We start from the raw sequence: 115,343 nt of genomic DNA, 5'->3' as shown, positions 1-115,343 counted from the left end.
CGAACAGCGCCAACGCGCCCAGCAGCACGACGCCCGTGACGACGCCCCAGGTGCAGAACAGCGCGACGAAGCAGTCGGGCTGCAGGGCGCCCCAGGGAAGCTCGGCGAGGGCGTCGCCGTTCCATGCCAGCAGGATGCTGAGCTTGTGGGCGATGAAGCCGCCCATAAGCAGGAGCAGGGTATGGATGCGCGCGCGTTTCATGCGTTCCTTCGGGTCCGATGCGGGTGTTCGGAGGGGTGAGCCCAGCATAGCAAAACGCGCCGCGGCTCAGCTGCGGTTCCGCGCGCGTTTTGCTCTATGCTCGATGACGGGTGCGTGCCGGGGCTACTCCTCCCAGGGCGTTTCGGCCGCGACGTTCGTGCCGGCGCGCCGTCCCGTGGTGATCGCCGTGGCAACCGCGGCGCCGCACGTGGGGTAGAAGCGTCCCAGCGCCATGCTGTTCGTGCCGGCCGCGTACAGGCGCGGGATGGCCTCGTCGCCCGCGGCGCGCATCGCGCGCATCTCGGTGTCGACGGTCACACCGCCGAACGTGCAGGCGGCGCCCGGCTTCACCTCTGCGGCGTAGAAGGGGCCGCTTTCGAGCGGGTAGAGCTCGCTCGGCCGCCCGAATTGCGCGTCGGCGCCCTGGGCGCACGAGGCGTTCCACTGCTCGACCGTGGCGCTCAGCGCATCCGCGTCCACGCCCATGGCGGCGGCCACCTCGGCGAGGGTTTCGCCCGAGAACGCCTGGTCGGCCGCGCGGGACAGCCCCGCCTTGCCCGCGTCGCCGCACGTCAGCACGAAGGCGCGCCCTTCAGGCTGCTTCAGCAGGTCGTCGCAGATGTACGAGTAGAACTTGCGCTCGTTGGTCCAGCGCTCGCCCTGCACGTTCACCGAGATGAAGGGCGGCGTGCCCTCCATGGTGTCGGGTCCCAGCACGATGAAGGCGCACGGCATGATGGGCTTGGAGAACTGCACGTTCGACAGCATGCCGAAGTAGCCCACGCTGCTGCCGGCCGACAGGCCCAGGTTCATGCCGTCGCCGGTGTCGCATTCGTTCGCGGTGGTCTGCACGTCGTAGCGCGAGATGAGCGCGTGCATCATGGCGGGGTTGCGCGCGAACCCGCCCGCCGCCAGCACGACGCCCTTGCGGGCCTTGACGGCCTTCTGCCTCCCGTCGCCCGCCAGCACGCCCAGCACCTCGCCGGTGTCGGGATGCTGCACGAGCTTCGTCACCGGCGTGCCCGTGCGCACGGCGATGCCCTCCTGCGCGTCGGCCGCCTTCTGCAGCACGGGCCACAGGCCCGGATCGGGCTTGACGGCGTAGTGCGTGCGCATGACGGGCGCGGTGAGGTCGGCGCGCTCCTTCTCCTGGCCGCCGAACACGAGGCCCGGGTTGCCGATCTCGGCGGGCACCTGCATCCCCAGGCCGATGAGCCACTCCACGGCGTCGGCGCTGTTCTCCACCACGAAGCGCACGAGGTCGTCGCGCCCGTCGCCGATGGCCGAGAAGTACTTCATGGCCTCCTCGACCGAGTCCTCGATGCCGGCGGCTTTCTGGACGGACGTGCCCACGCCCATGATGGCCTGGCCGCACAAGGCGGTCGATCCTCCGGTGGTGGGACCCTTCTCCAGCACGATGACGGAGGCTCCCGCTTCGGCGGCCATGAGCGCGGCCGACATGCCGGCGCCTCCTCCTCCGACCACCACCACGTCGGCTTCCTCGTCCCACGACGTCGGGATGCCCGACTCGGTGGAGGCGCCGTCCTGCGCGCTGCTGGGCGCGCAGCCCCACAGAAGCGCGCCGGCGGCGACGGCCGCGGTGGCTCCCGATGCCTTCAGAAAGCTTCGACGCGAAACGCCGTTCTGCTGTTCATGCTTCCCCATGATGTTCCCCTTCCCTCCGATGTGTTGTATCGCTGTCGTCGACGACGGTTCGAGCGTACGCAAGGGCGGGATGATGCGCATCACCCCTTTTTCGCGAAATGAGGGTTTCCGCTGGTGGGCGACTCGAGACGGAAGCGCGGGCTCGGGGTGCGGAGCGCGTAGTGTTGCACCTACGCGAAGGAGCATTCTCCTTTTGTTCCTCGCTCGCGCTCGCAGCGCAAGGTCCGGGGCATAAGGATGCCCGGCGGTCCGCAGGTAGGGGGAGGGGCGGACGGCCGGGCCGATGGGTCGATCTGCTGCGCCGCATGAGGGGAGGGGTGGCGGCGCGCGATCGAAGCAAACGGGGCTGGAGGGAGGGGGTTGCCCCGCTTGCTTCGATCGGTTCCGGGGAGGTTGCAGCTCCTCCCCGGAACGCGGGATCGTGGAACGTTACGTGCTTGGTGCTAGTACAGCAGGAACACGGGGTAGCCCAGCTGGTAGATCAGCACGCGGAACATCACGGAGGTGGCCAGCGCCACGATGGCGGTGACGACCATGAGCGTCTTGGAGGCGCCCACCTTCTTCTTGGCCACGAAGGCGCACGCCGCCGCGACGATGACGGAGATGATGGAACCCCAGAACATCGGGGCGCCGGCGCCGGTGACCATGACGCTCATCAGGCTGTCGATGTGCGTCGGGGCCGTGGTCATGGACGTCGGGTCGGCATAGTAGCCGTACTGCGCGAAGTTCGACAGGGCGCAGGCGATGACGAACACCACGTCGGCCACGAGCTGCACGAGGGCGGCGATGAACGTGAGCTGGATGCCCGTCGCCTCGGCGGCCTCGTCCTTCTTCAGGATGGAGATGAGCCAGATGGCCACGGCGCCCAGCAGGCAGGCGTTGCCCAGGTAGAACACCACGAGCGCCAGACCCCACGCCGGACGGGCCGGCATGTAGTAGGAGTGCGCGGTTGCGGCCACCATGAGCACGGCCACCACGATGGTCACCCAGGCGAGCGCCTTGGAGACCGGCTTCTCGCCGCGTAGCATCACGAACCACACGACGATGATGATGGCCAGCGCCACGCACCCGATGAGCTCCTGGGTGATGCCGGACGTGATGTGCCCGAAGCCGTTGAAGATGCGCTCCCAATGCTCGAGGTGCAGGAAGGCTCCGATGCCGCCCACCACCAGCGAGACGGCGGACGTGATGAGCGCGGTCATCTGCAGGTTCTTACCTTCGCCCTTGAGCGCCAGGATGGACATGCCGCCCAGCGTGCCGCAGGTCAAGCATACGAACAGCGTGAAGATAACGAGAGGCCACTGAGTTTCCATTACTCATCACCTCCTTCCCAGTGATGGTCGCGTAGGATGTAGGAGTACGAGGGCTTGTTGCCCACGTCGGGCAGCCTGTGCACGTCGGCGTCGGTGAAGGGCTCGAGGAAGTCGAGCATCTTGCGACGGTTGCCCAACGGGTCTTCGGAACCCTCGAACGACTCGTAGCCGGCCTCGGTGTCGCCGATGTAACGGGCGTTGCCGCCGCACTGGCTGACGCACTGGGGCAGCTCGCCCTGGGCAAGCTTCTGCTCGCACAGCGTGCACTTCTCGACGACCTTCTCTTCCTCGTTGAGGTAGCGGACGCCGTAGGGGCAGGCCATGACGCAGAACTGGCAACCGATGCACTTCTCCTTGTCGATCTGGATGGAGCCGTCCTCGGCAACGTGCGACGCCTCGGTCGGGCACACCTTCACGCACTCGGGATTCTCGCAGTGCTGGCAGCTGATGGGCAGGAAGTACATGTACACGTCGGGATACTGTCCCGATCCGCCCGGGATGGGGTTCGGCCCCACGCGCACGACCTTGTTCCAGTAGCTGCCGATGGGCACGTTGTTGACCGCCTTGCAGGCGACCGAGCACGCGAGGCAGCCCACGCATCGGTTGAGGTCGGTGATGATAGCCTTCGTCATGGTTTACTCCCTCCCTTCGTAGTTCGGCAACCATTCCTTCAGACGGGGGTCGTCGGAAGTATGGATGATGGGGGTGCCGGTGCTGTCGCACGGCACGGGGTTGTTGTACGGCGAGTTCTCAGGCGTGGCCTTGTAGATCTTCACCTGGTAGGCGCGCAGGTTGGACGTGCCGGAGTGCGGGTCCTGGGCACCGTGGTCGATGAGCTGGTTGACCTGGGAGTACTGCCAGCCGTGACCGGCGTCTTTCACCTCGGGGTACCACCACGTGTGCTCGAGGTTGATGACGTCTTCCTTCACGCCGTAGTACAGGTCGGCCACCTCGCGGATCTTGCCCCACTCGGTTTCGATCCACACCCAGTCGCCCTGCTCGATGCCGTACTCGGCAGCCGTCTTCGGATTGATCTCCACGCGCGGCACGGGCCACAGCTCGCGGCACCAGGGAAGCTGACGGTGCTCGGAGTGGAAGTACACCGGGATGCGGCGACCGGTGGTCGCGGTCAGCGGGTACTCCTTGATGCGGTCGCCGTCCTTCGGGCCGTGCGGCGGCTCGGTGTAGCTGGGGACGAACCACTCGGGGTTGTTGGGATGGTGCGATTCCATGACGGTGGACCAGATCTCCTGCTTCATCGTCGGGGTGAACCAACCCGGCTTCCAGTCGCCGATGCCCTTGCCGGCCGTGTAGTCGAGGCGGCCCCACACGCGGTCGCGTGCGCGCATCGCGCCGGTCTGGTAGCGGCGGTACGTGCCCCAGTTGCGCGGCTCGATGTCCTTCGCCTGCCACCAGCCGTGCTCCTGGAAGGCCTTGACGTACTCGTCCCACGTCTTGTACTTGGGCGTGACCTCGGCCATCGGAACGCCGTGGCGCTCGAACGTGGGCTTGCCGTTCTCGACATGCCACGTGGTGTAGGTCAGCTCGTCATCGGTGAGCAGCTTGATGGAGTCGTCCAGCTGCCAGTTGATGTCGGGCCACTCGTTGCCGGGCTCGTCCGTCCACTGCCAGTTCATGCGCTTGGCGAGGTCCATAACGATCTCGGGGTCGTACTTGGCTTCCGCAGGCGGCTGCACGCACTTGACCGTGGCGCCCATGGCGCCGGCGGAACCCTGCGATGCGCGCGGCGAGTTGAGCTCGATCCAGTGGGCCACCGGCAGGATGATGTCGGCGGTGTCGTTCTGCGGCGTGTGCCACAGGTTGAGGTCCACGTAGAAGTCCAGCGAGCACAGGGCCTCCCAGGCGCGGGTGGTGTTCGTCTGGCTCATGAAGTTGCCGGACTCGTTCCACAGGGCGCGCACCGGGTAGGGGTCGCCCGTGATGACGGCATCCCACAGCGAGTGGCTGTCGCACCAGTACTGCCACCAGCCGAGCAGCGGGAACTTGTCGATGCCGACCTGCTTGAGGTTGACTTCCGCCGGCGGGGTGGTAGCACCCGGGGCCCATGCGCTGAAGCCCTGGAGGTCGCCGTCGATGGGGACGATTGTCGGGCCGCGGTTGCCGCCCGGGGTGTCCATGTTGCCGGTGATGCCCACGAGGTTGTCGAAGGCGCGGCAGTTCTGGATGGCGCTGCAGAAGTGCTCGACGGCCAGCATGTACTGGATGCCGCCGTTGCCGTAGCCGGTGGACGGGTCGATGCGCGTGCCGTACGCCGTGGCGGCCGCCTCGATCTCGGATGCCGGGATGCCGGTGATCTCCGCGGCAACCTCGGGCTTGTACTCGGCGGCGCGGGCCTTGTAGTACTCCCACACGGGCTTGACCTTCACGGTCTTGCCGTCCTTGAGCGTGATCTCGAACTCGCCCTCGAGCGCGGGGTCGATGGCGGGGTCGAACGGCATGGGGTCGGGGATCCAACCCTGCGTCTGGCCCGGCAGCAGGTTGTCCTGCGAAGCCTCGCGGCCTTCGCGCGCCTTCTCGGAGTCGTAGTTCTCGCCCTCCCAGAAGCCGCCGGTTTCGTCGATGACACCTTCCTGGTCAGCGTTGAACCAGGTGAACGCGCCGTACTCGTGCTCGACGCCCTCGGCCTTCAGCTTTTCCCAGTTGTTGTCGTACACGAGGAACTTGTAGGGGCTGCCGCCCTCTTTGATGTCGCTTTCCTTGAGGAGGCGCGTCTTCACGTCCCAGTACGAACCGTCGGTGCGCACGGTGGGGAAGCCGGAGGGCTCCATGTCCTCGCACACGAGGAACGGGGCGTTCGTCCACTTCTTCGTGTACAGCTCGTCGTAGAGCTTCTTCTCGATGATGACGTTCGTCCAGGCCAGGGCCAGAGCGCCGTCGGTGCCGGGGCGGAGGTGCTGCCAGTAGTCGGCTTCCTTGCCCATGTTGGCCATGCGGGGGTCGACGCTGATGTGCACGTCGGCGCGCGACGCCACGTCAACCGTGGTGCGGCAGGAGTCGTCGTAGTTGGACAGCTCGGAAGCGCCGCCCCACTGCACGTACACCCGCGGACGCGTGATGGTTTCCATCCACGACATGGCGAACTGCGACACCATGGTGGTGGCGAAGTGGCGCGGGCCCTTGCAGATCTGCCAGGCTTCCACGTTGTTCGGCGTCTCCAGCATGTTCTTCAGGATGGACTCCGAGTGCATGCACCAGATGCGCGAGGTGCCCACCTGGCAGGCGATGGCCTCGCCGCCGTGCTTCGCCTTGATGTCCATGAAGTTGTCCACGATGGACTGCATGGCCTCGTCCCACGAGATGCGCTGCCAGCCGGGCTCCTCGCCCTTCGGGTTCGTGCGCTTCATGGGGTAGTGCAGACGGTCGGGGTGGTACGCCGCCTGGATGGACGACTGCGACTTCGTGCAGCAGTTGCCCATGGACTGGAACGCTCCCTCGTCACCCTCGACGCGTATGGCACGCCCGTTCTGGACGATGACCTTGACGCCGCACTCCATCTTGCCGCAACCGCGGCAGCACGTCTTCACGGCCACGGTGTCGTTGCCGGACACTTTGCTGTACGTCTCTTCGGCCAGCGCGGTGTGCGTCGAAGCGCCGAACGCCGCAGCTGCCGCTCCGGTGATGGCGGCGGTCTTGACGAACGTGCGTCGTGACATGGTCAGGTTACCCATACTCCTCCTCCTTCTTTCTCCTCGTTCTCGTCTTACTCGTCTACCTTCGAGCGAACGGGGAGGGGGGCTGCCGCGTGAAGCTGGATGCCGCATGCGGTGCAAAGTCCCCGAATCGCATGAGCCGACCTTACGGATGCGAGGGCCTGCCGAGCATCGTGCAAAGGTTGGGAAGCGCCGATCTTCCGCATCATAAATTCTTATGATTTTGTGATCATGAAAAAATCGATAGTCGTTTGATCTGGGATTACGATGATCGGTCATCATAAATTATCTTTAAACTAGGATAATTTCCTCAAAGAGGGACGCTCATCTTTTCCGTATAATCGAACGCGTCGACAGAGGGGTCGACGCGAGCAGCGTTTCGCACGGGCTCAGGGGGTGGGGCAGGCATGGAAAAGCTTCGGAGTGCATGGGATACCGCGTTGGGGACGAGCCTGTCGCTTAAGCGCATCGCGGGAGCCGCCCTACAGTGGCTGTGGATGCTCATGATGTTCTACAGCATCGTGCCGTACGGCTTCTCGTCCGACGTGCGCGGCTCGCTGTACACCAGCCTGCTCATATCGCTCGTCGCCATGGTGGTCACCATGCTGTTCGTCGCCGTCATCGTGCGGCGCGAGCGGGTGAGCGCCAACCGCTCCATCGTGCTGGGTTCCGCCATCATGATGAGCGTGGGCAGCGTGCTCACGCCGTTCTCTGATCCCACCACGCCCGCCGGCATGCTCGTGCTGGGCTTGAGCGCCGTCATGACCGGAACGGGTTCGGCCGTGCTGTTCCTGTGTTGGATCGAGTTGGAGTCGGGGTTGGGCGGGCGCTTGGCGCTCGTGGAGCTTGCGGCGTCGCTGTGCGCCGCGATCGCCGTCGGGCTCGTGCTGATCGTGGGGCCGGCGGTGCCGGTGATCGCGCTCATCGTGACCATGCCCGTGCTGTCGGCGGTGCTGCTCAGACGCTGCTCGATCACCACGCCCCAGCTGGCGCGCGGCCCCGAGCAGCCGCTTTCGCGCCATACCATCGCCCTGTTCGCGAAGGCGCTTCTGGGCGCCATGCTCATCGGCATGCTGATGGGGTTCTTCGACGTGGTGTCGGGCTTCAAAACGTATGCGGTGCAGGACATCTTCGGCGCGTACCTGTTCCTGGCCGGCTTCGTCGGGGCGCTCGCCATCTGTCTGATCGCCGTGTTCCTGCATCGCGACAGCATCTTCTTCTCGTACCGCGTGTCCATGCTGATGCTGTGCCTGGGCTGCCTGTCCACGCCGTTCCTGTCCGACAACAACACGTATTCGAGCGCGCTCATCTTCGGCGGCTACCACTGCTTCGTGCTGGTGCTGTGCGTGGTGTGCATCGACGTGGCGTCGAGCTTTCGCGTGAGCCCGGCGCGCACCATCGGGCTGGGGTTCGTGGCCTTGTACGGCGGCGAGACCGTGGGGTCGCTGTTCGCCCACTCGCTGGAGGCGACGGGCGTGAGCATGTTCGACCTCACCTTGGTCACGCTGGTGGCGGTGTCGCTGCTGTTCATAGCGCACCTGTTCCTGTTCACGGAGACGGACCTCATCAAGATCGGCATCGGCGAGGTCAGCCTGATGGGCGCGGAGCCGGAGGTGCCCGCCGACGACCCGGCGGATCCCGTGGACCCCTGCGCGCTCATCTCGGAGCGCTTCGCCCTGTCGCCGCGCGAGACCGACGTGCTGCCGCTGCTGCTGGAGGGGCGCACCATCTCGCGCATCCAGGAGACGCTGTTCATTTCGGCGGGCACGGTGAGCACGCACATCCGGCACATCTACCAGAAGACGGGCGTGGACAACCGTCAGGAGCTCATCGACCTGGCCCACGAGACGACCGGGCAGGACGAGGCGGTCTGAGGCGATGGAGACGACGTATCTGCACGAGTTCGCGAAGGTTGCCGAGTGCGGCAGCTTCACGGCGGCTGCGCGGGAGCTGCATCTTACGCAGTCGACGCTGAGCAAGCACGTCGCCCTGCTCGAGCGCGAGTTCGGCGCGGACCTGTTCGTGCGCGATCGCAGCGGCGTGAGCCTGACCGAGGCGGGCGGCGTGCTGTACGCGCAGACGCGGCAGGTGGAGAAGCTGCTGCGCGCCACCGTCGCGCTCGTGCATGCGGCGCGCGACGGGCAGGCGGCGCGGCCGGCGGCGGGTGCGGGAGCGGCTGCGGGCGTCGGGGCTGGCGCGGCCCGCGCGGGCGCGGGCGACACGGCGCTGCGCTGCAAGTGCCGGCTCGCGGCCGAGCGCTGCGGGCTCGACCAGCGCGAACTGGGTGCGCTCATCCTGTACGTGGAGGAGCGCGGCTTCGATGCCATCGAGGGCGAGCTGGGGCTGTCGCGCGACGAGGTGGCCGACGTGCTGGGCGGCGTGTACCGCAAGCTGGGCGTGGGCGACAAGCAGGAGGCGCTCGATTTCATCCATTCCGTTTCGGAATGATGGTAGACGCGCCCGCGCCGGTTGGGCATACTTCATTGGTGTGAAAGCGCTATGAAGCTGGGGGGCTTCGAGCAAAGGGCTTCATCCGAAGAACGTGGATGGAGACCGAATATGAGTGCTTATACTGCCGCGACCGTTGAAGACGCGGCGAACAATCTTCTTGAAGAACTGAAAACGCAAGCCGACGGCGGGGCTGTCTGCGTGCGCGCGTGCCTGGAGCACGACGCGTCCGACGACGTCGCGTCGGCGCTGCTGGCGTGCGCTCGCGGCATCGCCGCGGCCGGATCGTCCGTGCGCATCGTGTGCGCCGACGGCGTGGCGGCCGGGCGCTACCGGGCGCTGCTGGCCGACGATCCACTGCTGAACGCCGCCGACGTGGTGTCGATGCGCGAGCTGGGCCTGGCCGTCATGGGCGACGCGCGGGTACAGGACGCCGTGAGCCGCGGCGCGCGCGTGCTCGACGACAACGAGCTGGCCGTGCTCATGGAGGACGTGAAGGTGAGCGGGCTCAAGCCCGGCCGTTTGCGCGAGATGCTCAAGTTCTTCTACAAGAGCATGAGCGAGTGCGCCGACGAGGACGAGCGCTGGCTCATCACCGCCGAAGAGCAGACCGTGCACGCCATCCTGACCGAGAACCTCGAGGTGCGGCGCGCGCTGCTGCCGTGCGAGGTGTCGTCGCTGGCCTATCGCGGGCTCGTGGCCGCCGGCGTCGAGCCCGAGCCGCTGGCGCTCGTGGTGGACGACTACGCGTCGCTCAGCAAGGCGTCGCAGCGCCTCGTGCGCCATCTGGCCGCGAACGGCCTCGTGGCGGCGGGCCGCACGCTGGCCGCGTCGAGCGCCGAGGAGCCGTACCCGTGCTTCGACGGGTTCCGCGCCTTGGCCGACGAGGCCGACTGCCTGGTGACGCTGGCGACCGAGCGGCCGGAGGCCGCGCGCGAGAGCCGCGCGCTCGACGACCCCGAGGCCGAATGCGCGTTCGTGGCCGCATCGGTGGAGGAGTGCCTGGCCGACGGCGTGGCTCCGCGCGATGTGCTGGTGGCGGTGCCGAACGCCGCCTGGGGCGCACGCATGGCCGCCGCGCTCGAGGCGCGCGGCATCGCGGTCGAGCGCGGCTTCGGCGGCGGGAAGATCAAGGGCGATCCCCGCACCGAGGGCCGCTTCGCCGACCTCAAGCTGGCCACCTTCTTGCGCCTGCACCTCGACCCGCACGACTTCACGTCGCTGCGCTCGTGGTTGGGCTTCGGCGATTGGCTGCTGCGCTCGGATGCGTTCTTGGAGCTGATGGCGTACGCTCGCGAACGCGATATCGCCGCATCGGAGGCCGTGGCGCAGCTGCGCACGCAGCGGGACGCCGACCGCGCCTCGACGATCTTCGGCAAGTTCGACGGCCCGCTCGATGAGCTGGACGAACTGCAGCGCGTCTGCGCGGACGGCTTGACGCGCGCGGCCGCCGTGGAGCTGTTCGAAGCGCACGGGATGCCGTTGTCCCCGCGCCTGGTGGAGCTGCTGGGCGACGATGCCGCGCACGCCGACGTCGAGCACCTGGCGCGCGAAGCGTTCCGCGCCCCGGTTGAGGACGTCGCGCGCGACGCCGTGCACGTCGTCACGTACGCGCGCTGCCATGGGCGCCATGTGCGCACCGTGTTCGTCACCGGTCTCGTGAACGGCTTCCTTCCCGCGAACGACGCGGTGGACGACAAGTTCACCATCGACCACCGGCGCGTGGCCCTCGAGCGAGAGCGCGCCCTGTTCCTCGACGTGCTGGCCACGGCCGACGAGCGCACGGTGTGCACGCGCTTCACGCGCGACCGCCTGGAGAACACGGCGTTCACCAAGGTGCAGACCACGCGCGTGTTCATGCGCGACGGCGAGCGCCTGGCGAGCGTGGCGCCGTCCGAGTTCGCGTCCCTCACGGACGAGGTGCTGGCGCTGGCCCCCGACGTGCCGCGCGAGCTGCCCACCAAGGTGCTCTACGCATCCACGACCATGTAGGGACTCCGGCGGCTTGCCGGCCGCCGGACCCTCGCGATTCCCAACCCCCGGTGTTTTGAAAGGACTGATAGATATGAGCGATGTCGACGCATTCGTGATCGATGACGATTTCGATCCCCTGGCCGATTTGAGTTTGGACGACGGCGAGCGGGACGATGCCGAGGCCGACTACCTGCCGCCCATCCCCGACGCCGACAAGAGCGTGGTGCCTCCGGTGGTGCCGCTGTCGCCGGCCGAGCGCATCGAGAAGCTGTTGGCGGGCATCCCCGGCCAGCAGTTCCGCCTGCTGCACGCCGTGGCGTTCTGCACGGAGCCGAAGACGATGGACGAGGCCGTGGCCGATCTGGACGCGGCGTATCCCACCACCACGAGCGTGTACAGCTCGGCGCAGGTGGTGCAGCTGCTCGAGCGCGACGGCGCCCTCGAGCGCATCGTGGACGAGAGTGCCGAGGATGCGGCCGACGCCGCCGTGCCCGCCGAGGACGAGGGCGACTTCATCTCGGTGACGCCCGCGGCGCCGTGCCGCTACCGGGCCACCCGTGCCGGCCTCGACGCCATCGCGGCGCACGTCAACGAGAGCCTCGTGGTGGAGAAAATCGTGGAGGACGAGCGCTACCTGCCCATCTTCCAACGCGTGCTGGAGATGACGGCGCGCGAGGGCGGCTGCCCCACCAAGGAGCTCGACCAGGCGGTCGACGGCGACCCGCTGTGCCAGGAGCCGCGTCGTTTCTGCGGCTTCTTCCGCGGCAAGCTGGAAGAGACGGGCGCCATCGAATGGCGCGACAGCTGGACCATCACCGAGTTGGGCCGGAGCGTGCTCGCGTCCGGCGTGTTCGCCGCAACCTCTTCGACCGAACGCTAGAGAAGGAGCTACTCATGTCCCATGATCAGGAAATCGACTTCGCCGACGTGCTGCGCGGCCGCAGGGCAACCTACCAGTTCCTCTCGCGCCTGTTCCGCGTGGAGGTGGACCAGGAGCTGCACGACACGCTCGTGTCCATGCGCTTCCCGACGAACACCGGCAACGCGCTGGTGGACGAGGGCTATCGGATGATCTGCGGCTATCTGAGCCAGGCCGACGGCACCGTGCTCACCGAGCTGGCGGTGGACTACGTGCGCGCGTTCATCGGGTCGGGCAACGACGGCTTCTCGGCCGCCTACCCGTACGAGTCGGTGTACACGAGCCCGAAGCGCCTCATGATGCAGGACGCGCGCGACGAGGTGCTCGTGCTGTACCGCGCCTTCGGCCTGGACAAGCAGGAGAGCTGGAAGGAAGGCGAGGACCACATCGCGCTGGAGCTGGAGTTCGAGCAGATCCTGTGCGAGCGCGCCATCGCGGCGTACGAGGCCGGCGACGAGGACGAGTGCCTGAAGCTGCTGCTGTCGCAGCGCAACTTCCTGGAGGACCACCTGCTGGCGTGGTACCCCATGATGGCGGCCGACCTGCAGAAATTCCCCCAAACCGATTTCTACAAGGGGCTGGGCAAGCTGACCGACGGCTTCCTGCGCAACGACCGGGAGTTCCTGGATGCCGTGCTGTCCGAGAACGAAGCCGAAGTCGAAGTCGAGGTTGCATGATGGACGAGCACGACGTCGAGCGCAAGCGCGATGCGGGTCCCCGCGTGTCGCGCCGCACGTTCGCCCTGGGCGCCGTGGGCGCCTGCGCCGTCATCGGCCTGGGCGGCGTGAAATACCTGCCCAGCGCCACGTTGCTCAGGCCGCCGGGAGGGCAGGACGAGGAGCAGCTCGTGCGCGGGTGCCTGCATTGCGAGAAGTGTCGCGAGGTGTGCCCGAAGCACGCCATCGCTCCGGCTCATCTTGAGGACGGCATCCTGAACGCGCGCACGCCGCGCATGGATTTCAAAAGCGGCTGGTGCGATTTCTGCGAGAACGAGCCAGGCGGGCCGAAGTGCGTCGCGGTGTGTCCGACGCACGCGCTCGTGTGCCCCGATCCGTCGCAGGTGATCATCGGCAAGGCGGAGCTCAACCGCGATTGGTGCCTGGCCGCGAAGGGCATGGGCTGCCACGAGTGCGTGGACGTGTGCAACTACGAGGCGCTCGAGCTGGGCGCCGACAACGTGCCGGTGGTGGACGTGGATGCGTGCAACGGCTGCGGTGCCTGCGAGCTGGCGTGCATCTCGCTGTCGGCCGGTTCCATCACGGCCGGCGCCACTGATCGCGCCATCGTCATCCGTCCGACCGAAGAAGTGGAGGCGTGAGCGGGATGAAGAAGCTCAAAACCTATCGACTGCGGTTCCTGATCATGCTGGCGGTGCTCGCCGTGGTAGCCGTGGGATACTTCACGGCCGGCGGCATCGGCAACTTCTGCGGCATCGGCTTCGAGTCCATCACGCTGCTGTGCCCTCTGGGCGCGCTGCTGGCCATGATCGCCGGGCGCACGGCCATCCCGATGGCCGTGATCAGCGTGGTGGTCGTGCTGCTGGTGTGCATCGTGCTGGGCAAGGTGTTCTGCGCCTGGGTATGCCCCGTGCACTTCATGTCGCGGGGAAAGAAGAAGGGAAAGCGAGGCTCGGGCTCCGTCCCCGCCCCCTCCCATGGCGCCGCGGATGACTTTGCTGGTTCGAGTGCCGTCCCCGCCCCCATCCATGGCGCCGCGGATAGCCTCGCCGGTCCACCCGTCTCCCACGCGGCGCAAGTAGGGGAACCTGCGGCGCTTGCGGGGGGACTCGAAGGTTCGTCCGCTTCTCCCGCGGTGCAGGCGGCGGTCCCCGCCCCCGCTCTCCGCACCCCCTGCTCCACCTGCGCTTCTCCCTGCGGCAAGTCCAAGGGCATCAAGATCGACAGCCGCCACGGCATCCTCGCCGCGGCGTTGGGCTCCACGCTCATCTTCGGCTTCCCGGTGTTCTGCCTCGTCTGCCCGATCGGCCTCACGTTCGCCACGGTGCTGCTGGTCATGCGCCTGTTCGCGTTCGGCGACGCCACGTGGACGGTCGTCGCCTTCCCGGTCATCATCGCGCTGGAGATCCTGCTGCTGCCCAAGTGGTGCCAGCGCTTCTGCCCCCTGGGTGCGCTGCTTTCGCTGTTCAGCGGGCTGAACCGGACGTTCCGCCCCCAGGTGGACGCCGAGAAGTGCCTGCGCGAGGGCCGCGGCAAGGCCTGCAACCTGTGCGAGCAGGCGTGCCCCGAGGGCATCAACCTGCACGACATCGCGGCGGGCGAGACCACGCTCAACGACTGCAGCAAGTGCCGCGCTTGCGCCGACGTGTGCCCCGAGCACGCCATCACGTTCCCGCTGCTGCCGAAGAAGCAGGCGCAGGTCGCGGCGCTGCCCGTCGACGACGAGATCCCGGAAAGGGGGTAGGCCATGTCCCTGATCAACGGCCTGTTGGCCCTGCTGGGCGAGATAGAGAGCGACGCCATCGCCGTGCACGAGGAGCGTTGCATCTCGGTGCGCAACCGCAACGCCGACTGTCTGCGCTGCGTGGAGGCCTGCACGTCGGGCGCGCTGGCGTATCGCGACAACGAGCTGCTCGTGGAGCCCGAGCGCTGCATCGGGTGCGGCACGTGCGCCACGGCGTGCCCCACCTGCGCCATCGAACTGCGCAACCCGACGGATGCCGAGCTGACGGCGCAGCTCAAGCACTCCATCGTGGCGACGAAGGGCCATCCCGTCATCGTGTGCGAGACGGCGCTCGAGGCGGCCGACGTTGCGGTCGACGACGCGCCGGCCGCGTGCGTGGTGCCGTGCTTGGGCCGCATGGACGAGTCGGCGCTCGTGGGGCTGGCGGCATACCGCGCCTTCGACGCGACGCTCGCGTGCGGCTCGTGCGAGACGTGCCGACACGCTCCGGGCGGCGCGCTCATGCGCGACGTGGTGGAAGGCTCGCGCAACCTGCTTGAGGCGTTCGGGTCTTCCATGCCCATTGACGTGGTGGAATGCGTGCCCGAGCGCGTGCTGGCACCCGGTGCGTCCGGCGGGTCGCACGGCCAGGGCGGCGGCGACGGGGTGGGGCGGCGCGATTTCTTCCGCTCCGCCAAGGACGCGTCGACCCGTGCAGCCGGCGCGGCGGTGGCCGAGGAGCTGGGGATGGCCGAAGCCGAGCCCGTTCCCGCGGCGTATCGCAAGGTGGAGGCCGACGGAACGCTGTCGCACTTCGTCCCCACGCGCCGCGTGCGCCTGTACAACTACCTGCAGCACGTGGGCCAGCCGGTGGCCGACGAGGTGGAGACGCGCGTGATCGGCGCCGTGTCCATCGACGCCGATCGGTGCAGCTCGTGCCGCATGTGCGCGGTGTTCTGCCCCACGGGCGCCATCAAGAAGCTCGACGAGGACGGCGTGTTCGGCATCGTGCACCGTCCGAGCGCCTGCATGCAGTGCCGCCTGTGCGAGCGCATCTGCCCCGAGCAGGCCATCACGGTGAGCGGGCGCGTGCCCATCAAGCAGTTCATGGGCAAGGAAGCCGTGTGCTTCGCCATGAAACGCCCCACGTGGACCCCGAACAAGCCCTCGTCGATGTACGATAAGCTGCACTCGACGCTCGGCGAAGACTTAGAGATGTGCATGTTCTAGAAGGTTCCGGCGGCCTGACGGCCGTCGGAACCGGTGATTTTCGAAGGGATCGACATGATCAAGTACACGCTGCCGGATTTCACGGTGGGGCTCGGGCTCAACCTGTTCTTCGTCCGCCTGCTCGAGCAGCGTCCGGCGCTGTTCCAGGACGACGTGCGCATCGACAGCGTGTACGGATGCTTTCCCGCGTGCAATTTGAACGGCGGCCGCGCGTTCCTGCGCGAGCGCTCCACGCCCCGCCAGATGGAGGAGGCGTTCTCGCTGCTGGCCGAGCACGGCGTGAAGGCGCGCCTCACGCTGACGAACATGCTGGCCGGCGAGGACGACCTGCGCGACGAGTACCTGAACGCGATGCTGGCCATCGCCAGCCGCTACGGTGCCGAGGCCATCGTGTACGCCGATCTCGTGGGCGACTACGTGCGCGAGCGCTACGGCATGCGCTGCGTGCTGTCCACCACGCGTGCGCTGGCGGACGCGGCCGAGGTGAACCGTATGACGAAGCGCTACGACTACGTGGTGCTCGACTACAACCGCCACAAGGACCCGGCGTTCCTCGCGGCGCTCGAAGACCGCGACAAGGTGGAGGTCATGGTGAACGAGTTCTGCGCCTACCGCTGCCCGCATCGCCAGGAGCACTACCTGCACAACAGCGAGGACCAGATGGCGGGCGTCATGCGGCCGTTCGAGTGCATCGCGAAGCGCGCCGACTTCTTCGACCACGAGCCGGGCCATCCGGTGATCTTCACCGACCGGGAAGTGCGCGACCTCCACGATTCGTACGGTATCGGGTACTGCAAGATCGTCGGTCGCGGCGTGGCCTTCCAAACCGTGCTCGAGGCCTACGCGTACTACCTCGTGCGCCCCGAGTACCGGGAAGACGTCAAGCGCATGGTCATGCGCGCCGCAGGGTAGGGGCGGCGGCGCGGGATAGGCACGGCTGCGCGGCGCGCGAATCGCCGAGTTCTAAGCAATTTTTGCGTTTTGCGTGCGTTTGAGGGGGCGTGTTGTCCCGCAACGGTCGAACGCGGATCTCGCGACCTGCGGAAACGTAAAAGTTGCCTTCGAAGATCGGCATCCAAGGGCGCTTCGAAGCGCCGAATTGCACGCAAAACGCAAAAATTGCTTAGTATGGGCGAATTCGTGTGCCCGACCGCGCGGGAGCCGTGTGCTACGCGTTGTCTTCGAGCGGTTCCAGCTCCACGTCGCGCGGATCGCCAAGCGGGCCGTCGGGGTCGACGGCGGTAACGCCCTCGCTCGCCTGCAGCTCGAGCTCGATGTCGGCGCCTGCGTGCGTGCCGACGGCTTTGAGGGCGTAGTCGCCCGGTTCCAACGTGAAGGTGCGGCTGCCGACGCCCGTTCCTTCGCAGACGACGTCGACGTTCTTGCCGTCGACGAACACGATCTTGAAGTCGCCGGCCTGCACGGTCACGTCGTAGTCGACGCGGAACGTGCCGCCTACCTCGGGAACCGAGAGCTGGAGCCATGTTTCCAGACCGGTCAGCTCGCCAAGATGGCGGTCGAAGAGGGAGCCCCTGCTGTCCACGACGGAGTACGTGTCGAACCCCCGGGCGATGCGGGCGTCGTCGTGATAGATCGACTTTTGCTCGGCAGTGGCGAGACCCGAGCAGCCGGTCAGGACGCAGCACAACGCGAGGGTCGCAGGCAGTGCGAAGACCCTGCTTCTCATCGGGCGTTCCTTTCTCGTGCGGTCGGCTGCCTGTCATTGTATCAGCTGCCCCCCCCCTCGGTGCAAGCCCTTTTGCCAAGTGGAGTCGCCTGTGGTACAAATGCCGGATGGAAAGCGGGCGGCGAAAGGAGCAGATGGATGGCTGAGAGCGCGCAAGGACGGCGCGAGCGGTCGCTCGTGGCGGCGGTCGAGCGGTTCGCGCCGCTGCGGCGTCTGGGCTGGGCGTTCCTGCTGGCCTGGGTGTTCTGCGTGTTCTACACCAACGCGGTGAGCGGCTACACCGGCGCGAAGGCCTCGACGCTGGCGGGCGGCGCGGGCTGGGACCTGTTCTTCACGGGGCTGCCCGTGTCCATGTCGGTGGTCATGCTCGTGCTCATCGTGGTGCTGGAGAAGCGGCTGGGCTCGCCCACGCAGCACGCGGCGCTGTTCTGGATCGCGCCGCTGGCCACCGCGGTCTCCACGCCGCTGCTGTTCTGCGAGCTGCCCGACTTCGGCGCGACGGCGGCGTTGTTCGTGATGGGCGCGGTGCTCACGGGGTTCGGCAGCGGTTTCATGTGGGTGATGTGGGGCGAGTACTACGCGAAGGTGACCCAGGAGGAAGTGGAGTTCCTCGCGCCGGCGTCGGCCGTGGCGGCCGCCGTGCTCGTGCTGGTGGTTTCGGCGATGCAGGGCTGGATGGCGCTCGCGGTGGTGACGGCGTTTCCCCTGTTGTCGGGCTTGTGCCTGCTGCTGTCATGGCGCGACGCGCAGGCGCGCGACGCCACGGCCGAGTACCGGGGCGCCGCCGAGCAGCGCGCATTCGCGGAGGCGCACGACAGCGCGCGGAAGGGGCTGCCGCGCGTGCTGAAGTCGATGGGGCGCGCCGGGTTCGGCATCCTCGTGGCATGCCTGTTCGTATGCGTGGAGGGCTCGTTCTGGCCGGGAGCGTCGGGGCGCGACGCGACGGCCTCCCAGGTGGCGCTCGTCGTGAGCATCGTGTTCATGCTGGTGGTGGGCCTGTCGGCCACGGCGGGGCCGCGTCGCGTGTCGCTGTCGTTCCTCTACCGGTGGATGTGCCCGGCGCTCGTGCTGGGTTTCGCGGCGTTCATCGTGCTGGGGGAAGGCGCGGGCGCGTACGTCGCCTACGTGGTGGCCATCGCTGCGCGCTTCGCGTTCTGCCTGATCACGCAAATGTACTTTGCGCGCTACGCCGTGCAGGGGGCGGCGACGCCCGTGCAATCGTACGGCTTGGGTTGGATCTTCGTGCACCTCGGCGATCTGCTGGGCGTGGTGGCGCTCGTGCTGGTCGAGTCCGGCGTGGCGGCGGGCGCGTTCTCGCTCGACCAGGTGGTTGCCGTGTCCATCGCGCTGCTGGTGAGCGCGACCATGTTCGTGCTCAGTGACGGCCGCGCGTTCGCGTTCGGTGCGCGCAAGGAGGACGTCGCGGTCGCGGCGCTCGGCGAGTCCGCTCCTTCGCCGACGCTCCCCGGCGATTCCGTCGTCGATGCCGCGTCGGAGGTGGACGAGCTGACCGCTCGCATCCTCGAGCTCGCGCAGCGCGGCGGCCTCACCCCGCGCGAGACGGAGGTGTTCGACCTGCTGGCGCGCGGACGCTCCATCCCCTACGTGCGCGATGCCCTCGTCATCTCGCGCGAGACGGCCGCCACCCACGCCAAGCACGTCTACGCCAAGCTCGACGTCCACTCCCGCCAAGAGCTCATCGATTTGGTGCACTGAAGGGTCGCATCGATCCCCGTTGCTTGGAGGGTGCCTGTCGGTCGAGCCGTCCGTTTCCGGTTGTCGTTCATCGTGTGGACAAAAACTTGAGTTTTCTTTATCCTTAAAACGGAATAATCAAATGTGCGGCTCTTTCATCAGGCGTTATGCGAAACCCAAATTTCGAGTCCCGGTTTTCCCGGCTATAATCTAGAGAATACTCGCCTTTTTGTCCATGATGTTTTAAGTTATATAAAAATTTGAGGCGATTCATGCGGGTCGCCCGCCAACGCAACGTCCCGCCCCCCCCAGGGGGAGCGGGACGTGCGGGTTGATGCTGCGCGCTTACGCGACGCCCAAAGCGTGCTTGGCGGCGATGCGGGCGAAGGTGGCGGTGCGGCCCGCGTTGATGCCCGTGAAGTTGCTGGGATAGTTGTGAGGATAGAATCCACCCTGGTCATTTCCGCATACGTACAGGCCGTCGATGACGCTGCCGTCCTTGCGCAGCGGCTGCGAATCGGCGTTCGTGATCACCCCGTGGATGGTGACCAGCAGCTCGCCGGCGATGCGTGCGGCGTAGAAGGGCGGCTCGTCGACGGCGCTCAGGCGGTAGGCCGGCTTGCCGAAGTCGATGTCCTCGCCCGCGGCGACCAGCTCGTTGTAGCGCTCGATGGTGGCCTTGAACGCGGCGGTCTGGTCGGCGTCGAACCGCATGGCCTTCGCCAGCTCGTCGAGCGTGTCGCACTTCTTGAGCGCGCCGCTCTCAATGCGCGGCTCGAGCCAGAACGAGTCGAGGTGCTCCTTCGTGATGGCCTCGCAATCGTACACGTCGGCGTTGAACGCGGTGCCCGACGGCGCGGGGAACAGACGCGAGCATCCGCCCGTGTCGAACTGCTCGATGTCCTCCCAATAGCTGCCGTCCCACACGATCCACGAGAAGTGGCCGGGCTGGTTCGCGCCGCCGGCGTAGCTCATGGGGTAGCACTGGTCCTCGTTCATGAAGCGCTCGCCGTTGGCGTTCACGTGGAGGAACGGCTGGCTGCCGGGCAGGAAGATGTCGCCGCCCTGGTACGAGCCGTCGAACTCGGTGTCGTCGAACATGATGCCGCGGTTCCAGATCATGCAGGCGCCGCCGGCCTCGAGCTCGGCGCCGGCCCACAGCGCCATGCGGATGCCGTCGCCCTCCTCGGTGACGCTGTCGCGCAGCACGCACCAGTTGGAGTTGCCCGGGCACAGGTCTTGCAGCATCTCGTCGTTCGCGCCGTAGCCGCCCGTGCATACGATGACGCCGTTCTTCGCGTTGATCTGGATGGTTCCCTTGTCCTTCGACTCGGCGATGACGCCGGTCACCTTCCCCGACTCGTCCTGCACGAGCATCATCGCGGGCGTCATGAACATGACTTCGCCGCCCAGCTCGCCCAGCACTTCGTTCATCACTTCGAGGTGCGCGTACGCGCCGTAGTTCGGGCCGTCGGGGTTGTACTCGCCCATGCAGGGGTTGTAGCACATGGCCGGGTAGTAGGCGTGCGGGTCGTCGGGCTTGTGCCACTCGAACGGGAACAGCATGCCCTTGGGCTCGAGCGTCTCCTTCATCCATTCGATCATCTCGCCGGACCGCTCGGCCCAGGTCTTGTACAGCAGCATGTTGGCGTCGCCCGCCTGGATCTGGTTCGCGTGGTTCAGCAGCGTGGGGACGTCTTCGCGGTGGTCGGGCTCGAGCGCGGAGTTGAGCGCGCCGATGGCCTCGCGCGCCGAGGCGATGTTGCCGCCCTTCTCCAGCACGATGACCTTCGCGCCGTTCTGCGCGGCCGTGGTGGCGGCCACGAGCCCGCCGTTGCCGGCGCCGACCACCACGAGGTCGGCCTCCAGCGTCTCGGCGATGTCGGCGGGCATCGCCGGTTTGTCGCGCCAGCTGCCCTGCGCGGCGGCGTCGGCCTTGCCGCTCGCGCCGCCCTCCGCCTGCGCCTGCGGCGCGCATCCGGCGAGCGCCCCCGCTGCGGCGAGCGCTCCGGTTGCGGTGAGCCCCGCCAAGAAGTTGCGGCGGCTGATGGTGTGTTCTCCCATGGTTCCCTCCTCGTTCGTGCGGTTTCAACGGGATGCATGCTACGCGCCAGCCGCAGCCGCGTCATCGCGCGGAACCGGGTATATCCGGCCGTGTCCTGGCGAAACGCCGAAGATACCCGAAAACGGGGGAGAAGGGGAAATGCGGTTAGGGGGCAGAGTGCCTACGGGCTCACGCGTTGTTGTCGCCTGAAGAGACGTGCAAATCTATCTCGTCCATAAGGTCTTGCTGGGTATGCACGTCCAACTTTCGATAAATGCTCTTGATGTGGGTCTTTGCGGTGTCGGGTGAGATGCAAAGCGTTTTCGCAACGTACGAGGCATTGCGTCCGCGTGCGAGAATGGTGAGAACTTCCTGTTCGCGTGGGGATAGGTTGCCCTGCCTCGACAGCTCGGCGCAAGCCACGGGCACGCCGTCGTCTACCTCCAGTGCCGTGCCATCGGCGATGAGCCATTGGCGTAGCGACGAGCGCGAGCTGCCGAAGAGAAGCAGAACCACGGCGAAGAAGGCGAGCACAAGGGAAAGGATGACCAGCATGCCGTTGTTCTGAAGCGGATTCTCTCCGAGCATGCCGGCGATGACGATGCCGGCCAGTTGGGATGCCTGCATGGTGAGGTAGCCGATCGTGTACACGCGTACGATCGACATGCCCGTACGCCAAGCAAGATCGCCCCAGTACACCACCATGAAAAAGTAGAATAACGAGAATCCGATGCTGTTGACGAAAAAGGAAAGCCACGGCGAGGTCGCATTCGACATAATGAGGAGCAATCCTGCTACGACGAAGACGAGCGAAGTCGAATATATCTGTGCGGAGGAGACTTTCTTTCCAAGTGCATAAGAAAAAACGAAGGTTGCGACGCCCGCTACGAGGCTCGAATAGGTGCCTGCGCTGCCGATGCTCGCTTCGTTTCCGATGAGTCCTATGATGGCTGCTTTGGAAACCCCGTACGAGAATCCGACCAGCATCGGCAGCGCGAGCAGCGATGCGGTGAACTTTACCGACCGCGAAGAATGCCGGGGCTTCTCGGGCAGATCGGCAAGACGTTTGGTTCCTCGAAAAGCCAAGGGGGCAAGCGGCAGCGCCGAAGCGATGAGCAAAATCGAGAGAACGAGTGTGTCGGCATTCTGCACGAGCAGTACGATCACGCTTGACGAAATGAGCGAGTAGCCCATAGACGCAAGCCCCGCTTTAAGCGTCATCCGCGAGTACATCTGTCCCCAGGCGATTTTCAAAAGACCGATGGCAATGCCTCCCAACCCGGCTCCTGCCACGTGGCAGAGAGAACTGCCTGCGAGGACTCCCGCGGATATGAAAAGCGATCCTAGTACGGCGAGCGCTTCGGCTATGCCCAAGTAGGCACGAGAGTCGATGGCGGTTTTGATACGGCTCGAAAACGCCAACACGGAGGCGAGTCCGATGACGCAAGCTGCCAACGTTATGCCATTTGCGTAGCCGAACACCGAAGGCAAGCTGCGTATCCCGCTATTCTGGAACGAAAGGATTCCTGCAAGGCAAGACCAAACCCATATGCAGGCAAAGCTCGTCCAGCGCTGCCATCCCTCGAACAGCTCGTTCTGAGCGATTTCGACCCAAGGTCGATCAGTTTGAGATTCCATGCGTGCTCCCCTTCGCATCGTCATGCAGTCAGCATACCGTGAACACGCGTGCATAAGCGAATCGATCATCTTTTGCATGGAGGTATGCCGTTCGCATGCGAAGCTCGGTCGTGCTGTCCGAGCTTCGCATGCTGGGGGAGGGGTACTGTTCTTTGGGTGGCTAAGCCCAGGCTTGTGCAGCTGCTGCGTTCTCGCCGGCGATGTGTCCGAGTACCAGTCCTCCCGTCAAGGAGGTTCCCGATCCGGGGTAATACGTGCCGTACCAACCGCCTGAATTCATGCCGCCCGCGTACAGATGGGGAATGATGTCTCCGTTCCCGTCGATGACCTCGCAGTTCGTGTTGATCTTGAGGCCGCCCAGGCTCCCTAAGTTTGCGGAAATGTTCTGGTGGGCATAATAGGGAGGCTTGTCGAGAGGGATCAGCTGCGTGACGCGGTGAAGCTCGACGTCCTCGCCGGTTTCTGCGATGGTTTTGTTCCAAACGTCGAATGTCGAGACGAGCATGGCGCTGGGTACGTCGATCTTTTCGGCCAGCTCCTCAAGCGTGTCCGCCTCGAGCAGCGTGCCGTCGGCCACGGCAGACGCGGGATCGGCCGCCCAAGGCCCGACGCCCTGCTCGACCATATTCTGATCCATGATCATCCACGTGGGCTTTCCGAACTGCATTTCATTTTGGAAGATGGCCCGGTATTGGTAAGCGTACGTGGCGTCTTCGCAAACGAAGCGTCGTCCGGAACCGTTCACGATAAGGCAGGGCATCTGCGGAGCCGTGTTGTCGGTAGCCTGGCCGGTGGCCATATCATAATCGATGGTGCCGCCGCAGGTGGCCAGGGCGGCGTTCACCTCAAGGCCCATGCGTATACCGTCGCCCTGCGCCAGTTCGGATATATACGACGCCTGCGTGGTAAGATCCCAGTATTGCTGGGCGTTGAATGCGAAGGCCAATTGCTCGTTGCGATCCATGCCGCCGAGCGCCATAACGACGCCCCGGGCGGCTTTGACGTTGATGGACTTGCCGCCGTCTTCGATCTGCACGCCCACGACTCCCTTGTCAGGGTCGTAGATGAGATGCTGGGCTTTGCACTTGAAGTTGAATTGGGCCCCGAGGCGCTCCGCTTCGGCGAACTCGGTATCGGTGAGCACTCCTCCTTGACCGCCTGCGCCGCCTCCTTCGTAGACGTGGATGCGGTCGGCATGGAGGCCTTCCGTCACGTAGGGTACATGGCAGTTGCCGTACACGCGCTTCCAGGTAAGACCGATGCTCTCAAGCCAGTCGATCAATTCTGGCGCCCGGGAGCACATTGTTTTCGTCAGCTCTTCGTCCGCACGGCCCTCGGCTTGCTCGATGTAGCATTGTGCGTGCTTTTCGGGCGTATCGTCTTTGAAGTCGGTAAACTCCTTTTGAGCTTTGGTGCCCGCAGCTTGAATGACTCCGCCGGATAGCGCGGTGGTTCCTCCTGCTTTGGCATCGGCATCGTACACGAGCACCGACGCTCCTGCCTGTGCCGCAGCGCAAGCTGCCGAGAGGCCCGTGCCGCCTGCACCGAGGATGACGACGTCTGCTTCGGCATCCCAGGTGTCGGGGATGACGCCGCTAGCCGATACGGCCTGAGCGCTGTCGTTCGCTTGGCTTTGCGGCGCGCATCCTGCAAGGCCGAAGCCTGCCATGGCCGCTCCTGCGACGACGGATCCCCTCAAAAAGTTTCTGCGCGATAACGTTCCCATTGTTCCCTCCTTTGTGTTCGCGCTGGCGTCCAGCGCGGTGCCGGGCTTCGAGCTTCGCGTCCCTTGCGCGAAGCTCGAAGCGATCATGTTCCCTGCTTTGCCGTCGCGCATCCCCGCGAGAAGGGGAAAAGCGAAATCTCGGCTACCCTTTTGCGGGTGAGCGCTTCCGACGTGGGGATTCTGCGCGTTGTCGATCCGCGTGGGAGCGAGTACGGCGGCGGCCGTCATCGTCCGAGTTGCGGGACGGACGCAACTTCGCGAGCAATGCGGTGCTATTATTGCGGACAAGACGACGCGAAATCTGTCGAGCCGAGTTGGCCGGCGAAAAAGGAGTGCTTCATGGAGCGGACGGACGAGCGGTACGGGCAGTACGTGGCCATCCTCGAAGAGGAGCTCGTCGCCGCGATGGGGTGCACCGAGCCGATCGCCATCGCGTTGGCGGCCGCGCGGGCGCGCGAGCTGTTGGGAACGCGGCCCGTCCGCGTGGAGGTGGCGGCCAGCGGCAGTATCATCAAGAACGCGAAGAGCGTGGTGGTGCCCCATACGGGCGGGCTCAAGGGGATCGAAGCCGCCGCGGCGGCGGGCATCGTGGCGGGGCGCGCCGAGCGCAGCCTCGAAGTGATCGCCGACGTGTCGCCGACCGACATCGAAGAGGTCGCCGCGTACCTGGATCGCACGCCCATCACGGTGGAGCGCGCCGACACGGGGCTCGACTTCGACATCGTCGTGCGCGTGTTCGCCGACGCTCAAGACGCTCCCGCACGCAGCGCGCTCGTGCGCATCGCCGACTTCCATACGAACATCGTGCGCGAGGAGCGCGACGGCGCCGTGCTGCGCGACGGCGCGCCTGCGTCCGAGGGCGGCGCGGCCGAGGGGATGACCGACCGCGGCGTGCTGTCGATGGAGGGCATCTGGGACTTCGCCATGACCGCGGAGTTGGACGACGTGCGCGATCTGCTCGACCGGCAGATCGCCTGCAACGATGCCATCGCGCGCGAGGGGCTGGCCGGCGATTGGGGCGCGAACATCGGCAGCGTCATGCTGGGCGCCTACGGCGACGACGTGAAGTCGCGCGCGTGCGCATGCGCCGCGGCGGCATCCGACGCGCGCATGAGCGGCTGCGAGCTGCCCGTGGTCATCAACTCCGGCAGCGGCAACCAGGGCATCACCGTGTCGGTGCCGCTCATCGTGTACGCGCGTCACCTGGGCTCCACCGACGAGCAGCTTCACCGCGCGCTCGTGCTGTCGAACCTCGTGGCCATTCACCAGAAGACGGGCATCGGGCGGCTGTCGGCGTTCTGCGGCGCGGTGTGCGCGGGCGCGGCGGCGGGCGCCGGCATCGCGTACCTCGACGGCGGCGGCTACGACGAGGCGTGCCATGCCGTGGTGAACGCGCTGTCCATCGTGGCGGGCATGGTGTGCGACGGCGCGAAGCCCTCGTGCGCCGGCAAGATCGCCTTCTCGGTGAACGCCGGCATCCTCGGCTACGTCATGTACCGCGACGGCCAGCAGTTCTACGGCGGCGACGGCATCGTGAAGAAGGGCGTGGAGAACACCATCGACAGCATCGCCCGCCTCGGCCGCGACGGCATGCGCGCCACCAACGACGAGATCATCCGCATCATGCTGGGAGCGTAGGGGCCGCTACTCGCCCTCCTGCGCCAGGTCGATGAGCTCCTGCTGGGAGTGGATGCCCATCTTCTCGTAGATGTGGCGTATGTGCGTGGCTACGGTGTTCTTCGACAGAATGAGCGTGTCGCGGATGTACGGACGGCTTCGCCCCTGTGCCAGCATGAGGAATATCTCGGTCTCGCGGTTCGAGAGCCCGTAGCGCCGTGCGACGGCAATGCGCCGCGCGGCGATGACGTCGTCGGCGTCGGTTTCGTTGCCGCATCCGAGAACCGCGGGGGTCGCGTCTCCCGTGCGCTCGGGAGGGTCCGACGGTTCTGCCCACACGACATCGCGCCGCGGCACCAGCAGCGTGACGACGGTGAACGCGCCGACAAGCAGCAAGCAGAATACGGCGGGGCTGCACGCGCCGCTTTCGATGAGGCTGCGTGCGGCGGGTTGCGCGACGTAGCCTGCGAACACGCCTGCGTATGCGGCGCATTCCCCGATGCCCATGAAGAACGTGGACGTGCGCCCGGTCTTCTGCGCAAGCCGGATGAAGTAGAGCACCATGATGATCTCGATGCCGGTGAACACCGCGTTCATGAGGGCGCGCGCCGCGATGGTCGCCGCCGGGGTGCCGAGCGCCGTGACGATGACGGCGAACACGAACGGCACCGATATCCAGCGGAACAGCGCTTCGAAGTTTATGTGCCGAGAAAACAGCACGATGCCGGCGGCAAGGGCCAGCGCGAACAGCATGCCGAGGATGGTGGCGCCGGTGTCGGCGCGGGCCGAGACGTCGGCGAGCGAAACGGATGGCAGGAGGCATCCAAGGCCGTATACGGCGAAAATCACGAGGAACATGCGCGCGATGTTTCCGGCTTTCACCGTGCCCGGAGCCCTGCGTTCCCCGACGTTCTCCCGAGGTATCGCTCCCAGGTCGAGTGCGCGTTTGGAGAGCAGCAGCAGTGCTCCGGATGCGAGCGGCAGCAAGGTGACGATGCCGACGGCGACGCCTCCCTGAAAGCTCGGCACCACGATCGCGCAGAACAGCGTGGCGACGAACGAGGCGGGCACCACGGTCTCGACGATGCCCGTTTCGGTGCGTGCGAACAGGCAGGTCCACAGCAGGATGAGGATGACGGGGCCGACGCCCGTTCCCACGCCCGCGACCACATAGGCTGCAGCCTGAACGGAGCCGGACAGGAGCGGATGCGCAATGGCGCACAAGGTGCCGATCGCGGTCAGCAGGGGGCCGACCACGTACAGCGATCGGAACGTCGCCAGTTCTCGCGAGCGCCCGATGAGGCTCCCTACGATGCACGCGAGGGGCGTGATGGCCGCCGAAAGCATCCATGAGGCGTCGGTTTGCAGCGCCGCGCCGTCGAACGGCAAGAACAAAGGAATGTCCCATAGGCATGTGCTCCATGCGTAGATCAGCCCGAATCCCAGCATGCGCAAAGGAAACGCGGGCTCCAGGCTCGCGGCTATGCGGTCGATCCCGCGCGGTTGCGCGGTGCTTCCGGCCATGATGCTCCTCTCGACTACCGGATGACGATACGGGACGATCCGTTGCGCGCCATCACCTCGTTGCAGTGATTTTACCCCCGTTTCCCCTGGAAAGCGCCGAGCACCTCCCTTTGCGGCGATGCGCATGCGCGCGCTTGCCTCTAGCATGCGTTCCGTTGTGGAAAGGCATCATCAGGGAGGAGAACGATATGGGTACATCGATGGATCGCCGTTCGTTTCTGGGCTTAAGCGCGCTCGGCGCGCTTGCCGCGGGGGCGGGGCTCGCCGGATGCGCGCCTCAGCAGGGCAATGCGAGCGCGCCGACGTCCGATGCAGCCGAGGGCGCTTCGCAAGAGCAGGCTTCGGGAGGCATTCCGCGTAAGGAGGGTTCTTCGACCAAGGAATGCGACGTCGTCGTCGTGGGAGCCGGGGCTGCAGGTCTCATGGCGGCCCTCAAGTTAGGCGAGGCGGGCAAGAAGGTGATCGTCGTGGAGAAAGCCCCTTCGGCTTCCATGTCGAACTTCAGCATGTGCGGCGGCCCGGCGGCAAGCGAGACGAAGCTGCAGGAGCAGGAAGGCGAGACCGTCACGCTCGATACGCTGTTCGGTTACATGTACGACTTCTCGCGTACGAGCGTGAACGGCGCTCTGCTGCGCAACTGCGTGGCGGGCACGAGCGACGCCCTCAACTCCATGATCGACTTGGGAATACCGATGTCGCTGTGGCCGGACGTGTACGGTAACGGCTTCCGCGCCCGTCACTATCTGGAAAGCGAGGGGGAGGAGCGCGTGGCTCCGCTCGTGCAGGCCATCGAAGCGGCTGGCGGCGAGTTCCTGTACAGTGCGGGCGGCGAGAAGATCATCATGGAGGACGGTGCGGTGCGCGGACTGCAAACCGACAAGGGAGTCGATGTGCTGGCGCCGAACGTCGTCGTGTGCACGGGCGGCTTCCTCGGCGGCGAGGACATGCAGATGCAGGTGTTCAATACGCCGGTGTTCTCGTTAGGCAATTCGCTGTCCGACGGTGCGGGCATCAACATGGTGCTCGACGCAGGCGGCGCGCTTGACCGCAACTTCGCCATCTTGGGCAACGAGTGCGGGGCCGTGGCTGCGGCGACGCAGGGCAGTCCGTTCACGGAGGACTGGCACAACGTGAACGAGCACTACGGATACTGGCTGTTCGGAGGCTTGTACACCGATACGGCAGGCGAGCGTTTCATCGACGAGAGCCGTATCGCCGAGTTTCCGCTCGCCATCGGCGGCGAGGCGCTCGTGCGCGCCGGCAAGGCGTACGTTGTCATGGATTCGGACTATTACGAAGGGGTGCTGGGCGACGGCATCTTCGCCTACCTCGGCGAGCCTGCGAGCTGGGCGTCGGGTGCCGAGGCCGATTACTACAAGACGACGCCCGAAAACGCCGAGGCCCATCTGCAGCAGGCCATCGACGAAGGTTGGGGATGCAAAGCCGACACGGTGGCCGAGCTGGCCGAGAAGTTCTCGCTCGATGCGCTTGAGGCTACGGTGGAGCGGTACAACGGCTTCTGCGAAGCGGGCGTCGACAGCGATTTCGGCAAGGACGCAGCGTTCCTGAAGCCCGTGAAGACCGCGCCGTTTTACGCTTTCGAATACGTGCCGAGCGCATGGGGTACGAACGGAGGCGTGAAAGTGGACAGCCACCTGCGTGCGATGGATGCGGAGAACAACCCCATCCCCGGTCTGTACGTCGCCGGCGTCGATCAGGGCAGTGCCTATTGCGTGCCCTATTACACCAATCCGGGTGCGTCGGTGGGTTTGGCGCTGGGCTCCGGCGTCTACGTGGCGAAGGAGATAGCGGGCACGAAGTAGGCGCGTTTCCGTCGGCGGTTCTCGTACGTGTTCCGGTTTCCCTCCCTGCCCTCGCCGCGCTGTCGCGCGGCGAGGGTTTACCATGACCTGCTCGCTTCGGTTCGCGTATGGCGTCGTTCGGCTTGTGATACCATGGTTCGCGACGGAACCGAGGGGGGATCGCATGGCTGACGTGCGGAAAGCGGAATACGAGGAGCAGGCGTCTCCTCTGACGGAGCAGTGGCCGTACCTGCGGTTTTTGGGGCTGGGCGCGTGGTGGGCGTGGATTTGGCTCTGCTACAACTCCACGGAGATTGTGCGCATGTTCCCGGCGGGCGACCAGACGTCCAACGTGCTGCAGATGTACCTGTTCTCCACCCTGGGTATCGCGGCGGCGATGTTCTTGGCGGCTTTCGCATGGAAGCGCGTCACGGCGCTCGTGGACAAGCGGGCCGTGGTCGTCGGCTTCGGCGCGTTCGCGGGGCTGTCCACCATCTTGCTGGGATTCTCGGTGGTCATGGGCGCGGGCGTGTTCTTCTTCCTGGCGGCCGTGTTCACGGGAATCGGCACCTCGTTTCTGTGCCTGAAAGTGGGGCGTATCTACGGCAGCGTGTCGCTGGGCGACTCGCTGACGGCGGGCGCCATCTCGCTGGTGTTCGCGTCGCTGCTGTACTTCGTGGGCGTGGGCATCCCGTCCGAGCTGCGGTTGTTCTATTTGGCGGCGCTGCCGTTGATCTCGGCGCTGCTGCTGGTGATGGGTGCGGCCGACCCGTTTCCGTCGGCGATGTCGGGCGCGGGCGAGAATCTCGACCGGCGCTCGCCCGAGCGGCGCGTGTACCGCAAGCTGGTGTGTGCCTCGGCGTTGGTGGCGCTGACGGCGGGCATCGGCAAGGGCGTGTCGAGCGCGCTCGTTCCCACCGAGGTGTTCGCGCGCGAAGGCGCTGTCATCGTGCTGTGCGTGGGCGTGATCGGCGTGCTGATCGCGTACGTGGTGAACCGCGGCGACGCCGTGCGCGGGGCGCGGCAGGTGTACTCGGGGCTCATGGTGCTGGGCGTGGCGATGATGCTGGCCACGTGCTTCGGCTTCGATATCGCGTACCTGAGCGTGGGCAAGGAAAGCCTGTGGCTGGTGTTCTCGTGCTTTATGGCCTACCTGGCGTTTCGCTACGATTTCTCGCCGGTGCGCATCTTCGCCATCGGGCAGGGCGTGTACTTTCTCGCGTCCACGGTGGGCTGGGCGGGCGGCGCAGCCCTGGCTCCGTACTACGGCGACGTGATGGTGCGCATGGGTGTGGGAATCGGGCTGACGTTCATGGTGATCGTCGTGCTGGTGTACGTGTTCCCCGAGATCGACCTCAAGCGCGTCATGGCGTGGTCGGTGGACGGTGATCGCGTCGGGCATGCCGCGACGCAGGGCGCGGGGATGCCCGCGGGCGCGTCTGCCGCAGCTGCGCCGTCGGGCGCGACGGCGCCGGCGGTTGGCATCGGGCGCGCCACCGATGCGCGCTACGGGCTGTCGGCTCGCGAGCTGGAGATCCTCGATCTGTTCGCCCAGGGGCGCAGCGCGAACTGGATCGCCGACAACCTCACCATCTCCAAGAACACCGTGCGCTCCCACCTGCGCGCCATCTACACGAAGCTCGACGTGCACACCCGCCAAGAGCTGCTCGACTTCCTGGGGGACTAGGCGAGCGCGGGGCGCGTCAGGCTTCCCTATGTGCGGAAAAATCGGACTTTTGGCAATCTGGTCCTCTGTCGGGGCTCCCGGTTTTCCGCTGCGGAAAATCCGACCTGGGGTTTCGCCGCTCGAAATCGCGACGGCGCCCCCGCTTCCGACCGATGTCTCGACCGGAAGCGGGGTCGCATAACGCCCGACGAGAGGCGAACGCACGATTATAGGCAGAAAGGAAGATCAAGGCAGGGAAGCGGCGTCGGGGGTTCCGTCCGGTTGGCTGGCTTGCGGCTCGTCGCGCACCACGGCATCGCTCGGCTTCGCGACGATGCGGATGGAGGCGGTGGGGCAGTGCTTGACGCACTCGCCGCAGCGGGTGCATTCGCCCAGCTGCACGTCCGCGTCTTCGGCATGCAGGTTGATGCGCTCGGCGCACACCGACGCGCACACCGTGCACGGCTTGCCCTCGGAAGCGCGCATGCAGGTCGAGGCGTCGATGCGCGGGCGGAACAGGCGTGCGAACTGGCCGAACACGTTGAGCAGCCCGGCGACGGGACACAGGTTCATGCACCATGTACGGTATAGAACCAGCTCGATGGCGAGCGCGGCGGGGAACACGATCACCGACATGGTCACCTGCTTGTCCACGATGAGATGCCACAGCGATCCCACCGTGCCGAACGTCAGCCCGATGGGGCACACGAGGCAGAACAGCGGGATGCCCGCGACGAGCGTCGCGACGAGCACGACGCCGAGCACCCAGGTGCGACGGTCGCGGACGAGGTGGCGCAAGCTTGCGACCAGCCCCTTCGCCTCGTGCGCGGCCGAACATGCGCGAGGCGCGCCAGTGGCGGCACCGGTTTCGGCTGCGGCAATCTCCGCTTTCGGCTCGCGGCGGAAGAACCCGCGGATCCTCGGGGCGGGGCAACCCCAGGCGCACCAGGCGCGGCCGAACAGCAGCGCGAACGCCACCACCACCGCCAGCGAGATCAGGGTGACGGGCACGAGCGCCTTGGATGCCAGCAGCGCCTCGATGCCGCCGAGGGGGCACAGCAGGAAGAACTGCCCGATGCCGAACGACGAGGGGGTGCCGATCCCCGTGTCGAAGGCGAGCGACGCGATGACCGCTGCGAACACCAGGCTCAGCGTCACGACGCGCGCTTTCGTAATGCGATCGCCCTGTTTCATCGCGCATCCTCCCTTTCCCGGAACGTTTTCTCGGTAACCACCTCGATGCCGCGCGCCTTTCCGCCGCTGAAGGACGTGAACACGTTGGCGGGGCAGATCTTGACGCACTCGCCGCAGCCGTTGCACTTCGCCGCGTCCACGACGGGCCGGCGCCCTGCGTCGAAGGAGAGCGCGTCGTAGGGGCACGCGTCCACGCAGATGCCGCAGCTGTCCGTCTCCAGAAACGCCAGGCAGCGGTCCTCGTGCAGGATGGCCGCGCCGATGCGCCCCTGGTCGGGCGCGTACGGGTCCACCTCGCCGATGGCGGCGGTGGGGCACACCTCGCGGCACTTGTCGCAGAACGTGCAGCTGTCGTTGGCGAAGCTGAGCACCGGCGTGCGGGCTTGCAGCAGCCCGCGCTCGATGCCCAGCGGCTCCAACACATCGGTGGGGCACACGCTGATGCAACGCTCGCACTTGATGCAGCGCGCCATGAACTGGTCTTCGGGAAGCGCGCCGGGAGGGCGCAGCACGTCGGCTTCGGCGACGAAGGGCCGCACGCCCGCACCGACCACGACACTCGCGACGAGCGCCGCGCCTCCGATGACGAACGTCCTGCGCGTCGGGTTGTTGGCTGGCATGGTGGAACCTCCGTTTACGCCGCGGCGCTGGTGCCGTCGAGTTGTTCCAGGATGTCGCGCAGCAGGTCGCGTCCCTGCTCGAGCGCGCCTTGGGCCACGAGCAGCATGCCGGGATAGAACGTCAGCTTCGCGTATTCCTGGGCGACGTCGCGCAGCGCGGGAATCCAGTTCAGCAGGTGCCCTTCGATGAATTCCAGCTGGCGGACCACGTTGCGACGCAGCCGAGCCTTGTCCTTCGCTTGGGCCCATTCGCCCGCCCGTTCGTTCATGTTCACGAGGTATTCCAGCTCGAAGGCCAGGTGGTCCTCGGGCTCGTGCAGGTCGGGGTTCACCTGGAACCCGTCTTCGAGGAAGCGTGCCACCACGTCGTCGCGGGCATCGCCCATCATGATGCGCTCGTCGCCGGTGAACACCGACTCGTAGGGCACGGCGGTCTGGCGCTCTTTGGTGAACACGCCGGCGGCCAGGAAAATGCGCGCGTACTCGCAGGCCAGCTGCGTGCGGCGGTCGGTCGCGGAGAACGCGAAGTAGCGGCGCACGAGGCGGTAGCCCTCGTCGAGGCAGGCGTTGCCCGTGTCGTCGGGGTACTCGGCAGCGGCCAGCTCGGCGATGGCCTGGTCGTTCAGCTCCTTGAAGAATACCTGCGAGAGAAACCGGTAGGTGGAAGCGCTCTCGGAGAAGAAGTCGAGGAGTTGGGTGTGGGTGAGCATGAGGGTCTCCTTTGACGAGGGATACGGTGGTGGTTTCGCCCTGTGGCGCGGGGACAACCTGAGGGAGGCGGCCTTTCGCCGGCCGCGCCGATTCGGGGCTCCCGCAGGCGGTACGCCGGCGCAGGGAAAGCAGGGCGGGTCGCGCGTCAGCGCAGGGGGTGTGCGGGCCATCGCGCTTGCGACGCCCCGCACGTCTTTTCTAGTCCAAAGCCATCAGGAAGAAGTCCATGAACGGGGTTCCGATCAGCCACATCACCACGCGGAGCAGGGTGGCGGCCGCCACGCCGGCCACGAGCGCGATCACGCCCAGCACCAGCGCGTTCTTCGGCTGCTTGAGCGCCACCGCGCCGCAGGCGACGACCGCGGCCAGCGCCACGAACAGCGCCACCGTACCCGCCATCGCGCCGTTGTCGGCCGCGGCGACGTACGCCCACGCCGAGATGCAGAACGCGGCGGCCAGAACCAGCCCCAACGCGCCGCCGACCACGGCCAGCAAGCCCGCGAAGGACACCGCTGCCCCGTCGCGCTTCTGCACCGCCTTCAGCAGCAGGTTGAGCCCGGCGCCCGCCGAGGCGGCCGTGCCGAAGTAGGCCAGCGGCAGCGCCACGGTCTGCCACGCGGGACGGGCCTCCATCATGTAGGACGAGCCGCAGGCGTACGTGAACACCATGCCCACGAGCAGCCCCAAAACGCCCACCGCGGTGCGCGCCTTCTCGGACGAGCCGCGTACCAGCAGCACGAAGTACACGGCCAGGATCACGCACAGCACGCCGATCATGGCCGCTTCGACGAAGATGCCCGAGGTGGGGTGGTTCAGCGCTTCGAGGATGCGGTCGACGTGGCTGAGGTGCAGCACCGACATGCAGCCGCCGACGGCCACCAGCACGAAGGCCACGATCGTCTCCATCTTGCTGGGGGCGGCGTCCTTCTTCAGCAGGTATCCCAGCATCGAGAAGGCGAACAGCCACGCGCCGGCCCCGCTGATGACGGTGAACAGGACCAATGCCCATTGGATTTCCATTAGTCCACGCTCCCCTCGGTCGTCACGTACAAGTTGGTGGTCTGGGTCAGGTCGTCGGCGCGCCACTCGCCGAACTTCGGCGACAGGATGTAGGCGGACAGCGGCCCGTTGCCGGCATCGGGCAGGTAGTGGATGGCGTCGGGCGCGGCTGCGGCCAGCTCCTTCGATACGTCGGAGTTCGGGTCGTCCAAATCGCCGTAGAAGCGCGCCTTGCCGCAGCAGTTCTTCACGCACGCCGGCTTCTCGCCCGCGGCGGTGAGGTGGTTGCACAGCGTGCACTTCTCCACGACGCGCTGCGCCTTGTTCCAGCTGCGCACGCCGTAGGGGCAGGCCATCATGCAGTACTTGCAGCCGATGCACTTCTCCTTGTTCACCAGCACCATGCCGGTCTTCTCGTCGCGGTACGACGCGCCGGTGGGGCACACGTGGGTGCAGGGCGATTCCTCGCACTGCTGGCACATCACCGGCAGCCAGTACGTGGACACGTGGGGGAACTCGCCGAACGGCTCCACCTGCACCACCTTGTTCCAACGCTCGCCCAAGGCGACGTCGTTCTCCATCTTGCACGCCACTTCACAGGCATAGCAGCCGATGCAGCGATCGAGGTTGATTACCAAGCAATTACGCGCCATAGACGGCATTACCTCCTCCGGTGTTCTCAGACGGTTCGGGCAGCCACGGGGTGAAGTCCTCGGGCTCGGTCCACACGCCCTCGGGCGCGCCGTCGGCCTTGGTTATCTTGATGGTGATGCCGCGCAGGGTGTAGGTTCCGTACACGTCGTTGAACGGGCATTCGTCGTTGTTCTGGGTCAGCAGGTTGATGTTCATCACCTGCCACGCGCGGTTCGGGTCGTCCGAGTCCAGCAGCTCCGGGTTCCAGAAGCGCTCCTGGTAGATGACCTTCGGCGCCACGCTCTTCGTGATGCGGGCGCGGCCCTGCGTCTTGCCGCGGCGCGATTCCAGCCACAGCCAGTCGCCGTTCTCGATGCCGATCTCGCGCGCGGTTTCCGGGTTGATCCATGTTTCCGGATAGGGGTACATCTCGCGCGTGTAGGGCGTGTTGCGCAGCGTGCCGTGATGGAAGAACGGGATGCGGCCCTGGGTGAGCACGTAGGGGTACTCGGTGTCGGTGAGCGGAGACTCGAACGGCTCCAGGTAGTACGGCAGCGGATGGTAGTTGTCGGACTGGGGGTACACGTCGGTGGCCGGCTCCATGCTGCCCGTGCCGTCGATGGCGCCCGTGTTGCCCAGTAGGATGTTGCCGTCGAAGTAGGGCTCGCAGCGCTTCGACGTGGTGTGGAAGCCGGCCGGCAGCTCCGGGTTCTCCTCGTCGGGGAACAGGTGGCTGTTGTACGACTTCTCGGCGTACTCCTCGATGGTCTGGTACTCGCTGGGCGCCTGCGCGTCGAACGTCTCCCAATCCCAGTCGTCGTGATCGTAGTAGAAGCTGCCCACGAAGTAGCCCACGTAGTCCTTGTACTCCTCGTAGGTGCGCCAGTACGTGCCGTAGAACTTGCCGGCGATGTCGGGGTTGAAGGAGTCGATGGCGCGCTGATGGCCGCGCTCGGCCAGCGCCGCGGCCAGCCACGACCAGTGCATGCACTCGTCCACGCATTCGTAGAGCTGCGTGCAGGGGCGGCGGATGGCGTAGGTGTTCAGACGGTCCTGCGCGTACGCCGTCTCGAGCCACTCGGCGGTGGGCAGCACGTAGTCGGCCAGGCACACGCTGGTGGTGGTCCAGTGCATGTACATGTGCACGTTCAGCTCGGTGGTCATCATGGCCTCGTAGAAACGCGTGGCGTTGCCAATCATGGCCAGCTTGTTGCCGCTGCGCTCGATCCAGATGCGCGGACGGTACGGCTCGCCCGTCTCGATGGCCTTGAGCACCGTGGGGATGTGGCTGGCCAGCCAGTGGCCCAGGCCCTTGTGCTCGGTGTAGCCGAGGCGCGCGTTGGCCTCTTCCTCGGGCATGCGCAGCGGGTGGTCGGGATGGTGCAGGCCGAAGGGCTGCACGACGTAGTTGCACGGCTCGACGTAGCAGGGGCGATCCTGCACGATGGAGCCCGGCTGGCGGATGCAGCCCATGAGGATGTCGAGGATGGCGTCGCCCTGCGCGGCCTGCGCGGAGTTGCGAGCCTGGTCGGTCGCCACGCCCAGCGAGATGCCGGCGTTCGGGCAGCCCTCGACGTAGATCTTGATGGCCTCCTCGATCTCGCCGGCGTCGAGCCAGCAGATCTCGGCCGCCTTCTCGAGCGTCCATTCGGCCACGTGGTCCTTCATGACCTGGAACGCGGTGCGCGCCTGCTCGCCGTTCGGCAGCGTGTAGGTGCCGAACATCTCGGGGTCGAGGGAGGGGTCGAAGGGGTAGGGCATGGCGACGGCCGCGTTAGCTTTCTTGTCCCACACCACGTACTCGTCTTCGCCGCCGAGGTCGAGCTCGCTCGCGCGGTAGGTGAGACCGGTGTCTTCGTGCACGAGGAAGGGCAGATTGGTCCATTCGCGGCAGAAGTCCTGGTCCCACAGCTCGTGCTCGATGATGTAGTTCATCCAGGCCAGCATCAGTGCCACGTCGGTGCCGGGGCGGATGGCCAGCCACACGTCGGCGCGCGCGGCGTCGGGCGTGAGGCGCGGGTCGATGACGACGGTCTTCATGCCGTTGTTGCGCAGGTCGGTGACCACGCGGCCCGTGGAGCCGATGCCGTGGTAGCTGGGCCCGACGCCCCACATGACGTAGGTCTTCGTGGGCGTGCACTTGTCGTCGGGCAGGATGCCGGGCAGGTACACCTCGGTCACCGGGCCGTCGGCCAGCGACGTGTCGGCCGTGCCGTTCAGGCAGAACTCCATGTGGTTGCGCGGCAGGTAGCACTGGGCGCAGCCAGGCTCGAAGAAGTTGCCGCCGCCCCACACGCTGAGGAAGCGCGCCGGGCTGAAGAACTGCGGGTTGCCGCCGCCGCCCGTGGAGCACACGAGGCTCTTCGGGCCTTCCTTCTGGTAGTACTCCCACATCACGTCGGCGATCTCGTTGATGGCCTGCTCCCAGGAGATGCGCTCCCAGTCGTTCGAGCCGCGCTCGCCCCGGCGCTTCATGGGGTACTTGATGCGGTTGGGGTTGTACAGCGCCTGGATGCCGGCAAGGCCCTTCGCGCAGGCCGCGCCCTTGTTCATGGGGTCGTCCGGATCGCCTTCGAGTTTCACCACCTTGCCGTCGCGCACGTGCGCGATCATGCCGCAGTTGTTGAGGCAGGCGCGGCAGATGGTCCTGACCTTCTGCGTTTCGCCCGACTCGGCCGCGATGGCGGGCTCGACCTGCACGAGGTTCGACCCGACCGAGCCGCTCATCGCGGCAGCGGCTGCAGCGAAGGCGCCAAGCTTCACGAAGCTGCGCCGGCTGATGTCTGTAGTAGCCAAAACGTTCCTTCCCTTCTCGTCCGTGTTCGTTGCTGATCGTGGTGCTATTCGGAGCCTGCGGGCGTCCCCTTTGGCTGGTCCCGATGAGGTTTCCGCGCCTCCGGAGGGGGTGGAGGCGCGGAAGGGGGAGGGGCTATGCGGCGCGCTGCGCCTTGCCCGTGTCGGTGGTGTGCCAGGACCCGTTCCACGCGATGCCGCCCGCGGTTTCGAGCGCGTCGATGAAGTACTGCGGGTACACGCGGGTGCGCTGGGTGGCGGGATCGGGCTGGAGCTGCGGGAACGTGTTGATGATGTCCTCGAGCTGGGCGCGCGACGCGCCTTCGTCGGCGCTGCATGCGTCGAGGACGGCGGCGAACACGTCGCGGTACGCGGGCTTGCTTTGGATGAGCGCGCGCAGCGTGGCCTCGGGCGCATAGGCGTCGAGGAGCGCGCGGCCGGCGTCGGTGAGGGCGATGCGCGTTTCCGCGTGCGCATCTTCAGGGACGGCTTCGTCGGCCTGCAAGTCGTCGAGCGTGCCGTCGTAAGGCTCGCCGTCCACGAGCAGCCGCTCGGTCAGCGCGCCGGTGCGGACGAGGACGTCCACGCACACGGCGGGGTTCTGCTGGTAGGCATCGTCCCAGGTTTCGAGTGCGCGCGCCTCGACGGCGTCGCGGCTCTCGTCGGGAAGCTGTGCGCTGATCGCCAGGATGGCGAGCAGCGGCTTCTTGAGCATCGGGTTGTGCTCGATCACGTCGGTTGTCATGGTGTCCCCCTTGGCTTTGCTTGCAACGACCCGAGCATAGGCCGCGGCGCGGGGGTCGCGCATGCTCAGAAAAGGAGGTAATCGCGGGAGACGAGGATGGTTTTCAAGCATTAAAAAAGGACTAGTCCAAATGGACGCGCTGATGAGGATTATGCTCGATTGGGAATTATAAAAGCGACCGTCTTCCGACTTGCGGCTCCCATGCATCTTCGCCCGAACCGCACGCCTCAGCCGGCCGGGGCTTGCGGTTCGGGCGAAGATGCCTTCTCGGCGATGCTACAATCGTCGAGGTTGCACAAAACGGCGCGGAAGCGGAAAACAAGAAAGCGGGAGGAGCCGGTATGGGATCCAACGAGGCTGGCGAACCCGAGCGGTTCACGGTGGGGCGCGACGGCTTTCACGGCTTTCTGCATCGTCCTGAGCGCGATCGCTTCCCCGGCAAGGCGCTCATCGTGATGGGCGGCAGCGAGGGCGACGAAGCCATTCCCCTTGACCTGGGGCGCATGTTCGCGCAAGCGGGCATCGCGACGCTCGGCCTGTGCTATTGGAACGTGCCGGGCCTGCCGGCCGAGCTGGTGGAGGTTCCGCTCGAATCCGTCGAGCGCGCGGCCGCGTTCTTGAAGCGTTCCGGCTTCGAGCGCGTGGCCCTGTACGGCCTTTCGAAGGGCGGCGAGCTCGCCTTGCTCGCGGCGTCGCTCATGCCCGACATCACCTGCGTCGTGGCGCTTTCCCCGCTCAACTATGTGATGTGCGGCATCACGGGCAACGGGTCTTTGGCGAAGAAGGGGACGGCGAACGTTTCGAGCTGGACGTGGAGGGGGAGGCCGGTCGAGCCGTTCGTGCCCGGTTTCAAAGTGAGCAAGGCGGGCATCGTGTGCCGCCTCGTCACCGAGCGGCAACTGGATATGTGCTGGCTGTACGAGCGTGCGCTGCAAAAGGCCCCGGCCGGTGCCGAGATAGCGGTGGAGAACATCGGCGGCCCGGTGCTGTTGGTGTGCGCGGCCGACGATCGCATGTGGCCGAGCGCCACCGCGTGCCGTGCGGTGGAGGAGCGGCTGCGCGTGCGCACGCACCCCCATGCGGTGAAGCGGTTGGAGTACGAGCACGCAAGCCACCTCATCGTGCCGCTCGCCTCGCCCTTGCTTCGCGCGTTCAAAGTGGAGCGCACTCATCCGCGCGAGTGCGCAGCCAGCCGCGCCGATGCGTTCCGGCAGACGATGGACTTCCTGCGCGCATGGTGAGAGCGTCAACCGCGACGGCGTGCGGCCGAGCCGGCGAGGGAAGGCTCAGGCGCTGCGACGTTTCTCTTCCAGTTTCTCTGCGAGCCACGTGTTGATGATGGCCTGACGGTTGACCGCCAGATGCTTGGCTTCGCGATCAAGCTCGTCGATAAGCCATTCCGGCATGTTGATGTTGATCTTTCGCGCTTTGTCGTCTTGGGCTGGAAAGCGCCCCGACCCCTCGACGATGAAAGGCGTCATGTTCGCGCCGTTGTCGAACATCGAATCAAGGTCGTTGCGCGTAGTCGTTTCGGCATCGGTCATAGTAACTCACCTCTTCGTCGGTCGAGCGTCTCACCGAGATGATGCGTATCGCGTCGTCTCGGTGGACGTAGATAGCGGTCCACAAGGATCCGGCGTATCGGGCGATCAGCAGGCACCGTTCTTCGCCTTTGCGCTGGACTCGGGCGGCAAGACGCCATTTGTCGTCCCAGAGTTCCTGCGCCTCTTCGAAGTCGATCCCATGTTTGTCCGCGTTCGAGCTGCTCTTGTGAGGATCATATTCGAAGCGCATAGGAAGCTCCTATTGGATATTCATTATACCTCCAAAGGAGGTATAGCATGTATACAAATTGATTATGGACGCGGGGGATCAAACAGCGTCCGGTGGAGGGCTCTGCGACGTGCGACCAAAACGGCATCGGTCGGGGGGAGGGCGGATCCCATGCCGAGCGCGAGCTGGCGGGCGACCTCGTCGAGGGCCTTCGGGTCCTCGATTTGGGTGCAGGTGACTCGGATCACCGTCGCATCAGGGTGGGCGACGGTGTCGAAGGGCTCGCTTGCCGGGTCGTCCACGATTTCCAGTGCTACGTTTTGCTCGGGCCAGTACAGGCTCATGGCTTCCTCCTTGTGCTCGGTTTGCAATGCATCGAGTATACCAAGTTTGACCTGCGGTTTTGTCTTTCAGAACTAGCGCGGATCCAGCGCGGATCTCATGTAGACCCAGCGCAGAGCGGATGCGAATCCAACGTCTTTCCAGCGCATTTCAAACGTGGTTCCAACGTGATTCCAGCGACTGGCAAACCGTGTCCTCATCACCCCAGGTCAACGGCATCACCCCTGAGGTTTGAGGGGCGGAAGCGGGGGTTCTGGGGCGGTTCAAACCTCTGCGGTGATGCGGGCGGGCACTCCTTCGTCGTAGCATCGGCTCGCCGAAGAGGGAACTTCGGCCGAGCACTGCATCACCGCAACCAAGGAGGGAACCATGTCCAATCTTTCACGCAGGAACTTCATCACCGGCGGCGCCATCGCCGCGCTGGGCGGCACGCTGGCGCTTGCGGGCTGCGCGCCGAAGGGCGAGGCGGCTTCGGCGGCGTCGGGCGTTACGGGCGAAGGCGCGCAGGCGTGGACCGGCACGTCCAACGGCAAGGGCGGCGAGCTCACCGTGGAGGTCATCACCGAGGGCGACGCCATCGCCCGCATCAACCTGCTGAAGTCGCGCGAGTCGTACGGCGTGGGCACCGCCGGCATCGACATCCTGAGCGACCTCATCGTGGAGCACCAGACGCTCAACGTGGACACCGTGTCGGGCGCCACCGTGTCGAGCATGGCGTTCCTGTCGGCCGTCTCCGACGCCATCGATGCGTCGGGCATGAAGGCGAGCGAGTGGAAGAAGCGCGACAAGGCCGTGCCGCAAGCTCCCGAGGGCCTCGAGACCGACGTGGACGTCGTGGTGGTGGGCGCCGGCGGCGCGGGCTACGCGGCCGCGCTGACGGTTGCCGAGGCCGGCAAGAAGGTGGTGCTGCTGGAGAAGCTGGGCATCACGGGCGGCGACACCATCCTGTCGGGCGGCGCCATGGCCGTGCCGGGCAACTGGTTCCAGCGCAAGGAGGGCATCGACGACAGCGTGGAGCGCATGGCCGAGGACATGATCGTCGGCGGCGACCACGTGGGCGACCCCGACCTCGTGAACGTCATCTGCAACGGCGCGTACAACGCCATGGAGTGGCTCATCTTCGAGGGCGGCGTGGCCTGGCAGCCCTACGAGCGCTTCTTCGGCGGGCACTCGGTTTCGCGCTCGCTCATCCCTGAGGGCAACGAAGGCAGCGGCATCATCTGCAAGCTGGACAAGCGCGCCGAGGCCCTGAAAACCCTCAAGGTGTGCCGCAACACGAAGGCCGAGGAGCTCGTGCAGGACGCGTCGGGCGCGGTCGTGGGGCTCAAGGCCACGAACACGGCGACGGGCGAGAGCTACGACTTCAAGGCGAAGGCCGTCATCCTCGCGGCCGGCGGATTCGGCTCCAACGTGGAGATGCGCATGCAGTACAACCCCGAGATGGACGAGAAGATCCTCTCCACCGACTCGGTGGGCGCCACGGGCGACTGCCACGTCATGGCCGAGAAGATCGGCGCGAACCTCATCGACATGCAGTACATCCAAACCTACCCCACCTGCGACACGCAGACGGGCGCGCTGCTGTACGTGGGCAACATGCGTCTGGAGAACCGCGCCATCTGCATCAACAAGGAAGGCGACCGCTTCGTCGAGGAGATGGAGCGCCGCGACGTCATCTCGAACGCCATCAAGGAGCAGACCGACGGCATCGGCTACATGATCTTCAACCAGGACGGCCTCGACCACACCGACATCGCCACGGTGAACGCGGCCGAGATGGACGGCCTCATCGGCCGCAACCAGCTGGTGAAGGCCGACACCATCGCCGAGGCCTGCGAGCCCTTCGGCATCGATGCGGCCGAGCTTGAGAAGACGGTCGAGAAGTGGAACGGCTACTGCAAGGACGGCGCCGACCCCGACTTCAACTACCGTGCGGCGCTCAACCCCATCGAGGGCGGCCCCTACTACATCCTGGCCTACAAGCCCTCGGTGCACTACACCATGGGCGGCCTGCACATCAACACCGACGCGCAGGTGCTCGACAACGACGGCGCGCCCATCCCCGGCCTGTTCGCGGCCGGCGAGCAGGCGGGCCACAAGATGGGCACGAACCGCCTGGGCTCCTGCTCCATCACCGACGTGTTCGTGTTCGGCCGCGTGGCCGGCGCGAACGCGGCGGCGCTCGCATAACCGATCCTTCTCCCTCCCCTGCAGCGCGGGCCCCGTTCGTCTCGGACGGGGCCCGCATGCGCGTCGCTTGGCAGGAGGGGCGCATTCCTCTATGATGCAGCTCATGCGAATCGATGCATCCACAACGGAAGAACCCCTCGTCCCGGACCCTCGTTCGGGCTTGGCGTCGATAATCCGCGCGGTCGATCGCGCCGCCGTGCTCGACAGCGTGGGGCTGGCGTGCTATATCGCCTGGAGCTTCGTGTTCTGGAACGGGTCGCTGCTGTTCGGCAGCGTGTCCGGCGCAGCTCCCATGGGCGACCTGCTGGCGGTGCAAGGGACGTTCACCGCGCTGACGGCGCTGCTGCTGGTGCTGTCGGTGCGCAAGGCGGCGCCGCTGCGCACGCGCAGGCTGCTGCTGGGGGCGTTCGCCCTCGTTTCCAGCTTGGCCGTGGTGGTGGCCGCGTTCGTGGGCTACCGGGAAGCGCCCATGGAGTGGATGTGGCTCGGGTTCGCGCTGAGCGGGCTGGGCAGCACGCTGCGCCTCGGCTGGGAAGAGCGGCTGAGCGTGCGGGGCGTGGCGCGCACGGCGCTGTGCGCGGGGCTGGCGTACTTGCTGGGGTTCGTGCTGTTCGCGATCGTCTCGCTGCTGCCGCCCGTCGTGGCGCTCGTGGCGTCGGCGCTGTTGCCGTTCGGCGCGTACGCGCTGCTGCTGCGCGGGACGGCGCAGGTGCCGACGGCGCCCGAGCCGTCGAGGGCGAGCCTGCACGAGCTGCTGGCCAGCATCCCGTGGAAGCTCATCGTTGCCATCGCGCTCGCGTATTTCAGCTACGGGGCCACGCGCATGGGCGGGGTCATGGGCGGCCTGACCGCGTCGGGCGCCGGGCACGTGGCCGTGGCGGGCATTCCCGCGCTCGGCTGCCTCATCGCCATCGCGCTGGCGTTCTGCTTCTATCGAAAAAACGCGCTTCTGGCGTTCTACCTGGCGTTTCCGCTCATGGGCATCGCCGCTATCGTGCCGGCGTCGGTGGATCCGCTCGGCGGCACCACCACGTTCTGCATCGCGCTCGTGGGGGCCGAGCTGGTGAAGTACCTCGTGTGGTTCCTGCTGATCGACTCCATCATCAAGGACGGCCTGTCGGCGCTGCTCTGCCTGGCGCTCATGCGGTTCGCCCAGTGGGGCGGCAGCTGCCTGGGGCAGCTGGCCGCCGACGCGCTGCCCACGCAGGAGGCGGTGACCATCGCCGTCCTCGTGTCGCTCGTGGTGGCGCTGCTCGTGATCATCGGCGCGCCCGTGGCGGCGAAGGCCGCGGCGGGAGGCAGCGCGGCGGGGGAGGCGAGCGACCTCGAAGCCCGCGTGGCCCTGGCGGCAGCGCGCTTCAGGTTGTCGCCGCGCGAGCAGGAGGTGCTCGCCATCTGGGCCACCGGCCACACGGGCGCCTACATCGAGAAGCAGCTGTTCATCTCGAAGAACACGGTGAAGACCCACCTCAACCACATCTACGCGAAGACGAAAACCGCCAACCGGGAAGAGCTGCTCGAGCTGCTGGAGGCCCTGGACGTCGAATAGCGTCTCGATCCCTATGCTTCCGCCGGCGCAAGCTGCTCCAGGAACATGCTGGGCTCGATGGCGCAGGTGCGGATGCCGTCCTTCAGGCGGATGCGGCTGATCTTGAGCTTCAGCTTGCCCGCGCTTTCGAGGTCGGTGGACGTGAAATACGACAGCGCCAGCGTGCGGCCGGCCTTCCCCGTCAGCGCGCGCACGCGCCGCTCGTCGACGGCGCGCATCTTCTCCTGGCGCTCGGGCGGGGTCACCGTGGCGTCGAAGTAGTCGCGGGAGGGGATGAAGCCGTTGACGAAGCCGGCGACGATCAGCAGGTCGGGCGAGAAGCCGCATGCGAGATCGTAGGGGACGACGGCCACCGCGTCGGCAGCCTCCAGGGTGGGCGCGAGCAGGCGCTCCGCCAGGCGCCGCGCCATCGCGGCGGCATCGTCGGCCGCGCCGCCGCTGCCCGAGCCGTCGTCGGCCAGGCACCGCTCGCGCAGGACGGCGGGTGCGTGCTGCTCCGTCCCTCCGGTGACGATGCGCGCCAGCTCGTCGAGCAGCGCCTCGCCCGTCAGCCCGCGCGCCTGCTCGATGAGCGCGCGCCCGGCGCGGTGCGCTTCGGCCACGCGCTGCGCGCCCACCACCTGGTCGTCGCTGCCGTCGACGGCAGCGAGCGCCTGCACGAGGCCGACGCCCTGCTCCTCGGCGCACGAACGCAGGTTGGCGAGGGCCGCGCTGTTCACGAGGTAGTCGCCGAAGCCGCACCAGCAGCGCCACGCCGCGGCGTCGTCCGGGTTCGCCGCCAGGTTGAGCGCCGTCGCGATGCGCGCGGGCACGCAGCGGGCGTTGTCGCGGATGTCGCCGCGCAGGGGCTGCGCGTCGGGAAGCGCTTCGGCGCGCACGCCCTGCGCCGCGAGCGCGGCGACCACGTTGCGCGACCACACGCCGTTCGGCACGGCCACGACGATCCGCCGCGCGGACGTGCCGGCGGCGAGGGCCTCGGAGACGGTGCGCGCGACCAGCTCGAACTCGGTCTCGGGGGTGTCGCTGCGCAGGACCAGCGGGGTGCGCGCGGCGGCCGCATCGGCGGCCAGATGCTCGTGAACGGCGTGGGGATGCGTCGCGAGGAACTCGTCGATCCCGCCGGCATAGGGGTAGGAATCGTACACCTCGATGCAGGTTTCCGCGTCGCCCGCCACGGCGATCGAGCGTGCGGCGACAAGGCTCGCCAGCGTTTGGGAGGCGCGGTTCGCGCACGCGAAGTCGTCGACCAGCACGTGCGCCCAGGAGCGGGCGGCGCGCGCTTCGTCGCAGCCGCGCAGGTAGCGCACGGCGAGGTTCGCCGCCTCGGGCTCCACGATGGCGCGCATGAAGGACAGGTTCGCCTTCAGCAGCGCATGGACGTCGGTCTCCTCTCCCGGCAGCAGCCAGGCGGGATCGTCGTCGGCCAGCTCGGTCCACGACCGGTAGAAGAACTTGAGCATCTCGCGCAGCCGCTTCGGCCTGAGCCCGCTCACCTTCATGTCCTCCATGAGGAACGTCTCCTCGAAGGCGGTCAGCAGCCGCGGCTCCCGTCCCGACCAGCGGCGCGCGCCATCGTCGGCCAGCACGTCGAGCGCCAGGGCCCGCGCGGTGGTCACGGTCGCGCCCGCGGCGCGCTCGGCGCCTGCCCGGGCGGCCAGCCGCTCCGAGAACAGGCGCGCCGCCTGGGGCGTCGCGCACAGCACCAGCACGCTAATCGCCGCTGCGTCCTCCGTCAGCAGCGCGGCGGCGCGCTCGACGAGGCGCTGCGTCTTGCCGCTGCCGACGCCGCCGGTGATGAGCAGGGATTCCGTCGTTTCGAAGGTCGTTTCACCTGTCATGGGTTTTCATTCCTCCAGGTCGCGGTTCGTCAGGTTCGGTGCGGAAGCGGCACCCCTCTTTCATCGGGAGGGAGGGGGAGGGGTGCCGCTTCCGGGCAAAAGGCGGCTTGTCCCCCAGAGCCCTTGCCAAGCCGCCTTTTGCCCGGAAGCGGGGCGCGCCCGATTCCGGAAGCGCGGCCCGGCTGCTGCAGCTGGCCGGGCCGCGCGGGAGGGGGTTTACGGTGCGGTGCGCGCATCGCCGGCGTTGCGAGCGTCGCTCGCGTCGGCCGTGCCGGCCGCATCGACGGTCGTGGCGACGGGTGCGTCCGACGAGCGCTTGGGCAGCAGCGGCATGGTGATCGCGTTCGTGGGGCATGCGTCCACGCAGGCGCGGCATTTCGTGCACTCGCTCCATGCGGCGCGCGACAGCTGCGGGTGGCGCGGGTCGATGCCCTCTTCGCAGGCGCGGCCGCAGGCGCCGCACGCGGCTCCCTTGGCCGTCTCCAGGCACTTCGCGTCGTCGATCGTGGGCACGAACGTCTTGTTCGCCTTCGCGATGAGGCTCATGAACGCCGAGAGCGGGCACAGCTTGTGGCACCACTTCTTGAACAGCAGCACCTCGGCGATGAGCAGCGCGGGCACCACGATGAGCGACCAGGTGACGTCGCCGTGCGCGAACAGGTTGATGACCAGCAGGATGGTGGCGAACGTGAGCCCGATGGGGCAGACGAGGCAGAACACCGGGAAGCCGAAGATGAAGGTGGACGCCAGCGCGCCGCCCAGCACGAAGTGGCGCGCGTCGGGGGCGGCCCCGCGCTTGGCCGCGCAGGAGGCGCATCCGCCCGCGTCCTTCGCTCCCTTCGAGCACGAGACGCTCAGCGCGTCGGCCTCGGCCTTCGTGAGCGGCGCGGCAGCGGGCTCGGGCTCGGCGTCGGCGTCGACGCCGACGGCATCGTCGCGCTTGACGGGCTGCTTCTTCGCGAACACGCCGCGCAGTTTCTGCACGAGCGGCACGGGGCACATCCATCCGCAGAACGCGCGGGCGAACAGAACGATGAGCAGCACCATCGCGATCAGCGAGATCACGGCGCGCGGCACCATCATCTTGGAGGCGAGCATGGTGCCCAGGGCGCCCAGCGGGCACAGGATGGAGATATCCCAGATGCCCGGCGCCGACATGGTGCCGATCCCGACGTTCGTCACGAAGCCGACGGTGACGACGGCGATGATGGCCAGCGCGCAGGCGGTGCGCAGCGTTTTGGAATTCTTCTTCATGGGGGCACCTATCCTTCAACTTCGTCGAGCGGGTGGACGACGATGGCGCGCGCCGTGGCCCCCTCGGCGATGGAGCCGTTTTGCAGCGAGACGCACACGCTCTCGCACGCGCCGCATCCGTTGCACTTGTCCTCCAGCACGATGGGACGGTTGTCCTTGTCCAGCTCCATGGCCTCGTAGGGGCACGCGTCGTAGCAGAACCGGCATCCGGTGAGCTTGTAGGCCAGGCACCAATCCTCGCGGATGACCGCCTTGCCGATGATGGTGTTCTCGGCCGTGGCGTCGGCGGGCAGCTTGAGCGCTTCGGTGGGGCAGGCGCTCACGCACAGCGGGGTGCCGTCGTGCTCGTCGGCGCACCAGTCGCACCAGTTCGCGGAGAAGTCGAACGTGGGGGTGCGCATGTTCAGCACGCCGTCCTCGAGGTGGGCGGGTGCGATGACGTCGCGCGGGCAGATCTCGTAGCATTTCTCGCAGCGGATGCACGCCGAGATGAGCCGCTCCTCGTCCTGGCCTCCCGGCGGGCGCACGAGGGACTGCGATCCCGCGTACTTCAATCCGCCCAAGCCCAGCATGACCGCAGCGCCGCCCGCGCCCAAGCACAGCGTGCGGCGCGTCATGCCGGCGTAGGTTCTCTCCTGCTTGTTCTCCATCGCTCCTTCTTTCGATCCCGTGCGGCTAGTCCGCGGCCAGCACGTCGGCGAGGAACGCCTCGTCGGTTTGGAGGAAGCCGTCCGTCAGGTACGCGAGGCCGCGGTAGAGGTCGGTCTGCGCGAAGCGCTTCATGTCGGACGTCATCATGGGGGCCCATGCCGCCAGGTGGTCTTCGAGGAAGTTCTTCTGCGTGGTCAGCAGGGCGATCGCCTCGGCCTCGTCGCCGTCGCGCAGCGCGTTCACCGTGCGCGTGGCCATGATCTGCTCGAATTCCAGCTCGAGCGCCACGTGGTCCTCGCCCTCCTTCCACGTGTCCTGCTTGTCGAGGCCGGCGCTGCGGTAGATGGCCAGCACCTCGTCGCGCGCCTCCTGCATGAGCAGGCGCTTCTCGGAGGTGTACACCGATTCGAACGGGTAGGCGGCCGAGAACGCGTCCACGCCGTGCCCGATGAACACGCGCACGTAGTCAATGGCGAGGTCGGTGATGCTGTTGTCCCAGGTGTTGCTCAGGTACGTGGCCAGCAGGCGGTAGCCCTCGTCCACGTTCTTGTTGCCCGTCTTGGCGGGGAAGCGCATGCCGCGCAGCTCGTCGAGGAGGGACTGGTCCACCTCCACGCGGTACAGGCGCGACAGCAGGCCGTACGTGGCGGCACGCTGCTCGTTGAGGGTGATGAACTCCTGCATCGTGGCTTCGTCGGCGAGGGGCTGGGGGGCGGATGCGGTTGCGTCGGTCATGGTTAGTCCTCCTTGGATGCGGCGGTTGCGGGAGCGTCGGCGAGCAGGTCGAGGCCGGTGCGGCCGATGTCGGTGATGCACCACGCCTTCTTCCAGACGAGCGCGTCGCATTTCTCCAGCCGGTCGATGAAGTGGGGCGCGTAGAAGCGCGGCTTCTGCACGAGCGGGTCGTGGTCGACCGCGTCGTTGATGGCGGGCGTGGCGGCACCGCCATCCGCTGCGCACAGGTTGAGAATGCGCTGGTAGATGGGTGCGTAGGCGGCATCCTCCTCCAGGAGGGCGCGCAGGCGGTCGAGCGGCTTGTCGGCTTCGAGCGCCGCGATGCCGGGCGCGGTGGCAAGCCAGTAGGTTTCGACGGGCTCGCGCGCTTCCAGGTACTCGACGCCGTCCACGACGACGGTTTCCGGCTCGATCTCGGCGTCGTCGGCGGGGTCGCCGTCGGCCGTGACGCGCTCGAGCGCGCCCGCCTTCTCCAGCAGGGAGCACAGGTTGGCCGCGCTGTACACCGAGAAGTTGTTCGCTTGCAGCTCGTCCACCTGCGCCTTCACGGCGGAGGCGGGCTGCGGCTGGGCGCACGCGGCCAGGATGCCCAGCAGCACCGTGCGGCGCGGCGCCATGGCTTTCAGCAGGTCGTCGATGCGTTCCTCGGCGGGGCGCTCGCAGGCGACGGACGCGCCGGACGGGGTCGCGTCCGCATCGGCGTCCGCGTTCTCGCGTGCGAGCGCATCCTCGGCGGCGCTCACCGTGGCGACGAACTCGTCGGCGCGCCCTTCGGTTTCGTCGTCGGCGAAGTCTTCAAGTGGATCGAACCCGTCGTAGTCGGGTTCAAGAGAAAGGTGTTGGTTCGTGGAATCGTGAGTCATGTTCCGCCCCTCGTGACATTGTTTGCATCTACGGCGCACAGCACCGCGAACCTCACCCCTGAGGTTCCCACTTTTGCAAACAATGTCCGCTTCGCACGCAACCTGCGTGCCGGCGGACTCCCCAAGGCCACATGATAGGCACGCCCGCCGAAGGTGTCAAGCGCGATTTTCTCGCGCTCTTCCCCGGACTCGCGTCGCGGATCGTCTCGCGTCCCTTACGCTAGGGGGCATCATGAACGCATCCGACCGACAACTCGAACTGGGAAAGCGCATTGCCGAGCTTCGCCATGCTGAGCGTCTTTCGGTGCGCCGTCTCGCCCTCATCGTCGGCACCGGTTACTCCCATGTGATAAAAATCGAAAAAGGCACGGTGGATGTTCGGTATTCACTGCTGTGCAGAATCGCCGATGGCCTGGGCGTTCGGGTGGGGGAATTGACCGGCGATCATCGTGCGGAAGGAGAGCGGTAGCGGCCTCGGTTTTCCGAGCGCTTTCTTTTCCTCTCGCGCAGACGGGCGAAAGTGGCTATACTGGGCGGTGCAAGGGGGTAGACGAGAAAGGGTGAAGTCATGGCTCACGTGACTAATTTCCTCGGTCTGCTCGAACAACTTCAGAGCGCCGACATCACGGTTCATCAGGGCCGTTGCGCTGTTGTGCGCAATCGCAACGCGACGTGCATGAAGTGCGCCGAGGTGTGCACGAGCGGCTGCATCTCCTACGACGACAACGAGCTGACCATCGAGCCCGAGCGGTGCATCGGGTGCGGCACCTGCGCCACCATGTGCCCCACCTGCGCGCTCGAGGCGCATCGTCCGAACGATGCCGAGCTGCTGCAATCGTGCCGCGCGGCCTGCGAGGCGGCCGACGGCGAGGTGGTCGTCGCGTGCGAGCAGCTGCTTGCCGCGGCGGACGGGCTGTACGACCCCGCTAAGGTGGTGGGCGTCACCTGTTTGGGACGCGTGGAGGAGAGCCTGCTGGTCACGCTGGCGGCGCGCGGCGCGCGGCGCGTGGTCCTCGTGCAGGCGCGGTGCGCGGAGTGCGAGCACGCCTCGGGGTTCGAGACGGCCCGGCTCGTGCGCGACACGGCGCTCGCGCTGCTGGAAACCTGGAACAACGATATGCGCATCGACCTGGTGGAAAAGCTTCCCTCGGCCGTGCGCCGGTCGGGCGACGAGGGCTACGACGCAAGCCGCCGGAGCTTCTTCTCCAGCGTGAAGGACGAGGCGAAGAGCGCCGCGGCGGTCACCGCCGACTACGCCGTCAAGGACGCGCTGGGCGTGGAGGAGCCGCCGGAGCCGAAGTTCGTGAAGGTGGGCAAGGACGGCACGCTGCCTCATTTCATCCCCGACCGCCGCGGTCGCCTGCTTGCGGCGCTCGGCGCGCTGGGGCAGCCGCAGGACGTGCTCATCGACACGCGCCTGTGGGGTCACGTGATCATCGACCCCGAGAAGTGCTCGTCGTGCCAGATGTGCGCCACGTTCTGCCCCACCGGGGCCATCGCGAAGTACGCGGGCGAGGACGGCTCGATCGGCGTGACGCACCGCCCGGTCGATTGCGTGAAGTGCCGGTGCTGCACCGATATCTGCGCGCAGGGGGCGCTCGAGCTGTCCGACGAGGTGTTCGCCGTCGACCTGCTGTCGGGCGCGCAGGAGCGCTATCCGATGAAGCCGCTCAAGAACCCTCCGGGCAACCCCCACCAGATCTGGCACTCCATGAAGGATCTCCTCGGCTGCGACCAGGTGTACGAGCGCTAACCCTCGTGCGCGGTGTCGGCGGCGAAGCGCCGGGCTTCTTCCTCGAGGGCGTCGAGGAAGAAGCCGATGGCGCCGGTGCGCTCGTCGGCCCGGAACAGCGCGTAGAAGGGAAAGCACGCCTCGGCGTCCGTGAAGGGGAGCGCGCAGTTTCCTTCCGATTGCGCCTGCTGCTTCTGGATGGACTCCTCCACCACCAGGATGTTGTCCGCGATGTCGAGCGTGGGGAAGTCCTGGGCGGATTGGATGAACACCGGGCGGTACAGGGGCCGCACGCCCTTGCTCGCGAATATCTTGCGCGCCAGCTCGGCGCCGGCGATGGCATAGCCGCCGTCCGGCGAGAGCATGCTCTGGTGGTCGATGTCCTCGAGGACGAGCGACTCGTTGCCGGCGAGCGGGTGGTCCTTCGCCATGATGGCGACGAGCGGGTCGTCGAACAGGTGGATGCGGTCGATGCCGGCCGGCAAGTCCGCGTCGTGCTCCTGCATGGTGAACGCGACGTCCAACTCGCCCTTCTGCAGCATCTCGACGTACGGTCGATGGTGGAGATTGCGGTAGCTCAAGGTCAGCGGCGCGTCGCTTTTCCGCTGACGGTTGACGATGCTCGTGACGAAACGCAGGATGTGCGCGTTGCGGTACAGCCCGCCCACGACGATCGGTGGGTTGCGCTTGAGCGCCGCGATGCGCTCGAGCGTGCGGTCGTGCGTCTCGATGATGTCGATGGCCCCCTCGAACAGCGCCTGGCCCTCCTGCGTCAGGCGCACCTGCGCGCTCGAACGCGTCAGCACCTCCGCGCCGCATTCCTTCTCCAACGCCAAGACGTGTTTGCTGAGCGTGGACTGCGCCGTGTTGAGGTTCCGCGCGGCTTCGCTGAAGCTCAGGCAGCGCACGAGCTCGACGAACTCCCTCAGATGCGAAATGTGCATATCCCTATTCCCCCCTGGAATGCTTGAACGCAAACGTATCGCTTGAGCATGCCATCAGCGCTTTTTACGATAGATGGCGAAGAGCGCTCTTCGGGCAAGTATAGCGAACAACGCATCGAGTGAACTAGAGGAGGGTGAATGAAACCGTTGAATTGCACGCGCCGGACGTTCGTGAAAAGCGCCGCGGTCACGGGCGCCGCGTTGGGGTTGACCTCGGCGACGCCGTTTTCGGCGCTCGCTCAAAGCGAGGCGCAGCCGGGGGGAGAGGTTCAGAAGATTCGGAGCCACTGCCGCGCATGCGGCAAGATGGAATGCGCCACGTGGGTGTGGGTGCAGGATGGCCGCGTCATCGACATCACAGGCGACGAAAGCGCCATCACGAGCCGCGGCAACCTGTGCGCCAAGGGAAAGTCGGCCACGCAGGCGCTGTACCATCCCGGCCGCGTCCGCTACCCGATGAAACGCACGAACCCGAAGGGCGAAGACCCCGGTTGGGTCCGCATCAGCTGGGACGAGGCCATCGAGGCGGGCGCGAAGGGCTTCCAGGAGTGCATGGACAAGTACGGCGGCCCCGCCATCAAGTCGCTGCACGGCACGAGCCGCATCACCAGCTACGGCTCCATGATGTTCGGCTACTACGTGGGCAGCCCCAACGGCGGCTGCACGGCGGGCCAGATATGCAAGGGCCCGCGCTGCGAGTCAGGTGCGATGACCTGCTTCCCGGCGCACTGGATCTCGCTCAACGACGGCGTCGAGGTGTTCTTCCAGTGGGGAACCAACCAGGAGGTGTCGAACTACGACAACGCGAACCGCGTGACCGTGGACGCCCAGGTGAACGCGCGGAAATCCATCTGCGTGGGGCCGCGTTTGCAGAACCTCGGCAAGGAGGCCGACATCAGGGTGCACCTGCGCCCCGGCACCGACGACGCGTTCGGCATGGGCATGCTCAACATCATCGTGAACGAGATGCAGTCGTTCGACGAGCTGTTCGCGAAGAAGTGGACGAACGGCCCCTTCCTGTACGTGGAGGAGCTGGCACCGAGCGGCTACACGTGGACGGCGACGCTGGAGAACCAGAGCTACCCGCTGAACATCGAGACGCGCCTGCTCAAGGAGTCGGACGTGCGCGAGGGCGGCAGCCCGAAGCGCTACATGGTGCAGGACGCGAAGAACGGGCGCCTGACCTACTTCGATGCTGAAACCGCGCTGTGGGAGGGCGAAAGCGAGTACGTCAAGCCCACGGAGATGACCAAGCACGGCGAAGGCTACCTTGTGGAGGACAACGGGTTCCAGGTGGACATCGACCCGGCCCTCGACGGCTCGTACGAGGTGGAGCTGAAGGACGGCCGCACGGTGCGCGCCACCCCCACGTTCCAGATGTTCCGCGACAAGCTGGCCGAGTGGACGCCCGAGAAAACCGCCGAGCACTGCTGGATCAGCGAAGACGTGCTGCGCGAGGCCGCCGAGGAATACGGCTGCAAGCTCATGCAGGGCGGCATCCAGTACCAGCTGCCGTTAGAGCATGCGGGCAACGCCGTCCAGTCGACGCGCATCCCGCTGATCCTCTCGGCGCTCATGGGCAACCTCGACACGCCCGGTGGCAACCGCGGCGGCGAGTCGGTGCACTACCTGTACAACGTGTTCATCAACTACGCCACGCCGTTCGGCGCGCCCCAGCAAGCTCCTGAGCTGCGTGCACGCGTCGCCGGCGGTGAGAAGTTCCCGCTGCTGCCGTACTTCCAGACCATCGGCGGCGCGGCGTTCCACCATGACCAGACCACCGCGACTGAGATGATCCTCACGGGCAACCCGTACCCCATCCGTGCGATGATCTCCTCCACGGGCACGCACCATCATTCGGGAAACGCGACGCGCAACTGGGAGGCGTTCAAGACGCTCGACTTCTACTGGGCGGCCGAGCTGTGGTTCTCGCCGACGGTGGAGCTTGCCGACGTCCTCGTGCCGGCCGCGCACTTCCTCGAGGTGGACAACCTGCGTATCTCGCAGGGCGCTGAGAGCGGTTTCGGCGCGCAGGTGGCTGCGGTGCCGCCGCTGGCCGAGGCGCGCTGGGACACCCCGCAGATCATCCAGATCACGAAGAAGATGGGCATCCCCTGGTGGCCGACGAGCGCCGAGGCCGCGCCGCCGTGGTGGCCGAAGGAGTGGCTCGAAACGCCCTGGCCGGACGAGCAGCAGGTGAACGAGTTGGCCATCTTCCATTCCACCCACGGCATGCAGATTCCCGGCCCCGACGGCGACAAGCTGGAATTCAAGGACTGGGACGATTTCAAGCAGCAGTACCAGGAGCATGGCCAGTGGGACCTGCGCAAGGTGAGCCCCATCGGCTACTACCGTCGCCACCTGCTGGGATTCATGCGCGCCGATGGCCTACCAGGTTGGGAGACGCCCACGACGAAGTTCGAGCTGTGGTCGACGATCCTCGAGTCGTACCATCTCGGCGAGCAGCTTCCGGTGGTGCGCGAGCCGCAGGAAAGCCCGTACTCCACGCCCGACGTGTACGAAGAGTACCCCATCGTTTTGACGTCGGGGCGGCGCATCCCCGTGTTCTTCCACAGCGAGGGCCGTCAGCAGCCGTATTGCCGCGAGCAGGCGGTGGTCCCGACGTTCCAGATCAACCCCGTCACCGCGGGCGAGCTGGGCATCGAGCAGGGCGACTGGTGCTGGATCGAGTCGCGTCGCGGCAAGATACGCCAGGTGGCCGATCTGTTCTACGGCATCGCGCCCGGCGTGGTGGAGGCGGATCACGGCTGGTGGTTCCCCGAGCTTCCGGCGCCGACGCACGGATGGGAGCTGTCGAACATCAATGCGCTGGTGGACGACCAGGCGCAAGACCCCATCAGCGGCGCGACGACGTTGCGCGGCTACCTGGTGAAGATCTACAAGGCGACGCCCGAGAACTGCCCGAACGGGATCGTGGTTCCCTGTGCGCCGGAAGACGGCACGCCCATCATCGTGGAGCCCGACGACCCGCGCCTGAAAGACTGGATGCCCGTGAAACCCGAGGAGGTGTGATATGACCCAGTACGCTATCGTCACGGACTTGAACCGCTGCGTATCGTGCCTGAACTGCTCGGTGTCGTGCAAGATGGTCAACGGCATCGCGCCGGGCGCGTTCTGGAACAAGGTGCTGCGCATCGGGCCGAACCCGACGCCGGGCGGCTCGGGGCAGTTTCCCGACGTGGAGATGTACTACTTGCCGGTGACCTGCCAGCACTGCAAAGATCCCGAGTGCGTGAAGGTGTGCCCGACCGGCGCCTCGCACAAGCTGGAGGACGGCACGGTGCAGATCGACAAGTCCAAGTGCATCGGCTGCCAGTTCTGCGCGATGTCGTGCCCCTACGGCGTGCGGTATTTGAACGAGGTCGAGCGCGTGGTGGAGAAATGCACCTTGTGCGAGCAGAAGATCGCCCAGGGAGAGCTGCCCGAATGCGTGCGGCAGTGCGGCGGGCGCGCCCGCTTCTTCGGCGATATGGAGAAGGGGATCGAGACGTTCGTCGGGCCTCCCGACAAGGACGGGCGGTTCCTCCCGATCACCGAGACGAGCAAGCCCTGGTCCGACGCGGACGTGCACCATCTGCCCGACGTGGGCAACAAGCCCTCGTACGTGTACATCCTGCGCAACCGCACGTGGCAGGGAAAGGAGGAGATGTAAATGGAACTGCAATGGCCTTTGATTGTGTTCACCACGCTGGTGGCGTGGAGCGCGGGGCTGTTCGGGACGCAGGCGCTGATGGCGGTGTTCGGGGTGGGGAAGAAGGCGCAGGTGCCGGCGTGGGTTTGCTCGGCGGTCTTGCTGGCGGCCGGCGGGATCGCGGTGTTCTTCCACCTGGAGCACTGGGAGCGGATCTTCAACGGGTTCGGGCATCTGACGAGCGGGATCACGCAGGAGCTCATCGCGATCGTGGTCTTGGCCGTGGCCGCCGTGGCCTACCTCGTGCTCATGCGCAAGTCCGACGACGGCGCGAGCGTGCCGAAGTGGCTGGCGTGGGTCTCCGTCGCGCTGTCGGTGGTGCTCGTGGCCGTCATGGCGCACTCGTACACCATGGCCGCGAGGCCGGCGTGGGAGTCCCCGCTGTGGATCCTCGCCGTGCTCGGCGAGTCCTGCATCCTGGGCCCCGCGACGTTCCTCTTCCTCATGGCCGCGGGCGGATCCGCCCCCATGGCTGCAGGGGGATCCGCAGGTCGACCCGCCGAGCGCGCAGTCGAAGCCGGGGAACCCTCTTCCGCCCCCATGGCTGCAGGGGAACCTGGGGAGCAACCCGCCGAGCGCACGGCCGACGTCGGGGCCCTCGCGGGCGGGACGGCGCTGGTCGGCGCAGCCCTCAACGCCGTAACGGCCCTCGCCTTCGCCGCCTTCCTCCAGCTCTCCGCCGGCTCCTTCGCCGACGTCGGCCTCTACTTCGACCCGACGCACCCGACGAATGCCATGGCCGACGCAGCCGCGACGGTGGGCTCCCAGGCCCCGCTCCTGTGGCTCGGTGTCGTCGCCGTCGGCGCTCTCGTGCCCCTGGTCGCCGCCTTCATGGGCAGGCGCACGAATAACTGGAAGCTCTGGGCCCCGGTCGCCATCGTCGCCGCCCTGGCGGGCGCGGTGTGCATGCGCGTCGCCTTCTACAACCTGGGGCTCTCGGTATTCATGTTCTACTAGGATTCAGGGCGTGTGTCAAAACCTCCGTCCCCTTGACACACGTCCCCTTGACACACGTTCAACCTGGGGCTCAGCGTGTTCATGTTCCACTAGCCCCCCCGTCATCCTGAACGGGGGCCGAAGGCCGAAGCCGAAGGATCCCGTGCGGTGCCAACCGGAAACGTCACGGCTAGCGCCGCACGGGATCCAACGAACACGCTCCGCTCGCTCAGGATGACAAAGGCCTCCAGCCCTCCTCGAGCGCGATTCGTCTCCCCAAACCCCCTTGCAAACGACGGATCGCTCTCGAGGAGGGCCGGGCCCCTTCCGTCCCCAAGCATTCCTCCCCGAAAACCGGATTCGACGCCCCTTCTGCAACTTTTTCGACTTTGTGGCAAGCTCGCTCCCGAAGCCGGTTCTCTCATCAGGGGCTTTACTGCCGCATGAAAACGCGTCGTCGGAAGCCGGCAGCAACGTACGGAGAAACCCCTGGTCGGTTTTCTTCCCGCTTGCCACGAAGTCGAAAAAGTTGCAGAACCAGGTGTGATCTTGGCAGATCGAGCCCACGAACCCCTAGTTCACGTTTTGCGTGCATCATGGCGCCTGCGCTGGCGTGCTCGTTTTCTGACGATTCTCCGGGCTGTGCCGGGTGCGGCTCCTACAAGGGGTTCTCCTCCTCGTTAAAAAGGTCGATGATCTCTTGGCGGCTGTGTACGCCGAGCTTCTGGTAGATGTTGCGGGTGTGATAGTTCACCGTACCGGAGGCGATGCAGAGGTCTTCCTGGATGCGCGCCGAGCTGCGTCCCTCGGCGAGCAGGGCGAACACGTCGCGCTCGCGCTCGGAAAGCTGAAAGCGCTCGACCAGCTCGTCGAGCCGCTGGTCGCGCGACGGTTGCAGCGGGGCGGCTTCGACCTCGTCCCGCGCGCCGGACTCTCCCGCAAACGTCGGCAGGCGAAGCGCGCCCTTGTTGTTGACGAGGTAACCCACTACCAGCGCGAGCAGTAACAACTCCGATGCCGCGAACAGGCAGACGCCGGCCAGCTGCAACATGACGGCCGTGTCGCCTGCGAGCGCAATCCGCTCGCCGATGAGCGCACCGGCCAAGTCGGACAGCGCGAGTGTCGTGCGTCCGATCATGAACGTTTTCGCCGGAGACCGATCGGTCGCGTGGGCGTACAGCACGGTGCCGAACAGCAACAGCAGCTCGAACGCGATGTTTCCGACGGGGTAGAACGTGTCGGCGGGCGATTTCGCGGAGAGCTGCGCGAACGGCAGCAAGACCAGCACGAGCACCAGGAGCGGTGCCAGAAACAGCGCGGGAAAGCCGCGCCGGTCGGCCAAAAAGATGGCGGTGCCTACGAACCCCAGCACCAACACGGCTGCGACCAGGTAGAACAGCAGCCCGTAGTTCGCTCCGGTGATTTCGAACGAGGGCAGCAGCGCCACGGTGAACCCGATGAGCGCCACGAGCGCGACGAGGGGCGCGTACTGCAGCGGCCGGCTCGCGCGGCCCTTCTCGAGGCGTTTGCGCCCGACGCTGCTCGCCTGCGACCGCTGGTAGCGTCGGGCGAACTGCAAGGAGGCGCCGGAGCACAGCGGCAGCAGCACCAGCAGCGCCAAGCGCAGCTCGTGCGGCAAATAGCCGACGCTGACGCAGATGGCGACGATCGCAGCGAGGATGGTGGGGAAGTTGGCGATGATGATGCGCGACGTGGTGTTGCCGAACACCGATGCCCAGCGTGCGGCGATCACGCCCGATCCCATGCCGGTCAGGATGCCGCCAAGGACGACGAGCGCCAGTGACGGCATCCCAAGGTGAATGCAGTACAGCAGCGTGCCGATTGCCGTGACGAGAGGCGCGACGACAACCCCCGTTTTCCCCTCGCAAAGGCGCATGAACATTTTGGTGCGCAAGGCGCCGAAGCAAAGCGTGACGGCCAGAGCGATGGCCGACGACAGGTAGATGGCATCGGTCGAGCCCATGCCCCCAAAGGGCTGGTTCGTGTCGGCGGCGTTGCTGTAGAACAGCAGGAACAGCCAGGAGAGGTGAAAGACGAATCCCAGCAGGTCGGGTCGGATCGTCTGCAGAGGCGACAGGGGATCGAAAACCTGGTTTTGATCCCCTGAACTGGTTTGATTGTCGTTCCCCATACGCCTGCTCCCCCTCGTGCCCATACGTTTCTTATGGGCTGATTACGGGCCGTTTCGCGCCAAAACCGTAAGAAACGCTCGTGGCGCCCGCTTACCCGGCCTGCCTATTATAGCCTCGCTCGCCGCTCGATCAATGTGATGCGGACGAGCCCGAGAGGACGAGGCAAGGAGGAAGTATGGTGAAATCGCTTTTGACGCGGCGTAGCTTCGTGAAGCTCGCAGCCGTCGTCGGGGCGGCTGCGGGGCTTGCGGCGACGCCGCATCAGGCCCTCGCCGAAACCGGGGGAGGCGGCGCGGCGGCGGCCGGCGTCAAGGTGGTGCGCACGTGCTGCCGCGCCTGCGGCAAGAACGAGTGCGGCGTGCTGGTGACCGTGCAGAACGGGCGCGCCGTGAAGGTGGAGGGCGATGCCGAGACGGCGTTCCATTCGATGGGGAACTGCTGCACGAAGTCGCAGTCGTCCATCCAGGCGGCGTACCATCCCGACCGTCTGTACCACCCGATGAAGCGCACGAACCCCAAAACCGAGACGGATCCCGGCTGGGTGCGCATCTCGTGGGACGAGGCGTACGCGACCATCGCCGAGAAGTTCCAGGAGCTCAAAGACAAGTACGGCGGCGAGTCGATGTTCTTCATGGGCGGCACGTCGCGCATCTGGACGCAGCACGCGTACGCCGGCTGGCTCCAGCTGGTGGAAAGCCCGAACGCCGTCACCGCCTGGCAGATCTGCAAGGGCCCGCGCCACATGGCGACCCAGATGCAGTCGGAGTTCGCCTACTCGTGGATGGCCACCAGCGACCGCCCGCGCGTGTTCGTGCAGTGGGGCACCGCCACCGAGATATCGAACTACGACGAGAGCTGCCGAACCACCGTCGATCTGGCGAACACGGCCGACGAGTACTTCTCGATCGACCCGCGCCGCACGGGGCTCAATCACGAAGCCGACACCTGGGCGCACCTCCGCCCCGGTACCGACGGAGCGCTCGCGTTGTCGTGGGCGAACGTGATCATCGAGAACAACCTGTTTAAGGACTTGTTCGTGAAGCGCTGGACCGATGCGCCCTTCCTCGTGGTGGATGGCATGGAGCCTTCCGGAGGCGCGCTGGTGAACATGATCGCCTGGTCGGAGCTCAAGCCCATGCGCACGCGCCTTCTGAAAGAGGGCGACGTGAAAGAGGGCGGGAGCATGGCCCGCTACCTGGTGTGGGACGAGTTGGCCGGCACCGACGGCGACCATCCGCTGCACGACAACGACCCCACCGGGCACCTGACTTACTTCGACGCCGAAACCGGCCTGTGGGAGGGAGAGCCCGACGAGGTGTGGAGCGAGTTCTACGACAATCCGCAGCCGAACCTGCCGAAGGGCACCGTTCCTGGCCGCATCGCGAAGGAGAGCCCCTTCAACCCTGAGATCGATCCGGCGTTGCGCGGCACGTTCGACGTGGTGCTGGCCGACGGCGCCACGTACAAGGCGCGTCCGGTGTGGGATCATTTCGCCGAATACGCCCAGAACTTCACGCCGGAGAAGGCCGCTGAAATCACCGGAGTCGCCGCCGAGGTCATCGAGCGCATGGCGAAGACGTGGGCCACGCCCCTCGACCCCGCTACCGGTTACGGCAACGGCGGCTTGCAGTACGGGCTGGCCCCCGAGCACGCGTGCAACGCCATCCAGAACAACCGCATCTTCGACACGCTCGTGGGCATGACGGGCAACTGGGATACGCCGGCAGGCAATCGCGGTCCCACGTGCGGCATGTTCTCGGGTGCAGAGGATGCCCAACCTACGATTGTGACCGGGCATTTCGAGGGCATCGACTGGTCGATCTTCCATGACAAGATCCTCGGGCACGATAAGATTCCCGCGCTGTCGTGGTGGCAGCAGTGGGCCGATGCGAACGCGGTGCAGGACGCCATCCTCACGGGCGACCCCTACCCGGTGCGCGGCGGTCTGTGCGAGGCGTCGGGTTTCATGAACCAGGGCAATTCGACGAAGTATTGGGAAGCTCTGAACGCGCTCGACTTCTTCGTGGTGCAGGATCTGTGGAAGACGCCCGCGGCCGGCGCGGCCGACATCCTGCTGCCGGTATATCACTGGCTGGAAGTGGACTGCCCCCGCATATCGCAGGGTTCGACGGGCGCCCAAGGCGCGAACTGCCGGGCCATCGAGCCGCCGGCCGATTGCCGTTTCGACGTGGATATCGTCACCGACGTGTACAAGGCCATGGGCGTTCCCTACGCCGATGACCCGGTGTCGTTCGGTCTGCCCGAAGGCTGCGTGTACCCCACGAGCGAGCAGCTGTTCGACAAGTGCGTGGCGCCGATGGGCATGACCTGGGCCGAGTACAAGGAAGCGTTCCAGGAGCATGGCTGGTGGGATTGCCGCGAGATCGCGCCCGAGACGTGGGGCACGTACCGCCGTTACGAGACGGGCATGTGTTCCAAGCCGAGCTTGGTCACGCCGGCGGGCAATCCGATGAAGGGCATGTCCACCCCCACCCGCAAGATGGAAATCTGGTCCACGGCACTTGAGACGTACGAGCCCGATGGCCGGTTCAACCTGCCGACGTGGGAGCCGGCCATCCTCAACGAGCAGGGCGATCCCTCCGTCGCGCAGGAGTGGCCTTTCCTCATGACCACCGGTCGCCGCATCCCCGTGTACTTTCACTCCGAGCATCGCCAGCTGCCGTGGTGCCGCGAACTGTGGCCTGCGCCGCGCATGGAGATCAACCCGGACGATGCTAAGGAGCTGGGCATCGAGCAGGGCGATTGGGTGTGGATCGAGAGCCCCAAGGGCAAGGTTCGTCAGACGGCCGACCTGTACTACGGCATCGAGCCGGGCGTGGTCAACGCCGAGCATCAGTGGTGGTTCCCCGAGCTGAACCAAGCGGGAGGCGGTTTCGATCTGTGCACCATCAACTGCCTGGTGGATGGGGATGTGCAGGATCCCGTTTGCGGCGCGTCCTACCTGCGTGCGTACAACGTGAAGGTGTACAAGGCCACGCCCGAGAACTCGCCGTTCGGCAACCCCGTACCCTGCGGCGAGGACGGCACGCCCATCATCTACGACTCGTCCGACGAACGCCTGAAAGCGTGGATGCCCAACTATGAGATTCGAGAGGAGGCGTAGCCATGACTCAGTATGCGATCGTCACCGACGTGAACCGCTGTGTGGGCTGCCTTGCCTGTTCGGTGGCGTGCAAGGTGGTCAACGGCGTGCCGGTGGGCAGCTTCTGGAACAAGACGCTGCGCATCACCAACCCCTCGGCCGAGGGCTGGAACTGGCCCGACGTGGACAACTACTACGTAACTGTGTCGTGCCAGCACTGCGCCGACCCCGAGTGCGTGAAGGTGTGCCCGACGGGCGCCTCGCACAAGCTGGAGGACGGAACCGTGCAGATCGACAAGTCGAAGTGCATCGGCTGCCAGTTCTGCGCCATGTCGTGCCCGTACGGGGTGCGGTATTTGAACGAGGAGGAGCGCGTCGTGGAGAAGTGCACGCTGTGCGAGCAGAAGATCGCCCAGGGCGAGCTGCCGCAGTGCGTGAGCCAGTGCGGCGGTATGGCCCGCTGGTTCGGCGATGTGGAGCAGGGTCTTGAGTCGTTCAAGGGCGCTCGCGGCGAGACGCTGGGAGCGTTTTGCGAGCCCTTCGAGGAAGCCGATGTGCATATGCTGCCCGACGTGGGAAATGGGCCACAGGGCCGGTTCATCCTGCGTCGCATGACCTGGATGGGAGGCGGTGAATGATGGAACTGCAATGGCCTTTGATTATCTTTACCACCCTGGTTGCCTGGTCGGCGGGGCTGTTCGGGACGCAGGCGCTGATGGCCGTGTTCGGGGTGGGGAAGCGGGCGCAGGTGCCGGCGTGGGTTGCGTCGGCGGTGCTGCTGGCGGCGGGCGGGATCGCGGTGTTCTTCCACCTGGAGCACTGGGAGCGGATCTTCAACGGTTTCGGGCATTTGACGAGCGGGATCACGCAGGAGCTGATCGCGATCGTGGTGCTTGCCGTGGCGGCCGTGGCCTACCTCGTGCTCATGCGCAAGTCCGACGACGGCGCGAGCGTGCCGAAGTGGCTGGCCTGGGTCTCCGTCGCGCTGTCGGTGGTGCTGGTCACCGTGATGGCGCACAGCTACACCATGGCCGCCCGCCCCGCCTGGGACTCGGCCCTCTGGATCCTCTACGTCCTCGGCAACGCCTGCGTCCTGGGCCCCGCGACGTTCGCCCTCCTCTCCGCCTTGGCTGCAGGGGGACCCGCAGGTCAGCCCGCCGAGCGCGCAGCCGACGCCGGGGCCCCCGCAGGTAAGACGGCCCTGATAGGCGCAGCCGCCAACGCCCTCGCAACCCTCGCCTTCGCCGCCTTCCTCCAGCTCTCCGCCGGCTCCTTCGCCGACGTCGGCCTCTACTTCGACCCGACGCACCCCACCAAGGCCATGGCCGACGCCGCCGCGACGGTCGCCTCCCAGGCCCCGCTCCTGTGGCTCGGCGCGGTCGCCGTCGGCGCGATCGTGCCGACGGCCGCCGCGTTCCTCGGCAAGCGCACGGGGAACTGGAGGCTCTGGGCCCCGGTCGCGATAGCCGCCGCCCTCGTCGGCGCCGTCTGCATGCGCGTCGCCTTCTACAACCTGGGCCTCAGCGTGTTCATGTTCTACTAGCGCATCCCCCGGGTCGCGCCTGCGGAGGCGCCGCCAACGAAGCAAGCCCCTCCTCATGCGCACGGGGAGGGGCCCCTGCGCGCGACCCTCCCCGGCCCTCCTCGAGCGCGATTCGTCTCCCCATACCCCCTTGCAAACGACGGATCGCCCTCGAGGAGGGCCGGGGCCGGGCTCCCGAGCGTGTTCCGGCCCTCCTCCTGCGACTTTTTCGACTTCGTGGCAAGCGCGCTCCCGAAGCCGGTTCTCCCATCAGGCGTTTCGCAAGCGCGAGAAAGCGCGCCGGCGGAAGCCGGCGGCCACGCGCGGGAGAAACCCCTGGTCGGCTTTCTCTCCGCTTGCCACGAAGTCGAAAAAGTCGCAGAAACCGCCGCGATTCCTGCTCGCGACGACGACGGCCGAATGCCGTTGGACCTCGAGCGGCCGCCTCGCGGCCGCTTTGCTTACGCGGCTTCTTCCTCCGCCCCTTCCACCAGGTCCATCAGCTCTTGCTGGGTGTGGATGTCGAGCTTTTTGTAGATGTGGCGCATGTGGGTGCGGGCGGTGCCCTCGGAGATGTAGAGCTGCTCCTGGATGTAGGCGGCGTTGCGGCCTTTCGCCAGCAGGAACAGGACTTCCGTCTCCTTCTTCGACAGGAGGTAGCGGTTCGCCACCAGCTCGCACTTGCGTTTGAACCGGCCGGCGCGCGCCTTCTCGGGCGACTCGGCGTGCTCGCGCCCGCGGAGCATCTCGCCTGCCGGGTTGTCCGATTCGCCCACGATGAGGGCGCGCAGCTCGCTGCCGCGCGGCAGGGCGCCGAAGCCGAAGATGATGCACGCGAACACGACGATCAGCGTGTTCGCCGGATTGGTTGCGGAGTCGAGCGCGGGGATGGCGAGGGAGGCCGTCATCCCGATGAGCGCGCCCAGCGCGAGCGCCCCGCGCCCGAATCCGAACACCACGAACGACGTCAGGCGGAAACGCTGGGTGATGTCGGCGTAGCTCACCCACATGGTGCCCTCGAACAGGAGGTAGCACAGCAGCAGCGCGAACGTGGTGAAGGGCGTCGCGTCGGCGATGAAGTAGACCGCGACCAGCGCGATCGCGATGAGGGGCAGCAGGGGGCGGAACATGAAGTTGATGTGCTGGCGCTGCGTCAGCATGACGGCGATCATGAGCGCGCACGCCGTGAGCGCGGCCGCCCCGATGCAGACGATCTGCGTTCCCAAGCCTCCGACCAGGTGCATGTCGGCGATGGCCTGCGTGCGCACGGCGCCCAGCGCGAACCCGAACAGCAGGCTGGGCGCGCACAGGCGCAGCGCGAACGGGGTTTTCCTCACCTTGAGCGTGATGGCGGCGAACTCGAGCTTGTCGACGAGCACGGTGCTGCACCGGTAGAGGCACCAGCATTCGAGGAACGGGATGAGGGCCGCGGCCAGGGCTCCCAGCGGATGGAGCAGGTCGAGGTTCGACACGGCCGTGTACAGCGCGATGCCCGCCACCAGCGAGAGCGCCGTGCTGGTGACGATGGTGGCGATGTCGCACTGCCCGAACGACACGCCGTAGCTCATCAGGAGGATGGCCGAGCCGATGCCGGTGGTCGCGCCTCCCGCCGCGAGTGCGGCGATTCCCAGCGGCGTCCCGACGTCCGCCAAGCACATGAGCAGCGTGCCGGCGAAGCCGAGCGTCGCGCCGACGAATCGGATGCGCGCGCGGCGCCGCTGCGTGGCGAACAGGCGGCGGTACGCGCGCGACAGCACGCCGTAGCTCAGCAGCGTCATGACGAAGAACACGAGCGACACGGGATGGAAGAGCCCGGCCGGCACCGCCGGATCGGCCGCGTTCCAGAAGAACAGCTGCTGGCCGTTGAACATCGTGAGGTAGACCCACGCCCAGTGGGCGCCGAAGCCGACGATGAGCGTCGGCGACAGCTTCCCCAACGAGAACCCCTCGTCCTCGCGCACCTCCAGTTTGAGCCGCGGAAGCTTGATTTCCATCAGGTACCCGCTTTCCCCCTCGTCTGCGAACCCTCGCCGTCCATCATACTGCACCGTCGTCGGGTTGCTGCTCCGCGCCTGCCACCTTTCCCCTTTGTTGATGGCTGTTTCCTGGGGTTTTGCGAAAAATCATAGCCACGGTATGATGCCCTGCCGCCCCGCCTCGACGCAAAATCATAGCGCTGCTGGGAGGGTGTACCCGCCTTCGCCGCCTAGGATGGCTCCATCGTTTCAGGTATGAAGCGAGAGACGAGAAAGGAAGGTGGGGATCAATGGCTCAGCTCACGCTCACGCGCCGCAGCTTCATGAAGGCGATGGCGGTCACCGGTGCCGCTGCATCGCTCACGGCGGTCGCCGAGCCGATGCAGGCGCTCGCCGAGGGCGTCGATGCCGATGCGGGGGAAGTCAAACGCGTTCGTTCGTGCTGCCGCGCCTGCGGCAAGGTGGAGTGCGGCGTTTGGGTAACCGTGCGCGACGGCAAGGTCGTCAAGGTGGAGGGCGACGAGTCCGCGCCGCAAAGCCGCGGGCACTGCTGCTCGAAGTCGCAGTCGTCGATGCAGGCGCTGTACCATCCCGACCGCCTTCGCTTCCCGGTGAAGCGCACGAACCCCAAGGGCGAGGACGATCCCGGTTGGGTGCGCATCACGCTGGACGAGGCGTTCGAGATATGCGGCGAGAAGCTCAAGGAAGTGAAGGAGAAGTACGGCGGAGAGTCCATCTTCGTGATGTGCGGCACGTCGCGCGTGTGGTCGCTCGGGCCCTACCAGGGCATGAAGCAGCTGTTCGGCACGCCGAACGCGCACTTGGCCTACCAGGTGTGCAAGGGCCCGCGCCACTTCGGCGGCATCATGACCGACGAGATGGGGTCGCCGTGGATGGAGGTGGAGGCCGAGCCCAGCGTGTACGTGCAATGGGGCACGGCATGCGAGTACTCCAACTACGACTCCACGAACCGCACCATCACCGACGTCGCGCACCGCGCGTCGAAGCACATCGTGGTGGACCCGCGCGTCACGCCGCTGGGCAAGGAAGCCGACATCTGGCTGCCGCTGCGCCCCGGCACCGACGGCGCGCTGGCGCTGTCGTGGCTCAACTGGGTCATCGAGAACGAGGCCTACGACGACACCATGGTGCGCCGCTGGTCGAACGCGTCGTTCCTCTACGTGGACGACAAGGCCGAGCTCACCGAAGGCTGGCTGGTCGAGGGCAACGGCGGCATCAACATGAAGACGAAGCTGCTGACCGAGGCCGACCTCAAGGAGGACGGCAAGTACCAGCGTTTCATCGTGTGGGACGAGGCGAACGAGCGCCTGACGTACTGGGACGCCGAGCTGGGCATGTGGGAGGGCGAGGAGCATCGCATCCCCACCACCGGCACGTGGATCGAGCATCCGTACAAGCCGCTCGTGGCCGACGCGTGGCTGCCCGACCAGTCGACGTTCGCCGATCCGGCCACCGAGCCCGACCGCTTCCCCGACGGCTCGGACGCCTGCAACCCCAAGGGCTTGCCGAAGCGTCCGGCGCTGCTTCCCGGCGAGGTGGAGGTGACGCTCAAGGACGGCTCCGTGCATCAGGCGCGCACCGTATGGGACGCGTTCCGCCAGATGACAGGCGAGTACACGCTGGAGAAGACCGAGGAGGTCACCGGCGTTCCGGCCGCGAAGAACGAGGAAGCCGTGCGCGCCTGGGCCACCCGCATCAACCCGCTGCACGGCAACGGCGGCATCCACTTCCAGCTGGCCACCGACCAGAACGGCAACTCCATCCAGAACGTGCGCGCGCTGCAGATCCTGTCGTGCATCACCGGCAACTCCGACGAGCCGGCCGGCAACCGCGGCTCGTCGAAGGCGCAGTTCGACGGCAACCCCGGACGCTCCAACATGCAGGCCGGCGCGCCGTACGGCGACGAGGCCAAGACGTGGGACGGCCGCGACGTCGACCTCGAGGGGCTCGCCGCGAAGATGCAGGATTTCGTGCAGTACCTCATCGACAACGACTCGCCTTTGGCCGAGCGCTACGGCAACAAGGTGCCCAGCCATGAGGAAGCCCTCGTCATCGCCCAGCGCATGGGCGGCGCGTTTCGCACGTCGCAGGCGTGGCCGAACCCCAAGACCGTGTTCGAGCGCCAGGCCAACGAGGTTGACGCCGAGCGCTTCCCGCTCAACCGCTACTGGGCGCGCTGGGCGGATGCGAACTCCATCTGGGACGGCTGCCTCGACAACGACGTGCCGTACCAGCTGCATGCGGGCGTGTGCCAGTCGGGCGACTTCATGAACATGGGCAACATCGACGTGGCGTGGGAAGCCATGACGAAGCTCGACTTCTTCACCGACATCAACCTGTGGTTCTGCCCGAACAACGGCAACGCCGACGTCATCTTCCCGTGCTATCACTGGCTGGAAGTGGACACGACGCGCGTCAGCCAGGGCGCCGGCGGGTTCTTCGGCTGCGGGTGCGCCGCCGTCGAGGCGCCGGGCGAGTGCATCTACGACCCCGACTGGAACGTGGGCATGTACAAGGCCATGGGCGTGCCGTGGAACACGAAGGACGAGTCGGCCGAGCCGTCCGAGATCCTCAACTTCGGCGAGAAGACCGACTACCGTTGGCCGAACCGCAGCCGCGTGCTCAAGGACAACGTGGACGCGTGGAAGACGGCCGAGTTCCCCGACGGACCCACCTGGGAGCAGGCGAAAGAGCACTTCCAGAAGAACGGCTGGATGGATTGCCGCACGTGGCATCCCGAGCGGTGGGGCACGTACCGCCGCCACGAGATGGGCTGGCGTCGTCAGCAGGGCGGCTTCAACCTGTACCCGCTCGTGGACGATCATCCGGGCTTCATGACGCCGTCGGGCCTCATCGAGATCTGGTCGCTCGTGTGCGAGGCGTACCTGGGCGACGAGGACAAGTTCCCCGTGTACCGCGAGCCCACGAACTCGCCGGTGACCACGCCCGAGTACTTCGACGCCGCGAAGGTCGCCGACATCGACGAGTCGAAGATCCGCAACGCCGACTATCCCGCCAGCTTGCAGGAGCACGCCGACGCGACGTTCCTCATGACCACGGGTGCGCGCCAGCCGGTGTACTTCCACTCCGAGCATCGTCAGCTGCCGTGGTGCCGCGAGCTGTGGCCCGCGCCGCGGCTGGAGATGAACCCGAACGACGCCGCGCGTCTGGGGCTCGAGCAGGGCGATTGGGTGTGGATCGAGAGCCCATGGGGCAAGGTGCGCGAGGTGCTGGATCTGTACTACGGCATCAGCAAGGGCGTGGTGAACGCGAACCACGCGTGGTGGTTCCCCGAGATGGACACGGCCAGCCACGGCTACGAGCTGGTGAACATCAACTGCGTGATGGACCCGTACGGCCAGGACGTGGTGTGCGGCGCGGCCACGATGCGCTCGGTTCCCGTGCTGGTGTACAAGGCGACCGAGGAGAACTCGCCGTTCGGCAACCCGGTTCCGTGCGACCCGCAGGGCAACCCGTGCATCTGCGATGCGGGCGACCCGCGGTTGAAAGAATGGATGGGAACGGGGCTGCGGTCCCGCGTCGAAGGCGAAGAAGCGTGGACCGGAGAGGGGGCGTAAACGATGACGCAGTACGCAATCATCACCGATCTGAACCGGTGCGTCGGCTGCCTTGCCTGCACGGTTGCCTGCAAGGCAGCGAACGGCGTGGGCGTAGGGTCGTTCTGGATCAAGACGCTGCGCGTGGGGCCGAACCCGAAAGAGGGCGGCAGCGGCGACTGGCCCGATGTGGAGATGTACTTCCTGCCCATCCAGTGCCAGCACTGCGCCGACCCCGAGTGCGTGAAGGTGTGCCCGACGGGCGCCTCGCACAAGGCCGAGGACGGCACCGTGCAGATCGACAAGTCGAAGTGCATCGGCTGCCAATTCTGTGCCATGAGCTGCCCCTATAACGTTCGCTACCTGAACGAGGAGGAGCGCGTGGTGGAGAAGTGCACGCTGTGCGAGCAGAAGGTGGCCCAGGGCGAGCTGCCGCAGTGCGTGGCCCAGTGCGGCTCGCGTGCGCGCTTCTTCGGCGACCTGGACAAGGGCGTGGACAGCTTCGAAGCGCCGGCGCATCCGCAAGCGCTGTCGTGCGACTACGCCGAGATGCAACAGACGCGCGTGACGCTGAAGGAGTACGTCGAACCGTATACGGAAGACGAAATCCATCGTCTGCCCGATGTTGGAAATGGCCCGGAGCTCATGTACCTGCTGCGCTCCGACCGAAAGTGGAGGGGGTAGACCATGGAACTGCAATGGCCTTTGATTTTGTTCACCACGCTGGTTGCGTGGAGCGCGGGGCTGTTCGGGACGCAGGCGCTGATGGCGGTGTTCGGCGTCGGGAAGAAGGCGCAGGTGCCGGCTTGGGTTTGCTCGGCCGTGCTGCTCGCCGCCGGCGGGATCGCGGTGTTCTTCCATTTGGAGCACTGGGAGCGGATCTTCAACGGGTTCGGGCATTTGACGAGCGGGATCACGCAGGAGCTGATCGCGATCGTGGTGCTGGCGGTCGTCGCCGTGGCCTACCTCGTGCTCATGCGCAAGTCCGACGACGGCGCCAGCGTGCCGAAGTGGCTGGCCTGGGTCTCCGTCGCCTTGTCGGTGGTGCTCGTGGCCGTCATGGCGCACAGCTACACGATGGCCGCCCGCCCCGCCTGGGACTCGGTGCTCTGGATCCTCTACGTCCTCGGCAACGCCTGCGTGCTAGGACCCGCGACGTTCCTCCTGGTTTTGGCTGCAGGGGGACCCCGGGACCAGCCCGCCGAGCGCGCAGCCGACGCCGGGGCCCCCGCGGGTAGGACGCCCCTGATAGGCGCAGCCGCCAACGCCCTCGCAACCCTCGCCTTCGCCGCCTTCCTCCAGCTCTCCGCCGGCTCTTTCGCCGACGTCGGCCTCTACTTCGACCCGACGCACCCCACCAAGGCCATGGCCGACGCCGCGGCCACCGTGGGCGCGCAGGCCCCGCTCCTGTGGCTGGGAGCCGTGGCCGTCGGCGCGATCGTGCCACTGGCCGCCGCGTTTGTGGGCAGGCGCACGGGGAACTGGAGGCTCTGGGCCCCGGTCGCGATAGCCGCCGCCCTCGTCGGCGCCGTCTGCATGCGCGTCGCCTTCTACAACCTGGGGCTCAGCGTGTTCATGTTCTACTAGCGCATCCCCCGATAGCGCCTGCGGAGGCCCCTCCAACGAAGCAAGCCCCTCCGCAGGCGCACAAGGAGGGGAGCCCCCGCCCCTCCTCGCCCGTGCGCGCGACCCTCCCCGGCCCTCCTCGAGCGCGATTCGTCTCCCCATACCCCCTTGCAAACGACGGATCGCCCTCGAGGAGGGCCGGGGCCGGGCTCCCGAGCGGGTTCCGGCCCTCCTCCTGCGACTTTTTCGACTTCGTGGCAAGCGGGCTCCCGAAGCCGGTTCTCCCATCAGGCGTTTCGCAAGCGCGAGAAAGCGCGCCGGCGGAAGCCGGCGGCCACGTGCGGGAGAAACCCCTGGTCGGGTTTCTCCCCGCTTGCCACGAAGTCGAAAAAGTTGCAGAAAACGCCGCGATTCCCGCCCGCGACGACGACGGCGGCACGTGAGTCGCCAACCCCGTTCCCTCGTCTCGGCGTCCTACTCCCGCCCCTCGATCACGTCCAGGAACTCCTGCTTGCTGTGGACGTCCATCTTTTGGTAGATGTGGCGCAGGTGGGTGGTCACCGTGCCGCGCGACAGGTAGAGGTCTTCCTGGATGCGGGTGCTCGAGCGGCCCTTCGCGAACAGGATCATGATCTCGGTTTCCTTCGGCGACAGACCGTATTCCCCGGCCACGTCTTTGCAGCGGTCTTGGAAACGCTGGCGCCTCGGCTCGGCGCTGCCCTTGTCCTCGTCGCCCTTCGCCAGCGCGATGAGGTCGTTCTCGTTGAACACGAACATGTACGAGATGAGGATGGCCAGCGTGGCCAGCAGCGCGATCAGGCTCAGGCTCTGCGGCGAGAACGGCGCGAACGTGCACACGAACTGCCCCAGCGAGGAACCGAGCAGCACGCCGAGCGTCACCATGCCCCAGCCGATGCCGAACACCATGACGCCCGACAGCCGGTACGTGAACGAGATGTCGGCGAGCAGTATCCAGATGAGCACGTTGAACGTGCCGTAGCCGGCCAGCGCGATGGTGCTCTCGATCTCGGAAAAGCCGGTGAACACGGGCAGCAGCATGAAGAACACGGCCATGACCAGCATCACCGAGCGGTACACGGGACGCAGGCCCGTTTTGCTGGAGAGCAGCACGCAGCCGTAGACGATGGCGATGGTGAGCAGGCTCGACCAAAGCAGCGGGAAGCGGTAGAAATTCTCGACGCTGGCCTCGTTCGCGGTGATGAACACCGCGCGCACCACGCCGTCGGCCATGCCGATGAGGCAGGCGCACACGCCGATCTTCCACGAGAACTTCCCCAGGTGGATCTCGAACGGCTGCACGACCGGCTCGGCTTTCGACGACCACGTCCTCAGCTTCACGAACAGAATCCAACCTGACGCGGCGGGCAGCAGCGCGCAGACCACGCACGCTCCGACGGGCGGCAAGGTCAGAACGGCGGGGAAGAGGGCCGCGGCGATCAGGAAGGCGAGCGGCGCTTCGAACGACGTGCGGCGGGGATCGACGTTGCGGTACAGCTCGCCGTACCCCAGGTCGATGAGCCCCGAGCCGGCGCCGGTCGATACCGAGCCGAACGCGCACAGCGCCAGCGCCGGTGCGCTCGGCAGGGTGGCGCAGGCGAGGGCCAGCGTGCCGACGGTGGTGAGGGCCGGGCCGAGGAAGCGGAACGCGCGATGGCCGATGAGCGCCGTGAAGCGCCGGTGGAAGATCGCGCTTGCGAACAGGGTCGCGCACAGCACGAGCGTCGATCCCAAGTAAGCCGCGCCGGGCAGCGGCTCGCCGTTCCACGTGATGGAGCTGGTGGCGGCGCCCAGGAACATGAGGTACACCCACGCGCGCGCCAGGGCGAAGCCGAGCATGCGCAGGTTCAACAGGCTGCGCGGCGCCGTCTCGCGCAGGCGATCCCGGGCGGTGGTCAGCGGTTTCGGCATGTGCGTCACGAGAATTCCCCCTCAAGATCTCGATCCCCTGAGCCTCATTATAGCGTGCGCGATCCGTCCGGCTCGCGTGGCCCGATAGGTTGATGTGCGACGTCATGCTTTGCTCATCAGGCGTTTCTCCAAAATCATGGGAAATGCATGATGGGAAAGCCTCCGATTCGCGCGATTTTTTGCAGAAACGCATGATGCGCGGACGTCCCCTGCCGCGCATGCTCGAACAAAGCGGCGGGCGTTCTCGACGAGCCGTCGCAAGGACGAGACGGAGAAGGAGGAGGAATGGGAAAGCTCAATCTGACGCGCCGTGCGTTCACGAAGCTCACGGCCGTGACGGGTGCGGCGTTGGCCTGCGCGGCAGCGGTCGCCCCGAACGCGGCGTTGGCCGAAGATGCCGGAGCGGCCGCGCGCGGCGACGACGTGAAACGCGTGCGCACGTGCTGCCGCGGCTGCGGAAAGATGGAGTGCGGAGTGTGGGTGACCGTGCAAAACGGCCGCGCTATCAAGGTGGAGGGCGACCAGTCGTCGTTCCAGTCGAGCGGCAACTGCTGCGGCAAGTCGCAGTCGTCCATCCAGGCGGCGTACCACCCCGACCGCATCTACCATCCCATGAAGCGTACGAATCCCAAGGGCGAGGATCCCGGCTGGCAGCGCATCACGTGGGACGAGGCGATGGAGATCGTCGGCACCAAGTTCAACGAGCTGATGGACCGCTACGGCGGACAGTGCATCTTCAACATGGCGGGCACGTCGCGCCAGTGGGTGTACGGGCCCTACGCGTTCTACAAGTGGCTGTTCGATACGCCGAACGCGCACGTGGCGTCGGAAATCTGTAAGGGGCCGCGCCGTTTGATGGGGTGGATCAGCTCGGTCGACGGCGCGCCGTGGATGGCGCTGCGCGACGGGCCGCGCGTGTACGTGCAGTGGGGGACCGCGCCCGAAAACTCGAACTACGATGACAGCTGCCGCAACCTCGTGGACAAGATGACCGAGGCCGACGTGCACATCTGCATCGATCCGCGCCTGTCCGGCTCGGGCAAGGAGGCCGACTACTGGCTGAACCTGCGTCCCGGCTCCGACGGCGCGCTGGCGCTGTGCTGGCAGCACCTCGTCATCAAGAACGACCTGGTGGACTGGGAGTTCGTGAAGCGCTGGACGAACTCGTCGTTCCTCGTGGTGGAGGACCGGGAGCCCACGGGCGGCCGCTACATCGACCTGTCCACGCCGCTCAACAACGCCGGCATCCCCGCCGACGTCGTGGGCACGAAGCTCAAGACGCGCCTGCTGAAGGAAAGCGACGTGGTGGAGGGCGGCAGCCCGCGCAAGTTCTACGCGTGGAACAAACTGGCCAACGACGGCGCCGGCGGCTTGGTGATGTGGGACGTCGACACCACGCAATGGGAGGGCTGCAACCACGTGGCCCCCACGCGCGACCAGATGGAGGTCGTGTACAAGGGCACGTCGCAGGAGGGCTATTTGCCGCCGCTGTCCTATCACGAGCTGGAGGAAGCCGGCATCGACCTCGACCTGCACGAAACGCATGAGGTGGAGCTGCTCGACGGTTCGAAGCACACGGCGAAGCCGGTGTGGGCGTACCTCGAGGAATCGGTGGCGGACTGCACGCCCGCGTGGTGCTCCGAGATCACGGGCCTCGATCCTGCGCTCATCGAAGAGGCGTGCCTCGTGTGGGCCACGCGTCCCGAGGGGCAGGATTACGGCAACGGCGGTATCCACCTGAACCTCGCGCCCGACCAGATCGGCAACTGCACGCAGACGGTGCGCGCGGTGCTGCACCTCATCTACATGACCGGCAACTTCGACACGCCCGCCGGCAACCGCGGCCTCACGCGCTCGCCCATCGACGAGCAGGCCACGGCCGCGCCCGGCTCGAACATGCCGCAGGAAGTGAAGGCCCAGCTGATCGCCTTGGGCGAGATCCCCGTGGAAGGCGTCACGCCCGATCCCCTCAACGTGCCCGACCGCTACGACACGCTGTCGAACATGGTGGGCGCCGACGAGTTCCCCATCACGGCGTACTACAACGAGTGGGCCGACGCGACGCGCATCTGGGACGCCTGCCTCACCGGCGAGCCGTACCCCGTGCGCGGCGGCATCAACGAGTCCGGCTCGTTCATGAACATGTCGAACGCGAACCTGGCCTGGGAGGCGTTGCAGTCGCTCGACTTCTGGGTGGACATCAACATGTTCCACCATCCCGGTACCGAGATGGCCGACATCCTGCTGCCGTGCCAGCATTGGCTGGAGATCAACAACATCCGCGTGTCGCAGGGCGCGTCCGGCGGTATCGGCGCCACCATCCGCGCGGTCGAGCCGCCCAGCGACACGAAGTTCGACTACGACATCAACCGCCTGCTGTTCGACGCCGTGGGCGGCCCGAACGGAACCTGGACCAACATCGCGGGCGACGCGCCCGGCGGCTACCACGTGGACGAGCGCCTGGAGGACTGGTTCCAGAACAACTCGAAGACCAATCCCAAGGTGAAATGGCAGCATTGGGACGACTTCGTGGAGGACTTCCAGGAGAACGGCTGGATCAACGCCAAGGAGATCGAGCCCGACCGCTGGGGCACGTACCGCCGCTTCGAGACCGGCTGGATGCGCATCGGCAAGGACGCGTGCACCGGTTCCACGTTCAGCGCGGCGTTCGACGACGCCGGCAATCCGGTGAACAACTTCGGCTGCCCCACGCCGACGGGCCTCGTGGAATTTTGGCCGCTCGTGTTCGAGACGTACTGCGTGGACAAGGCGAACGAGTTCAACCCCGGCAAGTTCGACCTGGTGCACGAGATGATGCCGCACTATGACGAGCCGAAATCGGGCCCCAAGGGCGACGTGGACATGAACGAGTATCCCATCATCCTCACCACCGGCCGCCGCATACCCGTGTACTTCCATTCCGAGCACCGGCAGCTGCCGTGGTGTCGCGAGCTGTGGCCGGCACCGCGTTTGGAGGTGAACCCCGAAGACGCTGCCGAGCTGGGGCTCGAGCAGGGCGATTGGGCCTGGATCGAGACGGAGTGGGGCAAGGTGCGCCAGTGCGTCGATTTGTACTACGGCATCGCGAAGGGGTGGGCGAACGCCGAGCACGCCTGGTGGTTCCCCGAGCTGCCCGCGCCGACGCACGGGTTCGAGCTGTCGAACATCGAGTGCATCTGGAACCCCTACGGCCAGGATCCGTTTATCGGGTCGTCCCACATGCGCGGCGTGCCCGTGAAGATATACAAGGCCACGCCCGAGAACTGCCCCGACGGCAAGGTCATCCCCTGCGCGCCCGAGGACGGCACCGAGATCATCTACGATGCCTCCGACCCGCGCCTGAAGGAATGGCTGCCGAACTACACCATCCGAGAGGAGGCGTAAAGCCATGACCCAGTACGCGATCGTCACCGATTTGAACCGGTGCGTCGGCTGCCTGGCCTGCATGGTTGCCTGCAAGGCGGTCAACAACGTGCCGGTGGGCAACTATTGGAACAAGGTGCTGCGCATCGGCCCCTCGCTGAAAGAGGGGGCCACGTCGTCGCACGACGTGGAGATGTACTACCTGCCCGTGCAGTGCCAGCACTGCGCCGACCCCGAGTGCGTGAAGGTGTGCCCGACGGGCGCTTCGCACAAGCTGGAGGACGGAACCGTGCAGATCGACAAGGCGAAGTGCATCGGCTGCCAGTTCTGCGCGATGTCGTGCCCCTACAACGTGCGGTACCTGAACGAGGAAGAGGGCGTCGTGGAGAAGTGCACGCTGTGCGCGCAGATCGTGGGGCAGGGCGGGTTGCCGCAATGCGTCATCCAGTGCGGCGGACGCGCCCGGTTCTTCGGCGATCTGGACCAGGGGATCGAGTCGTTCGAAGCCCCCGCCGTCGGCTACGACACCGATCGCACCTACGACGGCCTGTATGCGGGCAACCGCGTGACGCTGGGCGAGTTGGCGCAGGATTTCGATGCGAGCACCGATCTGCATCATCTGCCGAACGTCGGCAACGATCCGAACTTCGCGTTCATCCTGCGCAACCGCGACTGGAAGGGTGATGAATAATGGAACTCCAGTGGCCTTTGATTTTGTTCACCACGCTGGTGGCGTGGAGCGCGGGGCTGTTCGGGACGCAGGCGCTGATGGCGGTGTTCGGCGTCGGGAAGAAGGCGCAGGTGCCGGCTTGGGTCTGCTCGGCCGTGCTGCTGGCGGCCGGCGGGATCGCGGTGTTCTTCCATTTGGAGCACTGGGAGCGGATCTTCAACGGGTTCGGGCATTTGACGAGCGGGATCACGCAGGAGCTCATCGCGATCGTCGTGCTGGCGGTCGTCGCGGTCGCGTATCTCGTGCTCATGCGCAAGTCCGACGACGGCGCCAGCGTGCCGAAGTGGCTGGCGTGGCTGTCCGTCGCGCTGTCGGTGGTGCTCGTGGCCGTCATGGCGCACTCGTACACGATGGCCGCGAGGCCGGCGTGGGACTCGGCCCTCTGGATCCTCTACGTCCTCGGCAACGCCTGCGTGTTGGGCCCCGCGACGTTCGCCCTCATCCTGGCTGCAGTGCCGCCCCGGGACCAGCCCGCCGAGCGCGCAGCCGACGCCGGGGCCCCCGCTGGTCTCGCGGCCCTCGCCGGCGCAGCCGCCAACGCCCTCGCAACCCTCGCCTTCGCCGCCTTCCTCCAGCTCTCCGCCGGCTCCTTCGCCGACGTCGGCCTCTACTTCGACCCGACGCACCCCACCAAGGCCATGGCCGACGCCGCCGCGACGGTCGCCTCCCAGGCCCCGCTCCTGTGGCTGGGCGCGGTCGCCGTCGGCGCGATCGTCCCCCTGGCCGCCGCCTTCGTGGGCAGGCGCACCGGCAACTGGAAGCTCTGGGCCCCGGTCGTCATCGCCGCCGCACTCGTCGGCGCCGTCTGCATGCGCGTCGTCTTCTACAACCTGGGGCTCTCGGTCTTCATGTTCTACTAGCGCATCCCCCGACAGCGCCTGCGGAGGCGCCGCCGACCAGGCGAGCCCTCCGCAGGCGCACAGGCCGGGGCCCCACCCACGCAGGCTATGGGTCGGCCCGCCTCCCCAGCCCCACGGGTCAGGGGCCCGCACCCGCAGGCGCCCGGCCCCAGGCCCCTGCGCGCACGACCCTCCCCGGCTCTCCGAGAGCGCGGTTCGCCATCCCCACACCCCCTTGCAAACGGCGAACCGCTCTCCCGGAGGGCCGGGGTCGTATCAGTCGATTTCTTGCACGAGGTTGATCAGCTCTTGCTGGGAGTGAATCCCCAGCTTTTGGTAGATGTGCTGGCGATGGGTGGAAACCGTGCTCTTCGACAGGCATAGCTGGTCTTGCACGTACGGCAGGTTGCGTCCCTTCGCGAACATGATGAGAATCTCGGTCTCGCGTTCGGTCAGACCGTACCGATCGACCACCTTCAGGCATTTTTCCTGGAAGCGGCGCTTGCGTTCAAGCGGAATGATGTCCATCGCTTTCAACAGATCCGATTCGGTGAACACGGCGCTGCTCACCAGCAGAATGACCAAAGCCGAAACCAGCATGATGGGAAAAGCTGAAACAAGCTGGATGCCGTGCTGGTGAAGCACGAACCGGCCCAGCAGCATGCCCAGCAGCGGTCCGACCGCCCATGCGGCACGCGCGAATGAAAACGTGCGTATCCTGACCGACGCGTATCGATTGCATATGCCCGTCACGATGACCCACATAAACAAGCTGAAGCATTGGTAGGCGGCCGCATTCGCGGCGTAGGGAAGGTAGGCCGACGAATCGGGGTATACGAGAGGCAGCGGCAGCAGAAGCGCGCCGATGACGAGGAACACGACGATCGCGTGGTAGCAGTTTTTCGCCATGCGCTCGGATCTTGAGTTGAGAAGGATGAGCGCGATGGCGATCGCTCCGGCGGTCACTCCGAATGCGACAAGGGCCTGGGTGAACGCGTAGACGGTGCCGCCGACGCTCGCGATGCCCATCTGTATGTAGAGGGTTCGGACGGCCTCGTTCGCGAATCCCACCAAAAGGGCGCACAGCCCGAGCCTCGTGACGAGGCGGGCCCAGTCGCGTCGCTCGAGCGGGTCTTCGACGGGCGTCTGCTGGTCGAGCGGGCATGGCGCCTCCTGCGGCGCCAACCCGATGTTCTTCATGCCGAACTCGAGCAATACGGCTGCGATCAGGGGCATGCTGGCGGCAAACACGCATGCCTCGAAAGGCGAGAACAGCAAGAACAGGGCGAAAAGAAGCGTCGACAGGATGTGGGCCGATGCGGCGCCCGTCACGATGGCGCGCATGGGCAGGAGGCTGAAGCTCATGCCGAATCTGATGAGGAACAGTCCCGAAAACACGCCCGACAAAACGCCTGCCAAGCTCACGAACGCGGTGCCCGCGATTCCCTCGAACCCCGCAAGCGGCATAAGCAGCGTGGACGCGCACACGCCGAAGGGGAGCAGGTAAAGCGACAGCTTGGATTTCAAGAAACGTCCCGTAGCCCTGTCGGCTATGCCGGCAAGCGCAAGCGTCAACGTGACGGCGATGATGGATATCAGGTAGGTGGTATCGAGCAGGCTTTCGCCGTGATGGTAGCTTGCGAACAGGCTCATGCTCTTGAAGCTCATCGACACCCAGGCGATGTTGCAGCCCAGCGCTGCCCCTACGGTGATTTCTGCAGCTGTTGGGAAGACCCTTTTTGGATTGACCGGCTCCATGGACTTGTCCCCATCCCCCCCCGAATGCGGGCTTTCCGCCGTCCGCAAGCGAACGGCTCCGAGATGCCTATTGTACCGCGCTCTCGTGCCGGTCGAGTTCCGATTGCGACAAAAAGACTGGGAGATTTGGAAACGCGATCAGCGTTTCTCCAGGTGAACGGCCATCGTGCGATGCGCACGATACCGATTTGATCGAAAACGTGCGACCAGGCCGATGTGCGACGGCGACGGGATCCATAGGGTGAAGCGCATCGGAGAGGACGATGAAAGGAGGAGGAATGGGCGAACTGCTCATGACCCGACGTGCGTTTGCGAAGGTGATGGCCGTGACGGCTGCGGCCGCCGGTTTCACGGGGGCTCAGCCGGCGTTGGCGGATACCGAGCCGGCTGCCTCGTCGGGCGAAGTCAAGCGCATACGCTCGGCCTGTCGCGGATGCGGCAAGATGGAGTGCGGCGTTTGGGTGACCGTTCAGGATGGGCGGGTTGTCAAAACGGAGGGCGATGAAAGCGCTTTCCAGTCGGCGGGAAACCATTGCGCGAAAGGGCAGGCGTCCTTGCAGGCGGCGTATCATCCCGACCGTCTCATGTACCCGCTCAAGCGCACGAATCCCAAAGGGCAAGAGCCCGGTTGGGTGCGCATCAGCTGGGATGAGGCGTATCGATCCACCGTCGAGGCAATCCATAAGAACCAGGAAAAGTACGGCAACGAGACGTGCTTCTTCATGGGCGGCACGTCGCGTATCTGGGCCATGGGCCCTTATGGCGCGCTGAAGCAGTGCTTCGGGTCGCCGAACGGCATACAGGCCAACGAGATATGCAAAGGCCCGCGCTTCTACGCTACGAAGCTGAACGATTCGAACGCTTACAGCTGGATGGAAGTGGTGGGGCGTCCGCGCGTGTACGTGCAATGGGGCGGCGCGTCGGAGCTGTCCAATTACGACGATAGCTGTCGCACCACGGTCGACGTGGCGACGCGCGCCGACAAGCACATCCTGGTCGATCCGCGCCAGACGAACTTGGGGAAAGAGGCGGATATCTGGGTGAACCTTCGTCCCGGAACCGATGGGGCAGTGGCGAACTGCTGGGCCAACGTCATCATCGAGAACGAGCTGTACGACGATTTGTACGTGCGGAAGTGGATGAACGCTCCTATGTTGGTGGTGGAAGAGGAGAGCTTCGAGCCAACCCCTTCCTCGTCGAGCGCGCAGACGGCCAAGGTGCGTACGCGCCTTCTCAAAGAGTCCGACCTCGTCGAGGGCGGGGCGGATACCCGCTTCATGGTGCTCAACGAGATCACAAACGAGCTGAGCTGGTACGATGCCGGCGGCGACAACCCCGGCTGGGAGGGCGAGGACTGGGTTCCCGCAACCGAGGGCAAAGAGGCTCATCAGCCGGGATTGGATCTGACGGGTCAGACGCAGGGCTTCGTGCTTGACTACGTACCGTTTCCCGACGGGCTGCTTCCCGCGCTGCATACCCCCGAAGGCGGCTTCGAGGTGGAGTTGAAAGATGGCTCCAGCGTGCACGTGCGCACGGTGTGGGAGCGCTATATCGAGTTCTTGGAAGACTACACTCCCGAAAAGGTGTCGGAGATATCGGGCGTTGACGTCGAAGTGCTGAAAGAGGCGGCCATCACGTACGCAACGCGCGTCGACCCCTCGACCGGGTACGGCAATGGCGGAATCCAGTACATGCTGGCGTTGGAGCACGCGTGCAATTCGACGCAGAACAACCGTGCCTGCGACCTGCTGGCGGGCATAACGGGCAACATGGACACTCCGGGCGGCATGCGCGGCTCGACTCCCGGTTGGCCCGTCTACGACCTCGGCATGTGCGTGCCCGACTCCGGCAAAACCACCGAGTACACCATCGAGAAGATTTTGGGCAAAGAGCGTTTTCCGATGATCGGCTCGGACTGCAACCCCAGCTGGGCGGATGCGACGTCGGTGTACGACGCTATCGAGAGCGGCGAGCCTTATAACGTGACGTGCGGCATCGGGCAGACGGGCGACTTCATGAACCAGTCGAACTCCCTCTTTGCCGCGGAGCAGCTTCAAAAGCTCGACTTCTGGTGCTCAATCGATCTGTGGCATACCCCGTGCGTGGATATGATGGCCGATATCGCAATGCCCGCCGCTCATTGGCTGGAGCTCGATTGCATTCGCAAAAGCCAGGGCTCATCGGGTGCGTTCGGCGCTACGGTGAAGGCGGTGGAGCCTCCCGGAGAAGCGAAGAACGATCTGGAGATCGTGGTTGGCCTGTATAAGGCCGCCGGGGTCCCGTACTTCGACGAGGGGTATCACGGTGCGGCGTGGCTCGAGGGGGATGAAGCCGTGGACGCGTGCAACAACGTTGCGCTCAAAAGCTTCCGCATTCCCGATTGGAATGACTACAAGAAGGAATTCCAAGAGAAGGGCTGGTTCGATTCCAAGGTGGAGAAGCCCGACGATTGGGGCGTCTATCGGCGCTATCAAACCGGAAACGGCCACATCAACGGAGGGTTCCCGCCCAATCCGAACCAGCATCAAGGCTGGAACACGACCACGCACAAGCAGGAGATCTGGTCGACGGTGCTGGAATCATGGCTGCCCGGCGAGGGCGAGGAGTTCCCGAAGTTCGTGGAGGCTCCGCATGGCCCCGTCGCCGACCCCGATTTGTTCACGGACGACAACTCGTTCTTGATGACCACCGGGCGTCGTCAAGGAACCTACTTCCACTCCGAGCACCGGCAGCTGCCATGGTGCCGCGAGCTGTGGCCCGTTCCTCGCCTTGAGATGAATCCCGTTGACGCCGAGCGACTTGGTCTCGAGCAGGGGGATTGGGTATGGATCGAAACCGATCAGCACAAGATTCGCGAAGTGGTCGATCTGTACTACGGCATCGCCCCGGGTGTGGTGAACGCCGAGCACCAATGGTGGTACCCCGAGCTCAATCAGCCCGATCACGGGTTCAAATTGTCCGGCGTGAACTGCTTGATCGATCGCCATGCCCAAGATCGCATCATCGGGTCGTCGAACCTGCGTGCTTACGGTGTGAAGGTGTACAAGGCCACGCCCGAGAATTCGCCGTTCGGCAACCCCGTGCCGTGCGGAGACGACGGGACGCCCATCATCCACACCTGCGACGATCCGCGCCTGAAGGAATGGCAACCGTTGTACGAGGGGAGGGAGTGACCTATGGCTCGTTATGCGATTCTGACCGATCTCAACAAATGCGTCGGCTGCCTTGCGTGCTCGATAGCGTGCAAGGTGGTGAACAGCGTGCCGGTGGGGTCGTATTGGAACAAGGTCTTGCGCATCGGGCCGAACCCGCGCACCAAGGGCGGCCAATGGCCCGACGTGTACACCTATTTCCTCACCGTGCAGTGCCAGCATTGCGAGAATCCCGAGTGCGTGAAGGTGTGCCCGACCGGCGCCTCGCACAAGCTTGCGGACGGCACCGTGCAGATCGACAAGTCGAAGTGCATCGGCTGCCAATTCTGCGCGATGTCGTGCCCGTACAGCGTTCGCTACTTGAACGAGGAGGAGGGCGTCGTGGAGAAGTGCACGCTGTGCGAGCAGAAGATCGCCCAGGGCGAGCTGCCGCAATGCGTGAGCGAATGCGGCGGTCGCGCTCGGTTCTTCGGCGATTTGGACCAGGGGCTCGAGAGCTTTGAGGCGCCGGGGTGCGATCTGCAGGACCCGTCGTACGATGCGCAGGCGAAGGCCAGGATGAAGTGGGGCGATTTGATAGGCGACTCATGCGACTATCCGGTGAAGCCTTACGACGAGAGCGAAGTGTACCACCTTCCCGACGTGGGCAACGCCCCCAGCTTCGTCTACATCCTGCGAAACGAGAAGTGGCAAGGAGGCGGTGAATAATGGAACTCCAGTGGCCTTTGATTTTGTTCACCACGCTGGTTGCGTGGAGCGCGGGGCTGTTCGGGACGCAGGCGCTGATGGCGGTGTTCGGGGTGGGGAAGCGGGCGCAGGTGCCGGCGTGGGTTTGCTCGGCGGTTTTGCTGGCGGCCGGCGGGATCGCGGTGTTCTTCCATCTCGAGCACTGGGAGCGGATCTTCAACGGGTTCGGGCACCTGACCTCCGGGATCACGCAGGAGCTGATCGCGATCGTCGTGCTGGCCGTGGTCGCCGTGGCCTACCTCGTGCTCATGCGCAAGTCCGACGACGGCGCCAGCGTGCCGAAGTGGCTGGCGTGGCTGTCCGTCGCGCTGTCGGTGGTGCTCGTGGCCGTCATGGCGCACTCGTACACGATGGCCGCCCGCCCCGCCTGGGACTCGGCCCTCTGGATCCTCTACGTCCTCGGCAACGCCTGCGTGTTGGGACCCGCGACGTTCCTCCTCCTCTCCACCTTGGCTGCAGGGGGACCCGCAGGCCAGCCCGCCGAGCGCGCAGCCGACGCCGGGGCCCCCGCGGGTCTCGCCGCCCTCGCCGGCGCCGCCCTCAACGCCCTCGCGGCCCTCGCCTTCGCGATCTTCCTCCAGCTCTCCGCCGGCTCCTTCGCCGACGTCGGCCTCTACTTCGACCCGACGCACCCGACGAAGGCCATGGCCGACGCCGCCGCGACGGTCGCCTCCCAGGCCCCGCTGCTATGGCTCGGCGCCGTGGCGGTCGGCGCGATCGTCCCCCTGGCCGCCGCCTTCCTAGGCAGGCGCACCGGCAACTGGAGGCTCTGGGCCCCGGCCGCCATAATCGCCGCCCTGGTCGGAGCCGTCTGCATGCGCGTCGTCTTCTACAACCTGGGGCTCTCGGTCTTCATGTTCTACTAGCGCGTCCCCCGATAGCGCCTGCGGAGGCCCCTCCAACGAAGCAAGTCCCTTCGCAGGCGCACAGGGCGGCCCCGGCCCTCCTCGAGCGCGATTCGTCTCCCCATACCCCCTTGCAAACGACGGATCGCCCTCGAGGAGGGCCGGGGCCGGGCTCCCGAGCGGGTTCCGGCGCCTCTTCTGCGACTTTTTCGACTTCGTGGCAAGCGCGCTCCCGAAGCCGGTTCTCCCATCAGGCGTTTCGCAAGCGCAAGAAAACGCGCGGCAACCGCGAGGCCACCATGTGCAAGTAAATCCCCAGGTGGCGCTCTGTTCCGCTTGCCACGAAGTCGAAAAAGTTGCAGAAAGCAGACCAAACCTTGCAACGAGTCGCCCGCCGCCCCCATGAGCGTCCTCATGAGCGACAGGCCTCAATTCCGGCAGAACCTATCCCTCCACGCCGCTTTCTCGCTCCAGCAGGTCGATCAGCTCTTGTTGGGAGTGGACGTCGGTTTTGCGGTAGATGCTCTTCACGTGGCTCTTCACCGTCTCGTCGCCGATGACCAGCTCCTCGCGGATGTAGGCGCGGTTGCGCCCCTTCGCCAGCAGGAAGAACACCTCGATCTCGCGCGGCGACAAGCGGCAGCTGCGCGCCAGGCGCGTGCCCGCCTTCTCGAGGTCGGATGTGGCGTCGGCCTCCTCCATCGGTTTCACGAACCCCCAGCCCGTGTTCGCCGACCCGCTCCCCATGGCGAACAGGGCGATGATGAGGATCACGAACACGATGCCCGCCGACAGCATGGCCAGCCCGAGGTCGCCGTGCACCACGGTGAGCGCGAGGGCGGCCGCGACCGAGCCGACGAACTGCCCCAGCTGGATGCACAGCAGGCCCCAGCCCACTACCCAGCCGGTCGGCACGCCGCCGCGCGAGGCCAGCACGGGCCACAGCGCCCACAGCACGATGTAGAAGTACTGGTAGCCGAACTGGTGCACGGCGGTGCCGATGACGTTCCACGGCTCGTGCAGCGGCAGGAACAGGAACCCCGCCGCCATGAGCGGCAGCGCGATCTGGTACGTCAGGTGGTCGAAGTCCATCTTGTACACGCTCATCGTGACGAACACGGCCAGCGCGCCGCCTGCGATGGCGATGATGTTCAGCTGGTCGCGCACGCCGATCCAATCGTCGCCCACCGGGGCGATGAGCCCCTTCATGGCGCCGAACGACACGCCGAAGAATACGGCGATCACCATCATGCGCACCGGCGGCTTCTCGCGCACGCGCACGTTGCGCATCGCGCGCGGCGGACGCGGCACGCTGCGCTTGAAGTGGACGAAGCATCCCATGCTGACGAGGGGGAGCAGCGCCACCACGAGCTGCGCCACGTCGATGGGAAGCAACCGCACGAGCAGGTACGCCACCGCGGCGATGAGCAGCGACACCACGCTGTAGTTCACGGTGCGCTGCGACCCCAGCGACGCCAGCAGCTCGGCCCACAGCACCACGACGATGCCGCTGCCTACGCCGGTCAGCAACGATCCGGCCAGATAGAGGGTCGATGCGCCGTCACCCGTCCCGGCGAGCGCAGGATGGGAGATGGCGACGGTGCCCAGCGCGGTGAGCACGGCGGCCAGCGGAGGAAGGCCCTTCACGTCGGACAACGGGTTGCGCAGGTAGGAGAGCAGCAGCAAAAACGCGATGGTCACCACGTTCGCCAGCAGCGACGTCACCCACAGCGGCTCGAGCGCGATCCCCGCAAGCCCCGTCGCCGCGCCCGCACCGCCCGACGAGCCGAGCAGCGTTCCCTCGCCGTAGAACAGCGAGCTCCAGAACACGCACCAGATCCAGGTCCAATGGGCCGCGAACCCCAACAGATCGGGCGTGCGCCACAGCTCCTTGCGCAACGATGGTGTCATCCGTTCCTCCCCTTGCATGCATCGAACGCCCGCAGTGCCCGCAGCGCGCGGATGGGCGAATCCGGCAGCGATCCCCGCCAGAGATTATACGCGAGCGCATCACCCTTTGCCGCGCCGCCCGTGTGAAAAGCATCCCCCAGGTAGGGGGAAATCCGGGAGGGGAGGCGAAGTTCCCCCGGTCGACGGGATGATGACCTGCGAGGTCGGGCGTATGGTCGGCGCAACGCGGCAACAAGGGGCCGCGAGCAAGCAACGGAGGAGGGAATCACTCATGGAGGAAGAGAAGAAGCAGGGCCTTTCGCGTCGAGCGTTCTTGGGTCTGGGCGGCACCGCGCTCGCGGGTGCGGCCGTCGCCGGGCTGGCGGGCTGCGCGCCGCAGGGTTCCGCCGACGCGGGCAAGGCCTCGACGGCGGGCGCGGCGGATGGCGCGACGGGCGGCATGCCCGTGGCCGACAGCGGCGCTTCGGCCGGTCCCGACGTGGCCGGCATGCACAGCTGGGAGATCGCGCCCGACGCCATCCCCGCAGACAAGATCACGGGCACCGAGGACTGCGACGTGCTCGTCGTGGGCGCGGGTCTCGGCGGCTGCTGCGCCACCATCGCCGCGCTCGAGGAGGGCGCGAAGAAGGTCATCACCATCGACAAGAACCCCGAGACGGTGGTCGCGCGCGGCGTGCACATCGCCGGCTTCCACACGAAGGTGCAGCAGGGCCTCGTGGACCAGGGCCTCGTCGAGGAGCCCGACTACAACAACGTCGTGCGCCGCTGGATCAACTGGGCGCAGGGCCGCGTGAAGGAGCCGCTGCTGTGGGAGTTCGCGCACAAGAGCGGCGCATGCTTCGACTGGCTGTACGACCTGGCCACCAAGAAGGGCCTCGAGGCGCTGCTGTGGGATGGCTACTACAAGGGCCCCGACTACACCGAGTACCCGGTCACGCACATCTTCTACCAGGCCGACAAGTACGAGGAAACCATCAACTTCACCTTCTACCAGGGCTCGGGCGTGGGCGACGTGTACGGCAACGCGGTGCTCGTGCCGGCGCTGTACGACACCATCGAGGAGCTGGGCGGCGAGATCCGCTGGGAGACGAAGAGCGAGCGCCTCGTCCGCGACGGCGACGGCCCGGTGACCGGCGCCATCGTGGCCACCGGCAAGAACGAGTACACGCAGATCAACGCGAAGTCGGTCATCATCGCCTCGGGCGACTACGCCGCCGACGACGAGATGTTCCAGTACTACTCGCCCATGACCGCCTACGCCATGGACGGCCGCTTCTACAACCCGCCCGACGTCGACACCGGCGACATGCACAAGCAGGCCCTGTGGGCCGGCGCGGCCATGCAGAAGTCCGAGCCGCATTCGGCCGTCATGCACCTCGACTTCGGCGCGGCAAGCTACGGCTTCCTGCACGTGAACTGGGACGGCAAGCGCTTCAAGAACGAGGACGTGAACACCCAGTCGAAGAGCGTGACGAAGGCGCTGCAGACGCAGAAGGACGCCTGGACCATCTACGACTCCCATGGCCTCGAGCAGGTGAAGGCCCAGATGGACGCCGGCCTCGGCGGCGGTTTGCAGTGGGGTCAGCTCACGCAGCCCGTGGGCGGCGAGTACAACCTGGAGGCGCAGCAGATCGTCCTCGAGGGCGAGGTCGAGAGCGGCCAGACGCTGAAGGCCGATTCGCTGAAGCAGCTCGCCGAGAAGATGGGCGTGCCGCCCGAGAACCTCGAGGCCACGGTCGCCCGCTACAACGAACTGTGCGATCTGGGCAAGGACCTCGACTACGGCAAGCGCCCCGAGGTCATGGGCAAGGTGCAGGACCCGCCGTTCTACGCCGGCAAGCTGGTGGCCAGCCTGCTCACCATGTGCGGCGGCCTGCGCACGAACACCGACTGCCAGGTGCTCGACGCCGAGGATCAGCCGATCGAGGGCCTGTACGTGTGCGGCTCGGCCGCCGGCGAGTTCTTCGGCGCGGGCGACTATCCCACCTACGTGCCGGGTATCGGCCACGGCCGCTGCGTGACCTTCGGCCGCATCGCCGGCATCAACGCCGCCGGCGGCGACGCCGAGTCGAAGATCCCCAGCCTCGACATCTAAGCCATCCCTCCCGGGTGCCGCTTCCCTGCGGCCCCGGGCCCCATCGACGAGCCGCCGCCCCCTCCCTCCCTGGGGCGGCGGCTTTTCCGCGCGTAGGGGGGCACCCTCTTCGCCCCCGAGTTTTCCGCCGCCTCGGTCGCGATCGGCTATAATGCCTGCTAAGGGTTCCAGCAGAACGGGGAAGACGTTTGCCGGCATTGCGGCGAAGCATACAATCGAGCGCGCGCGAGCTCGCGCGCGTCATCGCGCGGGACGGGGCCGCGTCGTTCGTTCTCGCGGTCGTCGGGCTGGCCTGCTGCTTCGTGTTCTGCAGCATGGGCTCGTCGGTGGAGACGGTGGCCATGCGGTCTTCCGAGCTGTTCGCCCCGTCGGGACAGGCCGACGCGCTGCCGACGTTCGCCGTGACGGCGGGGTCGCTTGCCGCCTACGCGCTGTTCGGGTGGGCGCCGCTGCGCGCGGTCGATCGCGTGCGGGGGTCGATGCCCGTCTACGCCGTCTGCTGCGTCGCGTTGGCGGCGGTGTACGCGGTGACGTCCCTGCCGGTGTTGTCGGACGCTTCCGGCGCGCGAGCGTTCTTGCTCGTGCTACGCGGCTTCCTGGGCGTGACGACCCTCGTGAGCTGGTTCGCGTTGCTGGGCGATCGTCCGCGCCTCTTCCAGGTTTCCGCGATCGCCGTCGCGTTCGCGGCGACCGCGCTGGCGGATCTCGCGTTCCTCGCGCTGCAGGCGGCCGTGGGGTTCGCGCTGCTGGTGGCGCTGCCCCTGCTCTCCCTCGGGGCGTACCGCGTCGTCGCGCGGAAGCGCTCCGGCGCGGGCGCGGCTGCAGCTGCGCCGGCAGGTGCGGCTGCGGACGCAGCCGTTGGCGACGCCGAGCCGTCGCGCGCCGCATCGGGCGGCGTGGCGCGCGCGTTGGGCTCGCCCATCCTGTTCTGCCTGCTGGCGGGGGCGGTGTTGGGGTGCATCCAGGGTGTAGGCGCCGACCTGGTGCTTGCGCACGAGCAGCTGGCCGGGGGATACGTTGCGAACAACCTGCTGGTGGCCGCAGCGCTGGCCATCGCCGCGGCGCTCGTCGGCGGGGGCGCGGCGTTCGCGCACGACGGCGACGACGCGCGGCTGCTCGCCTATGCGCGGCTGACGGTCATCGTGGCGCTCGTGCTGGCGCTGTGCCTGGCCAACGTGCTGATGATGTCGGGCACGTTCGTGTCGTTGACCGCCGCGAAGCTGATCGGCGCGTTGCTGCTGGCGTACGCGTGGTTCGCGGCGTGCGCTCGCCCGGGCGCGCGAGCCGTCCGCGCCCTTGCGCGGATGCTCGTATGCTGGCAGGTGGCGGCGGCGCTTTTGCAGGCGGCCGTCATGGCGATGGCGGGCGAGGGGCCCGTGCAGGTGGTGAACGTCATCGTCGTGATCCTGCTGGGCGCCGTGCTGGTCATGCAGCTGTTCCCGCTCTTCCTGTCGAGCCGCCCCGCCGCGTTCCCCACCGGGCCTTCGAACGGCCAGACGCGCTCCCAAGCGCTTTCGATCTCCGCCGACGAGGCCGACCTGGCGCTCGTCGAGCGGTTCGCGGACGAGTACGGGCTCACGCCGCGCGAGCGCGAGCTGCTGGGGTTCTTCGCCCAGGGGTACTCGGTGGCCTACGCCTCGGAGCAGCTCGTGCTGTCGCCGTACACCGTGCGCACGCACCTGCGCAACATCTACGTGAAGACGGACACGCACTCGCGCGACGACCTCCTGGCGCTGCTGAAGACGTACTAGGCCGACGCCGCGACGCGCGGGCTCGCGCCGGCGCCGCGATGGCCGGCCGCCTCCTTCTCCGCCTGCGCCGCGGCCGCAAGGCGCCGCACCGCATCGTCGTACCGGTGCCCGCCTTCGCACGTGAGCTTCCAGCGGTCCCCTTCGCACGTCGCCCAGCCCGCTTCGGCCAGGCGCTCGAGCTCGGCGCGCAGGGGAACGGGCAGGCTCGCGCCGAAGCGGCGCTCGTGCTCGGTGTGCGAGAACCCCTCGGCTGCGAACAGGCGCCCGGCCACGTAGCGGCACGACGCCTCGACGGGTGTCAGGACGTCGGCGGCCGCCGTGATGGCGCGGACGTCTTCGGCGTGTGCCAGGTACCGGGCGAGGTCGCCGGTCGAGCGCGACACGACGCCGTCGAGCTTCGACCAGGCCCCCGCGCCGACGCCGAGGCGGTCAACGTCGTCGCAGCGCGCCCGCTGGCTCGCCCGCAGCGTGCCGTCCGCGCTGAACAGGTGCTGCGTCACGCGGGTGAAGCCGTCGGCGACGAGCTGCTCTTCGCCGGCCGCACGCAGGGCGAGCCGCTCGTCTTCGGTGGGCCAGGCCTTGCGCGGCAACGCGTCGAAGCGCTCGGGGTGCTCGGCGTAGCGCTCGTGCAGCGCGCTTCCGGGCCGCAGCCGCAGCGGGGCGAGCGCGATCTCGCGCGCGCCGAAGCCGACGGCGTTGACGATGGAGGTGGACAGGTTGACGCGGTTCTGGCCGGGCAGGCCGTACAACAGGCTCATACCCAGGCCGTCCCACGAGCAGAACGTCAGCAGCTGCCGCGCGTCGATGTAGCTGTTCATGGGGTAGCAGAGCCCCAGCGCGTCGTGCTGCACGCCGTCGAACGTCTCCTGTCCCAGCTCGAGGAACGTGATGCCCGCTTTGCGATAGTGCCCGAGCGCGTCGAAGCTCAGCCCCGCGCACGTCGCTTGCAGGGCCGCGTCGGCATCCGGCGCCACCTCGAACGCGTTCCGCAGCTCGTCCATGACGCGCGCGAGGGCTTTGGGCGGCATGAGCACGGGCGAGCCCCCGGAGAAGCGCACCGACGTCACGATGCGCCCGCGCGCCTCGGGCGCAGCCGCGCGCAGCTCGCGCACGAGCGCGTCGGCGTAGCGTTCGAAGTCGGCCACCCTGCCGGTGGCGACGAGCGCGTCGCAGTAGTCGCAGCGGCGGGGGCAGTACGGGAAAGAGAGGTCGACGTGCAGCTCGTTCATGGGGCGCTCCATCCTGGGTCCGGGGGAGGGGCTGCGGTGCGGCCGCAGCGTTTCGTTCCGCTTCGATGATAGCGAGGAAGGCCGTCGAGCGCCTACTGCACTCTGCAGTAACCGGCCGCATTCATGCAGGTTGGGGGATACCGAACCGCGGTGCGCCCCGTAGGATGAGGTCGGTTCTGCAGCGCGCCACGGCCTGGGGGAAGGGCTCTCGGGCCGCTCGCTGCAGGGAAGGAGGATGCGATGAGCGAACGGACGAATCACCTCGATGCGGTGGACGATCTGGAGGGCGCGACGCTGTCCCGGCGAAGCTTCCTGGTGGGTGCCGGCGCGGCTGGCGCTCTGACCATGCTGGGGCTTGCGGGATGCGCGCCCAGCACGTCGGCTTCGGGCGATGCGGCTGCGAGCGCGAGCGCCGATGCGGCCGAGCCGGTTGCGGGCGGCGAAGGCGGGGGCGGCGGCGCGGCAGGCCCCGCGATGGGCGGCGGCGCGGCCGATCCCACATGGCGGACCGATCCCGGCGCAAGCTCGTTCGACCCGAAGGAGACGCGGGACTTCGACGTGGTGGTGCTCGGCGCGGGGCACGCGGGCGTGGCGTGCGCCCATAAGGCGGCCGAGCTCGGCAAGAAGGTGGTGCTCGTCGAAAAGCAGGCCGAGGAGAACTACCAGAACCTGGGCAACGAGAACGGCCACATCAACTCCGAATGGCAGAAGAGCCACGGCGTGCCCGAGGTCGATCCCATGACGTTCTTCAACAACTGGCAGTTGAACTCGGGCAACCGCGCCGAGCCCGACATCCTGTCGTACTTCTGCCATCATTCCGGCGAGGTGTTCGATTGGCACCTGTCGTTCACGCCCGGCTACGACCCCATCTGCGAGACGTGGGACGACATCCCCGACGAGTGGACGCCCCAGCTGGGCAGCTTCTACAGCTGGCCGGGAGCCGCGAACCACCAGGCCGAGATCGAGGGCGCCACGTACGCCGGCATCACACAGGTGAACTACAACGCCATCCAGGCCGCGATCAGCAACGACGGCATGGAGATGCTGTGGGGCTACGAGGCGGTGTACCTGGTCAAGGACGGCGACAAGGTGGTCGGCGCCATCGTCGAGGGCGACGACGGCCAGATCCAGCTGAACGCCAGCGTGGGCGTCGTGGTGGCGACGGGCGACATGTCCACGAACACCACCATGTGCGGCGAGCTGCTGACCGAGATCAGCGACCTGAACCCCACGTCCGACGGGTTCTCGGGCATGGGGCAGGACGGCATGGGCCAGAAGATGATGTACTGGGCGGGCGGCGAATTCGAGATCGGCCCCCGCGCCGCCATGGGCGGTGCCAACGTCAGCCCGATGGGCCCCTGGCAGGGCACGCACGTGCTGCTGCTCGACAAGGACGGCTACCGCTTCTCCAACGAGGCCTTCTCCACGTCGTTCCTCGCGGGCATTCCCGGCGCCCGCCACGAAGCGGGGTTCGTCAGCGTGTTCGATTCGAACTGGCGCGCCACCGTCAACCGCATGCCCATCGGCCACCTCAACGTGAAATGGTGGGACGACCAGGAAGGCCATTTCGGCGCTAAGTACTGGGAAAACGACTTCACGGCCGATCACGCCGACTCCGGGGCCGAGGGGTTCCAGACGTCCGAGGCGGAGCACGGGGCGTTCACCTGCTATTGCTCGAACGATCTCGCCACGCTGGCGGGCTACTGCGGCTACGAGGGCGAGGCGGCGGAGCGGTTCGTCGCCAGCGTCGAGCGCTACAACGAGATGTGCGAGCAGGGGGCCGACACCGATTACGCCAAGCCCGCCGAGGTCCTGAACAAGCTCGAGCCGCCCTACTTCGCCATCCCGTTCCCGACCGACGGGAACATGGCCGGCGGCCTGGTCACGCTCACGGGCATGTTCTGCGACCGCCACGGCCAGGTGCGTGCGCAGAACACGTTCGCGCCCATCGAGGGCCTGTACGCGGCCGGCAACTGCATGGGCGGCAGGTTCCCCTTGCAGTACACGTCGCCCATCAACGGCGTGTCGATCGGCTTTGCCCAAACCTCGGGTTACCTGGTGGGCGAGTACCTGGGCGGCAAGTAAGGCTCGCCCGTCCGGCGCCGCGCCGCACGCCGCGCGCTGTTGGCATTCCGGTTCCCGGGGCGCACCCGCCCCGCCTTCCCCAGCCGCCGTCCCACCCCTCCCAGGACGGCGGCTTTTTCACGCGAAAACGGGCGGGCGTTTATTCGAAACGGTATACTGGCAGGCGGAGGAAGCTGTGGCGAGGGGTCGCCGAGCGGGCTTGTGGTACGGGGAGGGTGCGGGCATGGTAAGGCTGCGCGATTTGATGGGGCCCGATGGCAAAGGCGCTCGGCTCTGGCTCTGCTGCTTTGCCATGGGGACGTGCTCCTCGGTTCGCGTCTGGATTCTCAACAACGACATCATCTCGGTGTTCTCGGCGACGGACCCGTTTGCCCGCGATGTTGTGTATACATGTGCGGAGATACTGCCCCTCGTGGCCATTGCCTTGTTGGCCCGCTTTCGCCCAACCGTTCTGAGCAATCGGCTTCTCTCGTGCACTGCGGCTGCGTCGGCTGCAATCGGAGCGGCGATGTTCTTATGCGTCGACGCTTGGGCCGTTCCCGGCTGGCCTCAGATCGCCTATGCTTTATGCATACTCGGAGGCATGTGGGTGAGCGCCGCCCTCGCGCTGTCGTTGTGCAAGCTCGCCAACCCAAGAAGCGTTGCATTGTGCGTGTGCTCCGCGTACGCCGCAGCATCGGTGTTCGAGTGGGCGATGTCCTCTGTGCCGCTTGAAGCGCGCGTGGCGTCCTGGGTTGCCCTCACGTGCATCGTGCTCGTGCTGGCGTACCCCCTGGCGAGCGACATGATTCGCGAGGCTGCCGAGGTGGGGGACGCGCGCGACTTGGTGCTGAGCCAGCCTCGTTCTTTCGTGAGCCCCTTCAACGTCGCGTTCTTGAGCCTGCTCGCGCTCAAGCTGGTTTCGGGCTTCTCTCTGGCGCTCAACAGCGTTTCCGGGGTTCCCGTCCACACGTTCGTCACAGGGCTCGTCCCCTTGCTTGCAGGCGTCTGGATAGTGCTGAGCGGGCGCGAGCGCGGCCAAGAGGACGCGTTGTTCCAAATCGCCTCGCTGCTCGTCATCGCCGGCGTTCTGGCTGCGATGGTGTCGATCCTCCACTCGCTGGGAGCGACAAGCAACGTGTTGCTTGCTTCGGCGAGCGAGTGTTTCGCTTTGCTTCAGATGCTGGTCGTTGTTTCCATGGCCGCTCGCAACAAGATCGATGCTGTGTACGTGGTCGCATGCAGCCAGGCATATACCTCGGTCGGGACGATGCTGGGGGCGGGTGCCGGTCATGCGGCGAACGGCATTGCCGCCGCAAGCGATGCGGCTACGCTCGCGTTTCTCGCGGCCCTGCTGTTCCTGTTCGTCGTATTTTGCTTCGTTTGGCTGCGTCGCGTCAGTTTCGAACGCATCATATACGGCATTCAGCCCGTGAAGCCCTTGGTGATCGCCGATTCTCATCAGGCATCCGAGAAGGGCGGGAGCTTTGAGAGCCGCTGCGCTCGCTTGGCGGCACAGCGAGGGCTTACGAAACGCGAGACGGAGATCATGGCTATGCTGGCTCGGGGACGCAACGGGAAGTTCATCGAAGAGCACTACGTCGTGTCGTACAATACGGTGAAAACGCATGTGAAGCATATCTACATGAAGCTGGACGTGCATTCCCAGCAGGAGTTGATCGATGCGGTCGAGCACTTCGGAGACGAAGGGGCCTCAGCGTCGCGCTCCGAAAGCGGTGCCGGTTTGGAACCGGCACCGCCAAGGGAGGGGTGTTGGTAGATGCTAGGCCTTGGTGCCCGCGATGTGGTTCACGGCGTGCCGGGCGAACGTGAGCGCTCTTCCGCACGCCATGCCGTGCGTGAGGTTGTAGTACCCGTCTGCGAAGACCGATCCGCCGCAATTGCCTGCAGCGTACAAGCCGGGAATCACTTCGGCGTTGGTGTCGAGCACCTGCATGTCGGCGTTGATGCGCAGGCCGTCGCTCGTGTCGAGCAAGGTTCCGCCCAGCGTGACGCCGTAAAACGGGGCCGTGCGGATCTGCGATAGCAGGTACGGCTCCTTGCCGAAATCGACATCCTCTTGGGCGTCGTACAGCTCGTTGTACCGTTCGATGGTGGCGAGGAAAGCCTCTTTGTGGGCCCCTTCCAGTTTCAGGCCGTCGGCGAGCTCTTCCAGCGTATCGGCTTTGACCACGATGCCCTTGTCGATCCATTCCTGCAGGTAACCGTCGGTTCCCATGCCCACCGTGTTAACCATGACGCGCGTGAGGCTCGCGCAGCCCAAGCTGTGGAACCGCTCGATGTCTTCGGCGAAGCCGGCATCCCAAACCTCCAAGTATACGCCGCCCGGTTGTGACGCGGCGGCGTGAGGCGCCCAGTCGTAGTTGGCTGATTCGTTGAAGAAGCGCTCGCCGTGCAGGTTCATCTTGAGGAACGGCTGCGACCCGGGGTTGAACTGCCCCGTCGCAGGTAGCATCGGCTCTCCGTTCTCGAGACTCTGCTGGGTCCATCCCGCTTTGGTTCCCGGCTCGACGGCACCGCGGTCGAATACGAACGCGGCAGACTGCGGGTCCTTCATGGCTCCGGCCCATAGAGCCGCCTTGATGCCCATGCCGGTGTTCCCGGGCGTCCAGTCGGATGCGGTCAGGCATTTCGAGAGAATGGGGTTCAAGGAGTCGAGCATCTCCGCATTCGCTGCGTATCCGCCGGTGGTCATGAGCGTGTTTCGGGCCTTGACGTGCACGTACCCCTCTTTCGTGTCGAAGATGGCTCCCGTCACCGCGCCGGCGTCGTCGGTGGTCAGCTTGACGAGGTCGAATCCGTACGTCACCTCGTGACCCTGTTTGTTGATGTAGTCTTCGAACAGCTCGTTGCGCTTGAGCTTGGCGTACTCCTCGGGACAGTCTTCGCGGGCGTTGTAGTTCACCTGAATGGGGGGAACGTACATGTCGATGCCCACGCCTCCATGGCCGAGCCCTTGATCCGAATCGAAAGAAACCTCGTAACCGTAATCGGACATGATCTGCTTGACCCAGGCATGCATGTCGGCGGACTCGTCAAGCCACACCTTCACGACCCGCATGTCGTTTTTTCCTCCAAACGCCTGGCGAAGCACGTTGTTCAGCTTGACGGTGTCGACCTCTTTACCCGCTTCGGCGCACTCGGGGATATTCACCGCGCCGTACCAGTTGCGCGTTGCGCCCACGGCCCCGGCCTTCTCGGCTACGACGAAGTCGATGCCCAGGTCGGTGGCGAGAACGGCTGCGGCCATGCCGGCATTTCCGGCTCCCACGATAAGAAGCTCGGTTTCCATGGTGTTCACGATGTCCGATTCTGCGATCTGCGGCGCATCGCCCAACCATGCTGGCGTTTGGCCGATGGTCGTTTTGCCCGAGCCTGCCAGAGCCGCCTGCGCGCTTGACCCCGCAGTCGCTTCGCTCGTTTGTTGGGGCGCGCACCCCGCCAAGCCGGCGGTGGCGGCGATGCCCGCGACCGCAACTGCTCCTGTCAGAAAGCTGCGGCGTGAAATGTCTTCCATACGTTCCCTCCTTGCTCGATGGATGTGTCGCGCTCGCCATGCAGCCGACGAGCGTCTCGCATCCTAGGTTCGTCGAAGGAGAGGTTCGTCACCCGCTGAGGGGGATTTTTTCATAAGGCCATGTCAAAAGATGTTTTTTGTTGCTTGTTCCAACGTCGAGACCCCTTTCTCTCCCAAGGGCCGGTTTCCGGGGCGCAACGGTTGTGCAACGGGCTTGGGGCTTCAGGTGCGGGCGGGGCGGCGTGGGCGACAATGCGCGGATACTGAACATTCCGCCGAAGCGCCGTGGCCGCCCCCGGACGCCCGCGCTCGGCGCGCGTCGAAAGGAAGCGCCATGCCCGCATCGATCCATCCTCCCGTGCAACTGCATATCGTCCTCGACGAGGACAGCTACCAGGGCGGCGACAGCGTCGAGATGGCGCGCCGCTTCACGGCCGTCGCCCCCACCGACGTGGTGCGCGCGTCGAAGGGCTCGCAGCGTGCGAACGTGCTGCGGTTCGACCTGGGCGACGATGTGGTGACCGCCGAGGCCGACGACGATCCGCTGTGGCGCGACGCGCTCACCACCTGGCTCGATGAGGAGTTCGCCGAGACGTCGGCGCTCGTGGCGCGCGAGAACGACGCCCGCCAGAACAACGGCGAGCAGCCGGTGCCGTTCGCGTGGGCCGAGGTGAAGTTCGGCGCGGGGCCGGTCATCGCCATCCGCATGAAGGACTCCGCCATCCCGCCCGAGGCGGCCGGCTTCGTCGCCCGTGCGCGCCAGCTGCTCGTGGGCGGGGCGTTCGGCGCGGACGACATCGCCGCCATCCGCATCCCCGCGTGCGCCAGCATCGAGGCGCAGCGTGTCGACGCCCACCGCGCCGAGTATCTGGAAGCGCAGCAGTACGAGGCCGAGCACCGGCCCGTGCTGCAAGAGGTCGACCGCTATTCCGAGGAGGTGGACCTTGCGACGGGCGAGGGGTGGACCGACGAGCTGCAGGGCTCGCAGTCGAAGCGCGACGCGCCGACGGACAGCGAGCTTGCCGAAGCCGTGGCCGAGGCCGAGGCGGCGCTGCGCCAGGGCGTCGACCCGTCGGACATCGCCGCCGAGGACCGTGCGGCCGACGTCGATGCCGGCGACTTCGCGGTGGACGTGGAGGCCGTCGAGGCCGGCGGCGCAAGCGACGACGTGGACACGTCGGGCGAGGGCTGCGCGCTCGAGGGCGGCGGCGTACCCGAGCATCTCGACTACCGCGTGTGGAACGTGGCCTACGCCGACGGCACGTCGGTGCGATTCGACTCGGTGTTGGGCGAGGCGCTGATCGACTAGCGAGATGCTGCGTGCGTGCAAGCGGCACCGACATCGGCACCGCTTGCACGCGGGCGCGGGCCCTACCGGAACAGCTCCGGCTCCTTGCGCTCGAGGCACTTCGATTCCAGCATGGCTATCACCTGGTCGGTCGACTCGCTCGAGAAGCGCTTCGCGTCCTCGGGGCAGCTCTTGACGCACGCGCAGCAGTGGAGGCATCCGGCTCCCACGAGCGCGGGGTCGTCCTCGTCGATGATGCCGAGCGGGCAGCGCGCGACGCAGATGCCGCAGCTCGTGCACGCATCCGAGGTGAGCGGGCGCACGTCGGCGCCGGGCTTGAGCTCCTTGTAAGGGCGGCTGCCCTTGATGGCGCGCGCGGGCAGGTCGCGCGAGCGCGTCAGGCGTTCTCCCAGGTCCGTGCCAAAGCGCTGCGCCGCGGCGATGTCGGCGTCGTCGGGACGGCCGGTTCCCACGCGCGCGGTGAGCGAGTGCTCGCCGATGAACGCGCCCGCGGCCGCTACGTTGAACCCGCGCTCTTCCAGCAGGTCGGCGGCTTCCAGCAGCGCGTCGTCGAAGGCGCGGTTGCCGTACAGTCCCACGACTACGGCCGGCGTGCCGCGGCCTTCCAGATGCGCGAACTCGTCGCGCAGCAGCACGGGCACGCGCCCGGCGTACACGGGGAATCCGAACACGAGCACGTCGTCGGCCGCGCACGAAACGTCGGCCGGACGCTGTGCCGGCAGCGTGAGGTCCGCGGCTTCGACGGAGGCGCCCAACGGCGCGGCCAACGCGCCCGCCACCTCCTGCACGATGGTCTTGGTGGTGCGCGTGGGGCTGAAGTACACGGCGCGAACGATCGACGACATGGCGATTCCTCTCTTCTCCCGTAATCCTTCGATGATACCCCTTTTCGCACCTGCGCGTCGCGAGCCGGACGGCGAAAGAGCCCGGCGGGGAGGGATGCCGGGCTCTGCGGATAGGGAGGGACGGGGGGCGGGGAGGGATGCCCCGGTCCCTGAACGGGAGGTGCTAGGTTGTCGCGCGCTCGCGCAGTTCGTGGCAGGTGCCGCATTCGAAGGTTCCCCGGTGGTGGCACTGCGCGCAGTACCGCATCGAGTCTTTGGGGAGGTCCTTGGAGTGGTTGTTGTGGCAGTCGGTGCACGTGGCCGGGTTGGCGTCGTGCTTCTCGCCGGCCGGGATGTCGTGCGGGTTCACGGTGGTGCCCTTGTCGTCGACGAGGGCCGTGGAGCCGGCGGTCTTGGCGGCCATGTCCTCCATCGTGCCGTGGCACGAGATGCAGGTCTCGGGGTCAACCGTGACCACGGTCGCTTTGGTGGCGGCCTTGTCGCCGAACTTCACGTCGGCGTGCTCGGCCGACAGCGTGCCCTCGTCGGTGTGGCACTGGGCGCACGCGACGCCCTCGGCCTCGTGGGCCGTCGCCTGCGGGCAGGCGGCGTCGGTCGCCGAGGCGGCCTCGCTCGTGTGGCACATCGAGCAGTCGGACTCCATCGTCCAGTTCACGGGCTGGCCGTCCATGGCCGACGCGGCGGAGCCGGAGCCCTCCGCCTGCTGCCCGGACTCGGCCGGGGCGTCGGTTTCCGCCTTCGGCGCGCAGCCCGCGAGCGTCCACATCGCGGCCGTGAGCGCGAGGACGACGCCGAGGACGGCGAGCACGACGAGGCGCCGGTCGGCGGCGTGTGCTTGCACGGTCATGCGCTTCTCCTTACTTCTTCTCGTCCCACGCGTCGAGCGACGCCGCGTGGCGGGCCGAAATGCGGCCCCAGATCATGTTCTCGGCCACGTTGCCGCCCGTGATGCCGTAGGTATGCGAATGGATGTTGCCGAAGCTGCCGGCGCCGTACAGGCGCGGGATGGGCTGCTCGGCGAACACGTCGAGCACCTGGCCGTGCTCGTTCTTCATGGCGCCGCCCAGCGTGGAGCACGAGCCGGGGTACACCGTGTACGCGTAGAACGGCGGGTTGTTCAGCGGGTTCAGCGTGGCGGCCGAACGGTGGAATTCGGGGTCCTCGCCGTTCTCGCACACCTGGTTCCACGTGTCGACGGTGGCCTTGAGCGTGTCGGCGTCCATCCACTTGTCGATGGCTTTCATCTTGGCCGCAAGCTCCTCGAGGGTGTCGGCTTTAATGATCCAGCCCTTGTCCACCTCGGCCTGGTTGTCGTCCGACCAGCCTTCCCAATCGCGCAGCTCGTCGGGCAGCATGGTGGTGAAGTTCCCGCATTCGAACCAGTCGCCCTGGCGCGTGGACATCGGGCCGGATTCGAACAGCGTCTGATCGAACACGCACCAGCTGGGGCAGTGGTCGTAATCGCAGATCTCGTCGCTGAAGTGGGTGAACGCATGCCATCCGTTGTGCGGCGAGCCGATGCGCATCTCGTCCACCCAGCGCTTCCCCAAACGATCGGTGTAGATGAACGTCTGATCCGACGGCATGATGAGGATGAGGAAGTCGTTCTCGGGATCGCGCGTCCACATGCCGTACATGGCGCCGGCCATGCCCATGTGCCACAGCTTGCCGCCCACTTCCTCGGTCATGCGGATGCCGTCGCCCGTGTTGTACTTCCAGCCTTCGAACTTGAAGGGGTAGCATTTGAGGTACTTGCGCTTCATGTCCTCGTTGAACTCGAAGCCGCCCGTGCAGAGGATGACGCCCTTGCGCGCCTTGACCGTTTTCTCCTCGGAGCCGATCATCGTGGTGCAGCCGACGATCTCCTTGGTGTCGGGGTTCTGGATGAGGTGCTCGTCATGGCAGTCGAACAGCACCTCGACGCCCAGGTCCTTGCGCTTCTGGTCGAGGATCTCGAACGAGGCTATGCCGAATCCCGGAGGGTCGGCGATGGACTGGCATCCCTCGCCGCCGGGCAGGAACGAGTACTCGGGAATGGTGCCGGCGATGGCCTTCTCGTTGATGTCGTACTCCAGCTCGTACTTGTCGGCGTACTCGCAGTTGCGCAGCCCCTCGTCGATCCAGGCGTCGATGACCGCGGACGGCGTGTCCACGTCCTGCGTCATCTCGTGCCAGTACTGGCGCATGCCCTCCGCATCGTTGATGATGGCGAACTCGCCGTTGTTGATGGAGCTGTTGCCGCCGCCGCGCACCGGCGCCTTCTCCAGCACGAGCACCTGCTGGCCGCATTCGTCGGCGCCGATGAGCGAGGCCCACATGCCCGCGCCGCCGTAGCCGACCACCAGCAGGTCGCACTTGTAGTCCCAGCTCTTCGGCATCCAGTCTTGCGACGCTCCCGTGCCCGACGCGCAGCCGGCCAGCGCGGCGGAGCTCGCCACGGCGGCGGCAGCGACGCCCGCGCCCTTCAAAAACGAGCGGCGCGACAGCCCTCCCAGTTCCTTTGCGTTCATTGCTCCTCCTCTTTCTCCTTGCTCCTTGCTTGATCGGCGCCGCCTCGAACGATCGGCGCCCTCGATCACCGTACGGGTTGGGGGCTTGCGCGCCATCGAGCGCACCGCCCCATTTTTGCTCGATCGACCGCGCCGCAGGTGAGGGGCATCGGGAGGGGGCCCTTAGGGTGCTCCATCCGATATGCGGCGAAGGGGAGGTTGCTATACTGGGCGCGGGGATGATGTCGAGCCGCGCGGGGGACGCGGGGCTCGGAAGAAGGAGGGGAGCATGGGGACGTGCCTGCGGAGCAAGCTCACGGCGTTTTGCCCTGATTGGCGATCGCTCGATTTCTACATCGTGCTGCTGGGCCTCGCGTTCTGCCGGGCGTGGATCGTGCTGTGCCTTTCCGCCGTCGCGGTGACGACGCTCGTGTCGCATTCGAACTGGATGTTCCTGCTTGCCGGCTCCGTGGCGGCCGCCGGCGTGGCCGTCGCGGCGCGGCGTGCGGCGACGCAGGCGCGATTCGAGGTGCGGCTGCGCGGCGTCACGGGCGCGCTCACCGTGCTGTGCGCCGTCGCGATGCCGATAGCGTTGGCGTGCGGCCTGCCGATCATGCTGGCGGTGCTCGTGGTCGTCGGGGGCGCTGCCTCGAGCTTCTTGCAGGTGCTGTGGGGCAACGAGTACGCGCGCCGCCCGGTTCCGTTCGCTCTCGCGTGCTACCCCGCCACGGCCGTGGTCATCGCCTTGCTCATCGCGCTCGTCGTCGGCGAGCGCGGGTTCCTCGCGTTCTTCGTGTTCCCGGTCATGTCGTTCGTGCTGCTGCTGGTCGAAACCTCGCGCATCGACAAGGAGCGCCCGCGCGACGAGCCTTCGGGCGCAGCGGCCGCGCCGGTTGTCCCGGCCGCCCCCGCTGTGCCGGCGGAGCGCGATCGGCCGGCCCTGTCGCGCAAATCGATCGCCCAGCTGATGGTGAGCATCGGCGTGTTCAGCTTCCTGTGCCGGGTGTTCGACTCGCTTCCCGGCGAGGGCGTGATCGACCCCTTCGTGGTGTTCGGCGGCAGCTCGGTGTTCGCGCTGGCCGTGGTGGGCATCCTGTTCCTGTTGTTCGCCTTCCTGTGCGGCGATCGCTTCGAGCCCGTGTTCGCCTACCGCCTGTCCCTTCCGCTCATGGCGTTGGGCATGGCCATCGTCTCGCTGTTCTTCTACGACCATTGGGCGCTGTCGGTGCTGCTCATCGGCATCGGCTACGAGCTGTTCGACATCGTGACGTGGATTCTGTTCGTGGATCTGGCGCAGCGGCGCGAGGACGCGGGCGGGCGCTACCGGGTGTTCGGGCAGGGCGTGGCCGCCACGCTGTGCGGCATGGGGCTGGGGTATCTCGTCGGAGGCGAGCTGCACGCGCGTCTGCTGGCGGAGTCCGTGCAGATGTCCACGGTGGGCATCCTCTGCGTCACCGTTTTGGTGGTGACGGCGTTCCTCGTCATTCCCGAGGGGACGATCGCGCAGGTGGTGGGTCGTCGGGGGCGTCTTCGCGGCGGAGAGCGCGACGGCGAGGAGGGGGAGGGGCCTGCGGCGGGCGCGGCGGATGTGGGCGCTCCCGCGGTGCCGCCTTTGGAGAAGCGCTGCGAGGCCCTCGCCATCGAGCGGCATCTGACGCCTCGCGAGGGCGAGGTGCTCGTGCTGCTGGCGCGCGGGCGCACGCTGGCCATCGTCATGCGCGATTTGCAGATAGCCAAGGGGACGGCGCAGACGCACATCGAGAACGTGTACGCGAAGCTCGGCGTGCATAAGCAGCAGGAGCTCATCGACCTCGTGGAAGGCTGCGAATTGAAGGATGGGGCCTGATCGGAGCAAAATACGATGCTCCATCTGATGCGGGGGACGGGGGCGTGGGTATCATGGGAGTCGCACATGGTCCAAGCGATACAAGGAGGCACCTATGGGACGAATCGTCTTGCCCGTATACACCCCGCACTACATCCCCACCGGCGACGAGGTCGCCGTCATCGAGACGTCGCGCGGCACGATCCGCGTGCAGCTGGCCGGCAAGGACGCGCCCGTGACCGTGGGCAACTTCGTCGAGCTGGCGGCGCGCGGCTTCTACGACAAGCTGAAATTCCACGCGCACAAGCCCGGCTCCGTGGTGCTGGGCGGTTGCCCGACGACGCGCACGCTGGGGCCGGCCCAGGTGGACGCCGCCGCGCGCGGCGTGATCCGCGGCATCCACCCCGGCACGGGCGACGCGCGCTACACCATCGTCGACGAGTGGGAAGCCAACCCGAACAACAAGCACGTGCTGGGAAGCCTGTGCATGGCGCACAAGTCCGACCCGAACTCGGGCAGCTGCCAGTTCTACTTCTCGCTGTCCGAGCAGCCCGAATTCGACGACAAGTTCACCGTGTTCGGCCAGACCGTCGAGGGCCTCGACGTGGTGCAGAAGCTGACGATCGGCGACGCGATCGTGCATATCGGCATCGAGGGCGCCGACGAGGAGGCGCTCGCCGAGGCGATCTCCCACGAGCTGCCCCGCCCGAAAACCCCGAAGGAAGTGCTCGAGGAGCTGGAGCGGGAGCGGGCCGAGCGCGAAGCGGCGGCGGCGAAGGAAGAGTAAACGCCTCCCTACTCGTACGTTTCCACCAGATCGATCAGCTCTTGCTGCTTGTGGACGTCCAGCTTGCGGTAGATGTTCTCGATGTGGGTGCGGGCGGTGCCCTTCGCGATCTGCAGGTCGCGGGCGATGATGGACAGGGTGCGGCCGTAGGCTAGCAGCACGATCACCTCGCTCTCGCGCGGCGTCAGGCCGTAGTCGCGCGCCACGCACGCGCAGTGCTGCTCGAGGCGGCCCGCGCCCGCGTCCGCAGTTGCGACGGCGGGCGCTTCCTCGGCCTCCTTCTCCTTGCGGCTCGTGCGCATCGTCTGCGACAGCTGCGACACCACGCCTTCGGGCAGCACCATGAACGCCACCACCACGAGGCACAGCGTCGCCAGCATGGCCACGACGGAGATCTGCACGTCGCCGCTGGCGATCATCGCGTCGCACGCCTTGCCCGCCAGCGTCCCCACGCCCATGCCCGCGAACATGAACGCCACGCCCAGCCCGAAGATGTGCAGGGCGTTCTCGTTGCGCCGGCGCGACACGTCCACGAACAGCACCCAGGTGAGGATGTCGAAGAACTCGTAGCCCGCGTTGATCAGCAGGATGGACACCGCGGCGTGCGTGTCGAAGAACAGCGCGATGGCCACGAATCCCGCCACCATGATGGGCAGCGACAGCCGGTACGTGAGCGTCGCGTTGAAACGGTCGCGCAGCTTCGCGGCGATGAGCAGGAACGCGACGCCCACCGCCATGAGCGCGAAGATGGCGCTTCCGCCGATGAAGGAGAACGGGTCGACGTGGGACGGCATGGCGTCGAACAGCCGGCACAGGAACGAGAACGTCATGATGGAGAACATGAGCTTGCCCACACCGAACTTCGCGCTGGGATCGCAGTCGCGCTCGCGCTCGCGGTCGCAACCTGCGGGCTCGCCGACGCGTCCGTCCGCCTCGCCGTCGGCGGCGATCGCGCCCGAGGATTCCCCTATCGGCTTCTGGGCGAGGTCGCTCCACGACAGCCCGGTGCGGTTCGCCTCGAACAACAGCAGGCCGAACGACAGCAGCGGGATCACCGCGAAGCCGATGAGGCTCGTGTGGTCGCTCGACATGCCGGCCACGAGGGCGGTGACGATGGCCGCGGCGGGGGAGGCGATCGTGGCGAAGAATGTGGCGTGGCGGGCGAAACGGTCGCCCCACAGCACCTGGAGCGGCCCGGCGCCCAGGCCGCCGACGACGAACCCGACCACCATGAGCGGCTCGCTGCCCATCCAAAGCGCCAAGGGGATGATGATGCCGCTGGCCGCGAGGGCGACGGGCGTGAACCGGAACAGCGCGACGCGCACGGTTCCCTCCCGCTTCCCGCTGCGGTTCACCACGAACGACACGGCCAGCGCGCTCAAGGCGCCGAACAGCAGATAGGCCCACGTGAACGAGGATGCGGCCCCGGCGACGAGCGGCGCGCCCAGGCAGAAGACAATCCACGCGCGGCACAGGCCGAATCCGATGACGGTGATAAGGTAGTCGAGCGTGCGCGAATCGCGCTCGGCGGCGGTTGCTTCCGCCGCCGATTCGAACGCCAGCTCGCCGACGCGTTCACCCTTGGTGCCGTACTGCATGTGCATCTCTCCCCAGCGTTCATGCCACGGGTCGCGCCGATGAGCGCGGCTCCCTCCCGTCTGCAACAAAACCATGTGTAGTATCATACGCAATTTCAAACGTTGATCAAATCGGATGGAGCATCCGATAGGCGGTTGACCAGGAAAATCCTATCCAACGTCAGATACCGCGCCCAAAATCAGACTGCTCATCAGATGTGCCTTCCCGGTTGGAAGCGTAGGGTTCGTCCTTGCAAGAACGGATGCTTCTAAGGAGGGGCATTCATCCGAGTAGGAGGAAGGAACACTATGAGCAAAGGCATGGAAGGCGGAGTTTCCCGTCGTTCGTTCCTGAAGGGCGCGGGCGTCGCTGCCGCCGCCGTGGCGGGTTCCGCCGCGCTGGCCGGCTGCGCGTCGGGTTCGACGGGCGCGGCTTCGGGCGATTGGATGCCGAAGAGCTGGGACTACGAGTGCGACCTGCTGGTCATCGGCTACGGCGGCGCGGGCATGTGGGCGTCCCTCATTGGCGCCGACGAGTGCGGCCAGGAAGTCATCGTGCTGGAGAAGGCTCCCGAGCGCGGCGGCGGAAACAGCTCCATCAACAACGGCGAGTGGACCATCGTCGAAGAGAACGAGAAGGACCGCTTCGCGAAGTACATCAAGGCCTTCACGCACGGCAAGACGCCCGAGCCGATGATCGACGCCTGGGTGAACGAGTGCGCCCGCAACACCGAGTACGCCGACAAGTACGGCATGACCTACGAGGTGTCCGAGGTCGCGCTGGCCGGCGCCATTCCCGAGTACTACTTCTTGGACGACAACGCCTACGAGGGCTCCTGCAAGCTGTCCTCCGTCGACGGCTTCGGCATGCTGTCGTTCCACGAGCTGGACGCGCAGCGCGAGAAGCTGGGCGTGCAGGTCATGTTCGACTGCCATGACGAGCGCCTCATCCAGAACCCGGACACCAAGGAGATCGTCGGCGCGTACACGATGATCGGCTCCGAGGAGAAGACGGTGAAGGCTCGCAAGGGCGTCATCCTGACGCTGGGCGGCTTCGAGTTCAACGAGGACCTCAAGAACGAGTACCTCAAGTGCTACCCCTTCAAGTTCGAGGGCTGGCAGTACAACACGGGCGACGGCATCAAGATGGTCGAGGACGTGGGAGCAAAGCTGTGGCACATGGACATGGCGATCTCCATGTACTCCATGTGGACGCGCGACCCCGAGAACGACTTCTCCATCCTGTACTTCATGCCCGGTTTCAGCTACTTCAACGTGAACCGCCTGGGCAAGCGCTACGTCAACGAGAACAGCATGGGCTCGCCGCACAACGGCTGGCACACGCTGCTGCACTTCGATGACGCCATCGACGACTACGACCGCATCCCGTCGTGGTGCATCTTCGACCAGAGCTGCTTCGACGCCGGCAAGATGTCCACGAGCCAGGGCGACTCCTTCGAGTGCGGCAACTTCGCGTCCGACCTGCCGGATTCCATCCGCGCGTGGGACGGCTGGAGCCAGGACAACAAGGCCGAGCTCGACAAGGGCTGGATCCTCAAGGGCGACACGCTGGACGAGCTGGCCAAGAAGATCAAGGACTTCGACCACTGGATGGACCCGGAGACCCTGAAGGCCACGTTCGACGAGTACCAGGCGTTCTGCGAGGCTCAGAAGGACGCGCGTTTCGACCGCTCCGAGAAGACCCTCGTCGCGCTGGACGAAGGCCCCTACTACGCCATCTCCATCTACCCCGGCTCCTGCTCCACGCTGGGCGGCCCGATGAAGAACGAGCACGGCCAGGTGCTCGACCCGGCTCAGAACCCCATCCCGCGCCTGTACGCGGCGGGCTGCTTCGGCAACTTCCAGAGCCACAGCTACGGCATCACCGGCGGCAACAACGCCGAGAACCAGGTGTGGGGCCGTATCTCCGCGCGTCACGCCGCAGGCCTCGAGGCCTGGGACGCGAAGTAGCGAACCCCTCGATGATCGGTCCGGCGCCCCGCTCCCCAGGGGCGTCGGATGCGACTCTACCCCCGCGCCCGTCGTTCCCTCGGCGGGCGCCCCGGCGGGAAACCGCCGACCTTCCGCCCGTCGTTTGCTCGGCGGGCGCAGGGGCGGGAAACCGCCCGACAACTGCAAGACGAGATTGATAGGAGAAGCGCATGACCGTGCAAGCACACGCCGCCGACCGGCGCCTCGTCGTGCTCGCCGTCCTCGGCGTCGTCCTCGCGCTCACGGCCGCGATGTGGACGCTCGCGGGCTGCGCGCCGAAGGCGGAAACCGACGCCCCGGTCGAGTCCGGGCAGCAGGCGGAGGGCTCCGGCTCCGGCTCCGCCGCGTCGGCCATGGACGGCCAGCCCGTGAACTGGACGATGGAGTCCGACTGCTCGATGTGCCACACGAGCGAGGCCGCCTCGGCGACCGACGCCGCCTGCCCGCAGGCGACGGCCCACGAGGCCGAGGGCGTCGCGTGCGCCCAGTGCCACACCGACGAGGGCGAGCTCTCGACCGCGCACGCCGACGTGAAGTTCGGCGACAAGCCGGCCTCGAAGCCGACGATGGTCACGGTGGACCCGGCCACGTGCGAGTCGTGCCACGGCACGCTCGAGGACATGGCCGCCAAGACCGCCGATTCCACGGCGCTCACCGACGACAAGGGCACCACCGTGAACCCCCACGAGCGCCCCGCCGGCGAGAAGCACGAGGAGAACCCGGCCACGTGCACCGACTGCCACAACAACCACTCCAAGGATTTGGAGAAGGATGCCCAGAAGTACTGCGCCCAGTGCCATCACCGCGGCGTGTATGAATGCGGCACCTGCCACGAGTTGCGCGAGCGCTAAGGCGCACCGACAGAGCATACCCGCTCGAGGCGGAATCCCCTCCCTCCCTTTCCGCCTTGAGATTATCGAAGACCCGGCCCCTCCCTCGGCCGGGTCTTTCGCTATACTGGGCCGAAACGAGGCACGCGACGAGAAGGGCGGCGGCATGGCGGTGTTCGAATACGGCGACGAGGAGGTCGCATACCTCGCCGCGCGCGATCCCCGGCTGGCCGAGGTGATGGCGGCGGTCGGGCACATCGAACGCGACGTGCACCCCGATCTGTTCGCCGCGCTCGTGAACTGCGTCGTGGGGCAGCAGATTTCGACGAAAGCCCAGACCACCATCTGGAACCGCGTGCTCGAGACGTTCGGCGAGGTGACGCCCGAGACGATGGCGGCCTGCTCCGACGAGGAGCTGCAAGGGGTGGGCATCTCGTTTCGCAAGGTGAGCTACATCAAGGGCGCGGCCGAGCGCGTGCGGTCCGGCGAGGTGGACCTCGCCGCGCTGGTCGAGCTGCCCGACGACGAGGTGTGCCGCTCGCTGTCGGCGCTGCCGGGCATCGGCGTGTGGACGGCCGAGATGCTCATGACGTTCTCGATGCAGCGCCCCAACATCTTGAGCTGGGGCGACCTGGCCATCCAGCGCGGCTTGCGCATGGTGTACCACCATCGGCGCATCACGCCCGAGCTGTTCGCGAAGTACCGCCGCCGCTACGCGCCGTACGGCTCGGTGGCCAGCCTGTACCTCTGGGAAGTGGCCGGCGGCGCCATCCCCGGCATGAAGGATTGGGCCCCAAAGGGCGGGAAGTAGGGAGCTGGCGCTTCGTCGTCCGGTTTCGTCGAGTCTCGTCCCTTGGTCTGACGCCGGGCCCGGTTCTGCGAAGTTCCCGCTTCTGGCCTGGCTCTTTGGTGCAGGGTCGCGCTTGCGGGCCAGCGGGCGCGTCCCGCGTCGATTCGCGTCGGGCGCGGCGGGCGATCGGCGCGGCGTGCGATGCCCAAGCCCCGAAGTTCCCATCGCGCCACAGGAGTGCCGGATACCTCCGCCCTCCCAAGCCTCGGCCTCCCGCTGCGCCATGGGTGTGGGGCGCGGCCATGGCGCTCCGTTGCGAATGTTTCACGTGAAACATTCGTTCGTGAATTCGTTGCTGACAGCGATGAAAAAAGGGCCGTCGGAACATCCGACGGCCCTTCTCGTATCCGATGGTGGGCGATGAGGGATTTGAACCCCCGACCTTGTCCTTGTAAGGGACCTGCGCTCCCGCTGCGCCAATCGCCCGTGTTTCGCAGCCTTGCGGCGAGCACCCATTCTCGCATAGAAGACGCGATCGCGCAACGAATCCCCAGGAAAGCCTCATCTTGCGCCCCTGCGTATTGGAACGCGTTGGATCGGCGTGAGATTTCGCGGTGCAGCGCGTGCAATGCGCGTTGGAAACGCGGGCACGGCACGTGGAATCGGCGTTCGTTCGGCGTGGGAAACGGGTGAGATCCAGACGGTTTTTCATGGTGAACTGTGCCATCAAAACGTGAGATGAGCTGGTCATACTGAAAGGAGGAAACGCGGCGGAGAGGACGATATGAAGCGGAGCAGAACAACGATCATCGGCATCGCCTGCGGGCTGGCATGTGCGGCATGCGTGTTCGCATACACCCAGGGCGTGCGGGGCGAGGCCGACGCGGCTCGGGCAGAGGCGCTGGCGCGCTACGGGGGCGAGCAGCTGGAAGTGTGCGTGGCGAAGCGCGATATCGCGGCGGGCGAGTCGGTGGATGCGGGCGCGGTGGAGACGCGCCTGTGGGTGGCCGACCTGCTGCCTGCCGAGGCGTTCCGGTCGGCCGACGACGTGGTGGGGAAGAAGGCGTCGTCGACGATCCTCGCGGGCGAGGTGCTGTCGGGACAGCGCTTCCGCGATGCGGGCAACCGCCTCGACGTTCCCGAGGGCCTGACGGCGGTGAGCGTCCCGGCAAAGGACGTGCAGGCGGTGGGCGGCGCCATCGCGGCCGGGTCGCAGGTGGATATGTACGCCACCGGCGGCACGTCGACCGACGTGCTGGCGATCGACGTGCTCGTGCTGGCCACGAGCGCAAGCTCGCAGGAGTCGTCGGGCGCGAACGTGTCGTGGATCACCGTGGCCGTCGAGCCCGAATCGGTGCAGGAAATCGTCGCGGCGGCGCAGAAGACCGAGCTGTACTTCACGCTGCCGGGAAGCGAGGGGAAACGATGAGCGGGTCCTTGGTGGCGCTGTGCGCCGATACGATGAGCTTGCAGCATCCCGAGTCCATCGGGCTGGTCGGCGAGAACCTGGCCGCGCAAGGATGGCTGCGCCTCTTCTCCTCGGCTGAGGAGGCGCGCAGGTTCCTGCGCGCGGATCGTCTCGTGGACGAGGTGTGGGTGGCGTCGAGCGACGACGTCGCGCCCATCAACCTGGCGGCCACGATCAAGCGCGACCGCAGCGACCGCTGCGTGTGCATGCTGGCGTTCGAGGACACGGGCTCGCTGAAAAGCCGGGTGAGCGCCACGGGCATCGACGCCTCGCTCACGCGCCAGGCGCTGGCCGAACGATATGCGCGGCGCAAGCAGGCGTACGCGTGCCCGTGGCCGATGGCGACGTCCCCGACGCAAGCGCCCGCCCCCGCACCTGCCCCTGTCCCCGCCCCGGCTCCCGCGCCGACGGTCGCATTCGCGCCGACGGCCGCCCCCGCCCCGGCTCCCGCGCCGACGGTCGCGTCCCGGCCGATGCGGTGCGAAGAGCGCCGCCCGCGGGCGCATGCCGGGTTCCTCCTGCCCGTGGTCAGCGGCAGCGGCGGCGCGGGCAAGAGCACCGTAGCCGTGCTGTCGGCGCTCATCGCGCAGCGGATGGGCTTCAACACCCTGCTGCTCGACTTCGACCTGCAATTCGGAGACGTCCCGGCACTCATGGGCGTGCAGAACCCGTTGACCGTCGACGACGTGCTGGCCGCGCCCGCGCGCCTCGACCAGCTGCGATCGGACGGCCGGCAGCCGGCCGTGCTGGCCGCGCCGCGCCATCTCGAGGACAGCGAGGCGGTCGTCGAGCGCGCGCCGCAGCTGCTCGACCAGCTGACGGCCCGCTTCGACGTGGTGGTGGCGAACACGGGTGCCGCCTGGGCCGAACAGCATGCCCTGCTGCTCGAGCGAAGCTCGAAAGCGCTGTTCCTGGTCGATCAGCGTCCGTCGTCGCTGCGCGCCTGCCAGCACGCGCTTGATCTCTGCGCGCGGTGCGGCATCGCGACCGGTCCCTTCCTGTACGCGGTCAACCGATGCTCGAAGAACGCGCTGTTCACGTCCATCGACGTATCGTGCGCGCTGCGCGGCGCCCACGTGTTCGAGCTCAAGGACGGCGGCGGCGAGGTGGAGGAGCTGCTGGGGGCGGGTTTGCCGTCCGAGCTGCTCTCGTCGAAGAACGACCTGTGCGCGAGCCTCGAGCAAGCGCTGTCGGCCGTGTTGCCGGGCGACGGGCGCGCGGCATCGCGGTCGGAGGAGGGCGCGCCGCGCGCAGCGGGGTTCCGCCTGCCGGTGAGCAAGCGCCCCCGCCGTCGGAGGAAGGAGGCTCCATGTCTCTCATGAGCCGCGTGCGCGACGTCGACGGCACGCCGTCGTCCGCACCCGATTCGGGCGACGCGGCGTTGGAGCGGCTCAAGGAGCGCATCCAGACGTTCGTGTCCATCGACGAGATCGCCGCCATCATGGCGGAGCAGCCGGGCCGCGCCCGCAACGAGCTGAAAAGCGCGTGCCGCCAGGCCTTCGAGGACGCTGCGTGGGCGGGCGTTCCCGAACGGGATCGGCAGCGCCTGACCGACGACCTCATCGACACGGTGTTCGGGTTCGGCCCGCTCGAGTCGCTGCTGGCCGACGAGTCCGTCACCGAGATCATGGTGAACGGCCCTGCCGACGTGTTCTTCGAGCGCGACGGGCGCCTGTGCCGCAGCGAGCAGCGTTTCGCCGACGACGGCCAGCTGCGCGCGCTCATCGACCGCGTGCTGGGGCCGCTGGGCCGCCGCATCGACGAGGCGTCGCCCATGGTGAACGCGCGGCTGCCCGAGGGCCACCGCGTGCACGTGATCATCCCGCCCCTCGCGCTCGACGGCGCGGTGATGACCGTCAGGAAGTTCGCGAAGCGGGTGATGACCTTGGACGATATGGAGGCAACGGGGTCGTTCGACGGGACGATGCGCGCGTTTCTCGTGTGGGCGGTTCGCGCGCGCAAGAGCATCGCCGTGTCGGGCGGCACGGGCAGCGGCAAGACCACGCTGCTCAACGCGCTGTCCTGCGAGCTGTCGCCGTCCGAGCGCATCATCACCATCGAGGACTCGGCCGAGCTGCGGTTCTTGGAGCACCCGCACGTCGTGCGCCTGGAAGCGCGGCCCCGCAACGCGGAGGGCACGGGCGAGGTGACCATCCGCGACCTCGTGACCAACGCGCTGCGCATGCGGCCCGACCGCATCGTGGTGGGCGAATGTCGCGGCGCCGAAGCGCTCGACATGCTGCAGGCCATGAACACCGGCCACGACGGGTCGCTGACCACGCTGCATGCGAACTCGCCGACCGACGTGGTGTCGCGCCTCACGACGATGGTGCGCTACGCGGTCGATCTGCCCGTGGACGTCATCGAGTCGAACGTGGCCAGCGCCTTCGAAGTGATCGTGCAGACGGCGCGCGCGTTGGACGGGTCGCGGTTCGTCTCGGACGTGGCCGAGCTGGTGTACGACGGCGAGAAGCGCTGCTGCTCGGTCCGCGCGCTGTTCGCGCGGGGGCTGACGGAGCGGGCGGGCCGATGGAAGGCGCTTCCGTCGTGGATCGACGAGGCGGCGAAGGTCGGCGCAGCCGATCGCGAGGAGGTGGAGCGATGGAAGCGTACGGTGCGCTTGTCGGCGTAGGCGCGCTCGCCGCGTTCGGCTGCGGTGCGGCGGCGAGCGCCTCGGTGGCGGGGCGCACCCGCCGCCGGCCGGCCTCGGTCGTCGGCGACGGGGCGGTCCGCTCCGGGCGGCTCGCCTGGCTGCTGCGCAACGGGGTGCGCGGGACGCTGCCGGTTGCGCGGGCGCTGCTGGGCGGCCGCATGGTGGCCGGGCTCGTGCGCGAGGCGGTCCGCGCGGCCGACGCGCGCGGCCTGATGACGACTGAGGAGGCGCTGCTGTCGGTGTGCCTTGCGGCGCTCGCCGGGGCCGGGGTGTGCGCGGGCGCGGTGTCGAGCTCGCTCGTGTGCGGGATCGCCGTCGTCGCGTGCTTGTGCGCGTGCGCGGTCGTCTGGCTGCGCACGGTGCAGGACAGGCGGCGCGACGCCATGCGCGAGGCCATCCCCGACGCGCTGCGCTCGATGGGCGTGTGCTTCCAGTCGGGTCTGTCGCTGCTGCAGACGTTCCAGCAGGTGGCGAGCGAGGTGCAGGAGCCGCTCGGGTCGTTGTTCGCCCGGGCGGCGCATCGGATGGAGACCGGCGAGAGCGCCGCGCGCGCCCTGGACGTGCTGCGAAGCGGCTCGACGGTGGCCGAGCTGGCATTCGTCGCCGTGGCGCTCGACGTGCAGCACCAGGCGGGCGGCAGCATGAAACAGGTGCTCGACGCCGCGCGCGACACGGTGGAGAGCGAGATCGGGCTGCGGCGCGCGTTGCGCGTGCAGACGGCGCAGGCGAAGCTGTCGGCGCGGGTGGTGAGCTTGCTGCCCTTCGTGCTGATAGCGGTGTTCTCGCTGGTGAGCGAAGGGTTTCTCGCACCGTTCTTCGAGAGTCCGCTGGGGGTCGCGCTGCTCGTGCTGGCGCTGGGCATGCAGGTTGCGGGCATCGCGGTCGTGCGCCGCATGCTGGCTGTGGAGGTGGGGTGATGCCGTGGGAGCAGGCGCCGTTTCTGGTTGCGGCGGCAATGGCGGCTGCGGGCGTGGGCGGCGGGGTGGCGGGCGCCTCGCTGCTCCGGAGGCGCGCCGCGACGGCCCGTCGCGACCGGTTGCGCAAAGCTGCCGCCGCGCGGGATGGGGAGGCGGAGCCTGCCGGCGGCGAGCTGCGCTGCGTGCGGTACGCGGCGCAGCTCAGCCAGCGGCTCGCCCTCGGCGCGACCGATTCGCTTGCCAGTTGCCTGCGGCTGGCGCGCGCACGGCAGTGGTTTTCCCGGCACGCGAAGCAGGCGGGTTTGGAGCGCGTCGTGTCGCCGGGCGGCTTCTGCGAGGCCGCGGTGCGCCTGACGTGCGCCGGCGGGCTTGCGGGCGCGCTCGTGGGGGCGGTGTTCTCCACGGAGCTCGCCGTGCTCGGCGCGCTCGCCGGAGCGGCGGGCGGCGCGCTCGCGATGCCCCGGGCCGTGAAGCGGGCGCGCCGCGAGCGTGCCGACGGGCTGGAGCGCGACCTCTCGGAGATGCTCGAGGTCGTGGCGCTCGGCTTGCGCAGCGGGCTGTCGTTCGACCGCGGGTT

General features: G+C 66.8%; 85 protein-coding genes and 1 tRNA gene (2 of these 86 running past the window's edge). 48 read left to right on the top strand and 38 right to left on the bottom strand.

Going from position 1 to position 115,343, the window contains the following annotated elements; all coding sequences use genetic code 11:
- The 5 genes from H8S61_RS05515 to H8S61_RS05495 form a co-directional block, all read right to left on the bottom strand.
- A protein-coding gene (locus tag H8S61_RS05515; RefSeq protein WP_186938249.1) for a helix-turn-helix transcriptional regulator crosses the window boundary here: on the bottom strand, nt 1-202 show its 5' end (the start). 1,205 nt of this gene lie to the left of the window's left edge; only the first 202 of its 1,407 coding nucleotides appear in the window; its start codon is at nt 200-202; its stop codon lies off the left edge, out of view.
- A gap of 123 nt (nt 203-325) precedes the next feature.
- Entirely contained in the window at nt 326-1,867 is a 1,542-nt protein-coding gene (locus H8S61_RS05510) for an FAD-dependent oxidoreductase (protein WP_186938248.1), read from the bottom strand.
- 443 nt (nt 1,868-2,310) lie between these two features.
- Entirely contained in the window at nt 2,311-3,180 is an 870-nt protein-coding gene (locus H8S61_RS05505) for a dimethyl sulfoxide reductase anchor subunit family protein (RefSeq protein WP_160943594.1), read from the bottom strand.
- The gene (locus H8S61_RS05500) at nt 3,180-3,812 is read right to left on the bottom strand and encodes a 4Fe-4S dicluster domain-containing protein (protein ID WP_101721530.1); all 633 of its coding nucleotides are present in this window, start codon (nt 3,810-3,812) and stop codon (nt 3,180-3,182) included. Before H8S61_RS05500 ends, H8S61_RS05505 begins: the two co-directional genes overlap by 1 nt.
- Nucleotides 3,813-3,815: 3 nt before the next feature.
- Nucleotides 3,816-6,869 carry a molybdopterin-containing oxidoreductase family protein gene (locus tag H8S61_RS05495; protein WP_160943593.1) on the bottom strand — a complete coding sequence of 1,018 codons (3,054 nt, stop codon included), beginning with the start codon at nt 6,867-6,869 and terminating at the stop codon, nt 3,816-3,818.
- Between the two features lie 389 nt (nt 6,870-7,258).
- Between H8S61_RS05495 and H8S61_RS05490 the strand changes: the two genes are divergently transcribed.
- The 9 genes from H8S61_RS05490 (at nt 7,259) to H8S61_RS05445 (ending at nt 16,734) form a co-directional block, all read left to right on the top strand.
- Complete coding sequence (locus H8S61_RS05490) at nt 7,259-8,725, top strand: helix-turn-helix transcriptional regulator (protein ID WP_186938247.1); 1,467 nt, start codon at nt 7,259-7,261, stop codon at nt 8,723-8,725.
- Nucleotides 8,726-8,729: 4 nt separating this feature from the next.
- Entirely contained in the window at nt 8,730-9,299 is a 570-nt protein-coding gene (locus tag H8S61_RS05485; RefSeq protein WP_186938246.1) for a LysR family transcriptional regulator, read from the top strand.
- Between the two features lie 111 nt (nt 9,300-9,410).
- Entirely contained in the window at nt 9,411-11,291 is a 1,881-nt protein-coding gene (locus H8S61_RS05480) for a DEAD/DEAH box helicase (RefSeq protein ID WP_186938245.1), read from the top strand.
- A gap of 73 nt (nt 11,292-11,364) precedes the next feature.
- Nucleotides 11,365-12,153 carry a hypothetical protein gene (locus tag H8S61_RS05475; RefSeq protein ID WP_160943589.1) on the top strand — a complete coding sequence of 263 codons (789 nt, stop codon included), beginning with the start codon at nt 11,365-11,367 and terminating at the stop codon, nt 12,151-12,153.
- A gap of 14 nt (nt 12,154-12,167) precedes the next feature.
- A complete protein-coding gene (locus tag H8S61_RS05470) occupies nt 12,168-12,869 on the top strand; it encodes a TorD/DmsD family molecular chaperone (protein ID WP_114533675.1) in 702 nt (233 codons plus the stop codon).
- Nucleotides 12,866-13,510, top strand: coding sequence for a 4Fe-4S dicluster domain-containing protein (locus tag H8S61_RS05465; protein WP_255466480.1), 645 nt, complete (start codon nt 12,866-12,868; stop codon nt 13,508-13,510). Before H8S61_RS05470 ends, H8S61_RS05465 begins: the two co-directional genes overlap by 4 nt.
- Nucleotides 13,511-13,515: 5 nt before the next feature.
- The gene (locus tag H8S61_RS17385; protein ID WP_255466508.1) at nt 13,516-14,613 is read left to right on the top strand and encodes a 4Fe-4S binding protein; all 1,098 of its coding nucleotides are present in this window, start codon (nt 13,516-13,518) and stop codon (nt 14,611-14,613) included.
- A gap of 3 nt (nt 14,614-14,616) precedes the next feature.
- Nucleotides 14,617-15,822: a 4Fe-4S dicluster domain-containing protein gene (locus H8S61_RS05450; protein WP_186938244.1), complete on the top strand. Its 1,206-nt coding sequence runs from the start codon at nt 14,617-14,619 to the stop codon at nt 15,820-15,822.
- Between the two features lie 54 nt (nt 15,823-15,876).
- Nucleotides 15,877-16,734: a hypothetical protein gene (locus tag H8S61_RS05445; RefSeq protein WP_186938243.1), complete on the top strand. Its 858-nt coding sequence runs from the start codon at nt 15,877-15,879 to the stop codon at nt 16,732-16,734.
- A 256-nt stretch (nt 16,735-16,990) separates the two neighbouring features.
- On the opposite strand, the gene H8S61_RS05440 is transcribed toward H8S61_RS05445, so the two are convergent.
- Nucleotides 16,991-17,509, bottom strand: coding sequence for a hypothetical protein (locus H8S61_RS05440; protein ID WP_186938242.1), 519 nt, complete (start codon nt 17,507-17,509; stop codon nt 16,991-16,993).
- Between the two features lie 138 nt (nt 17,510-17,647).
- Between H8S61_RS05440 and H8S61_RS05435 the strand changes: the two genes are divergently transcribed.
- Nucleotides 17,648-19,225: a helix-turn-helix transcriptional regulator gene (locus H8S61_RS05435; RefSeq protein WP_186938241.1), complete on the top strand. Its 1,578-nt coding sequence runs from the start codon at nt 17,648-17,650 to the stop codon at nt 19,223-19,225.
- A gap of 324 nt (nt 19,226-19,549) precedes the next feature.
- Here H8S61_RS05435 and H8S61_RS05430 read toward each other — a convergent pair whose 3' ends face one another.
- The 3 genes from H8S61_RS05430 to H8S61_RS05420 form a co-directional block, all read right to left on the bottom strand.
- Nucleotides 19,550-21,268, bottom strand: a complete 1,719-nt coding sequence (locus H8S61_RS05430) for an FAD-dependent oxidoreductase (protein ID WP_186938240.1) — start codon at nt 21,266-21,268, stop codon at nt 19,550-19,552.
- Between the two features lie 169 nt (nt 21,269-21,437).
- Complete coding sequence (locus H8S61_RS05425; RefSeq protein WP_186938239.1) at nt 21,438-22,886, bottom strand: helix-turn-helix transcriptional regulator; 1,449 nt, start codon at nt 22,884-22,886, stop codon at nt 21,438-21,440.
- Nucleotides 22,887-23,046: 160 nt separating this feature from the next.
- Nucleotides 23,047-24,699, bottom strand: coding sequence for an FAD-dependent oxidoreductase (locus H8S61_RS05420; RefSeq protein ID WP_186938238.1), 1,653 nt, complete (start codon nt 24,697-24,699; stop codon nt 23,047-23,049).
- A gap of 252 nt (nt 24,700-24,951) precedes the next feature.
- Here H8S61_RS05420 and H8S61_RS05415 point away from each other — a divergent pair, with 252 nt between their 5' ends.
- Nucleotides 24,952-26,250 (top strand): L-cysteine desulfidase family protein, encoded by a 1,299-nt coding sequence (locus H8S61_RS05415; protein WP_186938237.1) that lies wholly within the window; start codon nt 24,952-24,954, stop codon nt 26,248-26,250.
- Nucleotides 26,251-26,256: 6 nt separating this feature from the next.
- On the opposite strand, the gene H8S61_RS05410 is transcribed toward H8S61_RS05415, so the two are convergent.
- Nucleotides 26,257-27,753, bottom strand: a complete 1,497-nt coding sequence (locus tag H8S61_RS05410; protein ID WP_186938236.1) for a response regulator transcription factor — start codon at nt 27,751-27,753, stop codon at nt 26,257-26,259.
- 188 nt (nt 27,754-27,941) lie between these two features.
- Between H8S61_RS05410 and H8S61_RS05405 the strand changes: the two genes are divergently transcribed.
- Complete coding sequence (locus tag H8S61_RS05405; protein WP_186938235.1) at nt 27,942-29,576, top strand: FAD-dependent oxidoreductase; 1,635 nt, start codon at nt 27,942-27,944, stop codon at nt 29,574-29,576.
- Between the two features lie 163 nt (nt 29,577-29,739).
- Nucleotides 29,740-31,242, top strand: coding sequence for a response regulator transcription factor (locus tag H8S61_RS05400; protein WP_186938234.1), 1,503 nt, complete (start codon nt 29,740-29,742; stop codon nt 31,240-31,242).
- Between the two features lie 225 nt (nt 31,243-31,467).
- Here H8S61_RS05400 and H8S61_RS05395 read toward each other — a convergent pair whose 3' ends face one another.
- From H8S61_RS05395 to H8S61_RS05365, 7 genes are all read right to left on the bottom strand, one after another.
- On the bottom strand, nt 31,468-32,415 hold the full coding sequence (locus tag H8S61_RS05395; protein WP_160943576.1) for a 4Fe-4S binding protein: 948 nt from the start codon (nt 32,413-32,415) through the stop codon (nt 31,468-31,470).
- Nucleotides 32,412-33,035, bottom strand: coding sequence for a 4Fe-4S dicluster domain-containing protein (locus H8S61_RS05390; RefSeq protein ID WP_035584113.1), 624 nt, complete (start codon nt 33,033-33,035; stop codon nt 32,412-32,414). The genes H8S61_RS05395 and H8S61_RS05390 overlap by 4 nt, the downstream gene beginning before the upstream one ends.
- A gap of 14 nt (nt 33,036-33,049) precedes the next feature.
- Nucleotides 33,050-33,745, bottom strand: a complete 696-nt coding sequence (locus H8S61_RS05385) for a TorD/DmsD family molecular chaperone (protein ID WP_186938233.1) — start codon at nt 33,743-33,745, stop codon at nt 33,050-33,052.
- Between the two features lie 199 nt (nt 33,746-33,944).
- Nucleotides 33,945-34,766: a dimethyl sulfoxide reductase anchor subunit family protein gene (locus H8S61_RS05380; protein ID WP_186938232.1), complete on the bottom strand. Its 822-nt coding sequence runs from the start codon at nt 34,764-34,766 to the stop codon at nt 33,945-33,947.
- Nucleotides 34,766-35,398, bottom strand: a complete 633-nt coding sequence (locus tag H8S61_RS05375; protein WP_035584107.1) for a 4Fe-4S dicluster domain-containing protein — start codon at nt 35,396-35,398, stop codon at nt 34,766-34,768. Before H8S61_RS05375 ends, H8S61_RS05380 begins: the two co-directional genes overlap by 1 nt.
- Complete coding sequence (locus H8S61_RS05370) at nt 35,388-38,174, bottom strand: molybdopterin-containing oxidoreductase family protein (RefSeq protein WP_160943573.1); 2,787 nt, start codon at nt 38,172-38,174, stop codon at nt 35,388-35,390. Before H8S61_RS05370 ends, H8S61_RS05375 begins: the two co-directional genes overlap by 11 nt.
- 133 nt (nt 38,175-38,307) lie before the next feature.
- Nucleotides 38,308-38,916: a hypothetical protein gene (locus H8S61_RS05365; protein WP_186938231.1), complete on the bottom strand. Its 609-nt coding sequence runs from the start codon at nt 38,914-38,916 to the stop codon at nt 38,308-38,310.
- A gap of 341 nt (nt 38,917-39,257) precedes the next feature.
- On the opposite strand from H8S61_RS05365, the gene H8S61_RS05360 reads away from it, so the two are divergent.
- Nucleotides 39,258-40,157, top strand: a complete 900-nt coding sequence (locus tag H8S61_RS05360) for an acyl-CoA thioester hydrolase/BAAT C-terminal domain-containing protein (protein ID WP_186938230.1) — start codon at nt 39,258-39,260, stop codon at nt 40,155-40,157.
- A gap of 45 nt (nt 40,158-40,202) precedes the next feature.
- On the opposite strand, the gene brnA is transcribed toward H8S61_RS05360, so the two are convergent.
- From brnA to H8S61_RS05345, 3 genes are all read right to left on the bottom strand, one after another.
- Nucleotides 40,203-40,460, bottom strand: a complete 258-nt coding sequence (brnA, locus tag H8S61_RS05355; RefSeq protein WP_147272100.1) for a type II toxin-antitoxin system BrnA family antitoxin — start codon at nt 40,458-40,460, stop codon at nt 40,203-40,205.
- The gene (locus H8S61_RS05350; protein ID WP_186938229.1) at nt 40,423-40,710 is read right to left on the bottom strand and encodes a BrnT family toxin; all 288 of its coding nucleotides are present in this window, start codon (nt 40,708-40,710) and stop codon (nt 40,423-40,425) included. Before H8S61_RS05350 ends, brnA begins: the two co-directional genes overlap by 38 nt.
- A gap of 62 nt (nt 40,711-40,772) precedes the next feature.
- Nucleotides 40,773-41,033 carry a hypothetical protein gene (locus H8S61_RS05345; RefSeq protein ID WP_186938228.1) on the bottom strand — a complete coding sequence of 87 codons (261 nt, stop codon included), beginning with the start codon at nt 41,031-41,033 and terminating at the stop codon, nt 40,773-40,775.
- 367 nt (nt 41,034-41,400) lie between these two features.
- On the opposite strand from H8S61_RS05345, the gene H8S61_RS05340 reads away from it, so the two are divergent.
- Entirely contained in the window at nt 41,401-43,221 is a 1,821-nt protein-coding gene (locus H8S61_RS05340) for a flavocytochrome c (protein WP_160943570.1), read from the top strand.
- Between the two features lie 160 nt (nt 43,222-43,381).
- A complete protein-coding gene (locus H8S61_RS05335; protein ID WP_255466479.1) occupies nt 43,382-44,770 on the top strand; it encodes a helix-turn-helix domain-containing protein in 1,389 nt (462 codons plus the stop codon).
- Between the two features lie 11 nt (nt 44,771-44,781).
- On the opposite strand, the gene H8S61_RS05330 is transcribed toward H8S61_RS05335, so the two are convergent.
- The 5 genes from H8S61_RS05330 to H8S61_RS05310 all read right to left on the bottom strand — a co-directional run bounded on the left by H8S61_RS05330 (nt 44,782) and on the right by H8S61_RS05310 (nt 50,111).
- Nucleotides 44,782-46,608, bottom strand: coding sequence for a UvrD-helicase domain-containing protein (locus tag H8S61_RS05330; RefSeq protein ID WP_186938227.1), 1,827 nt, complete (start codon nt 46,606-46,608; stop codon nt 44,782-44,784).
- Nucleotides 46,609-46,824: 216 nt separating this feature from the next.
- A complete protein-coding gene (locus H8S61_RS05325; protein WP_255466478.1) occupies nt 46,825-47,862 on the bottom strand; it encodes a 4Fe-4S binding protein in 1,038 nt (345 codons plus the stop codon).
- A gap of 8 nt (nt 47,863-47,870) precedes the next feature.
- Nucleotides 47,871-48,512, bottom strand: a complete 642-nt coding sequence (locus H8S61_RS05320; protein WP_186938226.1) for a 4Fe-4S dicluster domain-containing protein — start codon at nt 48,510-48,512, stop codon at nt 47,871-47,873.
- A 25-nt stretch (nt 48,513-48,537) separates the two neighbouring features.
- On the bottom strand, nt 48,538-49,248 hold the full coding sequence (locus tag H8S61_RS05315) for a TorD/DmsD family molecular chaperone (protein ID WP_186938225.1): 711 nt from the start codon (nt 49,246-49,248) through the stop codon (nt 48,538-48,540).
- A gap of 2 nt (nt 49,249-49,250) precedes the next feature.
- Complete coding sequence (locus tag H8S61_RS05310; protein ID WP_186938224.1) at nt 49,251-50,111, bottom strand: hypothetical protein; 861 nt, start codon at nt 50,109-50,111, stop codon at nt 49,251-49,253.
- Between the two features lie 232 nt (nt 50,112-50,343).
- On the opposite strand from H8S61_RS05310, the gene H8S61_RS05305 reads away from it, so the two are divergent.
- Together H8S61_RS05305 and H8S61_RS05300 are read left to right on the top strand one after the other, a co-directional pair.
- Nucleotides 50,344-50,580, top strand: a complete 237-nt coding sequence (locus H8S61_RS05305; protein WP_186938223.1) for a helix-turn-helix domain-containing protein — start codon at nt 50,344-50,346, stop codon at nt 50,578-50,580.
- A gap of 99 nt (nt 50,581-50,679) precedes the next feature.
- On the top strand, nt 50,680-51,864 hold the full coding sequence (locus tag H8S61_RS05300; protein WP_186938222.1) for a 4Fe-4S binding protein: 1,185 nt from the start codon (nt 50,680-50,682) through the stop codon (nt 51,862-51,864).
- On the opposite strand, the gene H8S61_RS05295 is transcribed toward H8S61_RS05300, so the two are convergent.
- A complete protein-coding gene (locus H8S61_RS05295) occupies nt 51,861-52,787 on the bottom strand; it encodes a LysR family transcriptional regulator (protein ID WP_186938221.1) in 927 nt (308 codons plus the stop codon). The two genes, H8S61_RS05300 and H8S61_RS05295, sit on opposite strands and share 4 nt — an antisense overlap.
- Before the next feature lie 138 nt (nt 52,788-52,925).
- On the opposite strand from H8S61_RS05295, the gene H8S61_RS05290 reads away from it, so the two are divergent.
- From H8S61_RS05290 to H8S61_RS05280, 3 genes are read left to right on the top strand one after another with little or no spacing between them, the layout of a single operon-like run.
- Complete coding sequence (locus H8S61_RS05290; RefSeq protein WP_186938220.1) at nt 52,926-55,820, top strand: molybdopterin-containing oxidoreductase family protein; 2,895 nt, start codon at nt 52,926-52,928, stop codon at nt 55,818-55,820.
- Between the two features lies 1 nt (nt 55,821).
- Entirely contained in the window at nt 55,822-56,460 is a 639-nt protein-coding gene (locus H8S61_RS05285; RefSeq protein ID WP_186938219.1) for a 4Fe-4S dicluster domain-containing protein, read from the top strand.
- Nucleotides 56,461-57,456 (top strand): DmsC/YnfH family molybdoenzyme membrane anchor subunit, encoded by a 996-nt coding sequence (locus tag H8S61_RS05280; protein WP_186938218.1) that lies wholly within the window; start codon nt 56,461-56,463, stop codon nt 57,454-57,456.
- 637 nt (nt 57,457-58,093) lie between these two features.
- On the opposite strand, the gene H8S61_RS05275 is transcribed toward H8S61_RS05280, so the two are convergent.
- Nucleotides 58,094-59,587, bottom strand: a complete 1,494-nt coding sequence (locus H8S61_RS05275; RefSeq protein ID WP_186938217.1) for a helix-turn-helix transcriptional regulator — start codon at nt 59,585-59,587, stop codon at nt 58,094-58,096.
- 176 nt (nt 59,588-59,763) lie between these two features.
- Between H8S61_RS05275 and H8S61_RS05270 the strand changes: the two genes are divergently transcribed.
- Genes H8S61_RS05270 through H8S61_RS05260 form a run of 3 tightly spaced genes read left to right on the top strand, consistent with a single transcriptional unit; the run spans nt 59,764 to nt 64,234 of the window.
- Complete coding sequence (locus tag H8S61_RS05270; RefSeq protein WP_186938216.1) at nt 59,764-62,712, top strand: molybdopterin-containing oxidoreductase family protein; 2,949 nt, start codon at nt 59,764-59,766, stop codon at nt 62,710-62,712.
- Nucleotides 62,713-62,714: 2 nt separating this feature from the next.
- On the top strand, nt 62,715-63,329 hold the full coding sequence (locus H8S61_RS05265; RefSeq protein ID WP_186938215.1) for a 4Fe-4S dicluster domain-containing protein: 615 nt from the start codon (nt 62,715-62,717) through the stop codon (nt 63,327-63,329).
- The gene (locus tag H8S61_RS05260; protein ID WP_186938532.1) at nt 63,329-64,234 is read left to right on the top strand and encodes a dimethyl sulfoxide reductase anchor subunit family protein; all 906 of its coding nucleotides are present in this window, start codon (nt 63,329-63,331) and stop codon (nt 64,232-64,234) included. Before H8S61_RS05265 ends, H8S61_RS05260 begins: the two co-directional genes overlap by 1 nt.
- Nucleotides 64,235-64,674: 440 nt before the next feature.
- Here the strand turns inward: H8S61_RS05260 and H8S61_RS05255 are convergent, their stop codons facing one another.
- Nucleotides 64,675-66,207, bottom strand: coding sequence for a response regulator transcription factor (locus H8S61_RS05255; RefSeq protein WP_186938214.1), 1,533 nt, complete (start codon nt 66,205-66,207; stop codon nt 64,675-64,677).
- A 272-nt stretch (nt 66,208-66,479) separates the two neighbouring features.
- On the opposite strand from H8S61_RS05255, the gene H8S61_RS05250 reads away from it, so the two are divergent.
- Genes H8S61_RS05250 through H8S61_RS05240 form a run of 3 tightly spaced genes read left to right on the top strand, consistent with a single transcriptional unit; the run spans nt 66,480 to nt 71,354 of the window.
- Complete coding sequence (locus tag H8S61_RS05250; RefSeq protein WP_186938213.1) at nt 66,480-69,788, top strand: molybdopterin dinucleotide binding domain-containing protein; 3,309 nt, start codon at nt 66,480-66,482, stop codon at nt 69,786-69,788.
- A 3-nt stretch (nt 69,789-69,791) separates the two neighbouring features.
- Nucleotides 69,792-70,451 (top strand): 4Fe-4S dicluster domain-containing protein, encoded by a 660-nt coding sequence (locus H8S61_RS05245; RefSeq protein WP_160943675.1) that lies wholly within the window; start codon nt 69,792-69,794, stop codon nt 70,449-70,451.
- 3 nt (nt 70,452-70,454) lie between these two features.
- Entirely contained in the window at nt 70,455-71,354 is a 900-nt protein-coding gene (locus H8S61_RS05240) for a dimethyl sulfoxide reductase anchor subunit family protein (protein ID WP_186938212.1), read from the top strand.
- A 453-nt stretch (nt 71,355-71,807) separates the two neighbouring features.
- Here the strand turns inward: H8S61_RS05240 and H8S61_RS05235 are convergent, their stop codons facing one another.
- A complete protein-coding gene (locus H8S61_RS05235; RefSeq protein ID WP_222617631.1) occupies nt 71,808-73,262 on the bottom strand; it encodes a LuxR C-terminal-related transcriptional regulator in 1,455 nt (484 codons plus the stop codon).
- A gap of 285 nt (nt 73,263-73,547) precedes the next feature.
- Between H8S61_RS05235 and H8S61_RS05230 the strand changes: the two genes are divergently transcribed.
- The 3 genes from H8S61_RS05230 to H8S61_RS05220 are packed head-to-tail and all read left to right on the top strand — an operon-like array spanning nt 73,548 to nt 78,215.
- The gene (locus H8S61_RS05230; RefSeq protein ID WP_186938210.1) at nt 73,548-76,646 is read left to right on the top strand and encodes a molybdopterin-containing oxidoreductase family protein; all 3,099 of its coding nucleotides are present in this window, start codon (nt 73,548-73,550) and stop codon (nt 76,644-76,646) included.
- 4 nt (nt 76,647-76,650) lie between these two features.
- On the top strand, nt 76,651-77,316 hold the full coding sequence (locus H8S61_RS05225) for a 4Fe-4S dicluster domain-containing protein (RefSeq protein WP_009608205.1): 666 nt from the start codon (nt 76,651-76,653) through the stop codon (nt 77,314-77,316).
- Entirely contained in the window at nt 77,316-78,215 is a 900-nt protein-coding gene (locus H8S61_RS05220; RefSeq protein ID WP_186938209.1) for a dimethyl sulfoxide reductase anchor subunit family protein, read from the top strand. The genes H8S61_RS05225 and H8S61_RS05220 overlap by 1 nt, the downstream gene beginning before the upstream one ends.
- 255 nt (nt 78,216-78,470) lie before the next feature.
- Here H8S61_RS05220 and H8S61_RS05215 read toward each other — a convergent pair whose 3' ends face one another.
- Nucleotides 78,471-79,847, bottom strand: coding sequence for a helix-turn-helix transcriptional regulator (locus H8S61_RS05215; RefSeq protein WP_255466475.1), 1,377 nt, complete (start codon nt 79,845-79,847; stop codon nt 78,471-78,473).
- Between the two features lie 383 nt (nt 79,848-80,230).
- Between H8S61_RS05215 and H8S61_RS05210 the strand changes: the two genes are divergently transcribed.
- Genes H8S61_RS05210 through H8S61_RS05200 form a run of 3 tightly spaced genes read left to right on the top strand, consistent with a single transcriptional unit; the run spans nt 80,231 to nt 84,717 of the window.
- On the top strand, nt 80,231-83,125 hold the full coding sequence (locus H8S61_RS05210; RefSeq protein ID WP_160943486.1) for a molybdopterin-containing oxidoreductase family protein: 2,895 nt from the start codon (nt 80,231-80,233) through the stop codon (nt 83,123-83,125).
- 3 nt (nt 83,126-83,128) lie between these two features.
- The gene (locus tag H8S61_RS05205; RefSeq protein WP_186938207.1) at nt 83,129-83,812 is read left to right on the top strand and encodes a 4Fe-4S dicluster domain-containing protein; all 684 of its coding nucleotides are present in this window, start codon (nt 83,129-83,131) and stop codon (nt 83,810-83,812) included.
- Nucleotides 83,812-84,717, top strand: coding sequence for a dimethyl sulfoxide reductase anchor subunit family protein (locus H8S61_RS05200; protein ID WP_186938206.1), 906 nt, complete (start codon nt 83,812-83,814; stop codon nt 84,715-84,717). Before H8S61_RS05205 ends, H8S61_RS05200 begins: the two co-directional genes overlap by 1 nt.
- A gap of 423 nt (nt 84,718-85,140) precedes the next feature.
- Here H8S61_RS05200 and H8S61_RS05195 read toward each other — a convergent pair whose 3' ends face one another.
- On the bottom strand, nt 85,141-86,607 hold the full coding sequence (locus tag H8S61_RS05195) for a LuxR family transcriptional regulator (RefSeq protein WP_114516632.1): 1,467 nt from the start codon (nt 86,605-86,607) through the stop codon (nt 85,141-85,143).
- 271 nt (nt 86,608-86,878) lie between these two features.
- Between H8S61_RS05195 and H8S61_RS05190 the strand changes: the two genes are divergently transcribed.
- The gene (locus H8S61_RS05190; protein ID WP_160943490.1) at nt 86,879-88,702 is read left to right on the top strand and encodes an FAD-dependent oxidoreductase; all 1,824 of its coding nucleotides are present in this window, start codon (nt 86,879-86,881) and stop codon (nt 88,700-88,702) included.
- Between the two features lie 188 nt (nt 88,703-88,890).
- Complete coding sequence (locus H8S61_RS05185) at nt 88,891-90,453, top strand: helix-turn-helix transcriptional regulator (protein WP_186938205.1); 1,563 nt, start codon at nt 88,891-88,893, stop codon at nt 90,451-90,453.
- On the opposite strand, the gene H8S61_RS05180 is transcribed toward H8S61_RS05185, so the two are convergent.
- Nucleotides 90,450-91,682: a coproporphyrinogen-III oxidase family protein gene (locus H8S61_RS05180; protein WP_186938204.1), complete on the bottom strand. Its 1,233-nt coding sequence runs from the start codon at nt 91,680-91,682 to the stop codon at nt 90,450-90,452. The genes H8S61_RS05185 and H8S61_RS05180 overlap by 4 nt on opposite strands.
- Nucleotides 91,683-91,922: 240 nt before the next feature.
- Between H8S61_RS05180 and H8S61_RS05175 the strand changes: the two genes are divergently transcribed.
- Complete coding sequence (locus H8S61_RS05175; RefSeq protein ID WP_186938203.1) at nt 91,923-93,767, top strand: FAD-dependent oxidoreductase; 1,845 nt, start codon at nt 91,923-91,925, stop codon at nt 93,765-93,767.
- A 223-nt stretch (nt 93,768-93,990) separates the two neighbouring features.
- Nucleotides 93,991-95,526 carry a response regulator transcription factor gene (locus tag H8S61_RS05170; RefSeq protein ID WP_186938202.1) on the top strand — a complete coding sequence of 512 codons (1,536 nt, stop codon included), beginning with the start codon at nt 93,991-93,993 and terminating at the stop codon, nt 95,524-95,526.
- A 3-nt stretch (nt 95,527-95,529) separates the two neighbouring features.
- Here H8S61_RS05170 and H8S61_RS05165 read toward each other — a convergent pair whose 3' ends face one another.
- Nucleotides 95,530-97,284, bottom strand: a complete 1,755-nt coding sequence (locus tag H8S61_RS05165) for an FAD-binding protein (protein ID WP_186938201.1) — start codon at nt 97,282-97,284, stop codon at nt 95,530-95,532.
- A 334-nt stretch (nt 97,285-97,618) separates the two neighbouring features.
- Here H8S61_RS05165 and H8S61_RS05160 point away from each other — a divergent pair, with 334 nt between their 5' ends.
- The gene (locus H8S61_RS05160) at nt 97,619-98,593 is read left to right on the top strand and encodes a hypothetical protein (RefSeq protein WP_186938200.1); all 975 of its coding nucleotides are present in this window, start codon (nt 97,619-97,621) and stop codon (nt 98,591-98,593) included.
- A 62-nt stretch (nt 98,594-98,655) separates the two neighbouring features.
- On the opposite strand, the gene H8S61_RS05155 is transcribed toward H8S61_RS05160, so the two are convergent.
- From H8S61_RS05155 to H8S61_RS05145, 3 genes are all read right to left on the bottom strand, one after another.
- Nucleotides 98,656-99,438, bottom strand: coding sequence for a 4Fe-4S ferredoxin (locus tag H8S61_RS05155; RefSeq protein ID WP_186938199.1), 783 nt, complete (start codon nt 99,436-99,438; stop codon nt 98,656-98,658).
- Between the two features lie 163 nt (nt 99,439-99,601).
- Nucleotides 99,602-100,285, bottom strand: a complete 684-nt coding sequence (locus H8S61_RS05150) for a cytochrome c3 family protein (RefSeq protein WP_186938198.1) — start codon at nt 100,283-100,285, stop codon at nt 99,602-99,604.
- A 10-nt stretch (nt 100,286-100,295) separates the two neighbouring features.
- Nucleotides 100,296-101,948 (bottom strand): FAD-dependent oxidoreductase, encoded by a 1,653-nt coding sequence (locus H8S61_RS05145; RefSeq protein WP_186938197.1) that lies wholly within the window; start codon nt 101,946-101,948, stop codon nt 100,296-100,298.
- Between the two features lie 268 nt (nt 101,949-102,216).
- On the opposite strand from H8S61_RS05145, the gene H8S61_RS05140 reads away from it, so the two are divergent.
- The gene (locus H8S61_RS05140; protein WP_186938196.1) at nt 102,217-103,773 is read left to right on the top strand and encodes a helix-turn-helix domain-containing protein; all 1,557 of its coding nucleotides are present in this window, start codon (nt 102,217-102,219) and stop codon (nt 103,771-103,773) included.
- 94 nt (nt 103,774-103,867) lie between these two features.
- The gene (locus H8S61_RS05135; protein WP_009607992.1) at nt 103,868-104,539 is read left to right on the top strand and encodes a peptidylprolyl isomerase; all 672 of its coding nucleotides are present in this window, start codon (nt 103,868-103,870) and stop codon (nt 104,537-104,539) included.
- An 8-nt stretch (nt 104,540-104,547) separates the two neighbouring features.
- Here the strand turns inward: H8S61_RS05135 and H8S61_RS05130 are convergent, their stop codons facing one another.
- The gene (locus H8S61_RS05130; protein ID WP_050792418.1) at nt 104,548-106,137 is read right to left on the bottom strand and encodes a LuxR C-terminal-related transcriptional regulator; all 1,590 of its coding nucleotides are present in this window, start codon (nt 106,135-106,137) and stop codon (nt 104,548-104,550) included.
- 288 nt (nt 106,138-106,425) lie between these two features.
- On the opposite strand from H8S61_RS05130, the gene H8S61_RS05125 reads away from it, so the two are divergent.
- From H8S61_RS05125 to H8S61_RS05115, 3 genes are all read left to right on the top strand, one after another.
- Nucleotides 106,426-108,087 (top strand): FAD-dependent oxidoreductase, encoded by a 1,662-nt coding sequence (locus tag H8S61_RS05125; RefSeq protein WP_160943502.1) that lies wholly within the window; start codon nt 106,426-106,428, stop codon nt 108,085-108,087.
- A gap of 191 nt (nt 108,088-108,278) precedes the next feature.
- Nucleotides 108,279-108,959: a cytochrome c3 family protein gene (locus H8S61_RS05120; RefSeq protein ID WP_186938195.1), complete on the top strand. Its 681-nt coding sequence runs from the start codon at nt 108,279-108,281 to the stop codon at nt 108,957-108,959.
- Between the two features lie 145 nt (nt 108,960-109,104).
- Nucleotides 109,105-109,749 carry a DNA-3-methyladenine glycosylase family protein gene (locus H8S61_RS05115; protein ID WP_186938194.1) on the top strand — a complete coding sequence of 215 codons (645 nt, stop codon included), beginning with the start codon at nt 109,105-109,107 and terminating at the stop codon, nt 109,747-109,749.
- A gap of 390 nt (nt 109,750-110,139) precedes the next feature.
- Here the strand turns inward: H8S61_RS05115 and H8S61_RS05110 are convergent.
- Nucleotides 110,140-110,214, bottom strand: a tRNA-Val gene (locus H8S61_RS05110).
- Nucleotides 110,215-110,512: 298 nt separating this feature from the next.
- Here H8S61_RS05110 and cpaB point away from each other — a divergent pair.
- The 5 genes in view from cpaB to H8S61_RS05085 are tightly spaced (each overlapping or abutting the next) and all read left to right on the top strand, a layout consistent with a single transcriptional unit that may run on beyond the window.
- Nucleotides 110,513-111,157 (top strand): Flp pilus assembly protein CpaB, encoded by a 645-nt coding sequence (gene cpaB / locus H8S61_RS05105; RefSeq protein WP_186938193.1) that lies wholly within the window; start codon nt 110,513-110,515, stop codon nt 111,155-111,157.
- On the top strand, nt 111,154-112,518 hold the full coding sequence (locus H8S61_RS05100) for a CpaE/TadZ family protein (RefSeq protein WP_186938192.1): 1,365 nt from the start codon (nt 111,154-111,156) through the stop codon (nt 112,516-112,518). Before cpaB ends, H8S61_RS05100 begins: the two co-directional genes overlap by 4 nt.
- Nucleotides 112,506-113,828: a TadA family conjugal transfer-associated ATPase gene (locus H8S61_RS05095; RefSeq protein WP_186938191.1), complete on the top strand. Its 1,323-nt coding sequence runs from the start codon at nt 112,506-112,508 to the stop codon at nt 113,826-113,828. The genes H8S61_RS05100 and H8S61_RS05095 overlap by 13 nt, the downstream gene beginning before the upstream one ends.
- The gene (locus tag H8S61_RS05090; protein ID WP_186938190.1) at nt 113,798-114,766 is read left to right on the top strand and encodes a type II secretion system F family protein; all 969 of its coding nucleotides are present in this window, start codon (nt 113,798-113,800) and stop codon (nt 114,764-114,766) included. Before H8S61_RS05095 ends, H8S61_RS05090 begins: the two co-directional genes overlap by 31 nt.
- Nucleotides 114,766-115,343 carry the 5' portion of a type II secretion system F family protein gene (locus H8S61_RS05085; RefSeq protein WP_186938189.1) on the top strand. 364 nt of this gene lie beyond the right edge of the window, so 578 of the gene's 942 nt are visible here — the first part of the coding sequence; it begins with the start codon at nt 114,766-114,768; the stop codon falls past the right edge of the window. Before H8S61_RS05090 ends, H8S61_RS05085 begins: the two co-directional genes overlap by 1 nt.

The sequence above is a fragment of the Eggerthella hominis genome, from assembly GCF_014287365.1.
Lineage (GTDB): Bacteria > Actinomycetota > Coriobacteriia > Coriobacteriales > Eggerthellaceae > Eggerthella > Eggerthella guodeyinii.
This window is presented reverse-complemented; position numbering and strand designations above follow the sequence as displayed.

Coding starts and splice junctions, on each gene's coding strand:
- H8S61_RS05120 (WP_186938195.1), top strand. CDS start 108,279: ATGACCGTGCAAGCACACGCCGCCGACCGGCGCCTCGTCGTGCTCGCC.
- H8S61_RS05440 (WP_186938242.1), bottom strand. CDS start 17,509: ATGAGAAGCAGGGTCTTCGCACTGCCTGCGACCCTCGCGTTGTGCTGC.
- H8S61_RS05350 (WP_186938229.1), bottom strand. CDS start 40,710: ATGCGCTTCGAATATGATCCTCACAAGAGCAGCTCGAACGCGGACAAA.
- H8S61_RS05320 (WP_186938226.1), bottom strand. CDS start 48,512: ATGGAGAACAAGCAGGAGAGAACCTACGCCGGCATGACGCGCCGCACG.
- H8S61_RS05315 (WP_186938225.1), bottom strand. CDS start 49,248: ATGACCGACGCAACCGCATCCGCCCCCCAGCCCCTCGCCGACGAAGCC.
- H8S61_RS05160 (WP_186938200.1), top strand. CDS start 97,619: ATGCCCGCATCGATCCATCCTCCCGTGCAACTGCATATCGTCCTCGAC.
- H8S61_RS05405 (WP_186938235.1), top strand. CDS start 27,942: ATGGGTACATCGATGGATCGCCGTTCGTTTCTGGGCTTAAGCGCGCTC.
- H8S61_RS05465 (WP_255466480.1), top strand. CDS start 12,866: ATGATGGACGAGCACGACGTCGAGCGCAAGCGCGATGCGGGTCCCCGC.
- H8S61_RS05095 (WP_186938191.1), top strand. CDS start 112,506: ATGTCTCTCATGAGCCGCGTGCGCGACGTCGACGGCACGCCGTCGTCC.
- H8S61_RS05215 (WP_255466475.1), bottom strand. CDS start 79,847: ATGAGCCTGTTCGCAAGCTACCATCACGGCGAAAGCCTGCTCGATACC.
- H8S61_RS05435 (WP_186938241.1), top strand. CDS start 17,648: ATGGCTGAGAGCGCGCAAGGACGGCGCGAGCGGTCGCTCGTGGCGGCG.
- H8S61_RS05240 (WP_186938212.1), top strand. CDS start 70,455: ATGGAACTGCAATGGCCTTTGATTTTGTTCACCACGCTGGTTGCGTGG.
- H8S61_RS05140 (WP_186938196.1), top strand. CDS start 102,217: ATGGGGACGTGCCTGCGGAGCAAGCTCACGGCGTTTTGCCCTGATTGG.
- H8S61_RS05495 (WP_160943593.1), bottom strand. CDS start 6,869: ATGGGTAACCTGACCATGTCACGACGCACGTTCGTCAAGACCGCCGCC.
- cpaB (WP_186938193.1), top strand. CDS start 110,513: ATGAAGCGGAGCAGAACAACGATCATCGGCATCGCCTGCGGGCTGGCA.
- H8S61_RS05360 (WP_186938230.1), top strand. CDS start 39,258: ATGGGATCCAACGAGGCTGGCGAACCCGAGCGGTTCACGGTGGGGCGC.
- H8S61_RS05190 (WP_160943490.1), top strand. CDS start 86,879: ATGGAGGAAGAGAAGAAGCAGGGCCTTTCGCGTCGAGCGTTCTTGGGT.
- H8S61_RS05275 (WP_186938217.1), bottom strand. CDS start 59,587: ATGGGGAACGACAATCAAACCAGTTCAGGGGATCAAAACCAGGTTTTC.
- H8S61_RS05470 (WP_114533675.1), top strand. CDS start 12,168: ATGTCCCATGATCAGGAAATCGACTTCGCCGACGTGCTGCGCGGCCGC.
- H8S61_RS05345 (WP_186938228.1), bottom strand. CDS start 41,033: ATGAGCCTGTACTGGCCCGAGCAAAACGTAGCACTGGAAATCGTGGAC.
- H8S61_RS05145 (WP_186938197.1), bottom strand. CDS start 101,948: ATGAACGCAAAGGAACTGGGAGGGCTGTCGCGCCGCTCGTTTTTGAAG.
- H8S61_RS05280 (WP_186938218.1), top strand. CDS start 56,461: ATGGAACTGCAATGGCCTTTGATTGTGTTCACCACGCTGGTGGCGTGG.
- H8S61_RS05125 (WP_160943502.1), top strand. CDS start 106,426: ATGAGCAAAGGCATGGAAGGCGGAGTTTCCCGTCGTTCGTTCCTGAAG.
- H8S61_RS05200 (WP_186938206.1), top strand. CDS start 83,812: ATGGAACTCCAGTGGCCTTTGATTTTGTTCACCACGCTGGTTGCGTGG.
- H8S61_RS05155 (WP_186938199.1), bottom strand. CDS start 99,438: ATGTCGTCGATCGTTCGCGCCGTGTACTTCAGCCCCACGCGCACCACC.
- H8S61_RS05100 (WP_186938192.1), top strand. CDS start 111,154: ATGAGCGGGTCCTTGGTGGCGCTGTGCGCCGATACGATGAGCTTGCAG.
- H8S61_RS05270 (WP_186938216.1), top strand. CDS start 59,764: ATGGTGAAATCGCTTTTGACGCGGCGTAGCTTCGTGAAGCTCGCAGCC.
- H8S61_RS05300 (WP_186938222.1), top strand. CDS start 50,680: ATGGCTCACGTGACTAATTTCCTCGGTCTGCTCGAACAACTTCAGAGC.
- H8S61_RS17385 (WP_255466508.1), top strand. CDS start 13,516: ATGAAGAAGCTCAAAACCTATCGACTGCGGTTCCTGATCATGCTGGCG.
- H8S61_RS05255 (WP_186938214.1), bottom strand. CDS start 66,207: ATGGAAATCAAGCTTCCGCGGCTCAAACTGGAGGTGCGCGAGGACGAG.
- H8S61_RS05420 (WP_186938238.1), bottom strand. CDS start 24,699: ATGATCGCTTCGAGCTTCGCGCAAGGGACGCGAAGCTCGAAGCCCGGC.
- H8S61_RS05365 (WP_186938231.1), bottom strand. CDS start 38,916: ATGACAACCGACGTGATCGAGCACAACCCGATGCTCAAGAAGCCGCTG.
- H8S61_RS05180 (WP_186938204.1), bottom strand. CDS start 91,682: ATGAACGAGCTGCACGTCGACCTCTCTTTCCCGTACTGCCCCCGCCGC.
- H8S61_RS05385 (WP_186938233.1), bottom strand. CDS start 33,745: ATGCTCACCCACACCCAACTCCTCGACTTCTTCTCCGAGAGCGCTTCC.
- H8S61_RS05450 (WP_186938244.1), top strand. CDS start 14,617: ATGTCCCTGATCAACGGCCTGTTGGCCCTGCTGGGCGAGATAGAGAGC.
- H8S61_RS05170 (WP_186938202.1), top strand. CDS start 93,991: ATGGTAAGGCTGCGCGATTTGATGGGGCCCGATGGCAAAGGCGCTCGG.
- H8S61_RS05205 (WP_186938207.1), top strand. CDS start 83,129: ATGGCTCGTTATGCGATTCTGACCGATCTCAACAAATGCGTCGGCTGC.
- H8S61_RS05400 (WP_186938234.1), top strand. CDS start 29,740: ATGGCTGACGTGCGGAAAGCGGAATACGAGGAGCAGGCGTCTCCTCTG.
- H8S61_RS05380 (WP_186938232.1), bottom strand. CDS start 34,766: ATGGAAATCCAATGGGCATTGGTCCTGTTCACCGTCATCAGCGGGGCC.
- H8S61_RS05165 (WP_186938201.1), bottom strand. CDS start 97,284: ATGGAAGACATTTCACGCCGCAGCTTTCTGACAGGAGCAGTTGCGGTC.
- H8S61_RS05310 (WP_186938224.1), bottom strand. CDS start 50,111: ATGACTCACGATTCCACGAACCAACACCTTTCTCTTGAACCCGACTAC.
- H8S61_RS05305 (WP_186938223.1), top strand. CDS start 50,344: ATGAACGCATCCGACCGACAACTCGAACTGGGAAAGCGCATTGCCGAG.
- brnA (WP_147272100.1), bottom strand. CDS start 40,460: ATGACCGATGCCGAAACGACTACGCGCAACGACCTTGATTCGATGTTC.
- H8S61_RS05195 (WP_114516632.1), bottom strand. CDS start 86,607: ATGACACCATCGTTGCGCAAGGAGCTGTGGCGCACGCCCGATCTGTTG.
- H8S61_RS05295 (WP_186938221.1), bottom strand. CDS start 52,787: ATGCACATTTCGCATCTGAGGGAGTTCGTCGAGCTCGTGCGCTGCCTG.
- H8S61_RS05500 (WP_101721530.1), bottom strand. CDS start 3,812: ATGACGAAGGCTATCATCACCGACCTCAACCGATGCGTGGGCTGCCTC.
- H8S61_RS05130 (WP_050792418.1), bottom strand. CDS start 106,137: ATGCAGTACGGCACCAAGGGTGAACGCGTCGGCGAGCTGGCGTTCGAA.
- H8S61_RS05325 (WP_255466478.1), bottom strand. CDS start 47,862: ATGAAGAAGAATTCCAAAACGCTGCGCACCGCCTGCGCGCTGGCCATC.
- H8S61_RS05115 (WP_186938194.1), top strand. CDS start 109,105: ATGGCGGTGTTCGAATACGGCGACGAGGAGGTCGCATACCTCGCCGCG.
- H8S61_RS05235 (WP_222617631.1), bottom strand. CDS start 73,262: ATGCCGAAACCGCTGACCACCGCCCGGGATCGCCTGCGCGAGACGGCG.
- H8S61_RS05250 (WP_186938213.1), top strand. CDS start 66,480: ATGGCTCAGCTCACGCTCACGCGCCGCAGCTTCATGAAGGCGATGGCG.
- H8S61_RS05415 (WP_186938237.1), top strand. CDS start 24,952: ATGGAGCGGACGGACGAGCGGTACGGGCAGTACGTGGCCATCCTCGAA.
- H8S61_RS05220 (WP_186938209.1), top strand. CDS start 77,316: ATGGAACTCCAGTGGCCTTTGATTTTGTTCACCACGCTGGTGGCGTGG.
- H8S61_RS05505 (WP_160943594.1), bottom strand. CDS start 3,180: ATGGAAACTCAGTGGCCTCTCGTTATCTTCACGCTGTTCGTATGCTTG.
- H8S61_RS05475 (WP_160943589.1), top strand. CDS start 11,365: ATGAGCGATGTCGACGCATTCGTGATCGATGACGATTTCGATCCCCTG.
- H8S61_RS05265 (WP_186938215.1), top strand. CDS start 62,715: ATGACTCAGTATGCGATCGTCACCGACGTGAACCGCTGTGTGGGCTGC.
- H8S61_RS05330 (WP_186938227.1), bottom strand. CDS start 46,608: ATGACAGGTGAAACGACCTTCGAAACGACGGAATCCCTGCTCATCACC.
- H8S61_RS05225 (WP_009608205.1), top strand. CDS start 76,651: ATGACCCAGTACGCGATCGTCACCGATTTGAACCGGTGCGTCGGCTGC.
- H8S61_RS05485 (WP_186938246.1), top strand. CDS start 8,730: ATGGAGACGACGTATCTGCACGAGTTCGCGAAGGTTGCCGAGTGCGGC.
- H8S61_RS05175 (WP_186938203.1), top strand. CDS start 91,923: ATGAGCGAACGGACGAATCACCTCGATGCGGTGGACGATCTGGAGGGC.
- H8S61_RS05480 (WP_186938245.1), top strand. CDS start 9,411: ATGAGTGCTTATACTGCCGCGACCGTTGAAGACGCGGCGAACAATCTT.
- H8S61_RS05260 (WP_186938532.1), top strand. CDS start 63,329: ATGGAACTGCAATGGCCTTTGATTATCTTTACCACCCTGGTTGCCTGG.
- H8S61_RS05230 (WP_186938210.1), top strand. CDS start 73,548: ATGGGAAAGCTCAATCTGACGCGCCGTGCGTTCACGAAGCTCACGGCC.
- H8S61_RS05390 (WP_035584113.1), bottom strand. CDS start 33,035: ATGCCAGCCAACAACCCGACGCGCAGGACGTTCGTCATCGGAGGCGCG.
- H8S61_RS05135 (WP_009607992.1), top strand. CDS start 103,868: ATGGGACGAATCGTCTTGCCCGTATACACCCCGCACTACATCCCCACC.
- H8S61_RS05410 (WP_186938236.1), bottom strand. CDS start 27,753: ATGGCCGGAAGCACCGCGCAACCGCGCGGGATCGACCGCATAGCCGCG.
- H8S61_RS05090 (WP_186938190.1), top strand. CDS start 113,798: ATGGAAGCGTACGGTGCGCTTGTCGGCGTAGGCGCGCTCGCCGCGTTC.
- H8S61_RS05425 (WP_186938239.1), bottom strand. CDS start 22,886: ATGGAATCTCAAACTGATCGACCTTGGGTCGAAATCGCTCAGAACGAG.
- H8S61_RS05340 (WP_160943570.1), top strand. CDS start 41,401: ATGTCCAATCTTTCACGCAGGAACTTCATCACCGGCGGCGCCATCGCC.
- H8S61_RS05445 (WP_186938243.1), top strand. CDS start 15,877: ATGATCAAGTACACGCTGCCGGATTTCACGGTGGGGCTCGGGCTCAAC.
- H8S61_RS05395 (WP_160943576.1), bottom strand. CDS start 32,415: ATGAAACAGGGCGATCGCATTACGAAAGCGCGCGTCGTGACGCTGAGC.
- H8S61_RS05290 (WP_186938220.1), top strand. CDS start 52,926: ATGAAACCGTTGAATTGCACGCGCCGGACGTTCGTGAAAAGCGCCGCG.
- H8S61_RS05510 (WP_186938248.1), bottom strand. CDS start 1,867: ATGGGGAAGCATGAACAGCAGAACGGCGTTTCGCGTCGAAGCTTTCTG.
- H8S61_RS05490 (WP_186938247.1), top strand. CDS start 7,259: ATGGAAAAGCTTCGGAGTGCATGGGATACCGCGTTGGGGACGAGCCTG.
- H8S61_RS05210 (WP_160943486.1), top strand. CDS start 80,231: ATGGGCGAACTGCTCATGACCCGACGTGCGTTTGCGAAGGTGATGGCC.
- H8S61_RS05375 (WP_035584107.1), bottom strand. CDS start 35,398: ATGGCGCGTAATTGCTTGGTAATCAACCTCGATCGCTGCATCGGCTGC.
- H8S61_RS05285 (WP_186938219.1), top strand. CDS start 55,822: ATGACCCAGTACGCTATCGTCACGGACTTGAACCGCTGCGTATCGTGC.
- H8S61_RS05430 (WP_186938240.1), bottom strand. CDS start 21,268: ATGGGAGAACACACCATCAGCCGCCGCAACTTCTTGGCGGGGCTCACC.
- H8S61_RS05245 (WP_160943675.1), top strand. CDS start 69,792: ATGACGCAGTACGCAATCATCACCGATCTGAACCGGTGCGTCGGCTGC.
- H8S61_RS05150 (WP_186938198.1), bottom strand. CDS start 100,285: ATGACCGTGCAAGCACACGCCGCCGACCGGCGCCTCGTCGTGCTCGCC.